The organism is Paraburkholderia phytofirmans (assembly GCF_046028095.1).
GTDB lineage: Bacteria > Pseudomonadota > Gammaproteobacteria > Burkholderiales > Burkholderiaceae > Paraburkholderia > Paraburkholderia phytofirmans_A.
Window position 1 is genome coordinate 171,014 of sequence record NZ_JAQQDJ010000007.1, and the last position, 115,343, is coordinate 286,356.

General features: G+C 62.6%; 101 protein-coding genes and 1 pseudogene (2 of these 102 running past the window's edge). 56 read left to right on the forward strand and 46 right to left on the reverse strand.

Annotated elements, in window-relative coordinates; genetic code table 11:
* Together PQR54_RS20860 and PQR54_RS20865 are read left to right on the forward strand one after the other, a co-directional pair.
* A protein-coding gene (locus PQR54_RS20860; protein WP_408248948.1) for an acetylornithine transaminase crosses the window boundary here: on the forward strand, positions 1 to 208 show its 3' end. 977 nt of this gene lie to the left of the window's left edge; 208 of the gene's 1,185 nt are visible here — the last part of the coding sequence; its start codon lies off the left edge, out of view; it ends in the stop codon at positions 206 to 208.
* An 18-nt stretch (positions 209 to 226) separates the two neighbouring features.
* Positions 227 to 697, forward strand: coding sequence for a GNAT family acetyltransferase (locus PQR54_RS20865; protein WP_408248950.1), 471 nt, complete (start codon positions 227 to 229; stop codon positions 695 to 697).
* Between the two features lie 83 nt (positions 698 to 780).
* Here the strand turns inward: PQR54_RS20865 and PQR54_RS20870 are convergent, their stop codons facing one another.
* The 7 genes from PQR54_RS20870 to PQR54_RS20900 all read right to left on the reverse strand — a co-directional run bounded on the left by PQR54_RS20870 (position 781) and on the right by PQR54_RS20900 (position 7,817).
* Entirely contained in the window at positions 781 to 1,497 is a 717-nt protein-coding gene (locus PQR54_RS20870; protein ID WP_116139411.1) for an ABC transporter ATP-binding protein, read from the reverse strand.
* Positions 1,497 to 2,270 (reverse strand): ABC transporter ATP-binding protein, encoded by a 774-nt coding sequence (locus PQR54_RS20875; protein WP_408248952.1) that lies wholly within the window; start codon positions 2,268 to 2,270, stop codon positions 1,497 to 1,499. Before PQR54_RS20875 ends, PQR54_RS20870 begins: the two co-directional genes overlap by 1 nt.
* 20 nt (positions 2,271 to 2,290) lie before the next feature.
* A complete protein-coding gene (locus tag PQR54_RS20880; protein ID WP_408248954.1) occupies positions 2,291 to 3,460 on the reverse strand; it encodes an ABC transporter permease subunit in 1,170 nt (389 codons plus the stop codon).
* 18 nt (positions 3,461 to 3,478) lie between these two features.
* The gene (locus PQR54_RS20885; protein WP_091799725.1) at positions 3,479 to 4,429 is read right to left on the reverse strand and encodes a branched-chain amino acid ABC transporter permease; all 951 of its coding nucleotides are present in this window, start codon (positions 4,427 to 4,429) and stop codon (positions 3,479 to 3,481) included.
* 230 nt (positions 4,430 to 4,659) lie between these two features.
* Positions 4,660 to 5,859 carry a branched-chain amino acid ABC transporter substrate-binding protein gene (locus PQR54_RS20890; protein WP_408248956.1) on the reverse strand — a complete coding sequence of 400 codons (1,200 nt, stop codon included), beginning with the start codon at positions 5,857 to 5,859 and terminating at the stop codon, positions 4,660 to 4,662.
* A gap of 540 nt (positions 5,860 to 6,399) precedes the next feature.
* Entirely contained in the window at positions 6,400 to 7,359 is a 960-nt protein-coding gene (gene ispH, locus PQR54_RS20895; RefSeq protein ID WP_168795008.1) for a 4-hydroxy-3-methylbut-2-enyl diphosphate reductase, read from the reverse strand.
* Positions 7,360 to 7,361: 2 nt separating this feature from the next.
* Entirely contained in the window at positions 7,362 to 7,817 is a 456-nt protein-coding gene (locus tag PQR54_RS20900; protein WP_106283410.1) for an FKBP-type peptidyl-prolyl cis-trans isomerase, read from the reverse strand.
* 166 nt (positions 7,818 to 7,983) lie between these two features.
* Between PQR54_RS20900 and radC the strand changes: the two are divergent.
* The 4 genes and pseudogenes from radC to nadB all read left to right on the forward strand — a co-directional run bounded on the left by radC (position 7,984) and on the right by nadB (position 11,261).
* Positions 7,984 to 8,763: pseudogene (radC, locus tag PQR54_RS20905) on the forward strand (RadC family protein).
* Between the two features lie 239 nt (positions 8,764 to 9,002).
* Positions 9,003 to 9,236, forward strand: coding sequence for a 50S ribosomal protein L28 (gene rpmB, locus PQR54_RS20910; protein WP_012434114.1), 234 nt, complete (start codon positions 9,003 to 9,005; stop codon positions 9,234 to 9,236).
* Between the two features lie 10 nt (positions 9,237 to 9,246).
* Positions 9,247 to 9,414, forward strand: a complete 168-nt coding sequence (rpmG, locus tag PQR54_RS20915) for a 50S ribosomal protein L33 (protein ID WP_007180630.1) — start codon at positions 9,247 to 9,249, stop codon at positions 9,412 to 9,414.
* Between the two features lie 248 nt (positions 9,415 to 9,662).
* The gene (gene nadB, locus PQR54_RS20920) at positions 9,663 to 11,261 is read left to right on the forward strand and encodes an L-aspartate oxidase (RefSeq protein ID WP_408248959.1); all 1,599 of its coding nucleotides are present in this window, start codon (positions 9,663 to 9,665) and stop codon (positions 11,259 to 11,261) included.
* A 91-nt stretch (positions 11,262 to 11,352) separates the two neighbouring features.
* Here nadB and nadC read toward each other — a convergent pair whose 3' ends face one another.
* The 6 genes from nadC to purN form a co-directional block, all read right to left on the reverse strand.
* The gene (nadC, locus tag PQR54_RS20925; protein WP_408248961.1) at positions 11,353 to 12,252 is read right to left on the reverse strand and encodes a carboxylating nicotinate-nucleotide diphosphorylase; all 900 of its coding nucleotides are present in this window, start codon (positions 12,250 to 12,252) and stop codon (positions 11,353 to 11,355) included.
* The gene (gene nadA, locus PQR54_RS20930) at positions 12,252 to 13,391 is read right to left on the reverse strand and encodes a quinolinate synthase NadA (RefSeq protein ID WP_012434117.1); all 1,140 of its coding nucleotides are present in this window, start codon (positions 13,389 to 13,391) and stop codon (positions 12,252 to 12,254) included. The genes nadC and nadA overlap by 1 nt, the downstream gene beginning before the upstream one ends.
* Positions 13,392 to 13,521: 130 nt before the next feature.
* On the reverse strand, positions 13,522 to 14,718 hold the full coding sequence (locus PQR54_RS20935) for a DesA family fatty acid desaturase (protein WP_012434118.1): 1,197 nt from the start codon (positions 14,716 to 14,718) through the stop codon (positions 13,522 to 13,524).
* 202 nt (positions 14,719 to 14,920) lie between these two features.
* Complete coding sequence (locus tag PQR54_RS20940; RefSeq protein WP_408248963.1) at positions 14,921 to 16,276, reverse strand: mechanosensitive ion channel family protein; 1,356 nt, start codon at positions 16,274 to 16,276, stop codon at positions 14,921 to 14,923.
* Positions 16,277 to 16,349: 73 nt separating this feature from the next.
* Entirely contained in the window at positions 16,350 to 17,609 is a 1,260-nt protein-coding gene (locus PQR54_RS20945) for an RsmB/NOP family class I SAM-dependent RNA methyltransferase (protein WP_408248965.1), read from the reverse strand.
* Positions 17,606 to 18,259: a phosphoribosylglycinamide formyltransferase gene (purN, locus tag PQR54_RS20950; protein ID WP_408248967.1), complete on the reverse strand. Its 654-nt coding sequence runs from the start codon at positions 18,257 to 18,259 to the stop codon at positions 17,606 to 17,608. Before purN ends, PQR54_RS20945 begins: the two co-directional genes overlap by 4 nt.
* A 117-nt stretch (positions 18,260 to 18,376) precedes the next feature.
* Between purN and PQR54_RS20955 the strand changes: the two genes are divergently transcribed.
* The 7 genes from PQR54_RS20955 (at position 18,377) to PQR54_RS20985 (ending at position 28,694) form a co-directional block, all read left to right on the forward strand.
* Positions 18,377 to 19,372: a bifunctional riboflavin kinase/FAD synthetase gene (locus PQR54_RS20955; RefSeq protein ID WP_408248969.1), complete on the forward strand. Its 996-nt coding sequence runs from the start codon at positions 18,377 to 18,379 to the stop codon at positions 19,370 to 19,372.
* Positions 19,373 to 19,544: 172 nt separating this feature from the next.
* On the forward strand, positions 19,545 to 22,382 hold the full coding sequence (gene ileS / locus PQR54_RS20960) for an isoleucine--tRNA ligase (protein ID WP_408248971.1): 2,838 nt from the start codon (positions 19,545 to 19,547) through the stop codon (positions 22,380 to 22,382).
* Positions 22,383 to 22,393: 11 nt separating this feature from the next.
* Positions 22,394 to 22,900: a signal peptidase II gene (gene lspA / locus PQR54_RS20965; RefSeq protein ID WP_106283460.1), complete on the forward strand. Its 507-nt coding sequence runs from the start codon at positions 22,394 to 22,396 to the stop codon at positions 22,898 to 22,900.
* 110 nt (positions 22,901 to 23,010) lie between these two features.
* Complete coding sequence (gene coaBC, locus PQR54_RS20970) at positions 23,011 to 24,225, forward strand: bifunctional phosphopantothenoylcysteine decarboxylase/phosphopantothenate--cysteine ligase CoaBC (protein WP_408248973.1); 1,215 nt, start codon at positions 23,011 to 23,013, stop codon at positions 24,223 to 24,225.
* A gap of 75 nt (positions 24,226 to 24,300) precedes the next feature.
* Positions 24,301 to 25,320: an LLM class flavin-dependent oxidoreductase gene (locus PQR54_RS20975; RefSeq protein WP_408248975.1), complete on the forward strand. Its 1,020-nt coding sequence runs from the start codon at positions 24,301 to 24,303 to the stop codon at positions 25,318 to 25,320.
* Positions 25,321 to 25,333: 13 nt separating this feature from the next.
* On the forward strand, positions 25,334 to 25,780 hold the full coding sequence (dut, locus tag PQR54_RS20980; protein ID WP_408248977.1) for a dUTP diphosphatase: 447 nt from the start codon (positions 25,334 to 25,336) through the stop codon (positions 25,778 to 25,780).
* A 403-nt stretch (positions 25,781 to 26,183) separates the two neighbouring features.
* Entirely contained in the window at positions 26,184 to 28,694 is a 2,511-nt protein-coding gene (locus tag PQR54_RS20985; RefSeq protein WP_408248979.1) for a hypothetical protein, read from the forward strand.
* Between the two features lie 67 nt (positions 28,695 to 28,761).
* Here the strand turns inward: PQR54_RS20985 and clpA are convergent, their stop codons facing one another.
* Together clpA and clpS are read right to left on the reverse strand one after the other, a co-directional pair.
* On the reverse strand, positions 28,762 to 31,059 hold the full coding sequence (gene clpA / locus PQR54_RS20990) for an ATP-dependent Clp protease ATP-binding subunit ClpA (RefSeq protein WP_201645819.1): 2,298 nt from the start codon (positions 31,057 to 31,059) through the stop codon (positions 28,762 to 28,764).
* Positions 31,056 to 31,370 (reverse strand): ATP-dependent Clp protease adapter ClpS, encoded by a 315-nt coding sequence (clpS, locus tag PQR54_RS20995; RefSeq protein WP_012434130.1) that lies wholly within the window; start codon positions 31,368 to 31,370, stop codon positions 31,056 to 31,058. The genes clpA and clpS overlap by 4 nt, the downstream gene beginning before the upstream one ends.
* A 552-nt stretch (positions 31,371 to 31,922) precedes the next feature.
* Here clpS and PQR54_RS21000 point away from each other — a divergent pair.
* Positions 31,923 to 32,129, forward strand: a complete 207-nt coding sequence (locus tag PQR54_RS21000) for a cold-shock protein (protein WP_007180614.1) — start codon at positions 31,923 to 31,925, stop codon at positions 32,127 to 32,129.
* A gap of 196 nt (positions 32,130 to 32,325) precedes the next feature.
* Here PQR54_RS21000 and PQR54_RS21005 read toward each other — a convergent pair whose 3' ends face one another.
* Both PQR54_RS21005 and icd read right to left on the reverse strand, forming a co-directional pair.
* Positions 32,326 to 33,141 carry a hypothetical protein gene (locus tag PQR54_RS21005; protein ID WP_408248981.1) on the reverse strand — a complete coding sequence of 272 codons (816 nt, stop codon included), beginning with the start codon at positions 33,139 to 33,141 and terminating at the stop codon, positions 32,326 to 32,328.
* A 276-nt stretch (positions 33,142 to 33,417) separates the two neighbouring features.
* Complete coding sequence (gene icd, locus PQR54_RS21010; RefSeq protein ID WP_106314184.1) at positions 33,418 to 34,674, reverse strand: NADP-dependent isocitrate dehydrogenase; 1,257 nt, start codon at positions 34,672 to 34,674, stop codon at positions 33,418 to 33,420.
* 332 nt (positions 34,675 to 35,006) lie between these two features.
* On the opposite strand from icd, the gene PQR54_RS21015 reads away from it, so the two are divergent.
* The 12 genes from PQR54_RS21015 (at position 35,007) to PQR54_RS21070 (ending at position 49,311) form a co-directional block, all read left to right on the forward strand.
* Positions 35,007 to 35,576, forward strand: coding sequence for a pseudouridine synthase (locus PQR54_RS21015; protein WP_408248983.1), 570 nt, complete (start codon positions 35,007 to 35,009; stop codon positions 35,574 to 35,576).
* A 455-nt stretch (positions 35,577 to 36,031) separates the two neighbouring features.
* Entirely contained in the window at positions 36,032 to 36,226 is a 195-nt protein-coding gene (locus tag PQR54_RS21020; RefSeq protein WP_011489640.1) for a hypothetical protein, read from the forward strand.
* 145 nt (positions 36,227 to 36,371) lie between these two features.
* Complete coding sequence (locus tag PQR54_RS21025) at positions 36,372 to 36,890, forward strand: DUF192 domain-containing protein (RefSeq protein ID WP_408248985.1); 519 nt, start codon at positions 36,372 to 36,374, stop codon at positions 36,888 to 36,890.
* Between the two features lie 326 nt (positions 36,891 to 37,216).
* Positions 37,217 to 39,322, forward strand: a complete 2,106-nt coding sequence (gene fusA, locus PQR54_RS21030) for an elongation factor G (RefSeq protein ID WP_408248987.1) — start codon at positions 37,217 to 37,219, stop codon at positions 39,320 to 39,322.
* Between the two features lie 186 nt (positions 39,323 to 39,508).
* Entirely contained in the window at positions 39,509 to 40,024 is a 516-nt protein-coding gene (locus tag PQR54_RS21035) for a cupin domain-containing protein (RefSeq protein WP_408248989.1), read from the forward strand.
* Positions 40,025 to 40,042: 18 nt separating this feature from the next.
* Positions 40,043 to 41,062: a HoxN/HupN/NixA family nickel/cobalt transporter gene (locus PQR54_RS21040; RefSeq protein ID WP_408248991.1), complete on the forward strand. Its 1,020-nt coding sequence runs from the start codon at positions 40,043 to 40,045 to the stop codon at positions 41,060 to 41,062.
* A 316-nt stretch (positions 41,063 to 41,378) separates the two neighbouring features.
* Positions 41,379 to 43,043 carry an ABC transporter substrate-binding protein gene (locus PQR54_RS21045; protein ID WP_408248993.1) on the forward strand — a complete coding sequence of 555 codons (1,665 nt, stop codon included), beginning with the start codon at positions 41,379 to 41,381 and terminating at the stop codon, positions 43,041 to 43,043.
* Between the two features lie 44 nt (positions 43,044 to 43,087).
* Positions 43,088 to 44,098, forward strand: coding sequence for an ABC transporter permease (locus PQR54_RS21050; protein ID WP_408248995.1), 1,011 nt, complete (start codon positions 43,088 to 43,090; stop codon positions 44,096 to 44,098).
* Positions 44,095 to 44,961, forward strand: coding sequence for an ABC transporter permease (locus tag PQR54_RS21055; RefSeq protein ID WP_408248997.1), 867 nt, complete (start codon positions 44,095 to 44,097; stop codon positions 44,959 to 44,961). The genes PQR54_RS21050 and PQR54_RS21055 overlap by 4 nt, the downstream gene beginning before the upstream one ends.
* Entirely contained in the window at positions 44,958 to 47,141 is a 2,184-nt protein-coding gene (locus PQR54_RS21060; protein WP_408248999.1) for an ABC transporter ATP-binding protein, read from the forward strand. Before PQR54_RS21055 ends, PQR54_RS21060 begins: the two co-directional genes overlap by 4 nt.
* Positions 47,142 to 47,581: 440 nt before the next feature.
* Positions 47,582 to 48,463, forward strand: a complete 882-nt coding sequence (locus PQR54_RS21065; protein WP_408249001.1) for a hypothetical protein — start codon at positions 47,582 to 47,584, stop codon at positions 48,461 to 48,463.
* Between the two features lie 347 nt (positions 48,464 to 48,810).
* Entirely contained in the window at positions 48,811 to 49,311 is a 501-nt protein-coding gene (locus PQR54_RS21070; RefSeq protein ID WP_408249003.1) for a hypothetical protein, read from the forward strand.
* Between the two features lie 15 nt (positions 49,312 to 49,326).
* Here PQR54_RS21070 and PQR54_RS21075 read toward each other — a convergent pair whose 3' ends face one another.
* Positions 49,327 to 50,172 carry an aldo/keto reductase gene (locus tag PQR54_RS21075; RefSeq protein ID WP_408249005.1) on the reverse strand — a complete coding sequence of 282 codons (846 nt, stop codon included), beginning with the start codon at positions 50,170 to 50,172 and terminating at the stop codon, positions 49,327 to 49,329.
* 191 nt (positions 50,173 to 50,363) lie between these two features.
* Between PQR54_RS21075 and PQR54_RS21080 the strand changes: the two genes are divergently transcribed.
* Complete coding sequence (locus PQR54_RS21080) at positions 50,364 to 51,110, forward strand: GntR family transcriptional regulator (protein WP_012434145.1); 747 nt, start codon at positions 50,364 to 50,366, stop codon at positions 51,108 to 51,110.
* 82 nt (positions 51,111 to 51,192) lie between these two features.
* Here PQR54_RS21080 and PQR54_RS21085 read toward each other — a convergent pair whose 3' ends face one another.
* Positions 51,193 to 52,584 carry a CoA transferase gene (locus tag PQR54_RS21085; protein WP_408249007.1) on the reverse strand — a complete coding sequence of 464 codons (1,392 nt, stop codon included), beginning with the start codon at positions 52,582 to 52,584 and terminating at the stop codon, positions 51,193 to 51,195.
* Positions 52,585 to 52,709: 125 nt separating this feature from the next.
* On the opposite strand from PQR54_RS21085, the gene PQR54_RS21090 reads away from it, so the two are divergent.
* Complete coding sequence (locus PQR54_RS21090; RefSeq protein WP_408249009.1) at positions 52,710 to 53,951, forward strand: citrate/2-methylcitrate synthase; 1,242 nt, start codon at positions 52,710 to 52,712, stop codon at positions 53,949 to 53,951.
* A gap of 36 nt (positions 53,952 to 53,987) precedes the next feature.
* On the opposite strand, the gene PQR54_RS21095 is transcribed toward PQR54_RS21090, so the two are convergent.
* On the reverse strand, positions 53,988 to 54,293 hold the full coding sequence (locus tag PQR54_RS21095; protein ID WP_408249011.1) for a DUF2917 domain-containing protein: 306 nt from the start codon (positions 54,291 to 54,293) through the stop codon (positions 53,988 to 53,990).
* A 189-nt stretch (positions 54,294 to 54,482) separates the two neighbouring features.
* Here PQR54_RS21095 and PQR54_RS21100 point away from each other — a divergent pair, with 189 nt between their 5' ends.
* The 3 genes from PQR54_RS21100 to PQR54_RS21110 all read left to right on the forward strand — a co-directional run bounded on the left by PQR54_RS21100 (position 54,483) and on the right by PQR54_RS21110 (position 58,962).
* Positions 54,483 to 55,901: an aminotransferase-like domain-containing protein gene (locus PQR54_RS21100; protein ID WP_408249013.1), complete on the forward strand. Its 1,419-nt coding sequence runs from the start codon at positions 54,483 to 54,485 to the stop codon at positions 55,899 to 55,901.
* A 76-nt stretch (positions 55,902 to 55,977) separates the two neighbouring features.
* Entirely contained in the window at positions 55,978 to 57,435 is a 1,458-nt protein-coding gene (gene mdtD, locus PQR54_RS21105; protein ID WP_408249014.1) for a multidrug transporter subunit MdtD, read from the forward strand.
* Positions 57,436 to 57,687: 252 nt separating this feature from the next.
* Entirely contained in the window at positions 57,688 to 58,962 is a 1,275-nt protein-coding gene (locus PQR54_RS21110; RefSeq protein WP_041759031.1) for an EAL domain-containing protein, read from the forward strand.
* Here PQR54_RS21110 and PQR54_RS21115 read toward each other — a convergent pair.
* On the reverse strand, positions 58,918 to 59,904 hold the full coding sequence (locus PQR54_RS21115; RefSeq protein ID WP_408249016.1) for a sigma-70 family RNA polymerase sigma factor: 987 nt from the start codon (positions 59,902 to 59,904) through the stop codon (positions 58,918 to 58,920). The two genes, PQR54_RS21110 and PQR54_RS21115, sit on opposite strands and share 45 nt — an antisense overlap.
* A 299-nt stretch (positions 59,905 to 60,203) precedes the next feature.
* On the opposite strand from PQR54_RS21115, the gene clpP reads away from it, so the two are divergent.
* Positions 60,204 to 60,851, forward strand: coding sequence for an ATP-dependent Clp endopeptidase proteolytic subunit ClpP (clpP, locus tag PQR54_RS21120; RefSeq protein ID WP_408249018.1), 648 nt, complete (start codon positions 60,204 to 60,206; stop codon positions 60,849 to 60,851).
* A 244-nt stretch (positions 60,852 to 61,095) separates the two neighbouring features.
* Positions 61,096 to 62,541 (forward strand): NYN domain-containing protein, encoded by a 1,446-nt coding sequence (locus PQR54_RS21125; protein ID WP_408249020.1) that lies wholly within the window; start codon positions 61,096 to 61,098, stop codon positions 62,539 to 62,541.
* A 92-nt stretch (positions 62,542 to 62,633) separates the two neighbouring features.
* Here PQR54_RS21125 and PQR54_RS21130 read toward each other — a convergent pair whose 3' ends face one another.
* From PQR54_RS21130 to xseA, 4 genes are all read right to left on the reverse strand, one after another.
* Entirely contained in the window at positions 62,634 to 64,433 is a 1,800-nt protein-coding gene (locus PQR54_RS21130) for a PQQ-binding-like beta-propeller repeat protein (RefSeq protein ID WP_408249022.1), read from the reverse strand.
* Between the two features lie 260 nt (positions 64,434 to 64,693).
* Complete coding sequence (locus PQR54_RS21135; RefSeq protein ID WP_408249024.1) at positions 64,694 to 65,269, reverse strand: glycine zipper family protein; 576 nt, start codon at positions 65,267 to 65,269, stop codon at positions 64,694 to 64,696.
* Positions 65,270 to 65,659: 390 nt separating this feature from the next.
* Positions 65,660 to 66,238: a superoxide dismutase [Fe] gene (gene sodB, locus PQR54_RS21140; protein ID WP_106314205.1), complete on the reverse strand. Its 579-nt coding sequence runs from the start codon at positions 66,236 to 66,238 to the stop codon at positions 65,660 to 65,662.
* Positions 66,239 to 66,457: 219 nt separating this feature from the next.
* The gene (xseA, locus tag PQR54_RS21145) at positions 66,458 to 67,837 is read right to left on the reverse strand and encodes an exodeoxyribonuclease VII large subunit (RefSeq protein WP_408249026.1); all 1,380 of its coding nucleotides are present in this window, start codon (positions 67,835 to 67,837) and stop codon (positions 66,458 to 66,460) included.
* 568 nt (positions 67,838 to 68,405) lie between these two features.
* On the opposite strand from xseA, the gene lpxK reads away from it, so the two are divergent.
* The 5 genes from lpxK to PQR54_RS21170 all read left to right on the forward strand — a co-directional run bounded on the left by lpxK (position 68,406) and on the right by PQR54_RS21170 (position 72,465).
* Entirely contained in the window at positions 68,406 to 69,422 is a 1,017-nt protein-coding gene (lpxK, locus tag PQR54_RS21150; RefSeq protein WP_408249027.1) for a tetraacyldisaccharide 4'-kinase, read from the forward strand.
* A complete protein-coding gene (locus tag PQR54_RS21155) occupies positions 69,403 to 69,606 on the forward strand; it encodes a Trm112 family protein (protein ID WP_007180583.1) in 204 nt (67 codons plus the stop codon). Before lpxK ends, PQR54_RS21155 begins: the two co-directional genes overlap by 20 nt.
* Positions 69,607 to 69,755: 149 nt before the next feature.
* A complete protein-coding gene (gene kdsB, locus PQR54_RS21160) occupies positions 69,756 to 70,562 on the forward strand; it encodes a 3-deoxy-manno-octulosonate cytidylyltransferase (protein ID WP_408249029.1) in 807 nt (268 codons plus the stop codon).
* Positions 70,563 to 70,765: 203 nt separating this feature from the next.
* On the forward strand, positions 70,766 to 71,431 hold the full coding sequence (gene adk, locus PQR54_RS21165; protein WP_408249031.1) for an adenylate kinase: 666 nt from the start codon (positions 70,766 to 70,768) through the stop codon (positions 71,429 to 71,431).
* Positions 71,432 to 71,706: 275 nt separating this feature from the next.
* Positions 71,707 to 72,465, forward strand: coding sequence for a 3-hydroxyacyl-CoA dehydrogenase (locus PQR54_RS21170; RefSeq protein WP_408249033.1), 759 nt, complete (start codon positions 71,707 to 71,709; stop codon positions 72,463 to 72,465).
* Between the two features lie 124 nt (positions 72,466 to 72,589).
* Here PQR54_RS21170 and PQR54_RS21175 read toward each other — a convergent pair whose 3' ends face one another.
* Complete coding sequence (locus tag PQR54_RS21175; protein WP_012434163.1) at positions 72,590 to 73,432, reverse strand: SirB1 family protein; 843 nt, start codon at positions 73,430 to 73,432, stop codon at positions 72,590 to 72,592.
* 5 nt (positions 73,433 to 73,437) lie between these two features.
* Positions 73,438 to 74,988 carry a murein biosynthesis integral membrane protein MurJ gene (murJ, locus tag PQR54_RS21180; protein WP_408249035.1) on the reverse strand — a complete coding sequence of 517 codons (1,551 nt, stop codon included), beginning with the start codon at positions 74,986 to 74,988 and terminating at the stop codon, positions 73,438 to 73,440.
* 515 nt (positions 74,989 to 75,503) lie between these two features.
* Between murJ and rpsT the strand changes: the two genes are divergently transcribed.
* Positions 75,504 to 75,782, forward strand: a complete 279-nt coding sequence (gene rpsT, locus PQR54_RS21185; RefSeq protein ID WP_012434165.1) for a 30S ribosomal protein S20 — start codon at positions 75,504 to 75,506, stop codon at positions 75,780 to 75,782.
* Positions 75,783 to 75,997: 215 nt separating this feature from the next.
* On the opposite strand, the gene PQR54_RS21190 is transcribed toward rpsT, so the two are convergent.
* Positions 75,998 to 76,342, reverse strand: coding sequence for a DUF3579 domain-containing protein (locus tag PQR54_RS21190; RefSeq protein ID WP_408249037.1), 345 nt, complete (start codon positions 76,340 to 76,342; stop codon positions 75,998 to 76,000).
* Positions 76,343 to 76,792: 450 nt separating this feature from the next.
* Between PQR54_RS21190 and argF the strand changes: the two genes are divergently transcribed.
* Together argF and PQR54_RS21200 are read left to right on the forward strand one after the other, a co-directional pair.
* On the forward strand, positions 76,793 to 77,722 hold the full coding sequence (gene argF / locus PQR54_RS21195) for an ornithine carbamoyltransferase (protein ID WP_095418379.1): 930 nt from the start codon (positions 76,793 to 76,795) through the stop codon (positions 77,720 to 77,722).
* 262 nt (positions 77,723 to 77,984) lie between these two features.
* Positions 77,985 to 79,211 carry an argininosuccinate synthase gene (locus PQR54_RS21200; protein ID WP_408249040.1) on the forward strand — a complete coding sequence of 409 codons (1,227 nt, stop codon included), beginning with the start codon at positions 77,985 to 77,987 and terminating at the stop codon, positions 79,209 to 79,211.
* A gap of 251 nt (positions 79,212 to 79,462) precedes the next feature.
* Here PQR54_RS21200 and murB read toward each other — a convergent pair whose 3' ends face one another.
* A complete protein-coding gene (gene murB, locus PQR54_RS21205; RefSeq protein ID WP_408249042.1) occupies positions 79,463 to 80,503 on the reverse strand; it encodes a UDP-N-acetylmuramate dehydrogenase in 1,041 nt (346 codons plus the stop codon).
* 209 nt (positions 80,504 to 80,712) lie between these two features.
* On the opposite strand from murB, the gene PQR54_RS21210 reads away from it, so the two are divergent.
* Positions 80,713 to 81,198 (forward strand): YajQ family cyclic di-GMP-binding protein, encoded by a 486-nt coding sequence (locus PQR54_RS21210; protein WP_007180572.1) that lies wholly within the window; start codon positions 80,713 to 80,715, stop codon positions 81,196 to 81,198.
* A 348-nt stretch (positions 81,199 to 81,546) separates the two neighbouring features.
* Here the strand turns inward: PQR54_RS21210 and plsY are convergent, their stop codons facing one another.
* Entirely contained in the window at positions 81,547 to 82,191 is a 645-nt protein-coding gene (gene plsY, locus PQR54_RS21215; protein WP_408249044.1) for a glycerol-3-phosphate 1-O-acyltransferase PlsY, read from the reverse strand.
* A gap of 125 nt (positions 82,192 to 82,316) precedes the next feature.
* A complete protein-coding gene (gene ybaK, locus PQR54_RS21220) occupies positions 82,317 to 82,808 on the reverse strand; it encodes a Cys-tRNA(Pro) deacylase (protein ID WP_408249045.1) in 492 nt (163 codons plus the stop codon).
* A gap of 241 nt (positions 82,809 to 83,049) precedes the next feature.
* On the opposite strand from ybaK, the gene PQR54_RS21225 reads away from it, so the two are divergent.
* Positions 83,050 to 84,612, forward strand: a complete 1,563-nt coding sequence (locus tag PQR54_RS21225) for a class I adenylate-forming enzyme family protein (protein WP_408249046.1) — start codon at positions 83,050 to 83,052, stop codon at positions 84,610 to 84,612.
* 30 nt (positions 84,613 to 84,642) lie between these two features.
* Here PQR54_RS21225 and xerD read toward each other — a convergent pair whose 3' ends face one another.
* The 3 genes from xerD to queG all read right to left on the reverse strand — a co-directional run bounded on the left by xerD (position 84,643) and on the right by queG (position 87,390).
* Positions 84,643 to 85,578: a site-specific tyrosine recombinase XerD gene (gene xerD / locus PQR54_RS21230; protein WP_408249047.1), complete on the reverse strand. Its 936-nt coding sequence runs from the start codon at positions 85,576 to 85,578 to the stop codon at positions 84,643 to 84,645.
* On the reverse strand, positions 85,575 to 86,045 hold the full coding sequence (locus PQR54_RS21235; protein ID WP_408249048.1) for a methylated-DNA--[protein]-cysteine S-methyltransferase: 471 nt from the start codon (positions 86,043 to 86,045) through the stop codon (positions 85,575 to 85,577). The genes xerD and PQR54_RS21235 overlap by 4 nt, the downstream gene beginning before the upstream one ends.
* 106 nt (positions 86,046 to 86,151) lie before the next feature.
* Entirely contained in the window at positions 86,152 to 87,390 is a 1,239-nt protein-coding gene (queG, locus tag PQR54_RS21240) for a tRNA epoxyqueuosine(34) reductase QueG (protein WP_408249050.1), read from the reverse strand.
* Between the two features lie 17 nt (positions 87,391 to 87,407).
* On the opposite strand from queG, the gene tsaE reads away from it, so the two are divergent.
* Entirely contained in the window at positions 87,408 to 87,992 is a 585-nt protein-coding gene (tsaE, locus tag PQR54_RS21245) for a tRNA (adenosine(37)-N6)-threonylcarbamoyltransferase complex ATPase subunit type 1 TsaE (RefSeq protein ID WP_408249052.1), read from the forward strand.
* Positions 87,974 to 89,560, forward strand: a complete 1,587-nt coding sequence (locus PQR54_RS21250; protein ID WP_408249054.1) for an N-acetylmuramoyl-L-alanine amidase — start codon at positions 87,974 to 87,976, stop codon at positions 89,558 to 89,560. The genes tsaE and PQR54_RS21250 overlap by 19 nt, the downstream gene beginning before the upstream one ends.
* Before the next feature lie 89 nt (positions 89,561 to 89,649).
* Here PQR54_RS21250 and PQR54_RS21255 read toward each other — a convergent pair whose 3' ends face one another.
* Positions 89,650 to 90,531, reverse strand: coding sequence for an EamA family transporter (locus PQR54_RS21255; RefSeq protein WP_408249056.1), 882 nt, complete (start codon positions 90,529 to 90,531; stop codon positions 89,650 to 89,652).
* A 180-nt stretch (positions 90,532 to 90,711) separates the two neighbouring features.
* On the opposite strand from PQR54_RS21255, the gene PQR54_RS21260 reads away from it, so the two are divergent.
* Together PQR54_RS21260 and trxA are read left to right on the forward strand one after the other, a co-directional pair.
* Positions 90,712 to 91,587, forward strand: a complete 876-nt coding sequence (locus PQR54_RS21260) for a pirin family protein (RefSeq protein ID WP_408249058.1) — start codon at positions 90,712 to 90,714, stop codon at positions 91,585 to 91,587.
* Between the two features lie 130 nt (positions 91,588 to 91,717).
* Positions 91,718 to 92,566: a thioredoxin gene (gene trxA, locus PQR54_RS21265; protein WP_408249060.1), complete on the forward strand. Its 849-nt coding sequence runs from the start codon at positions 91,718 to 91,720 to the stop codon at positions 92,564 to 92,566.
* A gap of 57 nt (positions 92,567 to 92,623) precedes the next feature.
* On the opposite strand, the gene tcdA is transcribed toward trxA, so the two are convergent.
* A complete protein-coding gene (gene tcdA, locus PQR54_RS21270; RefSeq protein WP_408249062.1) occupies positions 92,624 to 93,481 on the reverse strand; it encodes a tRNA cyclic N6-threonylcarbamoyladenosine(37) synthase TcdA in 858 nt (285 codons plus the stop codon).
* A gap of 227 nt (positions 93,482 to 93,708) precedes the next feature.
* On the opposite strand from tcdA, the gene pdxH reads away from it, so the two are divergent.
* The 3 genes from pdxH (at position 93,709) to PQR54_RS21285 (ending at position 97,251) form a co-directional block, all read left to right on the forward strand.
* Positions 93,709 to 94,350, forward strand: a complete 642-nt coding sequence (pdxH, locus tag PQR54_RS21275) for a pyridoxamine 5'-phosphate oxidase (RefSeq protein ID WP_408249064.1) — start codon at positions 93,709 to 93,711, stop codon at positions 94,348 to 94,350.
* Positions 94,351 to 94,491: 141 nt separating this feature from the next.
* The gene (locus PQR54_RS21280) at positions 94,492 to 95,706 is read left to right on the forward strand and encodes a class I SAM-dependent methyltransferase (RefSeq protein WP_408249066.1); all 1,215 of its coding nucleotides are present in this window, start codon (positions 94,492 to 94,494) and stop codon (positions 95,704 to 95,706) included.
* Positions 95,707 to 95,778: 72 nt separating this feature from the next.
* Entirely contained in the window at positions 95,779 to 97,251 is a 1,473-nt protein-coding gene (locus tag PQR54_RS21285) for a DUF72 domain-containing protein (protein WP_408249068.1), read from the forward strand.
* Positions 97,252 to 97,283: 32 nt separating this feature from the next.
* Here PQR54_RS21285 and msrA read toward each other — a convergent pair whose 3' ends face one another.
* Entirely contained in the window at positions 97,284 to 97,832 is a 549-nt protein-coding gene (gene msrA, locus PQR54_RS21290; protein WP_408249069.1) for a peptide-methionine (S)-S-oxide reductase MsrA, read from the reverse strand.
* A gap of 257 nt (positions 97,833 to 98,089) precedes the next feature.
* Between msrA and PQR54_RS21295 the strand changes: the two genes are divergently transcribed.
* Positions 98,090 to 98,599 carry a flavin reductase family protein gene (locus PQR54_RS21295; protein WP_408249071.1) on the forward strand — a complete coding sequence of 170 codons (510 nt, stop codon included), beginning with the start codon at positions 98,090 to 98,092 and terminating at the stop codon, positions 98,597 to 98,599.
* A gap of 18 nt (positions 98,600 to 98,617) precedes the next feature.
* Here PQR54_RS21295 and PQR54_RS21300 read toward each other — a convergent pair whose 3' ends face one another.
* Positions 98,618 to 99,133: an Lrp/AsnC family transcriptional regulator gene (locus tag PQR54_RS21300; protein WP_012434188.1), complete on the reverse strand. Its 516-nt coding sequence runs from the start codon at positions 99,131 to 99,133 to the stop codon at positions 98,618 to 98,620.
* 130 nt (positions 99,134 to 99,263) lie between these two features.
* Here PQR54_RS21300 and kynB point away from each other — a divergent pair, with 130 nt between their 5' ends.
* From kynB to kynA, 3 genes are read left to right on the forward strand one after another with little or no spacing between them, the layout of a single operon-like run.
* Positions 99,264 to 99,902 (forward strand): arylformamidase, encoded by a 639-nt coding sequence (gene kynB, locus PQR54_RS21305; protein ID WP_408249073.1) that lies wholly within the window; start codon positions 99,264 to 99,266, stop codon positions 99,900 to 99,902.
* Positions 99,903 to 99,929: 27 nt separating this feature from the next.
* On the forward strand, positions 99,930 to 101,180 hold the full coding sequence (gene kynU, locus PQR54_RS21310) for a kynureninase (RefSeq protein WP_408249075.1): 1,251 nt from the start codon (positions 99,930 to 99,932) through the stop codon (positions 101,178 to 101,180).
* A gap of 9 nt (positions 101,181 to 101,189) precedes the next feature.
* Entirely contained in the window at positions 101,190 to 102,122 is a 933-nt protein-coding gene (gene kynA, locus PQR54_RS21315; RefSeq protein ID WP_408249077.1) for a tryptophan 2,3-dioxygenase, read from the forward strand.
* A gap of 426 nt (positions 102,123 to 102,548) precedes the next feature.
* Here the strand turns inward: kynA and PQR54_RS21320 are convergent, their stop codons facing one another.
* The 8 genes from PQR54_RS21320 to PQR54_RS21355 all read right to left on the reverse strand — a co-directional run bounded on the left by PQR54_RS21320 (position 102,549) and on the right by PQR54_RS21355 (position 112,039).
* Complete coding sequence (locus PQR54_RS21320; protein ID WP_408249079.1) at positions 102,549 to 103,001, reverse strand: hypothetical protein; 453 nt, start codon at positions 102,999 to 103,001, stop codon at positions 102,549 to 102,551.
* A gap of 969 nt (positions 103,002 to 103,970) precedes the next feature.
* Positions 103,971 to 104,708 (reverse strand): SDR family oxidoreductase, encoded by a 738-nt coding sequence (locus tag PQR54_RS21325; protein WP_408249081.1) that lies wholly within the window; start codon positions 104,706 to 104,708, stop codon positions 103,971 to 103,973.
* On the reverse strand, positions 104,705 to 106,249 hold the full coding sequence (locus PQR54_RS21330; RefSeq protein WP_408249083.1) for an FGGY-family carbohydrate kinase: 1,545 nt from the start codon (positions 106,247 to 106,249) through the stop codon (positions 104,705 to 104,707). Before PQR54_RS21330 ends, PQR54_RS21325 begins: the two co-directional genes overlap by 4 nt.
* Positions 106,250 to 106,295: 46 nt before the next feature.
* Complete coding sequence (locus PQR54_RS21335; protein ID WP_408249085.1) at positions 106,296 to 107,384, reverse strand: alcohol dehydrogenase catalytic domain-containing protein; 1,089 nt, start codon at positions 107,382 to 107,384, stop codon at positions 106,296 to 106,298.
* 37 nt (positions 107,385 to 107,421) lie between these two features.
* Positions 107,422 to 108,426, reverse strand: a complete 1,005-nt coding sequence (locus PQR54_RS21340; protein WP_408249087.1) for an ABC transporter permease — start codon at positions 108,424 to 108,426, stop codon at positions 107,422 to 107,424.
* Positions 108,413 to 109,933 (reverse strand): sugar ABC transporter ATP-binding protein, encoded by a 1,521-nt coding sequence (locus tag PQR54_RS21345; protein WP_408249089.1) that lies wholly within the window; start codon positions 109,931 to 109,933, stop codon positions 108,413 to 108,415. Before PQR54_RS21345 ends, PQR54_RS21340 begins: the two co-directional genes overlap by 14 nt.
* 61 nt (positions 109,934 to 109,994) lie before the next feature.
* Positions 109,995 to 110,948 carry an ABC transporter substrate-binding protein gene (locus PQR54_RS21350; RefSeq protein ID WP_012434197.1) on the reverse strand — a complete coding sequence of 318 codons (954 nt, stop codon included), beginning with the start codon at positions 110,946 to 110,948 and terminating at the stop codon, positions 109,995 to 109,997.
* Positions 110,949 to 111,061: 113 nt separating this feature from the next.
* Positions 111,062 to 112,039, reverse strand: coding sequence for an AraC family transcriptional regulator (locus PQR54_RS21355; protein WP_408249092.1), 978 nt, complete (start codon positions 112,037 to 112,039; stop codon positions 111,062 to 111,064).
* Positions 112,040 to 112,424: 385 nt separating this feature from the next.
* Between PQR54_RS21355 and dalD the strand changes: the two genes are divergently transcribed.
* The gene (gene dalD / locus PQR54_RS21360; RefSeq protein ID WP_408249094.1) at positions 112,425 to 113,837 is read left to right on the forward strand and encodes a D-arabinitol 4-dehydrogenase; all 1,413 of its coding nucleotides are present in this window, start codon (positions 112,425 to 112,427) and stop codon (positions 113,835 to 113,837) included.
* A 163-nt stretch (positions 113,838 to 114,000) separates the two neighbouring features.
* Positions 114,001 to 115,343, forward strand: partial view of a xylulokinase gene (gene xylB / locus PQR54_RS21365; protein WP_408249096.1) — the 5' portion only. The gene runs 139 nt beyond the window's last position; only the first 1,343 of its 1,482 coding nucleotides appear in the window; it begins with the start codon at positions 114,001 to 114,003; the stop codon falls past the right edge of the window.

Here is a 115,343-nt window from a genome sequence, read left to right on the forward strand (position 1 = left end):
ACGCGGCGAAGGCCTGCTGCGCGCGCTGCTGCTCGGCAAGGACATCGGCAACCAGATCGTCGAAAAGGCGCGCGACATGCAGCCCGACGGCCTGCTGCTGAACGCGGCGCGCCCGAACCTGCTGCGCTTCATGCCGGCGCTGAACGTGACGAACGAAGAAATCGACCAGATGATGGCGATGCTGCGTTCGATTCTCGACACGCTGTAACCGAACAGGACCGCGCGTATGACGACGAGCGCAACGCTATCGATCCGCCGCTTCGAAGCGAGCGACACCGATGCGGTGGTCGCACTGTGGCAGCAAGCCTTCCCCGAGTACCGGGACGTGACGCGGCCGCAGCGCAATCCGCATCTGTCGATCGCCAACAAGCTGGCGACGCAGCCGGAACTGTTCTTTGTAGCTGTGCTCTGCGAGCGGATCGTCGGCACGGTGATGGGCGGCTACGACGGCCACCGCGGCTGGCTGTATTCGCTCGCGGTGGATGAGTCGCTGCGTCGTCACGGGATCGGCACGCGGCTCGTGGCGCATGTCGAAAACGCACTGACGGAGCGCGGCTGTCCGAAGCTGAATCTGCAGGTGTTGTCCGCGAAGGCCGACATCCGTGCGTTTTACGAAGCGCTCGGTTATCGCGCCGATGCGGTGATCAGCCTCGGCAAGCGCCTGGGTGAATTCGCGGACGCGGTGCCTGCCGCCTGATCCCGAGTCGCGCCAGATAGAAAAAGGCCGCATGCGTTTTCGCGCATGCGGCCTTTTTTATACGCAGAGCAAACTAATCAGGCTTATTCACCCAGATAAGCTGCCCGCACCTTCGGATCATCCAGCATCTGCTTCGCGTCGCCCGACATCGTGACCAGACCCGAGTCCATCACGTAGCCGCGGTTCGCTGCTTGCAGCGCCAGACGCGCGTTCTGCTCGACCAGCAGCACGGTCATCCCTTCAGCCGAAATCGCCCGCACCACTTCGAAAATCTTCTCGACCATGATCGGCGACAGACCCATCGACGGCTCGTCCAGCAGCAACAGTTTGGGGCGCGAGATGATCGCGCGCGCCATCGCCAGCATCTGCTGTTCGCCGCCCGAAAGCGTACCGGCGTATTGCGCTGCACGTTCCTTCAGACGCGGGAAGAAGCCGAACATGCGATCGACGTCCGCCTTGATGCCGTCCGTATCCGTACGCAGATAAGCGCCCATCTGCATATTCTCGACGATCGACATGCGCGCGAAGATGCCGCGCCCTTCCGGCACCATCGCGAGACCGCGCTTGAGCAGCAGATGCGGCGGCACGCCCTTGATCGACTCGCCCATGTACTCGATGTCGCCGATCGTGTAGGGCTTCAGACCCGTGATCGCCTTCATCGTCGTCGTCTTGCCCGCGCCGTTCGCGCCGATCAGCGTGACCAGTTCGCCCTGCGCGACCTCGAGATCGATCCCCTTGACTGCCTGGATGCCGCCGTAATTGACCTGCAGGCCCTTGATTTTCAACATTGCTGTAGCCATTAGTGGACCCCCGCACCCAGATAAGCTTCGATCACCTTCGGATCCTTCTGCACGTCCTGCGGCAGACCTTGCGCAATCACCTTGCCGTAGTCGAGCACCGTCATCTGGTTGCACAAACCCATCACGAGTTTCACGTCGTGCTCGATCAGCAGGATCGTCTTGCCGTCCGCGCGGATCTTGTCGAGCAGCTTGGTCAACTCGACCTTTTCCGTCGCGTTCATGCCGGCCGCCGGTTCGTCCAGCGCGAGCAGCTTCGGATCGGTTGCCAGTGCGCGGGCAATTTCCAGACGGCGCTGGTGGCCGTACGACAGGTTGCGCGACGTGTAGTCCGCGTACTGCGCAATGCCGACGTATTCCAGCAGTTCGATCGCGCGCTCCTTGATCTCGCGCTCTTCCTTGCGCTCGGCCGGCGTCTGGAACACCGCGCCGATCAGGCCGTGTTTCGTACGCACGTGGCGCCCGACCATCACGTTTTCCAGCGCGGTCATGCCGCCGAACAGACGGATGTTCTGGAACGTGCGCGCAATGCCGGCCTTCGCCACCTGATACACCGCGGTCGGCGTATAGTTCACGCCGTCGAGCTTGAAGTCGCCCGAATCGGGCGTGTACAACCCCGTGATCACGTTGAAGAACGTCGTCTTGCCGGCGCCGTTCGGGCCGATCAGACCGTAGATCGTGCCTTCCTTGATCTCCAGCCCGACGTCGGACAGCGCCTGCAAACCGCCGAAGCGTTTGTTCACGCCCTTCACGGACAGTCGAATGTTATCGCTCATAGTTATTCACCTCGTGTCCGTTAGGCCCGTACCGGCTTCTTGCCGCTACGCTTCGACAGTTTCGCGATCTTGTCTTCGTGCTTCGGCGACGGCCACAAGCCTTCCGAGCGGTACAGCATGATCAGCACCATCGCGAGTGCGTAGACCAACTGACGGATCACTTCCGTATCGACGATTTCGTGGCCGAACACCATGTTCTGCAGCGGACCCATCGTCGAGCGCAGGAATTCCGGCAGCACCGCGAGCAGCACCGCGCCGAGAATCACGCCCGGAATATGGCCCATGCCACCCAGCACCACGCACGCCAGCACCACGATCGACTCCGGCAGCGTGAACGATTCCGGCGACACGAAGCCCTGGAACGAGCCGAACATCGCGCCCGACAGGCCGCCGAACGACGCGCCCATCGCAAACGCCAGCAGCTTCACGTTACGGGTGTTGATGCCCATCGCCTTGGCGGCGATTTCGTCTTCGCGGATCGCGGCCCATGCACGGCCGATACGCGAGTGCTGCAGGCGCGTACACACCCAGATCACCAGCAGCGCGGCCAGCACGAACAGGTAGTAGTACGAGTACACCGACGGGAACTGGAAGCCGAACAGCGAGTGCGTTTGCGCGAGGCTGAAGTCGCCGACGTGCACCGGGTCGATCCCCGTGATCCCCTTCGGGCCATTGGTGATGTTCACCGGACGGTCGAGGTTGTTCAGGAAGATCCGGACGATTTCCCCGAAGCCCAACGTCACGATGGCGAGGTAGTCGCCGCGCAGACGCAGCGTCGGTGCGCCGAGAATCACGCCGAAGAACGCGGCGACGGCCATCGCGCAGGGCACGATGATCAGGAACGGCACGTGCAGGCCATTCGGCGCGAGATGCGCGATCCACTCGAACTGCGACGCCAGGTGCGGCGAGCTCAGTAACGCGGCCGTGTAGGCGCCGACCGCGTAGAACGCGATGTAGCCCAAGTCCAGCAGGCCGGCGAAGCCGACCACCACATTGAGGCCGAGCGCGAGCATCACGTACAGCATCGCGAAGTCGAGCACGCGGACCCAGTAGTTGCCGCCTGCGCTGCCGATGATCATCGGCGCGGCGATCACGAAGATCGCGGTGATGATGCCGACGGTCAGCGTCTTCGTCAGGTTTCTTTCAGGGATGAGCGTTGTGGACGGCTCGATCGGTTGAATTGAGGTCATATCTGTTTTCTCCCGGGATCAGGCGCGATCCGCAACACGTTCGCCAAGCAGGCCCGACGGACGGAACACCAGCACGATGATCAGCACGATGAAAGCGAACACGTCCTGATAGTTACTGCCGAACACACCGCCAGTGAGGTTGCCGATATAGCCGGCGCCCAACTGTTCGATCAGGCCGAGAATCACGCCGCCCACCATCGCGCCGCCGAGATTGCCGATCCCGCCCAGCACCGCCGCGGTAAAGGCCTTCAGGCCGGGGATGAAGCCCATGTAGAAGTGCGCGTTGCCGTATTCCGACGCGATCATCACGCCGGCCAGAGCGGCGAGCGCCGAGCCGATCATGAAGGTGGCCGAGATCACGAAGTTCGGGTTCACGCCCATCAGCGAGGCATTGCCCGGGTTTTCCGCGATGGCTCGCATCGCGCGGCCGAGCTTGGTCTTGTGGACCAGCAGCAGCAGGCCGCCCATCACGAGGAACGCCACCACGATGATCACGATTTCAGTCATCGAGATCACGGCGCCAGGCGTCGTGTCGGTGGCCTTGATCACGTTCAGCGGATCGGTAGGCAGCAGCTGCGGGAACGGCAGCGGGTTGCGCGACCAGATCATCATGGCCAGCGTCTGCAGCAGGATCGACACGCCGATCGCGGTGATCAGCGGGGCGAGACGCGGTGCTTTGCGCAACGGCCGGTAGGCCACGCGCTCGATCGTGTAGCCGACCGCCGCGCACACAATGGCCGCAATGATCAGCGCGATGACGAGCGTCGGCACATTGCCGAGGCCGGGGAAGTGGTTCTGAAGCACGCCTATGGCTGAGAGCGCAACCATCGCGCCCACCATCAACACATCGCCGTGAGCGAAGTTGATGATGCCCAAGATGCCGTAAACCATCGTATAGCCCAGTGCGATGATGGCGTAAACGCTGCCAAGCACCAGCCCGTTGAGGACCTGCTGGATGAAAATATCCATTTAATGCTCCTTAGCCCGTGCGACTGGATTCGCGTTCTTCATCAGCCGGTGGGCGGTGATGCGGTACGCCAATCTCAACGGCACTGCGGGTACTGATGTAAAAGACCGGTAAGGGTTATCCGCTGCCGGTTCGCCTTGGCGACTGGATAACAGTCGCGGACTCGCCTTGAGCGGATGCAAAAACGGCACCGTTGGGTGGTTTCGGTGCCGTCAGGCTGAACGTCCCGTCATCACATCTTCACGACGTCGAGAACTGCTTTTTTGCCGTCCTTGAAGTCGTAAAGCGTAATGGCGCCCTCTTTCAAATCACCCTTGTCGTCGAACGCAATGTGACCGATTACCCCGTTGTAATCAGTCGACGGCATCGCAGCCAGCACCTTGGGCGCCTCGATCGAATTAGCGCGCTTCATTGCATCGACAATCACGTACACAGCGTCATACGTGAACGGCGCGTAAATCTGCACCGGTGTGTGGAAGCGGTCCACGTACTTCTTTTCGAAGTCCGCTCCCTTGTCCATTTTCGAAAGCGCGAGTCCTGCCTCCGAACAGACCAGGTTTTGCACGGCGGTTCCCGCCAGCTCACCCACCTTGTCGGTACACACACCGTCGCCGCCAAGGATTTTTGCCCTGATACCGAGCGCCGCCGCCTGTTTGGTGAACGGCCCGCCCGTTGCGTCCATGCCGCCGAACATGATCACGTCCGGCTGAACACGCTTGATCTTCCTAAGGACGGCCTGAAACTCCGTAGCCCTGTCATTCGTGGTTTCGCGCGCAACGATCTTTGCCCCGCTCGCCTGTACCGTCTTCGCAAACTCGTCCGCCAGGCCCTTGCCGTAGACGCTCGAGTCATCGACGATCGCGATGCGTTTCGCGTTGAGCACTTTCGTTGCGTAGTTGGCAAGCGCCGGCCCCTGCTGGGCATCGGTCGCGACCACGCGATAAGTCGTCTTGAAACCTTGCTGCGTGTACCCCGGGTTCGTCGACGACGGCGAGATTTCCAGGATGCCGGCATCGCTATATATCTTGGACGCCGGAATCGAGACGCCCGAATTCAAGTGGCCGACCACGGCGACGACATGGTCGTCGACGAATTTTTCAGCGACCGCCGTGCCCGTTTTCGGGTCCGCGGCGTCGTCTTGCGCGTCGAGCTCCAACTGGATCTTGTGGCCGTCGATAGTCAAACCCTGGGTGTTGATTTCATCGACCGCTAAACGCGCGCCGTTTTCATTGTCTTTACCGAGATGCGCAATGGGCCCGGTCAATGGGGCCGCATGGCCGATTTTCACGACAGTCGCTTCGCTCGCCGGTGCCGCTGCAACCGTAGCCGCCGACGCACCCGCTCCCGCCTCGCCATCCTGTTTCTTGCCGCACGCGGTCAACATCGCAACCGCGGCCGCGATGGACACGGCGTAAGCAAATTTGACTCGCATTAAGTAGGTCTCCTGCGCCTTCCAGAAACTATTGTTCGGGGCCCTAAGGCCTTGAGAACGCGCGCATTGTAACTCCAATTTTGCGACGGGCAATATTGTTGAACCGGCAGGGTTTTCCTGCATTGCAACCTTATTTTGAGAGCGAAATCCCCCAAAAGGCGCAACCCGGTTGCGATTGTTTTCCGTGCATCAGTTGCACCAGCGTTGCACCCAATGGCATCAAGTGTTGCAGCGGATTCCCCCGACACCCGGTTACAGCGTGGTTCGCCTTAGGTATTACGTTTCCATCAATATCGAGACGCACGCACTATCTTAGTGCGTCAAAAAAACGCGCAGCCGAGTTAGGTCATATAAAACGGGGACGCATCACTTATAAATCTATAAAAAACCAGATCGCATTTCAAAGAAATTTGTGCGAGCGGACACCAAAACCGGCACTTTCTTATGATCTGGCACTTTATTATCGGCACGCCTGTTGAAGTCTGGAGATAAAAAAAGCGCGCCCTAGGGCGCGCTTTTCTTTCAGCAGTTGGCGGATTGTCAGGCCGGCAGACCCAGCCCGCGCGGCAGCGGAAACGCGATGTTTTCCTCGATGCCGTCCAGCGCGCGCACGTTGCGCACGCCGAGCTCACGCAGCCGGGCGATCACCGCCTGCGCCAGCACTTCCGGCGCCGAGGCGCCAGCCGTCACGCCGATGCGGCGTTTGCCTTCGACCCAGACCGGATCGATCTGATCGGGCGAGTCCACCATATAGGCCGGCACGCCGAGCTTTTCGGCCAGTTCGCGCAGCCGGTTGGAGTTCGAACTATTCGGGCTGCCGACTACGATCACGACATCGCACTGCGGCGCCATGAACTTCACTGCGTCCTGGCGGTTTTGCGTGGCGTAGCAGATATCCTGCTTCTTCGGCTCGCGGATGGACGGGTATTTGGCCTTCAACGCGCCGATGATCTCGGCGGCGTCGTCGACCGATAGCGTGGTTTGCGTAACGAAGGCAATCCGCTCGGGGTCGGCCAGCTGCAAGGCCTGCACGTCTTCGATGTCTTCCACCAGATGCATGCCCTCGCCCGCCTGCCCCATCGTGCCTTCGACTTCAGGATGGCCTTTGTGGCCGATCATCACGATGTCGAAGCCGTCCTGACGCATCTTCGCGACTTCGATATGCACTTTGGTCACGAGCGGACACGTTGCGTCGTACACGCGCAGCCCGCGCGACTCGGCTTCCGAACGCACAGCCTTCGACACACCGTGCGCGCTGAAAATGACCGTATTGCCGGGCGGCACTTCTTCCAGCCGCTCGATGAAGATCGCGCCTTTCTTGCGCAGATCCTCGACGACATATGCGTTATGGACAATCTCGTGACGCACGTAGATCGGCGAGCCGTGCAGCTTGATAGCCCGCTCGACGATCTCGATCGCCCGGTCGACGCCGGCGCAGAACCCGCGCGGCTGCGCCAGCAGGATCTCGGTTTCAGCAAGAGTCGTATCCGTGGTGCTCATGTTTACAGAATCCCGATGATTTTCACTTCAAATGCCAGCGCCTGGCCAGCAAGCGGGTGGTTGAAATCGAACAGAGCCGAGGTTTCGCCGACTTCTTTGAGGACGCCGGCGTAACGGCCGCCACCCGGCGCGTTGAATTCGACCAGGTCGCCCGGCGAAAAATCCTCGCCGATCATGCTGTTTTCCCGCAGCGTGGCCAGCGACACGCGCTGGATCAATTCCGGATTGCGGGGACCGAACGCCTGGCCCGGCGTTAGCTGAAAGGTCGAGTGGTGGCCCACCTTCAAACCTAGCAGAATATCTTCCAGCGGCGGCGCCAGTTGGCCGGCGCCGAGCAGCAGCGTGGCCGGCTTGTCGTTAAACGTATTGATGACTTCGGCGCCATCGGCAAGGGAAAGCCGGTAGTGAAGCGTCACATGGGAACCGGGTTTCACTTCGGAAATGTCGATGATGCTCATGCAATGCTCGCTCAGTCGAAGCGCGCTGCACGCGTGCGCCGCTGGCGCGGTCGACGCGTGTGGCAAACCGTCGGGGTGCCGTGCGCAAAGCGTCTATTGTAAGCCACATGGCGGGCAGCGGCTTGCGTCGTGGCGCCCCAAACCCGAAGCGGAGGACACTCTATATATGGCAGATGACGCCACCCTGTTCGACGAGGCAGCCCTCGAGGCGGCCACCACCGAGTCGTCGCAGCCCAATGCGACGGCTTGCGGCGCACCTGCGCCCTCGCCGCTTCTGCGCGGCAAATGGCTTAAAGACGATATGCCGCGCGAGCGGTTGCTGAGGCAAGGGCCCGGCGTGCTGTCGGACACCGAGATGATCGTGCTGATACTCGGGTCTGGCCTGCCCGGTCACGACGTCTTCAGCGTCGCGCGCGAGTTGCTGGACCGTTTCGGCTCGCTGCGCGCCATGCTCGACGCGACCTAAACGGATTTCGACGGCCTGCGCGGCATCGGCCCGGCGAAAAAAGCGCAACTGCTCGCCATCATGGAAATGGCGCGACGTTCGTTAGTCGACAAGCTGCGCTCACGCTCGCTGTTAAATTCACCCGAAGCCGTGGAAAATTACCTGCGTTTGCGGATCGGCGGGCGCCCACTGGAGGTTTTTGTATCGCTCTTCCTTGACGCGCGACATCGACTGATACACTGCGAGGAAAGCGCGCAAGGCACGCTCACGCGCATGGCCGTGTATCCGCGTGAAATCGTGCGGCGCGCACTGAGCCTGAATGCCGCCAGCCTGATCGTCGCGCATAATCACCCTTCCGGCGCGGTCCAGCCGAGCGCAAGCGACTGCCGTTTGACGCATACGTTGCGCGATGCCCTGCATCTGATCGACGTGCAACTGGTCGATCATCTGGTGGTCGGCGTCGACAGCGTTTACTCGTTTGCCCGCGCCGGCTGGCCGTGAGACGGCAGGAACCAGAGCCGCGCAGACATTGCGCCGGGTCCGGCATCGCAAATAAGGTTTGATTTTGCGGCTTTTTTTCCGCTATAATTCCGGTTTGCCTATTTCCAACCCCCTGTTCCGAAGCCACCAAGGCGTTCCGGAAAGGAAACGTGTCTAGAGTTGTCACAAGCTCAGCGCGAGTCTTTTCGGGAAACTTTCACGGCGTTCGAACTCAGAATTAGCGTATTAGGAGTGCTCTCATGGCACGCGTATGCCAAGTAACTGGGAAAGCGCCGATGAGCGGCAACAACGTTTCCCACGCGAACAACAAAACCAAGCGCCGGTTCCTGCCGAACCTGCAAAGCCGCCGTATCTGGGTGGAAAGCGAAAACCGTTTCGTGCGTCTGCGCATTTCGAACGCCGGTCTGCGCTTGATTGACAAGAACGGTATCGACTCCGTGCTCGCAGATCTGCGCGCACGCGGCGAAGCCTAAGGAGTAAATCATGGCAAAAGGCGCACGCGACAAGATCAAGTTGGAATCGACCGCAGGCACGGGTCACTTCTACACGACGACGAAGAACAAACGCAACATGCCGGAAAAGATGCTGATCAAGAAGTTTGATCCGGTCGTCCGTAAGCACGTTGAGTACAAGGAAACCAAGATTAAATAAATCTTGGCTCCAGCCTGACGAAGGCAAAAGACATGCAAAAAAGCCTCGCATTCGTGCGAGGCTTTTTTGTTTTCAGCGCGTGTTTGTTTTTGCTCCAGGGTTTCTGTTTCTACCTATTCGCCCACGCGAACAGTCTTATGTCGTTCGGCCAGCTTTCCCTCATCCGTTGCGGCGCGTATCCTTTCTCGTTTTAGCGGCGAGCGAATGGCACGCCGTCACCGCAAAACGAAAAGACGGAGATGTAGGCAATGGAATTCGATGTGGCGATTGTCGGTAGCGGCCTGGCTGGGCTAAGCGTCGCGCTCAATCTGGCGGAGACACGGCGTGTGGCGGTGGTTGCCAAGCGATCCATGACCGAAGGCGCAAGCGACTGGGCGCAAGGCGGCATCGCAGCAGTTCTGGATTCGGCAGACAGCATCGAAAATCACGTACGCGATACGCTGATCGCCGGCGGCGGTCTTTGCGACGAAGCGGCCACACGCTTCATCGTCGAACATGGGCGTGCAGCGATCGAATGGTTGATTGCGCAAGGCGTACCGTTCACCAAAGACGACGCCGCCGAGCTTGGCTTCCACCTCACACGCGAAGGCGGCCACAGTCATCGCCGGATCATTCACGCGGCAGATGCAACGGGCCATGCCGTGGTGGCCACGCTCAGCGAGCGAGTGCGCCGTCACCCGAACATCACGCTGCTCGAAGATCACTACGCCATCGACTTGATCACGTCCGACCGCCTCGGCTTGCCGGGTCGACGTTGTCACGGCCTGTACGCGCTAGATCTGCAAAGCGGGCGCACAGTCACAATCGAGGCGCCGCACACCGTGCTCGCCACCGGCGGCGCCGGCAAGGTCTATCTCTACACGACGAATCCCGACACCGCGACGGGTGACGGCATCGCGATGGCGTGGCGTGCCGGTTGCCGCGTGTCGAATATGGAGTTCATCCAGTTCCATCCGACCTGTCTGTTCCATCCGTATGCGAAGTCATTTCTGATCTCGGAAGCAGTGCGCGGCGAAGGCGGCATTCTCAAACTGCCGGACGGCACGCGCTTCATGCCGAATCACGACGAACGCGCCGAACTCGCGCCGCGCGACATCGTCGCGCGGGCGATCGACTTCGAAATCAAGAAGCGCGGCATCGACTGTGTGTATCTCGACATCAGCCATCAACCGCCTGAATTCCTGCGCGAACACTTCCCGACAATTCTGGCGCGCTGCCAGGAATTCGGCATCGACATCACCAAAGAAGGGATTCCGGTCGTGCCGGCCGCGCACTACACGTGCGGTGGCGTCGTCACCGATCTGGCAGGCCGCACGGATCTCGCAGGCCTTTATGCGGTCGGCGAGACGTCATGCACGGGCCTGCATGGCGCGAACCGGTTGGCCAGCAATTCGTTGCTCGAGTGCCTGGTGATTGGACGCTCCGCGGCCAAGGCCATCGAAGAAGAAGGGTTTAGCGCCGCCGTCCACGCCCCGCTGCCGGACTGGGACGAAAGCCGCGTGTCCGATCCCGACGAAGAAGTAGTGGTCGCGCACAACTGGGACGAACTGCGCCGCCTGATGTGGAATTACGTCGGTATCGTACGGACCGACAAGCGGCTCGCGCGAGCGAAGCACCGGCTCGCCCTGCTGCGCGACGAGATCCACGAGTACTACGCGAACTTCAAGGTGAGCCGCGACCTGCTCGAATTGCGCAATCTGGTCGACGTGGCGTCGTTGATCGTCGAAGGCGCGCGTTCGCGGCGCGAGAGCCGCGGCCTGCACTTCAGCCGCGACTGGCCGGCGACCTTGCCCAAGGCGTTGCCGACCGTGCTCTCGCCGGAGCATGTGCGCAACCGCAACGTGTGATCGAGACAAGCTGAAGCGAAAAGGCCATCGCCGAAATGATCCGGCGATGGCCTTTTGTCCGATTGGACGTGACTGAATGCGAGCTTGAGCGTTAGACGATTCGCATCGAGTAATCCGTTGCGCGCACGTCCTTCGTCAGCGCACCTATCGACACACGATCGACGCCGGTTTCCGCAATCGTACGCACCGTGTCGAAGTTCACACCGCCCGACACCTCCAGCACCGCTCGCCCCGCTGTGATGCGCACCGCATCGCGCATGGCATCGAACGAGAAATTGTCCAGCAAAATGGATTGCGCGCGATGAGCCAGCGCCGTTTCCAACTGCTCGAGCGTCTCGACTTCGATCTGGATCGACACGCCCGCATTCAGCGCCAGCGCCGCGTCCATTGCCGCGCCCACACCGCCGGCCGCGGCAATGTGGTTTTCCTTGATGAGAATGCCGTCGTACAGCGCGAGCCGTTGGTTCGCCCCGCCGCCCACGCGCACCGCGTACTTCTGCGCAAGCCGCAAGCCCGGCAAGGTCTTGCGCGTGTCGAGAATGCGCGTTCGCGTATGCGCGACCGCATCGACATAACGGCGCGTCGCGCTCGCCACGCCCGACAGCAATTGCAGAAAGTTCAGCGCGTTGCGTTCCGCGGTCAACAACGCGCGAACAGGGCCGCGCATTTCACAGACCGTTGTGTCGGCCGTCATCCGCTCGCCTTCGCGATAACGCCACTGGATTTCAATACGCGGATCGACCTGGCGCATGACCGCTTCGAACCACGGCACGCCGCACAACACCGCATCTTCGCGCACGATGATGCGTGCATCGCGCACATCGTCCGCGGGAACGAGGCGGCCTGTCTGGTCGCCTGCGCCGACGTCTTCGGCCAGTGCATCGGTTACGTTGCGCGTCAGCGCGGCGTCGAAAGCCGTGCCGTATTGGGCGTAAATCTCTGCGAACAGCGGCGACACCGCTTCGAGCTTGTTGCCTTCTACCGCGCCCATTAAGCCGCCCCCACGTTCGAATAGAGTTGCGTGTCACGCGCCAGATCGCCGCTTGCCTGCACGCGCTTCTTGTGGCGCGCCGCGAAGTCCAGCATCCGGTCGATCGGCAAACGCGCACGCTCGCCGATTGCACGATCGACGAAAATTTCGTTGTGGCCGCGCTCGAGCACATCGGCCAGATTCGCGAGGCCGTTCATCGCCATCCACGGGCAATGCGCGCAACTCTTGCAAGTCGCGCTGTTGCCGGCCGTCGGCGCGGCTATCAAGGTTTTGCCGGGCGCCGCGAGTTGCATCTTGTGCAGAATGCCGAGATCGGTCGCCACGATGAAATGCGTCGCGTCGAGTTTTTGCGCCGCGTCGATCAATTGCGTGGTCGAGCCCACCACGTCCGCTTGTGCGACCACATTAGCCGGCGACTCCGGATGCACCAACACTTTCGCGCCCGGATATTCGGCGCGCAACAGATCGAGTTCGATACCCTTGAACTCGTCGTGCACCAGACACGAACCTTGCCACAGCAGCATGTCCGCGCCGGTCTTGTTCTGGATATAGCTGCCAAGGTGCCGGTCCGGCGCCCAGATGATCTTTTCGCCACGCGCGTGCAGATCGGCAACGATCTCCAGGCCGATCGACGACGTCACCATCCAGTCCGCGCGCGCCTTCACCGCCGCACTCGTGTTTGCGTACACGACCACCGTGCGGTCCGGGTGCGCGTCGCAGAAAGCCGAGAATTCATCGACTGGGCAGCCGAGATCGAGCGAACAGGTCGCATCGAGATCCGGCATCAGAATGCGCTTGTCCGGACTGAGAATTTTCGCCGTCTCGCCCATGAAGCGCACGCCCGCGACGACTAGCGTTTGCGCCGCGTGATCGCGCCCGAAGCGTGCCATTTCCAGCGAGTCGGCCACGCAGCCGCCGGTCTCGTCGGCCAGCTCCTGCAATTCCGCATCGACATAATAGTGCGCGACAAGCACCGCTTTCTCGCGTTCGAGCAATGCGCGGATACGTGCCTTCAGCGCCACCTTCTCTTCCGCCGACGGCATGTCGGGCACCTTCGCCCACGCCTGCCCGATGCCGCAGGTCGTGCCCTGCGCCTGTGGCCGGTCGTATTCGACGGTCCTGATCGCCTGCTGATCCATGATCTCCTCTGCCTTCGCTCTGCCGCCGCGGACTGTCAATCGGATGTCGTTGCAGTTTCCGCGGCCCAAAAAGCAAAACCCCGCCAACGCGGGGTTTTGTGACGTACAGAGATTTTAATGGATTTCGCTGTCAGGCATAACGACGCAGTCGCATCGCAAACTCTTGCAGCGCTTTAATACCGCTCTGCTCAGCGCGATGACACCAATCCTGCAACTGGATCAGCAACTGGTCGCGCGATGCATTCGAGCGCTCCCACATGGCAGCGAGCTCATTGCGCATGTCGATGTAAGTCTTGAGCTTCTGGCTGTTTGCGAAGATTTGCGGCAGCTGGCGTTTCTGCGGCTCGTCGAGACCCGCTTCTTCCTTGTGGAACCAGCTACGCGCACCACGCATGACCTGATACTTCTCGCGCGCGCCGACTTCCTTCAAATGCGCCAGTTCCTGACGATAGGCGCGCTTGAGCGCTTTGCCGTAACGCGCCATCACTTCGTAGCGGTTGGCCAGCACGGCTTGCAGCGTGTCCTGATCGAGCACCAGCTTGCCGGTGGTTAGACGCGGCGTGGGCGCCACCTTCTTTACCTTGGCCAGACGGAATGCCGACATGATCCGGATGTACATCCAGCCGATATCGAACTCGTACCACTTGTTCGACAGCTTGGCCGACGTTGCATACGTGTGGTGATTGTTATGCAGCTCTTCACCGCCGATGATGATTCCCCACGGGAAGATGTTGGTGCTCGCATCCGACGAATTGAAGTTGCGATAGCCCCAGAAGTGCGCCAGGCCGTTGACCACGCCGGCGGCCCAGAAGGGGATCCACACCATTTGCACGGCCCAGATGGTCAGACCGACGACGCCGAACAACGCGACGTTCAGTACCATCATCAGGCTCACGCCGAGGATCGGATACTTGGTGTAGACGTTGCGTTCCATCCAGTCGTTCGGCGTGCCGTGACTGAACTTGCGCATGGTTTCTTCGTTTTTCGCTTCGACGCGATACAGCTCCGCGCCTTCAAGCAGCACCTTCCAGATGCCACGCGTTTGCGGGCTGTGCGGATCTTCTTCGGTCTCGCACTTGGCGTGGTGCTTACGGTGAATCGCGGCCCACTGGCCGGTCAACATGCCCGTGGTCATCCACAGCCAGAAACGGAAAAAATGACTGACGACCGGATGCAGCTCCAGCGCACGGTGCGCCTGGCAGCGATGCAGATAGACCGTCACGCCGATGATCGTGATGTGCGTCGCGATCGCCGTGTACAGCACAAGTTGCCACCACGAGAAGTGCAGCAGACCGTGGGCAAGGAAGTCGAGCAAAGAATTCAACAAGGCAATTTACCTGTGGAACGAGAGACACGAGACACACACAAAATGCGCGTGTCAAGAAAGTGAAAGCATACAGCGGGATTGGACGTCATTCTACTTGAAGCGTTCCAAGTGTTTGTAACAAATAGGGATTTTTTGTGCGGGATCAACAGTAGGAACGCGCCGAAGGTCTATTTGAGACCGGTTGGCGCGCTCAAAGTGCCCGTCAGCGGGCGCTGTCGGACGGATCGACTGCCGCAGCGGTCATTGTTACCGGTTGCGGCATTGCGTCGCCGATGTTGCCGACGATTCGCACTTCGCGTTGCGCGAACGGAATCGTGATGTCGTGTTCGGAGAAAAGGCGCCAGATATTGCGGTTGACAGCCGAGCGCACACCCGAAGTGCCGGTGGCCGCGTCCTCGATCCAGAAGCCCAGTTCGAGGTTGATGCCGTCCGCGCCGAAACCCGCCAGATAAGCCGTCGGCGCCGGCTCCTGCAGCACCCGCGGCACGCCCTGGGCGGCTTCGGCGAGCAACGTCATCGCCTGCTCGACATCGGACGTATAGGCGATCTGGACGGCCGCCTTCGCGTGGCCGCGCGTCAGATAAGACGACTGGTTCTGCACCACGTCCGTAATCAGTTTTTCGTTGGGAATCAGCGTTTCGATGCCGTCCAGCCCGCGTACCACCGTGTACCGCGTACGAATCTGCGTGACCATGCCCTGCAGGCCGCCCACGCTGATCGTGTCGCCGATACGCAGCGAGCGGTCGATCAGGATGATGAAGCCCGACACATAGTTGCTCGCGATCTTCTGCAGGCCGAAGCCGAGGCCGACGCCCAATGCGCCGCCGAAAACGCCCAGCACGGTAATGTCGATGCCGACCAGCGACAGGCTGATCAGCACCGCCGCCAGTACGAACGCCGCCCGGCCGACCCGCGCCACCACGACCTTCAGGTTGGCGTCGAGCGTCTTCGAGCGCATCAGGCGGTCTTCGAAGGTGGAGCCCAGCCACATCGCGACGATCATCGTCACGCACACCCACAGCAGACCCGAAATAAGCGAGAGCAACGTCAAATGCGCGTTGGCGACGCTGAAATGCACGCCCGCCATCCAGGTGATCACGTCGTCCTGAATGCCCATCACCGTGAGCACCATGCCGACCCAGACCACCAGCGAGACGATTTTCTCGACGAGGAAAAGCAGCGGATGGGTCTCGCCGTTGTGGCTGAAAACTCTTCGCGCGAGGAAAAACACGATGTAAATCAAGCCGATGCCGAAGAGCGGCACCAAAGCCAGGTCGAGCAGCGCCGTGTGCATGAACTGGCCGGTGATCGACCGCGCAAGCCACACAAGGACCGCGCCGATCAGCGGAAAGAACGCGCGATTCAGGCTTTCCGCGCCGAAGCGCAGCGTCTGATAACGCGTCTGGCGGCGCAGATCCAGCGCGCGGCGCAACACGCGCGCGAGCAGCCACGCGATGGCGAGCGTCGCGACCAGCACGCCGACCTGCCACAGCATCACGGGCTGGCCGAAGTCGCGCGCGAGGTCGCTGAACATATGAGGGAAGAGACGGTTTTGCATGATGTCGCCGATTGCCGGCGCACGGACAGATTCACGAATCAAACCTGCGCGCGCCGGCAAAAGCCTGTTGCGCTTAGCTCTGGCGTTCCAGAACGGCGGCAAAGAAGCCGTCGGTTGCGTGGCGGTGCGGCCACAGCGACAGGTAATCGCCCATTTCCAGATCGATGCGCTGCTCGGCCAGCACGTCGCGCGCAGGCACCAGAGCGAAATCCGGATGGTCGGCGAGGAATTGCTGCACCACCGCTTCGTTTTCCGCCTCCAGAATCGAGCAGGTGGCGTAGACGAGACGGCCGCCCTTCTTCACCAGACGCGCCGCGCTGGCCAGAATCGACGCCTGCTTCGGCGCCAGCTCGGCGACCGATTCCGGCGACTGGCGCCACTTCAGATCCGGATTACGGCGCAGCGTGCCCAAGCCGCTGCACGGCGCGTCGACCAGCACGCGGTCGATCTTGCCGGCCAGCCGCTTGATCTTGGCGTCGTGTTCACTGTCGATCAGCACCGGGTTCACGTTCGACAAACCGCTGCGTGCAAGCCGCGGCTTCAGCTTGGCGAGACGGCGCTCGGAGATGTCGAAGGCGTAGAGCCGGCCGGTGGAGCGCATTGCGGCGCCCAGCGCCAGCGTCTTGCCGCCCGCGCCCGCGCAGAAGTCGACGATCATCTCGCCGCGTTTGGGCGCGACCAGCGAGCACAGTAGCTGGCTGCCTTCGTCCTGCACTTCGACCCAGCCGTGCTGGAACGCGTCGAGCTTGGTGAGCGGCGGCTTGCCGACCACACGTACGCCGAACGGCGCGAACGGTGTCGCGCCGCCCTCGATACCGGCCTTCGACAGCGCGTTCAGCACGTCGTCGCGGCTCGCCTTGATCGGGTTCGCGCGCAGATCCAGCGGCGCCGGGTAATTCAGCGCCGCGGCCAGTTGCGCAAGTTCAGCGGGTTCGAAACGCTTGGACAGCGCCTGATAGATCCAGTCAGGCAGATTCAGGCGAATCCGCAACGGCAAGCTTTCCGGGTCGATCTTCGACACGTGTTCGAGCCAGCTCAACTCCTGTTCCGACACGAACGGCTTGAGCGCATTACGCCCCGCCGTCTGCATCAAGCCGAGCAACGCCATGCGGCGCGCCGGGCTGCCGGCGCCGCCTTCGGCCAGATGGGCGAATTCCATCCGGCGACGCAGCACCGCGAAAACGGCCTCGGCGATCACACCGCGCTCGCCGTGCCCGAGCTTCGGATGCGCGCGGAAGAAACGGCTAGTGGTGGCATCGGCCGGGCCGGTGAGTTTTAGGACTTCAGCCAGCAAAGTCTCGGTTTGTCCAATCAGAAAACCATGCAATCTCATGCGCCCTCTCCGGCGGTGTGACCGGCAAAGAGCCATTGCGGCTCCGGCGGCGTAAGCGTGACACGCAGGCCATCGAGAGCAAGGCGCCCTTCGACGAACCAGCGCACCGCGCGTGGATAAATGATGTGTTCGGTTGCCAGCACGCGTTCGGCGAGCATGGCGGGGGTGTCGCCTGTTTCGACGGGCACCGCCGCTTGCGCGACGATCGGCCCGTGATCAAGCTGCGACGTGACAAAATGCACGGACGCGCCGTGCAGCCGCACGCCCGCGTCGAGCGCCTGCTGATGGGTTTTCAGGCCCGGAAAGCTTGGCAGAAGCGACGGGTGCACGTTCAGCATGCGTCCGGCGTAATGATCGACGAAACCGGCTGTCAGCACCCGCATGAATCCAGCGAGCACCACCAGGTCGGGCGCAAAACTATCGATTTCTTTGGCGAGCGCGGCGTCGAAGCTGTCGCGGTCGGGAAACTGGCGGTGGTCGACCACCGCCGTGGCAATGCCGTGCGACGCCGCGAACGCAAGGCCCGCGGCGTCGGGACGGTTGGCAATCACGGCGGCGACTTGCGCCGGCCAGGCCTCGTTCGAGCACGCTCGAACGATGGCTTCCATGTTGCTTCCCCGTCCGGAAATCAGGATGACGAGTTTTTTCATCCGCGGATTTTATCATTCGGGGACACCGAAACCGCGACGCGCCGCCGTCCACTGCGCTGAACGTTTATAATCGTTTGTTTTGCGGCACCCCGCCCGCTCCATCTCAAACCCTCTATCGTGAGAGTCTTCCGCGGTCTTCCCAATGCTGAAAGCCGTGCGCCCTGCGCACTGACCATCGGCAACTTCGACGGTGTCCACCGCGGCCATCAGGCTTTGCTCGCCCATGTGCGCGCGGCTGCCGATGCGCGCGGCCTGCCCGTCTGCGTGATGACCTTCGAGCCGCACCCGCGCGAGTTCTTCAATCCGGCGGGCGCGCCGCCGCGCATCGCCATGCTGCGCGACAAGCTCGAGGCGCTGCGCACCAACGGCGTCGACCGGGTGGTGGTCGAGCACTTCAATCACACGTTCGCAAGCCAGTCGCCGGACACATTCGTCGAACGGATCATCGTCAACGGACTGCACGCGCGCTGGGTCATGATCGGCGACGACTTCCGCTATGGCGCGAAGCGCGCCGGCGACTTCGCGTCGCTCAAGGCGGCGGGTCAGCAGTACGGTTTCGAAGTCGAGCAGATGGCCACGGTGGCCGATCCGTCGGGCGCGCGCATTTCCAGCTCGGGCGTGCGCGCCGCGCTGGTGGCGGGCGACCTCGACTCGGCGCGCGCCGCGCTGGGCCGCGACTATCTGATCAGCGGCCATGTCGTGCACGGCATGAAGCTCGGCCGCGATCTCGGCTTCCCCACGCTCAATCTGGCGATTGCCCACAAGCGTCCGGCGCTCGCGGGCATTTTCGTGGTGCGCGTGCACGGCGTGGCGGAGGAACCGCTGCCGGGCGTCGCGAGCCTCGGCCTGCGTCCCACGGTAGACGACTCCGGCCGCGTGCTGCTCGAAGTTCACCTGCTCGACTGGCACGGCGACGCGTATGGCAAACTCGTGCGCGTCGAATTCCTGAAGAAGCTGCGCGACGAGGAAAAGTACGTCGACCTCGAAACGCTGACCGCCGCCATCGCGCGCGACGTCGCCAACGCCCGCGCGTGGTTCGCGGCAGTCGGCGCCGGCACGCCGGGCAGCCGTTCCACGGGCTTCGCCACCTCGGCCACTGATCGAATTAGATAGCCGCCGTGGTCCATGCAAGCGTGCTGAACGCCGCGTGTGTGGACCCTCGCCGCGCGCATCGAAGGGCGTCCGTGGATCACGCGACATGCCTGCCGGGCGCGCCCAACGCCCTCGCGCATCGTGCGCATTCCGCGCGCTACCGCGCATAGACAGAATTCACCGCGACCTCATCATGAGCAATAAGAAAGCCGATTCGAAACCGCAGTCACGCTACCCGGTCAACCTGCTCGACACGCCGTTCCCGATGCGCGGCGACCTGCCCAAGCGCGAGCCGCAATGGGTCAAGGAATGGCAGGAGCGCAAGGTCTACGAGACGATCCGCGCCGCCTCCAAGGGCCGCAAGAAGTTCATCCTGCACGACGGCCCGCCGTATGCGAACGGCGACATCCACCTCGGCCACGCGGTGAACAAGATTCTGAAGGACATGATCGTCAAGGCGCGCAATCTGGCGGGCTTCGACGCGGTCTACGTGCCGGGCTGGGATTGCCACGGCATGCCGATCGAGATCCAGATCGAAAAGCAGTTCGGCAAGTCGCTGCCCGCCGCTGAAGTCATGCAGAAGGCCCGCGCCTACGCGACCGAGCAGATCGAGAAGCAGAAGGTGGGTTTCCGCCGGCTGGGCGTGCTCGGCGACTGGGACAATCCGTACAAGACCATGAACTTCACGAACGAAGCCGGCGAAATCCGCGCGCTCGCGAAGATCATGGAGAAAGGCTACGTGTTCCGCGGCCTGAAGCCGGTGAACTGGTGCTTCGACTGCGGCTCGGCACTCGCCGAAGCGGAAGTCGAATACAAGGACAAGACCGATCCGACCATCGACGTGCTGTTCAGCTTCGCCGAGCCGGAAAAGACGGCGCAAGCGTTCGGCCTCGCAAAACTTCCGCGTGAAGAAGGCGGCATCGTGATCTGGACCACCACGCCGTGGACCATCCCCGCCAACCAGGCGCTGAACCTGCATCCGGAAATCGTCTACGCGCTGGTCGACACGCCGCGCGGCCTGCTGATCCTCGCTGAAGAACGTGTCGAAGCCTGCCTTAAGCTGTACGGCCTGGAAGGCACGGTCATCGCCACCACGCCGGGCGCGAAGCTCGTCAACCTGCGCTTCAACCACCCGCTCGCGTCCGCGCATCCGGGCTACAAGCGCACGGCGCCGGTCTATCTCGGCGACTACGTGACGACCGAAACGGGCACGGGCATCGTCCACTCGTCGCCGGCGTACGGCGTGGAAGACTTCGTGTCGTGCAAGGCGCACGGCATGGCGGATTCCGACATCATCAATCCGGTGATGGGCGACGGCCGCTATATCGAATCGCTCGCGCTGTTCGGCGACCTGTCGATCTGGGCGGCCAACCCGCAGATCGTCGAAGCGCTGCAAGGCGCCGGCTCGCTGATGCGCACCGAGAAGTACACGCACAGCTACATGCACTGCTGGCGCCACAAGACGCCGATCATCTACCGCGCGACGTCGCAATGGTTCGCGGGCATGGACGTGAAACCGAACGATACCGACAAGACGCTGCGCGAGACGGCGCTCGAAGGCATCGAGAACACCGCCTTCTATCCGGCGTGGGGCAAGCAGCGCCTGTTCAGCATGATCGCCAACCGCCCGGACTGGACGCTGTCGCGCCAACGCCAATGGGGCGTGCCGATGGCGTTCTTCGTGCACAAGGAAACCGGCGAACTGCATCCGCGTACGCTGGAGTTGCTCGAAGAAGTCGCGCAACGTGTTGAAAAGGCCGGTATCGAAGCATGGCAAACGCTCGACCCGCGCGAGTTGCTCGGCGACGACGCCAACATGTACGAAAAGAACCGCGACACGCTCGACGTCTGGTTCGATTCGGGCACCACGCATTGGCACGTGCTGCGCGGCTCGCACAAGGACGAACTGCAATTCCCCGCCGACCTGTATCTGGAAGGCTCGGACCAGCATCGCGGCTGGTTCCACTCGTCGCTGCTGACCGCCTCGATGCTCGACGGCCGTCCGCCGTACAACGCACTGCTCACGCACGGCTTCACCGTGGACGGCGAAGGCCGCAAGATGAGCAAGTCGCTCGGCAACGGTATCGACCCGCATGAAGTGGCGAACCGCCTCGGCGCGGAAATCATCCGCCTGTGGATCGCGTCGACGGATTACTCGGGCGAACTGGCGATCTCGGAAGAGATCCTGAAGCGTGTGACGGAAGGCTATCGCCGTATCCGCAACACGCTGCGCTTCCTGCTCGCGAATCTGTCGGACTTCGACTTCGAGAAGAACGCGCGTCCGGTCGAAGACTGGCTCGAGATCGATCGCTATGCGGTGGCGCTGTCGGCGAATCTGCAAAACGACATCCTCTCGCACTACGACAAGTACGAATTCCACCCGGTGGTCGCCAAGCTGCAGACGTTCTGCTCGGAAGACCTCGGCGGCTTCTATCTGGACGTGCTGAAGGACCGTCTGTACACGACGTCCGCGGACTCCGTCGCGCGCCGTTCGGCGCAGACCGCGCTGTATCACATCGCGCACGGTCTGCTGCGTCTGATGGCGCCGTTCCTGTCGTTCACCGCCGAAGAAGCGTGGAAGATCTTCCAGCCGAATAGCGAAACGATCTTCACCGAGACGTATCACGCGTTCCCGGCCGTGCCGGAAGCCGGTGAGCTGCTCGACAAATGGACGCTCCTGCGCGCCGCACGCAGCGACGTGACCAAGGCGCTGGAAGAAGCGCGCGTCGCGAACCTGATCGGCTCGTCGTTGCAGGCCGAAGTGGAAATCCGCGCGAGCGGCGCACGCTACGACGCGCTCACGAGCCTCGGCGACGACCTGAAGTTCGTGCTGATCACGTCGGCGGCAACGGTCGTGAAGGTCGACGGCGAAGCGGAAGAAGGCGTCGAAGTCATCGCCTCGAAGTATCTGAAGTGCGAACGCTGCTGGCACTACCGCGCGGACGTCGGCGCGAACGCCGAACACCCCACGCTGTGCGGCCGCTGCTTCAGCAATCTGTTCGGCAACGGTGAAATCAGGAGCGCGGCATAATGGCCAGAACCATGTCGAAAACCGCGTCGAAAACATCTGCTGCGAACGGTTCGCTGGCGCCCTGGCTGGGCGTCGCGCTGATCGTCATCCTGTTCGATCAGCTGACGAAAATCGCGGTGCAGAAGGTATTCGCCTACGGTGTCGCGCATGAGGTCACGTCGTTTTTCAACCTGATCCTCGTGTACAACCGCGGCGCGGCATTCAGCTTCCTCGCCATGGCGGGCGGCTGGCAACGCTGGGCGTTCACCGCGCTCGGCGTGGTGGCCGCGCTGGTGATCTGCTATCTGCTCAAGCGTCACGGCGGGCAGAAAATGTTCTGTACGGCGCTCGCGCTGATTCTCGGCGGCGCGCTCGGCAACGTGATCGACCGGCTCGCGTATGGCCACGTGATCGACTTCCTCGATTTCCACGTGCGCACGTGGCACTGGCCGGCGTTCAATCTCGCCGACAGCGCGATTACCGTCGGCGCGGTGCTGCTGGTGCTCGACGAGTTGCGGCGCGTACGCGGCTCGCGCTAACGGCACACGCTGACTGCGCGCTGACGTTTGCGCGCAAGTACGCTTTGAAAGACGCGGCGGCGGGGCGCAACGCCTCGCTGCCCGCCACCACGCTTTGTCGGAGGCTTTCGTTGGCAACCGCAGAACTCGCAGGAAAACACCTCGTCCTCGGCATGACGGGCGGCATTGCCTGCTACAAGATTGCCGAACTCACGCGCCTGTTGACCAAGGCCGGCGCCACCGTGCAGGTCGTCATGACCGAAGCGGCCACGCAGTTCATCACTCCCGTCACCATGCAGGCGCTCTCGGGCCGCCCGGTCTACACGAGCCAGTGGGACGGACGCGTGCCGAACAACATGGCGCACATCGATCTGTCGCGTGAAGCGGATGCGATCGTGATCGCGCCCGCCTCGACCGACTTCCTCGCCAAACTTGCGCACGGCATGGCCGACGATTTGCTGTCCACACTGTGTGTCGCCCGCGATTGTCCGCTGCTGGTCGTGCCGGCCATGAACCGGCAGATGTGGCAGAACCCGGCCACGCAGCGCAACGTCGCGCAAGTGCGCGCGGACGGCATCGAAGTACTCGGGCCCGATTCCGGCCCTCAGGCGTGCGGCGAAGTCGGCGATGGCCGCATGCTCGAAGCCGCGGCCACTTACGAAGCGATCGCCTCGTTCTTCGCGCCGAAAATCCTCGCCGGCAAGCGCGTGCTGCTGACCGCCGGGCCGACGTTCGAACCGCTCGACCCGGTACGCGGCATCACCAACCGCTCCAGCGGCAAGATGGGCTTCGCGCTGGCGCGCGCCGCGCAGCAGGCCGGCGCCGAGGTGCATCTGATCGCCGGCCCCGTCGCGCTAGAAACGCCGTGGGGCGTGTATCGCCAGGACGTGCAAACCGCGCAGCAGATGCATGACGCGGTAATGCGCTCGGTCGCGGACGCCGACATTTTTATCGGCGTGGCCGCGGTGGCCGACTGGCGTGTCGATCACGCCAGCGAGCACAAGATCAAGAAGACTGCGGAGCGTGCGTTGCCCACGTTTTCCTTCGTTGAAAATCCGGACATTCTGGCCTCGGTGGCGAAGCTGCCGCACCCGCCGTTCGCAGTCGGTTTCGCCGCGGAAAGCGGCGATCTGGAAGTTCACGGCGAAGAAAAGCGGGTCCGCAAAAACGTACCGCTTCTGATCGGCAATCTCGGCCCGCTGACTTTCGGCCTCGACGACAACGAGGTGATCCTGTTCGAAGCAGGCGGCGCGACGAAGCTGCCACGCGCTGACAAGCAGACGCTCGCGCGCGCGCTGATCGCGGAGATCGCGAAGCGTCTGCCCGACACAAGTCTGATTCGCTGAGCGATTCCGGCGGCCACTTGAATGCGGTCGCCGCGGGTCGCGTTGGTGAACGGAATCATCTGGAGCGGTACTGACATGACGCGACTCTCCGTACTCGATCAAACGCCGGTGATTTCCGGGCACTCGGTGGCGGATGCGATTGCCGCCACGGTCGAACTCGCGCAACTCGCCGACGACCTCGGCTACACGCGCTACTGGTGCGCCGAACACCACGGTTTGCGCGGCGTATCGAACCCTTGTCCTGAGGTGATGCTCGCGCGCCTCGGCAGCGTCACTCGACACATCCGGCTCGGCTCCGGCGGCGTGATGCTGCCGTACTACAGCCCGTTCAAGGTCGCCGAGCAATTCATGATGCTCGAAGCGCTGTTCCCCAATCGCATCGATCTGGGCGTGGGACGCGCGCCGGGCGGCGACATGCACACGGCGCAAGCGGTCGCTGCCGGAGCCTACAATCGCGGCGATATTTTTCCGCAGCAGGTGGCCGATCTGCTTGGGCTGATGCACGGCACCTTGCCCGCCGATCACATTGCGAGCGGCGTGCTGCTGCAGCCGCAAATCGATACGCGTCCGCAGGTGTGGATGCTCGGGTCGAGCGAATTCGGCGGCTTGCTGGCGGCGCAGCTCGGCATTCCCTTCGCGTTTGCGCACTTCATCAACGCGCATTTCGGGCATCAGGTCGCGCAAGCGTATCGTGAGCGCTTCAAGGCCGGCCAGGACATTCAACAAGCGTATCTGGCGGCCGCGGTGTTCGTGATTTGCGCCGACACCGAACAGGAAGCGGCCGATCTGGAAAAAGCCGTCGATCTGCGCCGCGTGCAAATGGCCTACGGCCTGAACGAACCGATCCCGACGATCGAACAGGGCGTCACGCAGGAATACGGCGAGCGCGAGCGTCTGGTGATCGATCGTGAGAAGCCGCGCAGTATCATCGGCACGCCGGAAACGGTCACTGAGCGCTTGCACTCGTTGCAGGAACAGTTCGACGCCGACGAACTGATCGTGCTCACCGTGGCGGGCAGCTACCGCGCCCGTCTGCGCTCCTATGAACTTCTCGCCGAAGCGTTCCAGCTCGAACGCCCGGCCTCCACTTCTTAACCTTCGAACCTGCATGAAACTCGACCTGAAGATCCTCGACGCGCGCATGCGCGATCAGCTCCCGGCTTACGCCACCACCGGCAGCGCGGGCCTCGACCTGCGCGCGTGCCTCGACGAACCGTTGACGCTGAAGCCCGGCGAAACCGCTTTGGTGCCGACGGGTCTGGCGATTCACGTCGGCGATTCGGGCTATGCCGCGTTGATTCTCCCGCGCTCGGGTCTGGGGCATAAGCATGGAATCGTGCTGGGCAATCTGGTCGGCCTGATCGATTCTGATTACCAGGGTCAACTGATGATTTCGACGTGGAACCGTGGCGAGACCACATTCGTGTTGAATCCGATGGAACGTCTTGCGCAGTTGGTGATCGTGCCGGTCGTGCAAGCGGAGTTCAAAATCGTCGACGATTTTGAAACCAGCGACCGCGGCGCCGGCGGCTTCGGCAGCACAGGCAAGCATTAAGTCCGGCACGTTTGCCTGAAGCCGTGCTGAATGAACTTAAACCAGCACGGCTCTCTTCTTCCCTTCTCACATCCCTCGCGCCTTTCGCGAGCGGCAGATTTCAAATTCGGACTTGTCCCATTTGGACATGACCATCCACCACCTATAAATCAATCAACAGCACTAACGATTCAATCGGCCTAATAAACCAATCGACATTCGGCCGTCTTACTACTCGCCCTTCCCACCCCTATCCACGCAAACGCAGGAGGCTAAAGACCGAAATCACATTCTTATATCAGGCTTTTTATTTAGGCATACGTATTAATTTTAACGTATTACTGATAATCAACCATCCGGACAGAACTATTTTTAGCCCATGCGGGCGCTCGGTGTTCGCCGGTCTACGCTGAATGGAGCTAGTATGAAGATCAAATATGATGCGATCGTTGGTTCAGGCGCTAATGAATGGTATGGCACGATCATCGTTTCCAACTTGCGCTATGAAGACGGTAGCGCGGTCACCGTCAACCAGTTCCTCGAGTTCAACTTTCGCTCGCCGGCCAATCTGGACGCAACGGCTATCCAGCCGTCGTATAGCACGTGGGTCATCGGCGACATCACCGCGGACACCACGCAGATTGGCGACGGCACCTTCGATGTCACGGCCACGATCCCCTACACGACCAGCTATACGATGCAACCGGCCGACCAGATTACGATCGGCGTGAACGGCGATCTCTTGACCGACTCGCAAACCTGGCTCGATTCATTCGTGTTCGCCGCCGACCAGGCGCCGGCCATCACCGGCACGGTGTCCGTAACTTGCGCGCCCGCGCCGGATCCGGCGCTCGCTGGCATTGCGCCCGTCCTCACTCTAACGCGAGGGAACGCAGGCGTTACGATGCCGCTTGGCTACGGGGCCACTAGCAGCATCACCGTCGACCAAGGAACCTACGCGGTGAAGGGCGACAGTGTCAGCACAAGCGATCAGACCGTCATAGCGCCGCTTGTGATCGACCGCAGCACGATCGACGTCGTGGCTGGCGCGACGGCCACGCTCGGGGTGACATTCGCCCCCGTTGAATACTATTGCGCGCTAGATATCTCGGTTGGACCGCTATCCGGGTTATCAACTGAAACACTCAACGTAACATTGACCGACAGCACGACAGGCGAAACGCTGATCGTGTTCACCACGACGACCAACCAGGTGACTTCTTTGCGCAAGTTGCCGCCGTCGGGCACGGCACGAGTGTCGATTCAGAACGTCGCACTCGACAACGTCGACTATTCGTTCAACGTACCGCTTGTCACGCTGACGAACGCACTGCAGACCGTAGCCATCGACAATTCCATGGTGGAGGCGAGAAACGTCGACACCACCGGGTACGCCAGGGTCGCGATCAATGTCACCGCCGATGATCCGCTCGACCGGCAGATCCCGTTGCGGCTGACCGGCGGCAGCATGAACTATCTGCAGAACGTCACGGCAACATCGCAACAGACCGCTTTCTCGGCCCTCGTTCAGCCGGGTGACTACACCGTAGTGGCCAACGATTTCCTCAACACCAGCGTCGTCTACGCGGTCGAGACGCCGTCGCTTTTGAGCGTGCCAGGCAGTGGCAGCGCCGAACTCGACGTGACGATCGAGGCATCGGCAAATCTCCGTGTGCGCGGCTTTCCCGCCTACCTGTGCTTCGGCGGCTGCGCCAACCTGACGCCGTCCAATCAGGCGGACTTCGCTGCCGCACGCGCGACTTCGGTCTTCGACTACGCCGGCACCGACGGCGCGGGCGATTCGTCCGTCTACCTGACCGACGACCCGCAAACCCGAGCGACGCTTGCGCTAGCTCGCAATGTCGAAACCCAACTGGGCAACGTTCAGCCGGTCTTGCCCGTCATGGTGTCGTACACCTGCAATCTGTCTCTCGGCGACACGCCCACCATCCTCGCCAACGCCGACGCTCACGCGCACAGTTTCTCCAACTACATTCTTGCGCTCAACATCGCGACGGAGGCCGTCGACAGCGAGCACCCGGTCCCCGCGGGCTTTATCGTGAACCCTGACTTTCTGGGCGCTTGCCAGCAAGCCAACTACGGGGCGACTTACTCGATGCCAGTGCGCGAGCCGTTACAGCGAGCGCTCGACCATTGGTCGATCACGGCCGCCATTCCTGTCGACATCAGCGAGACCATTGCGGGCTACGTGCTCGCAGTAAACTGGCTGACGCGCACGGTCGCGCCGAGCGTGACATTCGGCTGGCAGATCAATCTCTGGGGTGTCGGCTACTCGGAGTGGATCTACGACGGCAACATCGACCCAGCTGAGATGGCGCAACGGACTGCAGACTATGTGACGAGCCTCGGCGTCTACAATGCGCCCTACGCGCCCGACTTCCTGGCGATCGACCGCTACGAAGCCGACGACTTCACGCAACGCGCCTACGTGAACGGCTACTGCTACGGCCCTCGCGAATGGGATCGCTACTTCGATTTCTGCAAGGGAGTCAGCCGCGCGCTCAAATTGCCGGTGATGCCATGGCAGATGCCCGCGAGCCGCATTCCGAACACGACCGACCCGGTCGCGACAGATTTCGACTCTCAACATTGGGGCACGGGCGGGAGTTGTCTGCTGGGCGATCCTGCAATCGGCTCCAACTACCACAATGTACATCCCGTCATTCTCGCGTTGCAGTTCCCGGATGCATTCCAGCAAAGCATGGGTGCCACCGCCGAGGACATGTTCATCCGCTCCGAACCATTCGACGTTTCGAGCCCTCTGTACACCGACTTCCCGTTGCGAGGCATCTTCACCGTGCTGCTCGGCGGTGGCGCAACGACCGGCATCGTTTCCGCAATCGGTAATCCGGAGCCCTGGGCAAGACAGAGACTGAATGCCTACATGAACAAGCCGATCACGTTCGATCAATAACGTCAGCTCGAAAAAAAACGGCGTGGACCAGGTCCACGCCGTTTTTTGTCAGTACTACCGCGTACGCTTACTCGACTTCCACCGCTTCCGGATTCGGATTGCGCGGCGCCGGATGCTCGTCGAAGGTCAACTGCACCTTGTCTTCGGCATCCACGTCGACCGACACGCGGCCGCCGTTCATCAGCTTGCCGAACAGCAGCTCGTCGGCCAGTGCACGACGGATCGTGTCCTGGATCAGACGCTGCATCGGCCGCGCGCCCATCAACGGATCGAAACCGTGCTTGGCGAGATGCTTGCGCAGCGCGTCGGTAAAGAGCGCATCGACCTTCTTCTCGTGCAACTGATCTTCCAGCTGCATGAGGAACTTGTCGACCACGCGCATGATGATTTCTTCATCGAGCGAGCGGAAGCTGATCGTTGCGTCCAGACGGTTACGGAACTCAGGCGTGAACATACGCTTGATGTCGACCATTTCGTCGCCGGTTTCCCGACGATTCGTGAAGCCGATCACCGACTTGCCCATCGCCTCGGCGCCCGCATTCGTCGTCATGATGATGATGACGTTGCGGAAATCCGCCTTGCGGCCGTTGTTGTCCGTCAGCGTGCCATGGTCCATGACCTGCAGCAGCACGTTGTAGATGTCCGGATGCGCCTTCTCGATTTCGTCGAGCAGCAGCACGCAATGCGGCTTCTTCGTGACAGCTTCGGTCAGCAGACCGCCCTGGTCGAAACCGACATAGCCCGGCGGCGCGCCGATCAACCGGCTGACTGCATGACGTTCCATGTATTCCGACATATCGAAGCGGATCAGCTCGATACCCAGCGTGAACGCCAACTGCTTCGCCACTTCCGTCTTGCCGACGCCCGTGGGGCCGGAGAACAGGAACGCGCCGATCGGCTTATCCAGCTTGCCGAGGCCCGCACGCGCCATCTTGATCGCGGCCGACAGCGCATCGATGGCCGGGTCTTGCCCGAACACCACGCTCTTCAGATCGCGATCCAGCGTTTGCAGCTTGCTGCGATCGTCTTGCGACACGCTTTGCGGCGGGACGCGGGCGATCTTCGAGATGATTTCCTCGATCTCGTTCTTGCCGATGGTCTTCTTCTGCTTCGACTTCGGCAGGATGCGTTGCGCCGCGCCCGCTTCGTCGATCACGTCGATCGCCTTGTCCGGCAGATGACGATCCGTGATGAAGCGTGCCGACAACTCAGCCGCCGCCGACAGCGCGCCCGACGAATACTTCACGCCGTGGTGCTCTTCGAAACGCGACTTCAGGCCACGCAGGATCGCCACCGTCTGTTCGACGGTCGGCTCGGTCACGTCGACCTTCTGGAAACGGCGCGACAACGCCGCGTCTTTTTCGAAGATGCCGCGATATTCCGTGAACGTGGTCGCGCCAATGCACTTTAACGTGCCCGACGACAACGCCGGCTTCAGCAGGTTCGACGCGTCCAGCGTGCCGCCCGACGCAGCGCCCGCGCCGATCAGCGTATGAATTTCGTCGATGAACAGGATCGCGTGCGGACGTTCCTTCAATTCCTTGAGGACCGTCTTCAGACGCTGTTCGAAGTCGCCGCGATATTTGGTGCCGGCGAGCAGCGCGCCCATGTCGAGCGAATACACCTGGGCATCCGCGAGAATGTCCGGCACTTCGCCGCGCGTAATGCGCCACGCGAGACCTTCGGCGATCGCAGTCTTGCCGACGCCCGCCTCACCGACTAGCAGCGGATTGTTCTTGCGGCGGCGGCACAGCACCTGGACCACACGCTCGACTTCCGACTCGCGTCCGATCAGCGGATCGATGCGGCCGTCTTTCGCCATCTGGTTCAGGTTCTGGGTGAACTGCGCGAGCGGGGTTTCCTTCTGCGCGGCGGCTTCGTCGGACTCGGCATTCGCGTCGCTCGCTTTCGCGGCGTCCGTGCTGCTCGTCTTGGCGATGCCGTGCGAGATGAAATTGACCACGTCCAGACGCGTCACGCCCTGCTGTTGCAGGTAGTACACCGCATGCGAATCCTTCTCGCCGAAGATCGCGACCAGCACGTTGGCGCCGGTCACTTCCTTCTTGCCATTCGAGGTGGACTGAACATGCATGATCGCGCGCTGGATCACACGCTGGAATCCCAGCGTGGGCTGCGTGTCGACGTCGTCCGTGCCAGGCACGGTCGGCGTGTTGTCATGAATGAAGTTGCGCAGGTTCTGGCGCAGATCCTCGATATTGGCCGCGCATGCACGCAACACCTCCGCGGCCGTTGGATTGTCCAACAGTGCCAGCAAAAGATGTTCGACCGTTATGAACTCGTGCCGCGCCTGGCGTGCTTCCATGAACGCCATGTGCAGGCTGACTTCCAGTTCCTGGGCAATCATGCTTCCTCCATCACACACTGCAGCGGATGCCCGGCCTGCCGTGCGTGGGTAACGACTTGCTCGACTTTGGTCGACGCGATGTCCCGCGTATAGACCCCACAAACTCCCCTGCCCTCGCGATGCACCTTCAACATTACCTGTGTTGCGGTTTCACGATCTTTATTGAAATATTCCTGCACGACCATCACGACAAATTCCATTGGCGTGAAGTCGTCATTCAGCAGCACCACCTTGTACATGGATGGCGGCTTGAGCTTTTTCTCCTGCCGCTCCAGTACGGTGCCGTCCTGCTTGTCCGGGATAATCGCCATACACCCATTCTAAACAACTAGGACAGGCCCGCAATCCTGTCAAAACCCGGCCGATCGGCCGGTGAGCCCGTTCGCTACCGCCTGATGGGTGGATTACCCCGCCATGGGTGCGCTAAATCGACGAGCCGATTGCGGAGCCGGCCCCTATCCTGTGATGCCTTGCGGTCGTGTTGCACCGCAGTCGGATCGAGTATCGCACAACCTGCCTTAACTGGCTGACGGCTCGCCCGGCCTCAACTTGAGCGGTGCGCGCCGCAGAACAGCATGTGAGTCGATTATGCGACTTTTCAAGACGGCCCGCTTGCGCAACCGCACATAACGAAAGCGGGAAAAACCCTGGAAAGTGCCTGTTTGCAACGTCTCAACTGCGTCTCAAAATTTTCTTGACACCCGAATAAAGAGCCTCAACAATCAAGCTGGCACTTTTTTCACTGCGCCATAATTTCGAAAAAATGCCGATGGTGAGCTTGTGAGGAGGGAGCGGCTGCATCGCGCGGTCGTCGAGCTTTTCGAGGGCTCGTGGTAGTGACATGAGTTACAGGGGAAGTTGGAATGGCAACTGGTACGGTCAAATGGTTCAATGACGCAAAAGGTTTCGGATTCATCACGCCTGACGAAGGTGGTGAGGATCTGTTTGCACACTTCTCGGCCATCCAGATGAATGGGTTCAAGACCCTCAAGGAAGGCCAAAAGGTGACCTTCGAGGTCGTGCAAGGCCCGAAAGGCAAACAGGCATCGAACATCCAGGCACCTGCCTGATACTGCTCGAACCCGTCCTTTGAAACCCGGCTTCGTGCCGGGTTTCTTTTTTGGGCGCCAGTAGCTAGTCGTTCCGATTGAACGAACGTCCCATATATCGGGTAGCACTCCGGTTTAATGCCCCCTTCCGCTTTTGCGATGATGGCCGTTCGCGGCCTTTTGCACCGGGCGTCGGCAGGCAGCGCCGGCACCACGCCTATGCGGCGGTATGGCGCATCATCGCGCGCTGCAGTTCCAGACTACGGGCGACATCGTCTTCATACACCGCAATGCCTTGATGTGTCAGGTTCGAACGGGCGTCGATCGCTGGCGTGATGCCGATGCTCGCCACCAGTCGGCAAAACCAGTAGTCCTCGGAAAGGTACGCCCGCGTCTCGGGATCGATGCCGGTGTCGAAAAACGCATAGAAAAAATCCGCCACCTTGCCCGCGTCGAATTCCGGGCGGCCGACGAAGCGCGAGCGGCATTGCAATTCGGGATACTCCCGAATTAGCGTGAGAAACACTTCGCGCCGGATCAGCATGAAGCCGGTCGGCGCATCGAGCGCATCGAGAAATCCGTCCGCGTCCGGTTCGAGCGTGTCGGAGCGCGCCACGGCCGGATACGACGCGTGCATCGCCCGGAAGTCCGCGCGCGTCGAACCGGCTGGCAGCGGCTGCGCGAGACCCTCGGCCGGCCAACCATCGTTCTTCATCGGATAGACGCCGGCCGCGACCGGACGGTTCGCCCGCAGGAGGCGCACGACGTCCTCGCCCTTGAAACCGATATCGCTATCGATCCACATGAGGTGCGTAAAGCGATCGTCGGCGAGAAACTCCGCGACCATGGTGTTGCGGGCGCGCGTGATGAGACTGTCGAAACTGTTGAAGTTCACGCGCACGCCGAAGCCGTATTGCTGCGCCAGTTCGTGCAGATCCAGAAGTCCGAGCGCGTAGCCGGTGGTGACGACGGCGCCATAGCTCGGCGTGGCGACGTAGACATTCGCGACGATGGGGGTGTGGTTCGTATTCATCGTTTGTGTTTGATGCAGTGACGCGGCCGAGGCTCGGACCAGGTTGCACGAGCCTCGCGCCGGGCGAGCGGGCGCTCGCTGCGGCGTAACTTAACCGACGCCGCATCGCAGGCATCTCAATAACGGTTCGCAATGCCTATCACGCTCGTGGTGGAGCGCCGGCGAAGCCGTAGCGCGTTTTCTCGCGGCATCGCGCGAGCCAGAAACAAACAACCCCGGCCGCCTCACGGCGCCGGGGTTGCAGAGATGAACTACGTCAGTTCAGCGCGAACTGCTTCACAAATTCTCGATCAGCACCTGGCCAAAGCCCGAACACGACACCTGCGTCGCGCCTTCCATCAAGCGTGCGAAGTCGTACGTAACGCGCTTTTGCAGAATCGATTTTTCCATCGACTTGATGATCAGATCCGCGGCCTCGGTCCAGCCGAGATGGCGCAGCATCATTTCCGCCGAGAGAATTTCCGAACCCGGATTCACGTAGTCCTTGCCGGCGTACTTCGGTGCCGTGCCGTGCGTGGCCTCGAACATCGCGACCGAATCCGACATGTTCGCGCCCGGCGCGATACCGATCCCGCCGACCTGCGCGGCCAACGCATCCGACACATAGTCGCCATTCAGATTGAGCGTGGCGATCACGTCGTACTCCGCCGGACGCAGCAGGATCTGCTGCAGGAACGCGTCGGCGATCACATCCTTCAGGACGATGTCGCCACCGGTCTTCGGATTCTTGATCTTCATCCACGGGCCGCCGTCGATCAGTTCCGCGGCGAACTCTTTTTGCGCCAGCGCGTAACCGTAGTCGCGGAATGCGCCTTCGGTGAACTTCATGATGTTGCCCTTGTGCACCAGCGTGACCGAGCGGCGTTCGTTGTCGATCGCGTACTGGATCGCCTTGCGCACCAGACGCTCCGTGCCTTCACGCGACACCGGCTTGATGCCGATCCCCGACGTATCCGGGAAGCGGATCTTCTTCACGCCCATCTCTTCGCGCAGGAACTTGATGACTTTCTTCGCCTGTTCCGATTCGGCCGGCCATTCGATACCGGCGTAAATGTCTTCCGAGTTCTCGCGGAAGATCACCATATTGGTCTTCTCCGGCTCACGCACCGGCGAAGGCACGCCCTTGAAATACTGCACCGGACGCAGACACACGTACAGGTCCAGCTCCTGGCGCAGCGCGACGTTCAGCGAGCGGATGCCGCCGCCGACCGGCGTGGTGAGCGGGCCCTTGATCGACACGACGTATTCCTTGAGCACCTGCAGCGTCTCTTCCGGCAGCCACACGTCCGGGCCATACACCTTGGTCGATTTCTCGCCGGCGTAGATTTCCATCCAGTGGATTTTCTTTTTGCCCGCGTATGCTTTTTCGACCGCGGCGTCCACGACCTTGATCATGACCGGCGTGATGTCGAGGCCGGTGCCGTCGCCTTCGATATACGGAATGATCGGCTGATCGGACACGTTGAGCGAGAAATCGGCGTTGACGGTGATCTTGTCACCACCGGTCGGAACCTTGATGTGCTGATACGGCATGATCGGACTCCAGTGAAGGCTGTGCTGAAAGCTGGTGGGGAGACTGCGAAATGGGGCGCTCCTCGCTACGCGCAATGCCGGACAACTGCAAGCGGCCTGGCCGCTATTCTAGCCCACGCGGACTCTGCCCCGAGGCGGTAACGGCTCGGGGTTTTCCAACATGGACGAATGCGAAACGGCAACGCACGAGTCTTATGTCTTATATAAGACGTCGAGGATCTAGTCGCGCATTATGCTTTATTATCCCGCCATTTACGGTCGGCCCGGCGCCTCGTAGCGCTTTAGCGGCGCAGGCTGCCGCAAGCCTTGCCACGCCATTCTTATTTCTTCCTATGCACCTTCTCGCTTTGAACAAACCGTTCGGCACCATCTGTCAGTTCTCGCCGCATGAAACGCGCGCGTCGCTGGCCGACTGGGTCAAGGTGCCCAACGTGTATCCCGCGGGCCGGCTCGACTCCGACAGCGAAGGCCTGCTGCTTCTCACCGACGACGGCGCATTGCAAGCGCGCATTGCCGAGCCGCGTCACAAGCTTGTTAAACGTTACTGGGCGCAAGTGGAAGGCCCCGTCGATGCGGCCACGCTGAAACAACTCGCGCGCGGTGTCGATCTCGGCGACTACGTGACGCGGCCCTGCCGCGCGGAATACGTCGAGCCGACGGACGCGCTCTGGACACGCACGCCGCCGATCCGTTTTCGCGCCGCGATACCGACCACATGGATCGAGCTATCGATCACCGAAGGCAAGAACCGGCAGGTGCGTCGCATGACAGCCGCGGTGGGGTTCCCGACGCTGCGATTAGTACGTGTCGGCATCGGCGCGCTCGACATTTTTTCGCTGGGGCTGCAACCGGGAGAGAGCGTCGAATTGCCACCGAAGGCGCCGTGGGAAGGCATCGCGTGATCATCAGCACGCACTCATCGAGTGACGATCGAATCTACAGCAAGCCCGCACTTCACGTTGCAAAGAAATAAGCTAACTCGTTGTATCCGCAAACAAAAGACCGCGTGAAACTAGTGTGAAAACGCGTGAAACAATTGCATGCGCGCGTACGCCGCAGTCTCTCATTCGCATCAACGCAAGCGCATATAACTTTTCCACAAAATTCACGTCAACCGGTGCGCGAGCTCAGGCGTTATTCGACGCAGATGCCGCCTAAAGCTATCCGGCATTCAGCCTTAAGGGCCTTTGTGCAAGCCGCTCTTGCGGTAGGTGCGGGCAGTCTGAGCGCTAAAGCAGACGCGTCGAAAAATTTGTCGATGCGGATGTCAACCGAAAGGTGGATGGCACGTTTACCGACATGACTCCATATATAACCGGGTCATTTGGTTAATTAACTAAAGCTGAGGATTCACAAAATGAACAAACTGATCGCCGCTCTGGTCGCTGGTCTCTTCGCAACGGCAGCATTCGCACAAGCTTCGGCACCGGCAGCAGCTTCGGCAGCTCCGGCAGCAGCAGCTTCGTCGGCAAAGAAGACCACGAAGCACGCTCACAAGAAGTCGCACAAGAAGGCAGCAGCAGCAGCTGCAGCTTCGGGCGCTTCGGAGTAAGTTTGTTGTAAAAACGCAGTCAAGAACCAGCTTCACTGCCGTTCTTACGGCGTTGAAAGGCAGATCACCGCAAGGCGATCTGCCTTTTTGTTTTTGACGCGCTCGCGTAACATTCGCGGGTTAATTTCCAGCAAGGAGTCATGCCGTGCGATTTTCCATGCGCTCGTTGATTGCGCGTTTCGCTGTTGCCGTTGCACTGCCGCTCGCTGCGCTTTGCGCATCGATCACATTGGTCGCTACCACCGCCGCGCCTGCGCATGCGCAGCAGATGCCGGCCGGCGCAAAACAGCCCAGCGAATTTCCCCGCGCGAAGCTGACCGCGGGCATGTTCGTGATCGACGCCGCCGTCGCCGCGAACGATGCGGACCGCGAGCAAGGCCTCATGTATCGCACGAGCCTCGCGCCGAACGAAGGCATGTTGTTCGTCTTCGGCGAAAACGCAGTGCATTGCTTCTGGATGAAGAACACGCTGATCCCGCTGTCGATCGCGTTCATGCGCGCCGACGGCACGGTCACCGACATCGACGAGATGCAGGCCGAGACCACCAACAATCACTGCCCGAAGAACAACGGCGTGTATGCGTTGGAGATGAGCAAGGGCTGGTTCACGTCGAAAGGCATTAAACCGGGGATGAAGATTCAGGGTTTGCCGGCCGCGCAATAAGTCGCTAGCCGCGCGCGGGCGCTGCCGCATCGTCCCACCGCTTTCCAGGAGCCGGTGCCTCGTTTCGAGGCGCCGGCTTTTTTCATTTTCCGCGCCGCGGCATCTGACCGCCGGCGATACAAGCTCGCCTCATGGCGCAACGAAGCGCACGGCGCCGGCAGCCGAAGCCTTACCAGCGCGCCTTCGCGTCCGGCTGGCAAGATTCCTGCAAAAGACGGGCCGACGCGCTATCCTAGTAATCTTAGTAAAGCAGCACCCAGGCTCCCCGGGCAGCACAGACTGCGGCCCGGCAAGCGTTTCAGGCGCGCCATTCCAAGGAGGTTCACGTGCCCCGCAAGACTCCCATCGAGCGCTACCGGAATATCGGCATCAGCGCTCACATCGATGCCGGCAAAACCACCACCACTGAACGCATCCTGTTCTACACCGGCGTGACCCACAAGATCGGCGAGGTTCACGACGGTGCGGCAACGATGGACTGGATGGAACAGGAGCAGGAGCGCGGCATCACCATCACGTCGGCGGCTACCACCGCTTTCTGGAAGGGCATGGCCGGCAACTATCCGGAACACCGGATCAACATCATCGACACCCCGGGACACGTCGACTTCACGATCGAAGTGGAGCGTTCCATGCGCGTGCTCGACGGCGCGTGCATGGTGTACGACTCGGTCGGCGGCGTGCAGCCGCAGTCGGAAACCGTGTGGCGTCAGGCGAACAAGTACAAGGTGCCGCGCATTGCGTTCGTCAACAAGATGGACCGCGTTGGCGCGGATTTCTTCCGCGTGCAGCGGCAAATCGGCGATCGCCTGAAGGGCAACGCCGTGCCGATCCAGATTCCGGTCGGCGCCGAAGATCACTTTCAGGGCGTGGTCGATCTGGTCAAGATGAAGGCGATCTACTGGGACGAAGAGAACCAGGGCATCAAGTTCGAATACCGTGATATTCCGCCGGAACTCGCGGCGACCGCGAAGGAATGGCACGACAAGATGGTCGAGGCCGCAGCAGAGGCGAACGAGGAACTGCTCGACAAATACCTCGGCGGCGAAACCCTGACCGAAGAGGAAATCAAGTACGGCATTCGCACGCGCTGCATCGCCAACGAAATCGTGCCGATGCTGTGCGGCAGCGCGTTCAAGAACAAGGGCGTGCAAGCCATGCTCGACGCGGTGATCGACTATCTGCCCTCGCCGGTCGACGTGCCCGCCATTACCGGTCACGACGAATACGACAAGGAAATCGAGCGCCATCCGAGCGACACCGATCCGTTCTCGGCGCTTGCCTTCAAGATCATGACCGACCCGTTCGTCGGCCAGTTGATCTTCTTCCGCGTCTATTCCGGCGTGGTGAATTCGGGCGACACGGTCTACAACGCCGTCAAGGAAAAGAAGGAACGCCTTGGCCGGATCTTGCAGATGCACGCCAACGAGCGCAAGGAAATCAAGGAAGTCTACGCGGGCGACATCGCCGCGGCCGTCGGCCTGAAAGAAGCGACCACGGGCGACACGTTGTGCGATCCGAACAACGTGATCATTCTCGAACGCATGATCTTCCCGGAGCCGGTGATCTCGCAGGCTGTCGAGCCGAAGACCAAGGTCGACCAGGAAAAGATGGGCATCGCGCTGAATCGTCTTGCCCAGGAAGATCCGTCGTTCCGCGTGCAGACGGATGAAGAATCCGGCCAGACGATCATCTCGGGCATGGGCGAGTTGCATCTGGAAATTCTGGTCGATCGCATGAAGCGCGAGTTCGGCGTCGAGGCGACCGTCGGCAAGCCGCAGGTCGCGTATCGCGAGACGGTGCGCAACAAGGTCGAAGACGTCGAAGGCAAGTTCGTCAAGCAGTCGGGCGGCCGCGGTCAGTACGGCCACGCGGTGATCACACTGGAGCCGGCGCCGCAAGGCAAGGGTTACGAATTCGTCGACGCGATCAAGGGCGGCGTGATTCCGCGCGAATACATTCCGGCAGTCGACAAGGGCATCGTCGAAACGCTGAAGGCCGGCGTGCTGGCGGGCTACCCGGTGGTCGACGTGAAGGTGACGCTGACCTTCGGTTCGTACCACGACGTCGACTCGAACGAAAACGCGTTCCGCATGGCCGGCTCGATGGCCTTCAAGGAAGCGATGCGCAAAGCCAAGCCCGTGCTGCTCGAACCGATGATGGCCGTCGAGGTGGAAACGCCGGAAGACTTCATGGGCAACGTGATGGGCGACCTGTCCAGCCGTCGCGGCATGGTGCAAGGCATGGAAGACATCGCCGGCGGCGGCGGCAAGCTGGTGCGCGCCGAAGTGCCGCTCGCGGAAATGTTCGGCTACTCCACGTCGCTGCGTTCCGCGACGCAGGGCCGCGCGACCTACACGATGGAGTTCAAGCATTATGCGGAAACGCCGAACAACGTCGCTGAAGCCGTGATCAACGCGAAGCACAAGTAAGCGCGATCCACCATCAAGCTGAAGGCAGCACACGCCAGCGGCAAGAAGCCCGTCCCCTGTGGACGGGCTTTTTTTCGTCCGCTGCACCGCACACAGGGCTTCTTCACACGCACGTTTTTGAACGTGCAAAAATGCCAGACGGCGCCGAGCCGAACGCCGGGACTCTCGCCCTCGAGGAGACACATCATGAGCCAGGATCACGAACACCCGCATTACAAGGACGTGCCGCCGGCCGGACCGGTCGATTGGCGCGAGCACGGTGTGAAGGTCATCAAAGGCGATCAGCTCGATACCAACACCGCGCAGACGCCGGGCATGAATCGCGCGGCCGCGATCAACGCCGCGCGCGTCGGCGCGCAGAAGATCTGGGCCGGCACCGTGACGATCCATCCGAATGCGAAGACCGGCGCGCATCATCATGGCGCGCTCGAAAGCGTGATCTACGTGGTGCGCGGCCAGGCGCGCATGCGCTGGGGTGAGCATCTCGAGTTCACCGCCGAAGCCGGCCCCGGCGATTTCATCTTCGTGCCGCCGTACGTGCCGCATCAGGAAATCAACGCGAGCACCGACGACCCGCTCGAATGCGTGCTGGTGCGCAGCGACAACGAAGCGGTGGTGGTCAATCTGAACATCGACGCGGTGGAACAGCCCGAAACAGTGTTCTGGGTCGATCCGATTCACAAGCATCCGCACGATCACTAACTTTCACTCACGCGACTCATGACGCCGACCGCTTCCCTGCGCCCACGCCTCTTCACGCTGTACGCCGTGCTGATCGCCGCCAATCTCGGCGCGTGGGCGTGGGCGCTGATCGCGTTTCGCCACTACCCGCTGCTGCTCGGCACCGCGCTGCTCGCGTATGGCTTCGGCCTGCGTCATGCGGTCGACGCCGATCACATCGCGGCGATCGACGCCGTCACGCGCAAGCTCATGCAAACCGGCAAGCGTCCGCTGGGCGTCGGGCTGTCGTTTTCGCTGGGGCATTCGACGATCGTGATTCTCGCGACGATCGGCATCGCGTGGACCGCGCATTCGCTGCACGGCCGTTTCGAGACGTTCAAGGCTGTCGGCGGGACGATCGGCACGCTGGTCTCCGCGAGCTTTCTGCTGGTGCTGGCCGCCGTCAACCTCGTGATTCTTCGCGACGTGTGGCGCCGCTATCGACACGTCCAACGCGGTGGCGAACTACCCGTTCAACCGCCGGACTCGATTGCGCCGGCCGGTCTGCTTTCGCGCGCGCTGCGACCGCTCTTCAGGCTCGTGACGAAAAGCTGGCACATGTACCCCGTCGGCGTGCTGTTCGGACTCGGCTTCGACACCGCGACCGAGATCGGTCTGCTGGCGATTGCCGCGTCCGAAGCCGGCAAAGGTCTGCCGCTCTACGCGATTCTCGTGTTCCCCGCGCTCTTCACCGCCGGCATGACACTGGTGGATTCGACCGACAACGTGCTGATGGTCCACGCCTACGGCTGGGCCATGGACGACCCGAAACGCAAGCTCTACTACAACGCGAGCATCACGTTCGTGTCGGCGGTGGTGGCGATCGTAATCGGCGGCGTCGAGGCGCTCGGTCTGCTGTCGGACAAGCTCGGCTTGAACGGCGGCGTATGGAACGCGGTGGCCAGCGTGAACGAGCGCTTCGGCGCCTTGGGCTATGGCATCGTCGCGGTGTTTATGGCGTGCTGGATCGGCTCGGTGCTGTTCCACCGCTGGCGGCGCCCGGACGCGGTCGCGCGGTAAATCCAACACCCTGCCGCGCGTCGCGGTCGGTAAGGTTTCCATTCGCGGCATTGGCCGTTGCGCTGCCGCAGCGGCAGGCGTCGCGGACATGCCTCGCGCCACGATCGCGTCGAACGTTGTGGTGACGATACACAGCCGCCCTTTTATCCGCCAAACGTGAACCCGGCGGCGGCGCAAGCGCTCCGAATCCATGAGCAATCGCTTACACTGAACCCGCTTCGCCTCGACGCTTTCGTCATTGCAATACCGTCGCCTGTCGCGCGCATCCGGCGCGGCCCTTCAGAACCGGCAACAGAACGGACTGGACACTCCATCGATGAAGACTCCCGCGGACCGATTTCTCGCACTCGACGCAGCCCGCCTCACCGCCGACGCCTACGGCAACCACGCCATCGACGAATTCCTCGCCGGCCGCATCACGCGCCGCGATCTGCTGCGCTATGCGAGCGTGATCGGTTTGTCGCTGGTCGGCGGCGGCGTGCTGAATGCGCCGCAAGCCCGTGCGCAAGGCACTGCAGGCGCGTCGAATCAGACGATCCGCGTGGCTCATCTAACGCCCGCGGGCGCGGTCGATCCACTCACGGTGACTGACGCCGCCAGTCTTGCGCTGCTGAATCAGACCGGCGAATTCCTGATCGACGACGACGGCGAAAAGCTCGTGCTGAAACCGGCGCTCGCCTTGTCGTGGAAACCGAACGACAAGGGCGACGTGTGGACCTTCAAGCTACGTCCGAACGTCAAGTTCCACGACGGCCAGCCGTTCAGCGCCAAAGACGTGGTCGCCACGTTCGACCGCCTCGCCGATCCGGCAAGCGGCTCGGCCGCGCTGTCCGTGCTCAAGGGCGTGCTGTCGAAAGGCGGCGCGAAAGTGGTCGACGACCACACGGTCGCGTTTCATCTGGATGCGCCGAACGGCAACTTCCCCTATTACGTTTCCTCGGACAATTACAACGCCGTGATCCTGCCCGCGAACTATGCGGGCGGTTATGAAAAGAGCTTCATCGGCACGGGTCCGTTCAAGCTCGAAAAGTATCAGGCTAAGGTGGGCGCATCGTTCGTGCGCAATCCGGACTACTGGGGCGACAAAGCGTTACCGCGACGCGTACAGTTCTCCTTCTACACCGACGAGCAGGCGCAGTTACTCGCACTGCAAGGCCATCAGGCGGACGTGATGGGCACCTTCACCGTGCAGGGCGGCGCCGGTATTCTGAACAATGCGGATTACAAGGCCGTGGGCGTGAAGTCGAGCGCGCATCGGCAGATTCATATGCGCAACGACAATCCGTTGTTCAAGGACAAGCGCGTGCGGCAAGCGCTGGCGTTGTCGCTGGATCGCGATGTGCTGGTGCGTGGCCTTTTCAAAGGCCGTGCGCAACTCGGCAACGACAGTCCGTTCGCGCCGGTGTTTCCGTCCTCGGATGCGGGCGTCCCGCAACGCAAGCTCGACGTCGCGAAAGCGAAGCAACTGCTCGCGCAAGCGGGCGTGCCGAACGGCTTCGACGTGACGCTGACCACCGAAAAATACATGGAAATTCCCGATCTCGCGGTGGTCGTGCAAAACGCGGCGAAGGCGATCGGCGTGCGTATCAATCTGAAGGTCGAGAGCCAGTCGCTGTATTACGGCGCGGGCACGCCGGGCAAATCGGATTGGCTCGACTCGCCGCTCGGCATTACCGACTACGGTCATCGCGGCGTGCCGAACGTGTTCCTGAATGCGCCGCTCACCAGCACCGGCACGTGGAACGCCGCGCACTTCAAGAATCCGCAATACGATCAACTTGTCGCGCAGTTCGTCGCCGCCATCGATCTCGGCTCGCAAAAGAAAATCTCCGGGCAGATCCAGACGCTATTGCTCGATGAAACGCCCATCATCATTCCGTTCTTCTACGATCAACTGATCGCCATGAGGAAGGGTGTGAACGGCGTGCGCTTCACCGCACTCGCGCAACTCTATTTCGACCGCGCGGTGTTGAGCGCGTGATGTTGAATGCCTGAGCGTCGGCGCGTTTGCGACAGGAGAGCACGATGTCGGCCACGGTGACCCCTTCCGCTTCCTCTGCGCCGAGCGGCAACGCGGGCCGCGTCGTGCGTTTTCTGGCGACGCGTGTTGGGTTGTCGCTGATCACGCTGTGGCTGTTGTCGGTGATCGTGTTCGCGGGCGGGCAACTTTTGCCCGGCGACATCGGCCGCGCGGTGCTCGGCCCACTCGCCGATGCGCGCGCGGTCGCCGCGCTCAATCATCAACTCGGCGCGGACCGGCCGCTGATGACGCAATACGTCGACTGGATTTCGCATTTCGTGCGCGGCGATATGGGGCTGTCTTACGCGTATCGCGAACCGGTGCGGCCGTTTATCGCTGAGGCGCTCGCGCATTCCGCCAAGCTCGGCTTGCTGGCGTTCATTGTCGTCGTGCCGCTCGGCATTGCGGGCGGCGTGTGGTCGGCCATGCACGCGGGGCGCTGGCTCGATCGCACGATCAGCATTGCTGGATTGTCGGCGACGGTGGTGCCGGAATTCGTTTCTTCGATCGTGTTGATCCTGGTGTTCGGCGTGTGGTTGCGCTGGCTGCCGATTGAAGCGTCGTATCCGCCCGAAGCGGGCGCGCTCGAACAATTGCGTCATCTGGTGCTGCCGGTGCTGCCGCTTGTGCTTGTGTTCTTTGGCTATATCGCTCGAATGGCGCGTGCGGGGACCGTCGAGGCGCTCGATGCCGACTACACGCGCACCGCGATTCTCAAAGGCTTGCCGCGTCATATCGTGATCTGGCGGCATGTGTTGCGCAATGCGCTGCTGCCCACCATCACGGTCGCCGCCACGCAACTCGGCTATATGATCGGCGGCCTCGTGGTGGTCGAGACGCTGTTCCACTATCAAGGCATCGGCTCGCTGATCTACAACGCGGCCAAGGCCAAGGACTTTCCGATGCTCGAAGCAGGCGTGCTGACCATCGGCGTGGTCTACACCGTCGCCAATCTCGTCGCCGATGCGCTGCATGTGCTGCTCAATCCGCGGCTGCGGGTAAGGAGCGCCGAATGAGCACGATCGTTCCGCCGACACCACGTGTTGCCGCCGAGCCGCGCTTCGACCAGTTGCGCCTGCTGTTGCGCTCGCCCACCTTCGTGGTGGGCGTGGTGATCGTCATATGGTGGATCGTCTGCGCGATTGCCGGGCAATGGATCGTGCGCATCGATCCGTACGCCTCCGATCCGCTCAATTCGCTAACGCCGCCCGACAGCACGCATTGGTTCGGCACCGATCAACTCGGGCGCGACGTGTTTTCGCGCGTGATCGTCGGTGCGCGCGACATTCTCACCATCGCGCCACTTGCGACCTTGCTCGGCACGATAGCGGGTACCACGCTGGGCTTGATCGTCGGCTACTTTGAAGGCTGGGTGGACAACGTGGTCGGACGCGCGATCGACGCCGTGCTCGCGCTGCCGCTCGTGATCGTCGCGCTGCTCGCGCTCGCCGCGGTCGGTGCGTCGAACCTCACCGTCATTCTCGTGATCGGCATCACCTTCACGCCGATCACCGCGCGCACCGTGCGCGCCGCCGTCTTCGCCGAACGGCATCTCGACTACGTCGCCGCGGCGCAGCTGCGCGGCGAACGCGCACCCTACATCATGTTCGCCGAGATTCTGCCGAACGTGCTCCCGCCGATCATCGTCGAGGCGACGGTGCGGCTCGGCTACGCAATCTTCGCGGTCGCCACGCTGTCGTTTCTCGGCTTCGGCATTCAGCCGCCGTCGGCCGATTGGGGCCTCGCGCTATCCGAGTCGTACACGCTGATGGCGGGCGGCGCATGGTGGACCGTGGTGTTCGCGGCCGGCGCGATTGCCAGCCTGGTGGTCGGCGTGAATCTGATCGCCGACAGCGTGCAAGGCTTGCTCGACCGATGAACGGCCCGCCGCCCTCCTCGTTCCCCGCCTTCGACGTCTCGAAGAGCGATCGCACGGACGCGCTGACCGTCGTCGGCCTCACGGTCACGTACCGGATGCGCGGACGCGACCGCGAAGTGCTGCAAGATATTTCGTTTCGCGTACGGCGCGGCGAGGCGTACGGTCTGGTCGGCGAGTCCGGCTGCGGCAAATCGACGGTCGCGATGGCGGCGCTGCGCTATCTGCCGCGCAACGGCAAGGTGAAGGCCGGCAAGATCATCATTGCCGGCGAGGACGTGCAGAAGCTCAACGCCGACGCGTTGCGCAACATGCGCGCCAATGCGATTTCGATGGTCTATCAGGATCCGGGGCGCGCGCTGAATCCGTCGCTGACGATCGCGCGGCAAGTCTCCGAAGCATTCGAAGCCGCCGGTGTCGCGCGCGACGAAGCCTTGCGACGCACGCACGAGATGCTGCAGCGCGTACGCATCGCCGCGCCCGAGCGGGTGATGGAGAGTTATCCGCATCAACTGTCGGGCGGTATGCAACAGCGCGTGGTGATCGCCATGGCGCTCGCCTCGAACCCTGCCCTGTTGATTCTCGACGAACCGACCACCGGGCTCGATGCGACCGTCGAAGCGGAAGTGCTCGACCTCGTCGCGCAGTTGCGCAAGGAGCTCGGCACGGCGGTGCTCTTCATCAGTCACAACCTCGCGGTGATCGGGCGGATGTGCGAACGCGTCGGCGTGCTTTACGCGGGCAAACTGGTCGAAGAAGGCGCGACGCAAGATGTCTTCACGCGGCCGCGCCATCCGTATACGGTCGGGCTGTTGCGCTGTTTGCCCACGGTTGGGCGCAGCAAGGACAGCGAACGGCTCGATACGATCGCGGGCAGTCTGCCCTCGCCCGGTTCGGTCACGCAGGGCTGCATCTACGCGGACCGCTGCCGCCTCGCCGACGACCGCTGCCGCCGCGAAGCGCCGCCGCCGTATCGCGTGAGCGCTGCGCACGGCGATCAGATGTCACGCTGCCATTACCACGAACGCGCGATCGAATTGCCGCGTGCGAGCGCGGAAGGTTTGCCCGAGCGCAATGGTGCGTCGCTCGACGGCAAGCCTCCAGCGATCGTGCTGCGTGCGGAAAAACTCTCGAAGACCTTTCATGTGTCCGGCGCTCCGCTGCGTGCGGTCGACAACGTCTCGATCGATCTGGCTAGCGGCGAAACGCTCGGCCTCGTCGGCGAATCGGGCAGCGGCAAGACGACGCTCGCCAAGCTGATGCTCGGCCTGCTCACGCCGGATGCGGGCAGCGTGCTCGAACTCGACGGCGCGCCGCTTGCCGCGCGCGTCACGCGGCGCAACACCGAGCAGGTCAAGTCGCTGCAGATCGTTTTTCAGAATCCGGACTCCGCGCTCAATCGCGCGCATTCGGTGAAACGGCTGATCGGCCGCGCGTTGTCGCGACTCACCGCATTGCGCGGGCCGGCCATCGACGAACGGCTTGCCACGTTGACGGCCGCCGTGCGCTTGCCGGAGCGCTATCTCGGCTCACGCACGCGGCAATTGTCCGGCGGGCTCAAACAGCGTGTGGCGATTGCCCGCGCGTTTGCCGGCGAGCCGCGCGTGGTGGTCTGCGATGAACCGACATCCGCCCTCGACGTCTCCGTGCAAGCCGCGATCCTGAACCTGCTCGCTGATCTTCAACGCGAGCGCGGCGTGAGTTACGTTTTCATCTCGCACGATCTTCACGTTGTGCGCTATCTGTCGGATCGTATCGCGGTGCTGTATCTGGGCAGGCTGCTGGAAATCGGACCGGCAGCGGCCGTGTTCGAAGGACCGCATCATCCTTATACGGAAGCATTGCTGTCTTCGGTGCCGACACTCGACGGTCAAGGCGGCGCGACCCGCATCCGCCTGTCCGGCGATTTGCCGAGCGCGGCATCGCCGCCGTCCGGCTGCGTGTTTCACACGCGCTGCCCGCGCAAGATCGGGGCGATCTGCGAGCAGCAGGACCCGCCGTTCGTCGATGCCGGCGAAGGCAAGGCGGCGACGCCGTCCGTGCATCGAATCCGCTGCCACATCCCCGTGGACGAATTGCGCGCGCTGCAAACCGCTTCGCGCGGCGATGCGGGAAACGTCGCGGGCAAGGTGCCTGGCGACGGATCGGCGAACGCGCCCGAGAACGCCGGGCGTGACGAGTAACGCGGCATAGCGCGGCATCGAGCCCGCGCGTTTCATCGCCGAAACGTTTTCCTGTGTTTTTTCAGTGTGCGCATCGCACATCGCTACCTCGCGCCTGTTACGTCAAGGCTTCCCGGCCAGTGGCATGGATATCGCTAAGTACTGACCAGACGGTCGAAGCCAGAGAGGCTCATCGCATCAGCAAGAGCGCCTTTGTGCGCGCCACCGCGACGCAACGCGATGCATGGCGATGCACGGCAAAACGATAACCGGGCAAGCGTGCGTCAGCGCTTGTCCATGCACCGGCTAAGCAGCCGGGAAGATAACGATGCGTGATTGATCGACATCGGCAAGACAATTTCGGGGGGCGACGAGGCCCGCGTGCAGACAGGCCCACCGCTGCAGACTCAGCGTGAGAGATGGCGGCAGCGAGGTGTCGTCGTTCCCTCGGGAGAGACGTGATGAAGACCATAAGATTCAATCAGTACTACTGCGGGGTGATTCGAAGTGCCGCGATCGTAGCGGGTGTTGTTGCGCTGGCTACTCAGGTCGCGTATCCGGCCTCGCCGGATGTGATCCCCAAGTGGATCGTGCTCGCGGACGCGTCGCTGCCCGCCAGCGCAGTGCATGAAACAGCGCAGCTTGCACAGAGCGACAGCGCGGTGCCGGGCGGTTTGGCGACCGGCGCGGCAGCCGGCGAACCGACCGCCGCCGACGACGCCGCGCTGGTCTTTCAACCGCACGACTGCAACCGCGCCAACGTTAGCGGATGCGCGCCTCACGGCGGCGGTAGCGGGAGTAACGGTGCAGCGAGTTCGGGCAACAGTGGCGCCGGTTCGAATAGCGGCGCAGGTGGCGCAGGTGGCGCGGCGGGTTCGGGGAGCGGCAACTCCGGTGCAAGCGGAAGCGGCAAGGGGGGTGGTGGCGGGAGCAGTGGCAGCAGTGGTGGTGGCAGCAGCGGCGGCGGAAGCAGCGGCGGTGGCAGCAGCGGCGGTGGCAGCAGCGGCGGTGGCAGCAGCGGCGGTGGCAGCAGCGGCGGCGGAAGCAGCGGCGGTGGCAGCAGCGGCGGCGGAAGCAGCGGCGGTGGCAGCAGTGGCAGCGGAAGCAGCGGCGGCGGCGGGAGCGGCGGCTGCGGTTGCGGAGGCTCCAGCGGCGGCGCCGGCGCCGGTGGCGGTAAAGGTGGTGGCTTTGGCGGTGGTTTCGGCGGTGGTAAAGGTGGAGGTTTTGGCGGCGGCTTCGGTGGCGGTTTCGGCGGCGGCTTTGGCGGAGGCTTCGGCGGCGGTCACGGAGGCAAGGGTGGCGGCGGTAACGGTGGTGGCAATGGTGGAGGGAACGGGCACTAGCAATCGCCCGGTCTTCGGTTGGGGTGCCCCCGCGCCCTGACCGCGCCAGCCTCACATGCCGATTTACCGTTCGCTATCCGCCGGCATCGGCGGTGATGTCTCGATCCCCCGGTCGAGCGTCACCGCCCGAGGCCGGTCGGTTCGAGCGATGCATATAAGCGGGCCGATAACCCGCGGTGGCGCGAAGCTGGACCGCGCGTCAGGACCGCACACTCGAACCGCGCACGCCAACGTGCCCGTAGGCGGCAAGAACTCGAACAATCAGCCGCCCGTGCGTGCGCGCCTGGAACCAAACCGAAGCGATCGCCTCATATCAGATTCAACGTTCGATATGAGGGCACCACAACATGCAACGAAACGTCCCCCACTCCGCGGCACGTGCGGCCACCGGCCTTGCAATCGCCGCCGCGCTCAGCCTCGCATCGCTCGCTCATGCGCAAACGTCCGCGCAAACATCGGCGCAAACACTCGCGCAAACACAAACGGCACAGCCGCTCTCACCGACACTGTCGCAAGCCGCCCCGCCGGTCGATCCCACCTTCTCCGCCTATTCGCTCGCGCAAACCTGCAAGCAGAAAACCGACAATGTCGCGCAAGGTCAATGCGTCGGCGCGATTCGCGGCATCATTCATGGCTATCAGTACGGCGTGCTGTTCCTCGGTCAGCGCAGCGCGTTGCCCGCCAATGAAACGCAGCGCGTGTCGTTGTGCCTGCGTAATGTGCAGGTGTCGTCGATCGTCGACGAATTCGTTGCGGACGCCGCCCAGGTCAACGAAGATTCGCTCAAACACACTCCCGCGGAAGTCGCGGTGCTCGGCTCCGTTCACATGCACCACAGCTGCAATTGACGAGCCGCGCTGCACTTACAGCATTTCGAGCGGCCGCTTGCCGCGCGGCGGTTTGAAGTGAGCGTCGATGGCGGCCAGTTCATCGGCGCCGAGTTGCAGTTGCGACGCGCGATGGTTGTCGCGCACGTGCTCGACGCGCGCCGCCTTCGGAATCGCGAACACGTCAGGCTGGCGCAGCACCCACGCAAGCGCGACCTGAAACACCGAGACGCCGCGCGCGTCGGCGATATCGTCGAGCGGCGAGCGCTTGGGCAAGCGTGCGTGGTCGACCGGGCTGTACGCCATGGCCGGCATCTTGCGCGCGGCGAGCCACGGCAGCAGATCGAACTCCGGCCCGCGGCGCGCCACGTTGTAGAGAATCTGATTGGTCGCGCAGGCATCGCCGCCCGGTGTGGCGACGAGTTCTTCCATGTCCTCGGTGTCGAAGTTGCTGACGCCCCAATGGCGGATCTTGCCCGCCCGGCGCAACGCCTCGAAACCCTCGACCGTTTCCGCGAGCGGCACCGAGCCGCGCCAGTGCAGCAGATACAGATCGAGCTGATCGGTCTTCAGACGCTTCAGGCTCTGCTCGCAGGCCGCGATCACGCCGCGCCGACTGGCGTTGTGCGGATACACCTTGCTGACCAGAAACACCTTGTCGCGCAGTCCGGCCAGCGCTTCACCGAGCAGCGATTCGGTCGCGCCGTCGCCGTACATTTCCGCCGTATCGATCAACGTCATGCCGAGCTCGATACCGCAGCGCAGCGCGTCGATCTCAGCGGCACGCCGCGTCGGCATTTCACCCATCTCCCAGGTGCCCTGCCCCAGTTTCGGAATGCGCTCGCCGTCGGGCAGGCTCACGCTTGCGATGTCGCTCGTCATGCTGACTCCTCGAAGTGGCTCAGTGGTCGGCAATATCGCTGCGCAAGCGAATGCGCGGCGCGTGCCACGAAAAATCATAGCGACGAGTTTAGCGGTTCAACGGGAATTCGATCGGACACCAGGCAAAAGCCCGCTATAACACAGCGCGCCGATGTCATAGAATTGCCGCTTGCCCTTCTTGCGTGAGCTCCATGACCTCTGCCTCGGAAGACCGCTGGCGCGACCTGCGCCCGGACCCGGAAAACGACACGCCGCTATATCTGCAACTGGCTCGCAAGCTTGGCGCCGCCATTCACGAGAACCGCTGGAACGCGGGCGAGGCGCTGCCCTCGGAGCGTGTGCTCTCCGAGGCGCTCGGCGTATCGCGCATCACATCGCGCAAGGCGATTGCCTTGCTGGTCGAGCAGGGTTTGATTCGACGCACTCAGGGCGCGGGCAGTTTCATCACACCACGCTACGAAGATCCGCTGTCGCGTCTGTCGAGCTTTAGCGAAATGCTGCGGCGGCGCGGGTTCACGCCGAGTTCGAAGTGGCTCTCGCGCGAAATTTTGCCCGCTAATCGCGACGAGGTGATTCAGCTCGGCTTGTCGCCGGCGGCGGCAGTGACACGGTTGCGTCGCTTGCGGATGGCCGACGGCATCGTGATGGCCGTTGAAAATTCCACCTTCCCCGCCGCGGTGATTCCCGATCCTCAGGCGATTGGCGATTCGCTGTACACGTATCTGGAGAATCGTGGACTGACGATTGTCCGCGCGTTGCAGCATTTTCGTGCGGTGAACGCGAGCGAGGAAATCGCGCAGCAAATGAGCATCGCGCCGAACGAGGCGTTGCTGTTGATCACGCGTGTGGGCTACACCGCCGATCAGCGCGCGATCGAGTTGACCGATACCTACTGCCGTAACGATTACTACGACTTCGTGGCGGAGTTGAGGAAGTAGCTGGCCTTTTGCACTGTGCGCGGAGCGTGCGTTGGTTGTGTGTCGGCACACGCCGCGCCGCAGGCCAGCTGACCTGAAGTCCTCACGCCCACTGAGCCTCATGGGCGCCTATTCGGGTCGGCGGCAGCGCGAAGTACGCAGGCGTCTCGTCCAAAGCCTCAGCCGGTTGAACGCCTAGCACCCGTCCAAACTCCGACTCCACGGTCGCGAGGCAGTCGCGCACATCGTCGAGCGTGACGTCGGGCGCTTGCCAGCCATCGGCGATCTGCCCTAACGATTGCAGCCACCGGCCCGTTTGCGCGAGCGAGACGCGTACATGCCAGCTTCCACCTTCGGTAGCCCGCCGCGCCAATGCGACCATCGCGCCGAATGCCGCGAGATACCCCGTCGCGTGATCCAGCGCCTGACACGGCAAATGCTTGGGCTCGTTCCACCCTGCCGCCTGCCGCTCAGTGAAGGCAATCCCGCTCGCCGACTGCACCAGGCTATCGAACCCACGCCGTTGCGCCCACGGCCCATCATGCCCATAAGCCGACACCGAGACATAGACGATCCCTGGCCGCACACGCGCCAGCTCCTCCGGACCGAAACCGCGCGCGGCCAGCGCTCCCGGGCGATATGCCTGCAGAAATACATCGGCATCGGCGGCGAGGCCGCGCAACACCTCACGCCCGGCCGCGTCGCGCAGATCGGCGAGAGCCGAACGCTTGCCACGGCCGTTGTCGATCACCAGCGGCGCGATGTTCGGCAGATGCGGTCCGTTGATCATCAACACGTCCGCGCCGTGCTGCGCGAGCGCCCGCCCGGCCACCGGCCCGGCAATGATGCGCGACAGATCCAGCACCCGCACGCCCGCCAGCGGCCGAGCCGCGTCGGACTCACGCGGCGGCTCGGCCGACGCGTCGCCGATGCGCTCGATCTCGAAGAGCGGCAAGCCCGCGATCGCTTTCGCCTGATCGAGCGCGGCCCACTCGTCGGGCGTGCGAATCAACGCCGCGCAGAGGCCGGCGTCAGCGAGGGTCTGGTCGAGCGTCGCGCCGTCCCAGTTGCGAATCGCGGTGGCCACGGCAGCAGGATCGTTCTCGCAACCGAGCACCTGCAATACGCCCCGCAGGTGATGCGCGAAGTTCGTATGCAGTTGAATCCAGCGGCCGTCGCGCGTCTCGTAGAAACCCGTTACCGGATCGCGCAAGGCGGGCGGCGGCCCGTCGTCGACACGCAAATAGCGTTCGCTGCGAAACGACGCCAGCGCGCGCCGCATCTCCACCGTCACGTGCTGCCTGTGCCCCGTGCGCAAACGCTGATATTCGGCCGCAGCAAGACCCGTCGCGGCGATGCTCGCCGAGGCCAGGCTGCCGACCCGGTAGACCGACGGCAAGCCCGGATCGGCGCCGGTCAGCGTCACGGAATGCAGCGCGGTCGGGTCGCATCCGGCGAGCGTCCAGATATGTTTGAGAGCGAGTTCAGGTGTCATGTCGTCCATAGCGAAGCAGGAAGAAGTGAACCGAGTCTAGAATTCCGCCTCGTAGCAATCAATCTTGATTATGATAATCAATATATATTGATTTCTTCGGTTTCCGCACTTTTCCATGCCGACCCATGCCGACCTCTAACTCCCTGACCGCTGCTGAAGCCGCCGCCACGCTCGGCATCAGCTTGCCCACGCTCTATGCTTATGTAAGCCGCGGCATGCTGAGCTCGTCGCCGGATGCGCAAGGCAAGCATCGTCTCTACGACGCCGGCGAAGTGCGGCGCCTCGCGCGCCGCAAGGAAGACGGCAAGCGCGCGGGCAAGGTCGCGCAAAAGGTGCTGGACTGGGGCGTGCCGGTGCTCGAATCGTCCATCACGCTGGTGGCCGATGGGCGCCTGCTGTATCGCGGGCACGATGCGATGGAACTGGCGCAAAGCGCGTCGCTCGAGGACATCGCGGCGCTGCTGTGGGAATGCAGCACACGGCGCATCGCGGATGCACCGGCCGTGCCGTTCGCCACCGCTCAATGGGCCGCGTGGCTCAAGCTGTGGGGCGACAGCACGCCGCTCGATCGCGCGCTCGTGCTGCTGCCGGCCGCAGCGGCGCAAATGCCGCGAGTGTGGGCGCTCGGCCGCGATGCGCAACTCGATACCGCCTGTGCCGTCATGCGCCTGCTAGCCGCCGCGATGATCTCGGCGGCGCCGTCGAACGAGCCGCTGCATCGGCAACTGGCTTTAGCGTGGCATGTGCGTAACCGCCAGCAGGCTGGCTTGCTGCGCGCGGCGCTGGTGGCTTGCGCGGATCATGAGTTGAATGCGTCGACCTTCACGGTGCGCTGCATCACATCGACGGGGACGCACCTGTTCGGCGCCGTGGCGGGTGGTCTCGCCGCCTTGTCGGGCCCGCGTCATGGTGGCGAAACGGTGCGTATCGCCGCGCTGCTCGACGAAGCCTCGCGCGCGCCCGATCTCGATCGCTATCTGGCTAACCGTCTCGCCCACGCCGAACACGGCGCGCACGGGCCGGTGCTGTCGGGCTTCGGTCATCCGCTTTATCCGGACGGCGACCCGCGGGCGCGACTGTTGTTAGCCATGCTCGCTGACTGCGCGCCGGCGCGTTCGCCTTTGGCTGAGGTACTGGGATTGGCGCGCACGGTGCGCGATACGACCGGCGCGGAGCCGACTGTGGACTTCGCGCTTGCCGCCATCGAGCGTGTGCTGGCGTTGCCGGCGGGCGCCGCCTTCACGCTGTTCGCGGTCGGCCGGGTGGTCGGCTGGATTGCGCACGCCATGGAACAGACGCGCGACGGACGCTTGATCCGTCCGCGCGCGCGTTACATCGGTGAATACGAGGCTGCCGGGCCGGACTGAGACGCCGCGGACCCGGCTTGATGAACTGGCGAATCGTCAGGCTACGCTGAGCCAACGCGGCAGCCAGTTCAAGACCGGCGAGCCTCGTGTCGGCCTGGTTGCCGAGCGCTCCGAACCACTTGCCAACGCGAAGCGCGCGCCGGACTGACCCGCGCTGATCCATGCCACCGCCCGGCGCGGCAGTTCGATCGACTGGCCGGTTGCGAGCCAGTGATCCTCGCTGTCGCCCTCGATAGTCAGCCAGATCTCGCCCGAGATGACCTTGAAGATCGACGGACGCGCGACACGCCAGGCCGTCGCGGGCTCGTCATGTTCCAATTCGAAAATCCGGACTTCACGCATCGCTCTCTCCTTCAAAGAACTTTTCTGTTGTACCGATTATTGACGTGCGATGATCGGTTACCCATGCACAGTTCCGAACACTTCCATCGGAACTGTTCAGTCGAAAAACCGGACAGTTGGCGCGGGCAGCGCGTTCTTAGCGCAGAGTTCGGGCGCATCCAGCCTGCGGTTCGGTGAAGGAGGATTCTCTTGAAACTCGAAATCCAGCTCGATCGGGACAACGGCGTGCCGCTGACCGAACAGATCGTCACCGGCGTCACGGCGTGGATCCGTTCGCGCATCGCCCACCCCGGCTCGAAGCTGCCGTCGATTCGCCAGTTTTCCGCCGACTACGGCGTGAGCCGCTTTCCGGTGATCGAGGCGTATGACCGGCTGGTGTCGCTCGGCTACGTCGACTCGCGCCACGGTTCCGGTTTCTATGTCGCCGACCGACAGCCGGCGAGCACGCAGTGCCAAGGCTCCTCGGATCCGCGCCGCGCCGAGGACGAGTCGGACCATCTTTTGCAGCAGTTCAACCATCCGGGCGAAACGCTCAAGCTCGGCAGCGGCTTTATCCCCGAAGCCTGGCGCGACGCGGACAGCATCGCGCAGGCAATCCGCCACGTGTCGCGCACCGATCTCGCGAGCATGGTCGATTACGCCACCCCGCTCGGCAACCTGACGTTGCGCGAGCATCTGCAAAGCCGCATCGGCCAGTTGGGGATTCAGGCTGACACGTCGCAGATCCTCATCACCAACGGCGCAAGCCAGGCGCTCGATCTGCTGATGCGCTACATGCTCAAGGCAGGCGACACGATCTTTGTCGAAGACCCCGGTTACTACAACCTCCACGGTCTGCTGAAGCTGCACGGCGTGAAACTGGTCGGCATTCCGCGCACACGCAACGGTCCCGATCTGGACGTGATGCAGGAGCAGTTGAAGTCGCATCGGCCCAAGCTGCTGTTCATCAACACCGTGTTCCACAATCCGACGGGCACCAATGTGGCGCCGCCGGTGGCTTTCCGGCTGCTGCAACTGGCGCGCGAGCACGGTTTCTCGATCATCGAAGACGATATCTACGCCGATTTTCAGACCGACCTCACCGATCGGCTCGCCACGCTCGACCAGCTCGAACACGTGATCTATGTGGGCGGACTGTCGAAGACGCTGTCGTCCTCGCTGCGGATTGGCTGCGTAGTGGCGAGCCACGCGATCATCAAGGATCTGGTCGACATCAAGATGCTGACGAGCATCGGCGGCTCGCGTTTTGCCGAAGCGGTCGCCGTGGCGATGCTGGAGCGTGGCGCGTATCGCAAGTATCTGGAGCGCCTGCGTCGGCGTATGCGCGATGCGCTCGGCTCGACCATTCAGACGCTCGAAGACGCGGGTTGGGAAATTTTCGACAAGCCCGTGGGCGGCAAATTCGTGTGGGCTCGCGTGCCGCATGTCGGCAATGCGGAGCGGCTGGTGGAATGCGGCGTGCCGCTGGGGGTGACCGTCGTGCCGGGCAATCACTTCCGGCCGAATATGGAAGTGAGCCCGTGGACCAGGATTCACATCGCTTTCGGTAACGATCCGCGTGCGCAGGCGTTCTTTCGCGCGGCGGCGGCGTTGCCGGCGTCGGAGTGAGTTGAATGAGCGCCACCCCGCGCTTTTCCCTAGAATAGCGAGTCCCAGCCCGCCCCTGCGCGCCTAGCCGCCCTCCATGTCCACGCCGACTCCGCCCGCCGCCGCATCCAGTACGTCCAGTACACCTTCGCCCCGCTCGCTCACCGTGATGCTGTGGGTCGTCGCCACCGGCTTCTTCATGCAGACGCTCGACTCGACCATCGTCAACACCGCGCTCCCCGCGATGGCGACGAGCCTCGGCGAGTTGCCGTTGCGCATGCAATCGGTAGTGATCGCCTATTCGCTGACGATGGCGGTGATGATCCCGGTGTCCGGCTGGCTCGCCGACAAGCTCGGCACGCGCCGCGTGTTCTTCAGCGCGATCCTCGTGTTCGCGATCGCCTCGCTGCTGTGCGCGAACGCGCACACGCTGAATCAACTGGTGGCCTTCCGCATCATGCAAGGCGTGGGCGGGGCAATGCTGCTGCCGGTCGGACGGCTCGCCGTACTGCGCACCTTTCCGGCCGAACGCTATTTGCCGGCGCTCTCGTTCGTGGCGATCCCGGGTCTCATCGGACCGCTGATCGGCCCCACGCTCGGCGGCTGGCTCGTGAAGATCGCCTCGTGGCACTGGATCTTTCTGATCAACGTGCCGGTCGGGATCGTGGGCTGCATTGCCACGTTCATCTTCATGCCGGATAGCCGGAATGAACATGTCGGCAAATTCGACATGAAAGGCTACCTGCTGCTGATCGTCGGCATGGTGGCGATCTCGTTCGCGCTCGACGGCCGTACCGAATTCGGCATTCAGCACGCCACGGTGCTGGTGCTGCTGATTCTGAGCCTCGCCTGCTTTGTCGCCTATGGCTTGCACGCCGTGCGCGAGCCCTCGCCGATTTTCTCGCTCGACCTCTTCAAGATCCACACTTTCAGCGTCGGCCTGCTCGGCAATCTGTTCGCGCGGATCGGCAGCGGCGCGATGCCCTACCTGATTCCGCTGCTATTGCAGGTGAGTCTCGGCTATAGCGCCTTCGAAGCCGGCATGATGATGCTGCCGGTGGCGGCTGCGGGCATGGCGTCCAAACGCCTCGTGACGAGCTTGATCATCAAGCACAGCTATCGACGCGTACTGATCGTCAACACGGTGCTGGTCGGCCTGACCATGGCGAGCTTCGCGCTTACCACCGCGAACCAGCCGCTGTGGCTGCGCCTCGTGCAACTGGCGTTCTTCGGCGGCGTCAACTCGATCCAGTTCACCGCGATGAATACGTTGACGCTCAAGGACCTAGGCACCGGCGGCGCGAGCAGCGGCAATAGCCTGTTTTCGCTGGTCCAGATGCTGTCGATGAGTCTCGGCGTGACAGTGGCCGGGGCCCTGCTCGCGACCTTCACCGGCCTTCTGCCGCGCGTGACGGCAGCCAACTCACTGCCCGCGTTCCACGCGACGTTCCTGTGTGTCGGCATCATCACCGCAGGCTCGTCGTGGATCTTCGCGCAACTGTCGCCCGACATCCGCACGCCCGCGAAGAAGACCGATCCGTCCGAACGCACCTGATGCGCGGCCACCTGGCCGGCGGCCCCGCCGCCGACCCGCAACAGGGCGCGGGCCGCACCAGCAAAGTGCGGATCGTCGTCTTCGCGCCCTTACTGGCGCACAATCGTCTTATCTGAATGTGACAATCGGGCATGCGTGCTGTGTTTCCGCACGCGCATAGTTCTTGCTGGCCTATCCTGTAAACTCACATTTTGCGCGTGCGAACCAGTGCCGAGCATGCAGGCGCGCAGCCACCTCCACACGACTGACATGATGAGCATGATCGACCTCGATCCTCCCGGTTTCCAGCCGCCGCGCCCGATGGCCGGCGACGAAGGCTCCCGGCGCACCGTTCTGTATGGCGGCTACACCGTTTTCAGCGTGTTCCAGCCGGTTTTCTCCGTATCGCACCGGCGCGCGATCGGTTATCACGCGTCGCTGCGCGCCCACGATGAACACGCGCTGCAAGTGCCGTCCCACGAGGTTTTCACGCAGGCCGCGCGACGCGGCGACCTGCTCGAACTCGGGCGGCTTGCCGAATCGCTGCATCTGGGCAACTTCAACGCGTTCGACAGTCACGACGAATGGCTCTTCCTGAGCCTGCACCCCGCCGCGCTGATGGACACCAGTTACGGCGACGCGCTGCTCGCCGGCCTCAAGGCGCTCGGCCTGCCGCCGCAGCGCGTGGTGCTTGAAGTGTCCGAACAGGCGGGCGGCGAAACGACCCGCTTTGCTGAAATCGTCGATGCGTTGCGTAAATCCGGCTTCCTGATCGCGCTCGACGGCTTTGGCGCGAAACACTCGAACATTGACCGCGTGTGGAATCTGCGGCCGGACATCGTCACGCTCGACCGCTGCATTCTCGCGCAAGCCAGCGAACATTCGCACATTGAGCGCGTGCTGCCCGGCCTCGTCTCGCTGCTGCACGAATCCGGCCAACTGGTGCTGATGGGCGGCCTGAGCACCGAACGCGATGCCCTGATCGCGCTCGAATGCAACGTGGACTTCGTGCAAGGCGCCTTCTTCGCGGGCCCAAGCGTCGAACCGGTCAAGCCGCAAGCGGCAGCCGGTTTGATGGACTCGCTCTCCGCGGCGCTGCGGGAACGGGTTACCGCGCGTGAACACGCACAATCGGCGCGGCTCGCCCCGTATGTGACGGCGCTCGAAACGGCGGCCGCGCAACTGGTGGCCGGCGAGTCCGTTGCGCAAGCCACCGCGCCGCTCCTGATGCTCGGCGAGACGGCACGCTGCTTCGTGCTCGACGGGTCGGGCCGGCAGATCGGCGACAACGTGCTCCCGCCGGGGCGCGCCTCGCAACGCGCCAAGCGTTTCCGTCCGCTTCTGCATTCGGAAGGCGCCAGCTGGGAACGTCGGCCGTACTTTATCCAGGCAATGCGCACGCCCGGCCACGTACATCTCACCCCGCCTTATCTGTCCATCAACGAAGCGCACCTGTGCGTGACCGCCTCGATCGCCGCGCACACACCGACGGGCACGCAGGTGCTATGCGTGGACATCAACTGGGAAGTCGCAGCCCACCGCAACTGAGTTCATAGCGCGCTGCTGGATCCGCGCAAGCAGTTGCCTGACCGCCGCGCGGCCCAACATGCTGTTGGTGGCCTGCAGACGCGCCGCGCTCGTCACCACGCGCATGGAGACGATCTTTGCTGAGCCATCTCCCAGGCTGTTCGTGGACACGTCGAGCACCCCGACGACGTCGCCCTCGAAGAGCAAGGCGATACACAATGTGCCCGCCACCGACACTGTCTCCGCGTTGCTCGTGTGCTCGACGAGCGACTTTACCGTGTCCATCCACCCTGCCGCCGCCGGTTCGGACGTGCTCACCGCTGCGCACACAGGCGCGTCGCTGACTACTTGCGGCGCGTCGCTGAAGAGCTGCAATAGACCGACCCGATCTTGCGCCTCCAGCGCCGCGCGCAAGCGCTCCACGATCCGCGCATGCGCCGCGGGATCCGGTCGCTCTATCGGCGCACCCGCGCGTTGCACGCGCGCCTTGGCCCGATGGACGATCTGCCGGCAAGCGGCCGGCGTTCGCTCCAGTATGGCGGCGATTTCCGCGTAGTCGCAATCAAAGGCTTCGTGCAGCACGAAGGCGGCCCGTTCGTCTGGTTTCAGGCGCTCGAGCAGCAGCATCACGCCATAGGACATCTCCGCCGCGCGCAAAGCCAGTTCTTCCGCCGATGGCGCCACCTGGTCGAGCCACAACTCCGGCAACCAGCCGGCGGCCTGCGACGCGCGTTCGCGCTGCACACGCCGCAGCCTGTCGATCGCCACCCGCGTGGTGATCGTGGTGAGCCAGGCGGCGGGTACCTGCAGTTCCTGTGTGTCCGCGAGGTGCCATTTCAATCCGACGTCTTGCACCACGTCTTCCGCTTCGGCGCGGCTGCCGAGCATGCGGTACGCCAGCGCAAGCAGACGGGCGCGCGCCGCCTCGAAGCTGGATGCCTTGTCGATTCCTTGTTCCGTCATATGTAGACCTCCAGATCGTGCGTGGTGAAAAGCGCGCGGCGCCCTGCCTCGAAGTGAACCGGGCGCGCGCCGACATCCTGATTCTTTTTGTCTTGACGGCTGGGCATCCAACGATGTGACAGCCCCGTAAAAAAATATTTCTGTCACGTCGCGCTGCGTCGCGTCGTCATAGGGACAACAACCCACGCAAAGAATGCGCAGGTTCCGGATCGGCGAAGGCACAGCCTGGAGGCTTTGTGCCATGAAGCCACGCGCTCCGCATAACCCGCGGTCACCCAGGCCGCATACGCGAGGTCAATATGCATTCGAACTATCCAAACATCACGGGGCTCGGCCTCGTGCCCACCGTGATCGAACAGTCCGGCCGCGGCGAGCGCGCCTACGACATTTATTCGCGTTTGCTGCGCGAGCGCATCGTGTTTCTGGTCGGGCCCGTGAACGAGCAATCGGCCAGTCTGATTGTCGCGCAGTTGCTGTTTCTCGAGTCCGAGAATCCCGACAAGGATATTTCTTTTTACATCAATTCGCCGGGCGGTTCGGTGTACGACGGCCTCGCGATCTACGACACCATGCAGTTCATCAAACCGGAGGTGTCGACCTTGTGCACCGGCTTTGCCGCGAGCATGGGCACCTTTCTGCTGACCGCCGGTCAGCGCGGCAAGCGGTATGCGCTGCCCAACGCGCGCATCATGATTCACCAGCCGTCAGGCGGCAGCCAGGGCACCGCGGCGGACGTCGAGATTCAAGCGAAGGAGGTGCTCTATTTGCGAGAGCGGCTGAATGCCATAACGGCCGAGCGCACCGGGCACAGCATCGAGGAAATCGCCCGCGACACCGACCGCGACAACTTCATGTCAGCGCAGTCCGCGAAGACGTACGGTCTCGTCGACGAGGTGCTGGAAACACGCGCGGCGCTGAATGTCGCGCCGTATCACATGGACAGGTAGCGCGGTGGCCCGCGTGGTGAATTCACTGCTAACCAACGCCGTAAGGCTGCGATCCTGAAACTGCTCAGGTACAGCGTCGACTGGTCTGCAAAAACCTTGGAGAACGTCACAAGAAGCGCGCGTCGTCGCGGATTTGTTCCGGGCGCACCGGTGCGCCCGGAACACAAAAGCTGATCACCTCCGCTGGAATCGCTATCATGGTCGCGATTCGTCGAATTCGACGATCGCTTCAATGGAGAAAACCATGGCGTCATCCAACGAAACCGTCAGCATGGCGCTATTCTGCGACTTCGAAAACGTCGCACTCGGCGTGCGCGACGCGAAGTACGACAAGTTCGATATCAAGCTGGTGCTCGAACGTTTGCTGCTCAAGGGCAGCATTGTCGTGAAGAAAGCGTATTGCGACTGGGATCGCTACAAGAGTTTCAAAGGCGCGATGCACGAGGCCAATTTCGAGTTGATCGAGATTCCCCATGTGCGCCAATCGGGCAAGAATTCCGCCGACATCCGGCTCGTGGTCGACGCGCTCGACCTCTGTTATACGAAATCGCACGTCAATACGTTCGTGATCATCAGCGGCGACTCGGATTTTTCGCCGCTGGTGTCGAAGCTGCGTGAGAACGCGAAGCAGGTGATCGGCGTCGGCGTGCAGCAATCCACGTCGGATCTGCTGATCGCGAATTGCGACGAGTTCTTCTTCTACGACGACCTCGTGCGCGAGAGTCAGCGCACGGTCGCCAAGCGCGAGTCGTCGCGCCCGCAACAGTCCGCCCAGCCGGCGGCCAAGCGTGCGCCCGACGAGGAGAAGACCCGCAACAAGGACGACCTCGAAAAACGCCGCACCAAGGCGGTTGAGATCGCGGTGCAAACGTTCGATGCGCTCGCCTCCGAACGCGGCGACAGCGGCAAGATCTGGGCGTCGGTGTTGAAGAACGCCATCAAGCGCCGCAAGCCGGATTTCAACGAGACGTACTACGGCTTTCGCGCTTTCGGCAATCTGCTGGAAGAGGCGCATGCTCGCGGGCTGCTCGAGTTCGGCCGCGACGAGAAGTCGGGCGCGTATGTCTATCGGAGCACGGTGGCGAATGTGGCCGGCGACAACACGGGCGAGCCTGCTGAAATCGTCGAATCGGCGGAACAGTTGTATGAGGCGCAGGTCGCCGAAACGGTGATCGCCGAGTCCGGTGGCAAACACGAGTCGCGCCGTCGGGGGCGAGGCAATCGCAAAGCAGGACGCGGCCAACAGGAGACCGTTCACGAAGAGCGTACGGCCGTCGAACAGGGCGGCAGCGCTCAGCCTCGAACAGACGAAGTGCACGCGCAAACGCCGGAAAATGCCCAGTTCATTTTTGAACTGCCGGAAGCACCTTGGTCGGAACCGGAAACCGTGACGGCAGAAGAACCGGACGGCTCGGAGAGCCCGGCAGACGAGCGGGAAACAAGCGGCAGGCAGCCCAAGCGCCGCAATGAACGCGCGCCGCGCAAGACGGCTGCAAAGAAAGCGAAGAAGGCTGCGCCGCGAAGCATCGACGACATCCCGGAGATCGCAGCGCCTGCTGAGGCGCCGGCCGCAACTGCCGCGACTGCCGCAGCAGAAGAAGCGCCCGCGCCGGCAAAAAAAGCCGCGCGCAAAACTGCGGCGCGCAGCCGTCGTCCGCGTAAGACGGCCGCGACGAGCGACGCGGAGTGAGTGTCGTGCATTTGGCGTGACGTGTAGCGGTGCCGATGTGGGCGCCGCTACACAAGCTCAGCGGCAAACAGCAAGCCTTCGATCCCTTTCGCTCACAACAACCCGAACACCGCCACGCCATTGGTAGCGCCGACATACACCTTGCCGCGCGCGATCATCGGCGTGATGAATTTGTTGCCCGCGCCCCATTGATCGCGCGTGCCGGCCTGATTGCTGTTGTACAACTCGACCGCAAGGTTGCCGGCGTTATAGGCATGCAAAGCGCCTGTCGTGCCGTTTTCCGCCGCCCAGACAATGCCGTTGCTCGTGCCGTTCGCCGACACGGCCGGTGTCGCCCCAGGATACGGGAACGTGCTCGGGCTCCTCGATGCGGCAGTCGTCGCAAGAAACGCCCCCGAGACCGGCAACGCCTTCAGGTTGTCGTTCAGGCCGCCGTAATAGACCACACCGTTGTAGTAAGCCGGCGATCCCCAGATGCCACCCGCGAGCGTACCGATCAGCTCCTGCCAGATATTGTTCGACGTCGGATTGAATTTGCCCATCGAATCGCGATCGACGACGTAGATCTTGTTGTCCTTGCCGGCCGCCACCGCCAGATGCTTGACTACGCCACTTGCTGTGGTCTGATCCGGCAACACCATCGCGCCGCCCGAGCCGAAGTCGTTGTCGGTGGCCGCTTGCGTGACCACATCCGACATCGCGAAATAGTCGGTGACCTGCAGGTTGCCCAACGAGAGCTTCATCATCGAGTCGCCGTAGTCGCCGTCCGCGGGAAAGCCCGCGGCATTCAGCGTGGTGCCGAACGTGCCGTTGCCGTCCACGACATAGAGCGACGTGCCGTCCGACGCCATGCCTGAGCCGGCCATCCAGATCGAGCCCTGACTGCCGTTCGGTGTGATGTTGATGACGCTCGTCTGTTTGAGCGTGTCGGCGCTATAGGCCATCATCCAGCCGGTGTACGAGCCTCCCATGCAGTGCGCGGTCCAACCCATGTAGATGTTGCCGCCGACCAGCGTGAGTGCCGCGCGTTCCGTATGCAGCGATGGATTGAAGGTAATCACGCCGTTGACGCTGCCGGCGCCGTTGCCCGGATAAGTCGCCGCGATTTCCGTCGGGCCGCCGAGCACTTCGGCGCCGGTCGCCAGATCGAGCGCGTGCAGCCGGTGATGGTAGCCGCCGCTACCGTCCTTCGTCATCGCGACGGCATACAGCACGCCGTTCGTGCCGCGACTGCGGTCGATGACCGGCGTCGACGTAATGCCGATCTCGGGCGTAATGTCCTGGCATCCGTGGTCGTCGCTGGGCGCTTCGCCGCTGCCGATCAACGAGACCTTCCAGAGTTGCGCGAACGAGTTGGCGTCGTAGGCGTAGACGCTATCGTGTTCGGTGACCACGTAGACCACGTCGTGCGCCGTGCCGCCGATCGACAGGCTGGTGACGAAGAGCGGCTGTCCGTCGACTTTGCCGTCCGCGGCAAGAAACGCGACTTTGCCGAAGCTCGCCGAATTGACGTTCGCCAGCGTGAGCGTGGTCTCGGCGAGCATCTGTCCGGTGCGGCCGAGATCGTTGTGATGCATGAGGACGTCGGTGGCGTAGGCCGTCACCGCTGACGGCGTGTTGCCCGTGCCGTTCGGTCCAGTGCCTGTGCCGGTGGTCGAACCGGTGCCGGTGCCCGAACCCGCACCGCCGCTTCCCGTGCCTGAACCTGAGCCGCCCGACGTGCCACTTCCGCTCCCGCTTGCCGACCCGGAGGCCGCGCCGGACGTACCGCCCGAACCACCACCGCCACAGGACGCAAAACACGAGGCGATGGCGATCAGCGCCACTATCGTGCCCCGACGGGTCCATGCGCCTGGCCCGGAAGTCTCAACGCCAGCTTGCGAGATTCGCATGTTCGCCTCGTCTCCTGAACGACGCGACGCTCAACTCCGCACTACGAACGGTGCGCGCCGTGACTCGCGTCGCGAGCCGTAAGAGAGGAGTCCGCCACGCGCGTCTCCCGCTCGCTGAATAAATTCATCGCCCTCACGGCTGATTAACCGTACGCCCTTTGCAAAGGCGTTTATCGCCATCGTGTCGCCTCTCTCCGCCATACGAGGCAATACATGACGGCGACGCGATTCAGTGAATGCGCACGCTCGGCAGAATTCGATCAGTAGTACGGATAGGGGGCATACATTACCGGCGGCGGCCCGTAATAACGCGGCGGCGGAGCAACATATACCGGTTGCGGCGCGTACACAGGCTGCGGTGCATAGACCGGCATCTGCGGCTGCGAGATCGTATTGCCCTTCGACGTCATGCACTGCGCGTACGCCGCATCGTACTGCGCCTGAAGGCTGCCGCCGGCATACTGCGCGCCGTTAGCGCCGGCGGCGCCGCCGACAAGCAAGCCGCTGCCCGCGCCAATCGCCGCACCCGCGCCGGCATTGCCCGCCGCCGCGCCGATGAGCGCACCGACGGCGGCACCGCCTAGCGTGCCAAGAGCCGCGCTATTGACACTGTTGGTGGTCGCGGCCTGCGAGGCGCCGGTCGCGTTGGTCGAGCGATAAGCGTAGTCGCGGCAGTTGTAGTCGTCTTGCTGGAACTGATTGAGCGACTCGCCGCTGCGCGGCAGCGCGACGATGGAAGGAGCGCTCGGGGGCACCACCGCGCAACCGCCGAGGAGCGCCAGTGCGACCGCTGCCACAGGCAGTGCGACGCGTATCGATTTAGGACTTGAGATCATGGTGGCGCACGTTTCTTCATAGGGGAAACATACGTTAGGCCAATTTGCGAGCGCGTTGTTTACGAGATAGTTACCGTATTTTTTCCGCCGGCATCCAGACGCGCTGTCGGCAGGCTGAATGCCGATTGGAAGCTGCGGTGCCGTTACCAACTGTGACAAAGATTCACGCGCAGCGTCGCGTGAAAAGCAATCCTATGCATCTCCGGCACGACGCTTCGAAACCCTTCGAGACTCTTCGACGCACTTATGCACGACGGCAAGCACGCCAGAAAAAAGAAAAGCCCTCGCATTTCGAGGGCTTTTTTTCTTGCAACTGCTGCGGAGCCTGACGCTCAGCTCTGTGACCGGATCACCCAGCCTGAAGCGCCGCGTTCAAACTCACCGGCTATCTCACGCGAAGTTCTTCGACGCGAATTCCCAGTTGGCGATATTCCAGTACGCTTCGACGAACTTCGGACGCGCATTGCGGTAGTCGATGTAGTAAGCGTGTTCCCACACGTCGATCGTCAGCAGTGCTTTCGCGTCCGTGGTCAGCGGGGTAGCGGCGTTGCTCGTCGACACCAGGTCGAGCGAACCGTCGGCCTTCTTCACCAGCCATGCCCAGCCCGAGCCGAACGTGCCGACTGCGGTCTTGGCAAACTCTTCCTTGAACTTGTCGAACGAACCCCACTTGGCGTTGATCGCGTCAGCGAGCGCGCCGGTCGGTGCACCGCCACCTTGCGGCGACAGGCTGTTCCAGAAGAACGTGTGGTTCCACACTTGAGCTGCGTTGTTGAACACGCCGCCCGATGCCTTCTTGACGATTTCTTCAAGCGACAGGTTCTCGAACTCCGTGCCCTTGATCAGATTGTTCAGGTTGGTCACATAGGTCTGGTGATGCTTGCCGTAGTGATATTCGAGCGTCTCTTCCGACATGTGCGGAACGAGTGCGTTTTTCGCGAACGGCAGCGGCGGGAGCGTATGTTCCATGGTGCTTTCCTTCTGTCTGTATCTGTTGTGGGGGAGTCTGCGGATAACGCTTTTGAGCACTCGATTGTAGGCGAGTTGGAATAACCCCGCAAACCGACGGACTTTATGCCGGACATCGGCGAACGTGCCGCATTCACAGCGCAATTAGTGGTTGCGCACGCAGTGTGCCCGACTCTCGCCACAGTCAAAAGTACGGCGGCGGATGCCGTCGGCGAAGTGTCAGAAACCGTCGGTCAGACGTGGTTGCACATCGGCCAGCGCGATGTCCGCGGCGCCCTCCGCGAGATGCACCGTGAGGCGCCGCCCCGGCTTCAACGACGACGGCGCGCGCACCGCTCGCCCGCTCTGGGCATCGAGCACGGCAGCGTAACCGCGCTCCAGCGTACGCTGCGGACTCAGCACTTCGAGACGTGCGGCGAGCGTGCCGATGCGCGCGGTCTGACGTTCATGCTGACGTAATAAAGCCGCATCCAGACGTTGCGAGAGATTGCCGAGTTTCACCTGATGCCCGGCGAGATCCGGACGCCAGCGCTGCCAGCGCATCTGCAGCAGCGAAAACCGCGCTCGCGCGTCACGCACCGGACGCCCGCCCGCCGACGCGAGCCGCACGCTCAGTTGCTGCAAATGCGTGCGTTGCCGCGCCAGCCGCTCGGCCGGCGACACCAGCCGACGCGCGAGCCAGTCGAGTTGCTGGGCACGCCGCTCCATCATGCGGCCGAAACCGCGCGCGAGCGTCGCGTGACGATGGTCGAGTTCGCGCAACAGCAGCACGCGCTGCGGACTGACGAGTTCGGCGGCGCCGGTCGGTGTCGGTGCGCGCACGTCCGCGGCGAAATCGGCGATCGTGAAATCGGTTTCGTGGCCCACGCCGCTCACCACGGGAATCGCGCTTTCCGCGATCGCGCGCGCCAGCACTTCTTCGTTGAACGCCCACAGGTCTTCGATCGAGCCGCCGCCGCGGCATACGATCAGCACGTCGACCTCGCGCCGTGCATTGGCGGCGTCGACCATCGCAGCAAGCTTGCTGCTCACGCCGACGCCCTGTACCGGCGCCGGATAGACGATCACCGGAATGTGCGGGGCGCGCCGCGACAGCGTGGTCAGGACGTCGCGCAACGCCGCGGCCTGTAACGACGTAACGATGCCAATCGAACGCGGATGCGACGGCAGCGCGCGTTTGCGTTCAGCGGCAAAGAGACCCTCGGCTTCGAGTTGCGCTTTCAGCCGGAGGAACGCTTCGTAGAGACGCCCTTGTCCGGTACGCCGCACCGCTTCCACATTCAACTGCAGTTCGCCGCGCGGCTCGTACATCGTCACCAGCGCGCGCACTTCGATGCGGTCGCCCTCGCGCGGCGTGAATTCGGCGTATTGCGCGCGTCCGCGGAACATCACGCAGCGCATCTGCGCCTGCGCGTCCTTGATCGAGAAATACCAATGGCCGCTCGCGGCGCGCGTGAAGTTCGACACTTCGCCGGCAACCCAGACGAGGGGAAACGAACGTTCGAGCATCGTGCCGATTGCGCGATTGAGCGCCGAAACGGGAACGACGACTTCACCGCCGGGCGTCGCCGACGAGGAAAAAGGGCTTTCGGGATTCATGCGAGGAATAAGTGTGGCTGGCCGGACAGACGATAGACCGACCGGCCATCGCCGTCCAGCGCGATGCTTGAATTGTTAAAAGTGTCCACATGGCGGGACCCGCCAGACAGATCCTGCCAGATCGCCCTCCGGGCCGCATGAATTCTAGGCATGTCTTTGATTTATATGGTGTTTACATCTCATTAAAGAGAATGATTGCCGATACCGGGCGCGCGGAACGGCCCTCTCCGCCCATTGGACGGCAGGTTCTCCACAAAGTTATCCACAGGCTGTGAGCCACGCTGAAAGCGCGATTTGGTCACGCGGCGCAGGGTGCGCGACTTGCCGCGCGGGACGCCAGCGCGCTAGAGTGGCGGGTTCGACGGCATGCCGAACGCCCCTGCAGCGTCCAGCATGCGGCACACTGCGCTAGTGCGCGGCCATGCCGCCCAGATTTATTTTTCGCCTCACTTTCGATAGTCCGGAGAACCGCGTTGATGCTTGCCCCGCGTATTGCGCCTAGCTCCTTCACGCCGCCGTCCGGCTGCCTTTGTCCGAACGGCGCGCCGGTCGTTTGCGCGACGTGCCCATGAGCGACGTCAGCAACCGTCTCGAGGCACGCCTCGCGCGCGAATGGCAGCAGCGCGGCCCGCTCGCCTGGGCGCTGTCGCCGCTCGCCTGCGTGTTCGGCGCAGTTGCCGCCGCGCGCCGCGCCGCCTTTTCGTTCGGCTGGTTGAAATCGGTTCGCATCGAGGTGCCCGTGGTGGTGGTCGGTAATGTGACCGTCGGCGGCACCGGCAAGACGCCGACCGTGATCGCGCTGGTCGAGGCGTTACGCGCCGCGGGCTTCAAACCCGGCGTCGTATCGCGCGGCTACGGCGCGCGCGTGAAATCGCCGACGCGCGTCACGCCGACCTCGGCGGCAAGTGTCGGCGGCGACGAGCCGCTCCTGATCGCGCGCCGCACCGGCGCGCCGGTGTGGGTCTGTCCGGATCGCGTGGCGGCCGCGCAGGCGCTGTGCGCCGCGCACCGCGAAGTCGACGTGATCGTGAGCGACGACGGTTTGCAGCATTACCGGCTCAAGCGCGACGCCGAACTGGTCGTGTTCGATCACCGGCTCGGCGGCAACGGCTTCCTGCTGCCGGCCGGCCCGCTGCGCGAGCCGCTGTCGCGCCGCCGCGACGCGACGCTCATCAACGATCCGTACGCGCGCACGCTGCCGGCGTGGCCGAACACCTTCGCGCTGCAACTCGCGCCCGCCGACGCGTGGCATCTGGACAATCCCGCGTTGCGCCGTCCGCTCGCGCAATTCAGCGGCGATCGCGTGCTGGCCGCGGCCGGCATCGGCGCGCCGGAGCGTTTTTTCGCTACGCTGCGCGCCGCCGGCCTCACGCCTGCCACGCGCGCCTTGCCGGATCACTACGCGTTCGAGCGCAATCCTTTTACCGATGTGGACGCCGACGCCATCCTGATAACGGAAAAGGATGCGGTAAAATTAGGGTCCTGGCACGACGCGCGCATCTGGGTAGTCCCGGTCGAAGCCGCGCTCGATCATCGCCTCATTGCATTAGTTGTGGAGAAAGTCCGTGGACGCTCGCCTGCTTGAAATTCTCGTCTGCCCGATCTGCAAGGGCCCGCTCAGCTACGATCGCGCCGCGCAGGAGCTGATCTGCAACGCGGACAAGCTGGCCTATCCGATTCGCGACGGCATTCCCGTCATGCTGGTCGACGAAGCACGGCAGACCGTGGAAGGCACGCCGGTCGATCTGAATCCGGGCTCCGTGGCCTGAGCCAAACCGCCCTCGCGCGCGGCGGCCGTGTTTGAGGCGTGCCGCGTGGCGCTGTTCGCATTCGTCGTCTTGCCCGTCCGCAGCCGCGCCGCACGCGCGGCCGCTTTCCTCCGGCTTCATCGCCGCCCGTCTTTGTGCCTGTCCTGCCGATGACCCACGCCAACACCGCCACTCCCCCGTTCATCGCCGTCGTGCCGGCCCGGCTCGCCTCGACGCGTCTGCCCAACAAGCCGCTCGCCGACATCGGCGGCAAGCCGATGGTGGTGCGGGTCGCCGAACGCGCGCGCGAATCGGGCGCACAGCAGGTGCTGGTCGCCTCGGACGCGCAAGCCGTGCTCGACGCCGCCCGCGACCACGGCTTCGAAGCCGTGTTGACGCGCGCGGACCATCCGTCCGGCACCGACCGTCTCGCGGAAGTCGCGGCGCAGTTCGGCTGGAGCGACGACACGATTGTGGTCAACGTGCAGGGCGACGAACCGCTGATCGATCCGGCGCTCGTGTGCGGCGTTGCGTCGCACCTTGCGGCAAGCGACGGCTGCGCAATCGCCACCGCCGCGCATCCGATCACCGACCCCGCTGAAATTTTCAACCCGAACGTCGTCAAGGTCGTGCTCGACGCGCGCGGCGTCGCGCTGTACTTCTCGCGCGCGCCGATTCCCTGGGCACGCGACGCCTACCAGCCGCTCTGGCCGAATGTCGCGTCGATGCCCGCGCCGCCCGCGCTCGCGGTGGTTCATCGGCATATCGGGTTGTACGCCTATCGTGCGCAATTCCTGCGCACGTACCCCAGCCTCGCGATTTCGCCGATCGAACAGGTCGAAGCGCTCGAACAATTGCGCGCGATGTGGCACGGCGAGCGGATCGCTGTGCTCGTCACGCACGACGTGCCGCTGCCCGGTGTGGACACGCCCGCCGATCTCGCGCGCGTGCAGGCTTTATTCGGGTCTTGGGCGTAAAAACCCATGGCATAATCGGACGGTTGTGCGCGCCTCCCGCTACACGCGAGAGCCAGGGTTTGCCCGGTCGCGCCGTTATCGTTTTGCAGCGCCGTCGTCGACGTGCAGCGCGAAACCCAAACGGCAACCGATGCGGGTCCCTCGGCTTTTCGTGGGATGTCCGCAGCGCCGCCAAAGAATTCACATAGATCTGGAGATATCACATGCGTTTGATCCTTTTGGGTGCACCCGGCGCGGGTAAGGGCACTCAGGCAAACTTCATCAAGGAAAAATTCGGCATTCCGCAGATTTCCACCGGCGACATGCTGCGCGCGGCCGTCAAGGCCGGCACGCCGCTCGGCCTCGAAGCGAAGCGCTTCATGGATGCCGGCGAGCTGGTCACGGACGAGCTGATCATCAATCTGGTGAAAGAGCGTCTGCAACAGCCGGACTGCGCGAACGGCTATCTGTTCGACGGTTTTCCGCGCACCATTCCGCAAGCTGAAGCCATGAAGCAGGCCGGCGTTCCGATCGACTACGTGCTGGAGATCGACGTGCCGTTCGACGAGATCATCTTGCGCATGAGCGGCCGCCGCTCGCACGCCGCGTCGGGCCGTACGTATCATGTCAAGTTCAATCCGCCGAAGGTCGAAGGCGTGGACGACGTGACCGGCGAACCGCTGATCCAGCGCGACGACGACAAGGAAGAAACCGTCAAGAAGCGTCTGGAAGTGTACGAGGCGCAAACCAAGCCGCTGATCGAGTACTACAACACCTGGGCCAAAAACGGCGATTCGTCGACTCCGTTGACCGCGCCGCAATATCGGCGCATTTCGGGTCTCGGCAGCGTCGACGAAATTCGTGACCGCGCGTTCGAGGCGTTGAAGTAAGCTCGTTGCCGTTTGTGTTCGCTTCAGGAAAGACCCGCCCTTGCCGGCGGGTTTTTTTATGCAGCGGATGGTTCGAATGCAGTGAACGATTTCTCCGTGCCCGCGCTTGATATTAATTAGCCATCCGTAGCGATCTGCTGCGCGTGCACGCCGCCGCCAGCGCGTCAATTTGCCGCCTGCCCGCTTTGCTTTCTGCGTCGCAGCATAGCCGTTACAATCGTTCATCGAAAAGATATTCGATCCAGACATTACTGAACCGTAGCAAAGGAGAAGACATGGAGATTCGTGACAACGTTTTCCTGATCACCGGCGGTGCATCGGGACTGGGCGCAGCCACAGCACGCCTGCTCGTCGAAAACGGCGGCAAAGTGGTGCTCGCCGACCTGAATGTGGATGCCGGCGAAGCGCTCGCCAAGGAACTCGGCGGTGTGTTCGTCAAATGCGACGTGAGCCGCGAAGACGACGCCACCCAGGCCGTTGAAGCCGCCACCAAGCTCGGCACGCTGCGCGGCCTGGTCAACTGCGCGGGCGTCGCGCCGGCCGTCAAAACAGTCGGCAAAGACGGCCCCCATCCGCTCGACGCGTTCGCGCGCACCATCTCGATCAATCTGATCGGCACCTTCAACATGGTCCGGCTCGCCGCCGCGGCCATGTCGAAGAACGAGCCGAACGCGAATGGCGAGCGTGGCGTGATCATCAACACGGCGTCGGTGGCCGCGTTTGACGGTCAGATCGGCCAGGCGGCTTATGCGGCATCCAAGGCCGGCGTGGCCGGCATGACGCTGCCTATCGCACGCGACCTGTCGCGCAACGCGATCCGCGTGATGACGATCGCACCTGGCATTTTCGAAACGCCCATGCTGCTCGGCATGCCGCAGGAAGTGCAGGACGCCCTCGGCGCGATGGTGCCGTTCCCGCCCCGCCTCGGCAAACCGGCCGAGTACGCGATGCTGGCCAAGCAGATCTTCGACAATCCGATGCTCAACGGCGAAGTGATTCGTCTGGACGGCGCAATCCGGATGCAGCCGAAGTAAGCCGGCAGACAGCGGGCGGTTTCACAAAGCAGCCGCGTTAAAGAAAAACGCCAGCACATGATCATTCATGTGCTGGCGTTTTGTTTTGAGCGGAGATTGCGATGCCCGTTGCGAGGGCGTGCTTCTATTCGCGGTCGTCGTGTTGAGTACGCTGACGCAGTTCGTGTAATTGCGATTCCACCACGGTTGCGTCCTCGGCATCCGGCCGGTCGCCGAGATAACGCTCCAGGTCCTCGAGCGCGGGGCGCAGATAATCGAGCCGCGCATACGCGAAGCCGCGATCGCGCACTTCTTCGATACTTTCCGGCAGCAGGATCACAAGACGCTGCTGCACAGCCAGCAGACGCTGCCAGCGTTCCGTCTGAAGATACGTAGACTTCAGATTGCGCAGCATGCGCGCGATGATCTCGCGGCGAGTGGCCGGCTGCAGCAGCATGCGCAGCGCCCTGCTCACCGATTCGCCCGCCGACGCCACGTACGGCTCCAGCATTTCCACCATCTCCGACTCGGACAGCGAGTGGCCGCTGGTCGGATCCAGCATCACGTCGCCGTCTGGCGTCGTTACACGCAAAAGGAAGTGGCCAGGAAACGATACGCCGCGCACCGGCACACCGATCTGTTCGGCCATTTCCAGATACAACACCGCCAGCGAAATCGGAATGCCGCGGCGACGTTTGAGCACCGCGTTCAGGTGGCTGTTGTCGGGATCGTAATAGTCGTTGAGATTGCTGGCGAAACCCAGTTCGCGAAAGAAAAACCGGTTCAGAATGCCGACCTTCTGCTTGATGTCGGCGTCGTCCGGCATGCGTCGCTGCAAGCGCACCACGAGTTCGTCGATCTCGGCGAGCGTGCCTTGCAGATCGAGATCGGGATAGGCGTCCTGCGCGAGCGAGAGCGCCGCCTCGGTCAGCGGAAGACTCTCATCTTCGGCGACGAGCGTGCTGAAATAGTCGAGAACCCGCGTCATCGTGATCACTTCACTCGCCTTTTGAAATACGCGTACTTGAAGCCCATCAGCCAAAGCATACCGAAATATAGCGCGGCGAACAGCACGAGGCACGCAGCGAGCAGCACCATGCGGTCGACCGGGCGGCTGTGCATGCCGATCCAGTCGAAGCTGATGGCCAGCCAATGCATCGTGCCGGCCAGCACCAGACAGGCGCCGAACAACTGCACGAAGAATTTGAGCCAGCCGCTCGACGGCGTATAGATGCCACGCTTGCGCAGCCCGAGAAACAGCAGCAACGCATTCCCGCAAGCGCCGAGCCCGACGCTCAGCGTCAAGCCCGCATGCGCGAAGATCGGCACGAACAGATAGTTGCTCAGCTGCGTGAGAATCAGCACGCCGACCCCGATCTTCACCGGCGTCTTGATGTCCTGTTTCGCGTAGAAACCCGGCGCGAGGATCTTGATGAGAATCAGGCCGATCAGGCCGACGCCATACGCCGACAAAGCGCGGGCGACCATCACCACTGAATTGCCGTCGAACTTGCCGTAGTGGAACAGCGTGGCGGTCAGCGGCTGCGCGAAGAAAAACAGCGCGACGGCGCTCGGCGCGGCCAGCAGGAAGGTGACGCGCAAACCCCAGTCGAGCAGCGACGAATACTCGTGCGGGTCGGCGTCGACGTGCGCTTTTGAAAGACTCGGCAGCAGGATCGTGCCGAGCGCGACGCCCAGCAGCGCGGTCGGAAACTCCATCAGCCGGTCGGCGTAATTGATCCAGGACACGGCGCCCGGACCAATGCGCGATGCGATATTCGTGTTGATGATCAGGCTGATCTGCGCGACCGAGACGGCGAACATCGCGGGCACCATCTTGGACAGCACGCGCTTGACGCCGCGATGCGCGAGCGCTTTCACCGGATTCAATCCGATGCGCGGAATCATGTCGATCTTCTTCAGACCCGGCAGTTGGACGATGAATTGCAGCACGCCGCCGGCGATCACGGCCCACGCGAGCGCATAGACCGGCGTTTGCAGACGCGGCGCGACGAACACCGCGGCGACGATGAACGCGACGTTCAGCAGAACCGGCGCGAACGCGGGCAGCGAAAAGTTCTTGTACGTATTCAACACACCCGACGCCAGCGACGTCAGCGAAATGAAAATGATGTACGGGAACATGATGCGCGTCATGGTGACCGCGAGGGCGTACGCCTGACCTTCGTGCGCGAGGCCCGAGGCGACGATGAACACCACGCCCGACGCGCCTACGACGCCGATCAGCGAGAGGATCGCGAGCGCCCAGGCGAGCACCGTCGAGGTGGCGTCGACCAGCGCTTTGGTGGCGTCGTGACCTTGGCTGTTCTTGAACTCCGCGAGGATCGGCACGAAGGCCTGCGAGAACGCGCCTTCGGCGGAGATGCGGCGCAGCAGGTTTGGAATGCGGAAGGCGACGTAAAACGCGTCAGTGTATTGACTGGCACCGAACGCGCGTGCGATCAGCGTTTCGCGGGCCAGTCCGGTCACGCGCGACAGCAGCGTGAAGCCGCTGACCGTCAGCAGGGCTCGGAATAGATTCATGGGGCGCTTATTATACGGGTGCCGCGAGTGCGGACGACGAGCCGGAACGCGATTCGGACCGATTTGCCGCGCGGACGTTCGATCGGATAAGCGAATCGGCGCGTTTTTTTGTAGCGCGGCCGCGCGGTTCTGGACCCATCGGATACGCCCCGCCCCCACGTTCCGGTCGGGCTGCGCGACGCTTGTCCAATATAGCTGCCAAGTGGGCGCGTGACTTTGCGTAACAGGGCGGCAGGCCTTCCTGGCGCTTTCCCGTTGCCACGTGCCTGATTTTGTTGCTATAATCGCCGGTTTCGAAGCTCGCTCAATTTTCGGGCGGGGTTTGGAGCGGCGCCACAGCGTTTGCCAAGACCCTCGCACACCCCGAAAACACAGGCCTGCCTTCGCGTAGTCCGATCGATTTTTTTCGACACTTTTGCGCTCTTGGGCAATCGCTTCCAAGAGTTCGATCTAAAAGCAGCACCTCACCACTTGAAGGTCAGGTACTGGAAACAGGAACAGGATAAGGAACCGTCATGGCTAACTCCGCACAAGCACGCAAGCGCGCCCGCCAGGCCGCCAAGGCAAACTCGCATAACTCGGCATTGCGCTCGAAGTTCCGCACGGCTATCAAGGCTGTCCGCAAGGCGATCGACGCCGGCGACAAGGCTAAGGCCGCTGAAATCTTCCAGGCATCGTCGAAGACCATCGACATCATCGCCGACAAGAACATCGTTCACAAGAACAAGGCAGCTCGCCATAAGAGCCGCCTCGCTGCAGCCATCAAGGGTCTGCAAGCGTCCGCAGCGCAGTAATTCCGGTCAGCCCGCCTCGGTGGGCTACCTCCTGTTTCCGCTGCACAGAAAGGCCCGCCTCGGCGGGCTTTTTTGCTTCGGACCGACAGATCCGCGCTGTATCGCGTAATTCGTCGCGCTTGTAGCTGACGGACTGGGCGTAAAAAAACCCGCTAGCAGCGGGTTTTTTTGCTTTTTGCGTTTGCTTTTGCTTTTGCCAACCCGGCAGGTTCGCACTAGATCACGTGCCTTTTCTCTTGCGGCGTGGCGTGCTCGAGTTGCAGCTCGCACGCCTCCGTCACAACGAGGTCGTTGTCTTTAGCAAAGTTGAGGACGAAGTCGAAAGCCATTGGTTCGATGTCGCGCAAACGCGAATCGAGAATCACGCACTTGAGGTCGCCGATCATGGTCGGCCGGACATACAACGAGTACTGCATGTAGGCGTTCGGCCCCTTCCTTGCGCCGGGGCCGAAGCAGGCCATGACGCCTGCGAGACGCTCCGACCAGTCGCTCGGCCGAAACTTTTTTCCCGTCGACGTGATGCCCTGAATGAAATATTCGGTTGGAGCTGCTTCGGCCATGTAGGAATACCTGTGTGACTGCCCAGCGGGGTGGCGGCAAAACGGACGGCGGAACGGCTCTGAATTGCCTGGGAATTACCTGGAACTCGCCGACCATGCCGCGATGGCAAACCACACCACCAGAACCGCGAAGAGCCGGTTAAGCCGCTTTGGCGCTCGTCATGACGGCGCACCGCGAGCAGGTCGTTCCGAACCGCGCGAGCCGAGGCCGGCCAAGCGAAATACCGGCCTGCTGGGCTTTGGGATAACCCGTAGATTATAGCGCAGCGGACCCTTTTCCGCAGCGCACACAAGACATGTCTGAGGGTTCCACAAGGCTTTCAGACAGCTTGCCCAGCCTTTTGGCCGACTCGTCAAACCGGGTGAAATCCTTTATGCTGCATCGGGTTACCACAAACGACGGCGGCGCCGTCCGGCAATCCTGCCGGGTGAGACCGCCGTATTTGTTTCATGACCGCCAAGAAAATTCGCCACTACCTGCAGTTCAAGGATTTCTCGCTGGAAGACTACGAGTACGTGCTGGAACGCGCGCGCATTCTGAAACGCAAATTCAAGAACTACGAGACTTACCATCCGCTGCACGATCGCACGCTGGCGATGATCTTCGAAAAAAATTCAACACGCACGCGCCTGTCGTTCGAAGCCGGCATCTTCCAGTTGGGCGGCCACGCCGTTTTCATGAGCACGCGTGACACGCAGCTAGGCCGTGGCGAACCGATCGAAGACGCCGCGCAAGTGATTTCGCGCATGGTCGACATCATCATGATCCGCACGTTCGGCCAGGATATTCTCCAGCGCTTTTCCGAGAATTCGCGCGTGCCGGTGATCAACGGACTGACCAACGAATATCATCCGTGCCAGGTGCTGGCGGACATCTTCACGTACTTCGAGCATCGCGGCCCGATTCGCGGCAAGACGGTTGCGTGGGTCGGCGACGCCAACAACATGCTGTACACGTGGATAGAAGCCGCGCAGATTCTCGGCTTCAAGCTGCGCCTTTCCACGCCGCCGGGTTACAAGCTCGACCGCGCCATGGTCGCTGCCGAAAGCGCACCGTTCTACGAAGAATTCGACGATCCGAATGAGGCCTGCGCCGGCGCTGATCTCGTCACGACCGACGTCTGGACCAGCATGGGCTTCGAAGCCGAAAACGAAGCGCGCAAGAAAGCCTTCGCCGACTGGTGCGTCGACGCCGACATGATGGCGCGCGCCAATCCGGATGCGCTCTTCATGCACTGCCTGCCCGCCCACCGCGGCGAGGAAGTCAGCGCCGAAGTGATCGACGGCCCGCAAAGCGTCGTGTGGGACGAGGCGGAAAATCGTCTGCATGTGCAAAAGGCCTTGATGGAATACCTGCTGCTCGGCAAGCTGAATCACTGAGCGAGCCGCTCAGTCAGCAGGTTGAGCAGCATCTGCGTGTAGCGCGACGGGGCCTTGAATACGAGGCAAGGCATCCACGTTTAGCGCCACGCATCGAGCCGGCGTCCACGGCCGCAACCGGCCGTAAGCGGACCCGGCTTTAACACCGCAACGCCCCCAAAAACGCGGGCAGCCTGCGGTTTAGTGTCAAAATAGTGGTTTTCCGCGCTCCGGAACCGCCGGCGCGCCTTGTTTTCCCGCTTTCTCCAGCTACGAGTTCACCATGAGCGATATCAAGAAAGTCGTGCTCGCCTATTCGGGCGGCCTCGACACCTCCGTCATCCTGAAGTGGTTGCAGGACAATTACGACGCCGAAGTCGTCACGTTCACGGCCGACATCGGCCAGGGCGAAGAGCTGGAACCGGCGCGCAAGAAAGCCCTGCAACTCGGCATCAAGCAGGACAACATCTTTATCGAAGACCTGCGCGAAGAATTCGTGCGCGACTTCGTGTTCCCGATGTTCCGCGCCAACACGATCTATGAAGGCGAGTACCTGCTGGGCACGTCGATCGCGCGTCCGCTGATCGCCAAGCGTCAGATCGAAATCGCCCGCGCCACCGGCGCGCAAGCGGTGTCGCACGGCGCAACCGGCAAGGGCAACGACCAGGTTCGCTTCGAACTCGGTTACTACGCGCTGGAACCGGGCATCAAGGTGATCGCGCCGTGGCGTGAATGGGATCTGCTGTCGCGCGAAAAGCTGCTCGCGTACGCGGAAAAGGCCGGTATTCCGATCGAAATGAAGCACAAGCAAGGCGGCGCGCCGTATTCGATGGACGCGAACCTGCTGCACATCTCGTTCGAAGGCCGTCACCTGGAAGACCCGAAGGCGGAAGCCGAAGCCGATATGTGGCGCTGGACGGTGTCGCCGGAACAGGCGCCGGACCAGGCTGAATACATCGACATCGAATACGAGCACGGCGATCCGGTTGCGATCAACGGCAAGCGTCTGGCGGCTGCGGAAATGCTCACCGAACTGAACCGTCTGGGCGGCAAGCACGGCATCGGCCGTCTGGATCTGGTGGAAAACCGTTACGTCGGCATGAAGTCGCGCGGCTGCTATGAAACGCCGGGCGGCACGATCATGCTGAAGGCGCACCGCGGCATCGAATCGATTACGCTGGACCGTGAAGTGGCCCACCTGAAAGACGATCTGATGGCTCGTTACGCGTCGCTGATTTATAACGGCTACTGGTGGAGCCCGGAGCGTCGCGCGATTCAGGTGCTGATCGACCATACGCAAGAGAAGGTCAACGGCTGGGTACGTGTCAAGCTGTACAAGGGTAGTGTGTCGGTGGTCGCGCGCGATTCGAAGGAAACGCTGTTCGACAAGACGATTGCCACGTTCGACGACGACGGCGGCGCTTACAACCAGGCCGACGCTGGCGGCTTCATCAAGCTGAACGCGCTGCGTATGCGGATTGCGGAGAATGCGCGCCGTCAACGCGATTAAGGTAGGCAGCTTCTGTGAGGCTAACTTCGCGTAAGCGAAGTTAAGCACCGCGAGATGCAGGCTGATGCCACAACGCTAAGCCAGCTGAGCTGACGACGAGTGATTTGGCAAAGGCTAAAAGTTCATGTGATCGAACGTGAACGCCGCTAAGCGCGGACCCAAACGGAAGTGCAGATGCAGAAAAAGGCGCCGGGAGTTTCCTCCCGGCGCCTTTTTTATCGCCTGCGCGTCGGACAAGCCGATTCAAAGCATCACAAACAAACGGGCTCCGCTTCCAACTCCACCCCAAATCGCTCCAGCACATCGCGCTGAATCGCTTTCGCAAGCGCCAGCACCTCCGTACCGCTCGCGCCGCCGCGATTCACCAGCACCAGCGCCTGCCGCTCATGGACGGCCGCCGCGCCCATCGCGCGGCCTTTCCAGCCGCATCGATCGATCAGCCAGCCCGCGGCGAGCTTCACCCGACCGTCCGGCTGAAGGTACGACACGACATCCGGCTCTCTGGTCTTCAGCGCCTCGAACTGCGCCGCCTCGATCACCGGATTCTTGAAGAAGCTGCCAGCATTGCCCAGTTTCAACGGATCGGGCAACTTGGCGCGCCGCACCGCCACGACCGCGTCGAAGATCGCCTGCGCGGTCGGCGGCGTGTCGGCATGGCCGTTTGCGGCCAATTCGCGAGCGAGATCCGCGTAGCCGGCACGCGGTTGCCAGAGCTTCGGCAGACGGAACGTCACCGACGTGATCACGAACCGGTCGCGCCCTTCCCGCTTGAAAAAACTGTCGCGATAGCCGAAGCGGCACGCCCGCGCATCCATTTCGACGACTTCACCCGTAGCCAGCTCCACGGCGCGCAGTGACGCAAAGCGCTCGACCATCTCCAACCCATACGCGCCGATGTTCTGAATCGGCGCCGCGCCCACCGTCCCCGGGATCAACGCGAGGTTCTCGAGACCCGGCAAGCCTTGCGCCAAAGTCCAGCCGACGAACTCATGCCACGGCTCGCCGCCGGCCGCTTCGACGTACCATGCGTCATCGTCCTCGCGCACGACGCGGCGGCCCCGCAGCGCGATCAGCAGCATGAGTCCGCCGAAATCGCCGGTCAGCACGACATTGCTGCCGCCGCCCAGCACGAGGCGCGGCAGGCCGGCAGCACGCGGATCGCGCACCGCGGCCATCAGTTGCTCTTCACGCTCGATGCGGCACGCGAACTGCGCGCGCACATCGAAACCGAAGGTGTTGTGCGCCTTCAGCGGGAAGCCGGCGATGAACGCGGCGGAATCGGATTGGGACATCGGAATGAGAACCGTGAAACGACAAATGGAACGACGAATAAAGCAGCCGATGCAACCGGCTTCGGACCCCGGCCGGGCGACTATGCGCGCCGGCCTTGGGCAAAAGGGAGCGGCGTCGGTAAAATGACGTCCGGTCCGTGATTATAGCGAGTGCCCCGTGAGCAGCCGTCCGGTTGCGTCACGCACCGCAGCACTATTGGGAGAAAAAAATGCCATCGTTTGACGTCGTCTGCGAAGCGAACATGATCGAAGTCAAGAACGCGATCGAGCAGTCCAACAAGGAAATTTCAACGCGCTTCGACTTCAAAGGGTCGGACGCGCGCGTCGAACACAAGGAAAACGAAATCACGGCCTACGCGGACGATGATTTCAAACTCGGTCAGGTCAAAGACGTGCTGCTGTCGAAAATGGCCAAGCGCAACGTGGACGTGCGCTTTCTGGACTACGGCAAGATCGAGAAGATCGGCGGCGACAAGGTCAAGCAGGTCATCAAGATCAAGAAAGGCGTGTCAGGCGATCTATCGAAGAAAATCGTGCGCCTCGTGAAGGACAGCAAGATCAAGGTCCAGGCGAGCATTCAGGGCGACGCGGTGCGCATCACCGGCGGCAAGCGCGACGACCTGCAAAGCGTGATCGCCATGCTGCGCAAGGACGTGACCGACACGCCGCTCGACTTCAATAACTTCCGCGATTGATGTGCTGATACAGGACGCCCGAGGCGTCCCGAACAAGTAGAGCGGCGAGATAAGCGGAGCAGGTCGGGTTCATGACGAGACCCTTGAGAGAAGGACAACCGTGCGTGCGCACGCCCCGCCGCGCATGACAGGCCTGCTGGGCGCTGAGCGTCAGGCGCCGCCAGGTACTCAGCACCGCGCACCAACCTCTAAACTGCCGGCGCGCAAGCACGTGCGTCTGTCTATGCGGTTGCCGGTATGCTCCACGCGGCACCTGCGCGACGCCGCGCATACCGGTGCACCGAGCCCTCACCACCGATGCATCAAGGCACCAGGTCACTCAGGAACCAGGCACCAAAGCAACGCTGTTCAAACGTCGTTCCCCCCCGCCGCCCTCGCCGCCGCATCCGCCTTCTTCTTATCCCCGATACGGCTCTCCTGCCCGCGCATCAGCTTGGCGATATTGCCGCGATGGCGCCACACCAGCAGCGAACTCATCACGACGATCGCCAGCGCGATGACATGCGGTCCGAACAGAAAACCGTCGAAGATCGGCGCGAACACCGCCGCGGCCAATGCCGCCAGCGACGAATAGCGCGTGAAGAACGCCACGATCAGCCACGTCAGCAGGGTCGCGACGCCAAGAATCGGATTGATCGCGAGCAGCACGCCGGCCGCGGTCGCCACACCCTTGCCGCCCTTGAAGCGAAAGAAAACCGGATACAGGTGACCAAGAAACACCGCCACCGACGCAATCGCCACCGAAGTATCGTCGAGCCCGTAACGCGCGCCGTAGTGCACGACGAACCACACCGGCAGCCAGCCCTTGAATGCGTCGCCGATCAGCGTGAGAATCGCGGCCTTCTTGCTGCCGCTGCGCAGCACGTTGGTGGCGCCGGGGTTGCCCGAGCCATACGAGCGCGGGTCGTCGAGGCCCATCGCGGCACTCACGATCACGGCGAACGACACCGAACCGATCAGGTAGGCAACGACAGCAACGATCAGGTTTTGCATCTGGGACTCTTATAAGGATCGGCGGTCTGAAACTCGATGCCCCAACCGCAACAGGGCGCGCAACTCGGAACAAAGCGGCGCACATTCTACCGAACCGGCGCGCCCGCAAAACATTCAGGCAAACGTCAATCGACGCTCGCGCACTGCACCGCCTTCGCGGCCAGCAACTCCGTCAGCACCTTGGGGCCGATGCTGACCAGAAAGCCGCGCCGTCCGCCGTTCAGCCAGATCTTGTCCATTTCGAGAATGGTCGACTCGACGTACACCGGCATCTGCCTCTTCGTGCCGAACGGCGAGGTGCCGCCGATCAGGTAGCCGGAATGCCGGTTCGCCACTTCTGGCTTGCACGGCTCGACGCGCTTCGCGCCGATCTGCCGCGCGAGGTTCTTGGTGCTGACGGTGCGGTCGCCGTGCATCAGCACGATCAGCGGCTTGGCGTGCTCGTCTTCCATCACCAGCGTCTTCACGACATGATGCTCGTCCACACCGAGCTGGCGCGCCGATTCTCCGGTGCCGCCGTGCTCGACATAATCATAAGGATGTTCGCCGAAGGTCACGCCATGGCGGCGCAGAAACTGCGTGGCCGGCGTTTCGGAGACGTGTCTGGATTTGCTCATCGGCGCATTGTAATGGCGACTTTGCGCAACGGCTATTTGCCGAACGGCTAATTGTGCGGGTCCAGCGGTTGTGGCACGATCGTTCGCAAATATCCCGGCGCGACGTACGCTGGGCACCGTAATTTTTTGGAAACTTGCATGGGACCGGAGCAAGCGCTTTGCATGGGTCGGAGTAACGCGCTAAAGCGCGAACTCCGATCGACAGCTAAAGCGTCAACTCCGGTCGACAAAGGAGACAACGTTGAGCTTCGATTCGCCTACCCGTTCCACGATCGACATTCCCGCATTGCTGGCGGCCCTGCCCGCAAGGATCGCCGACATTCCGGCGCTGGCCGCCGCGCGCGATCCGCAGCACATCGCCCTGATCGAGGATGCGCGCCGCCTCACCAGCGCGCAACTGCTGGAAGTCGTCGACGCCGCCACCACGCTGCTGCGCGAATGGGGCGTACGCGGCGGCGATCGCGTGATGATCGTCGCGGAAAACAGTATCGTGCAGATCGTGCTGCTGTTCGCGACCGCCCGACTCGATGCGTGGGCGTTGGTCTCGAACGCGCGCCTGTCCGCCTCCGAGCTCGACTCGATCCGCGCGCACGCGCAGCCGCGTGTGGTCGCCTACGCCACGGAAAGCTCGGCCGACGCCAAGCTGCACGCAGAGCGTCACCACGCCGCCAAGGCGCCCGCTATCACGCCGGACATCGGCGCCTGGTCGTACACGGTGGATAGCGCGGCCGTCGCCGAGCCGGTCGAAGCCGCAAGCGAGCGCCAGTGCGCCGCGTTGATTTACACCACGGGCACCACTGGCGCGCCAAAGGGCGTGATGCTGTCGCACCGCAATCTGCTGTTCATCGCCGCGATCTCGAGCCGCTTGCGCAAAGTCGGCCCGGACGATGTCGTCTATGCCGTGCTGCCGATCTCGCATGTGTACGGTTTCGCGTCCGTCTGTCTGGGCAGCCTGCATGCGGGCGCGACCTTGCGGCTCGTGCCGCGCTTCGCGCCGGAAGCCGTGCGTCGCGCGCTCGCCGAGGAACGCGTGTCGATTTTCCAGGGCGTGCCGGCCATGCACGCCAAACTGCTCGAACATCTGCAGACACACGGTCACGCATGGTCCGCGCCGCAATTGCGTTTCGCCTATTCGGGCGGCTCGCCGCTCGACGCCGCCTTGAAAGCGCAGGTGGAAAGCGTCTACGGTCTGCCGCTGCACAACGGTTATGGCATGACCGAGAGCAGCCCGACCGTGTCGCACACCATGCTCGATGCGCCGCGCAGCGATTGCTCCGTAGGCGAGGTCATTCCGGGCGTCGAGGTGCGTTTCGTCGGACTCGACGGCATCGACGCGGCGAAGGGCGACATCGGCGAACTATGGGTGCGCGGCCCCAACGTGATGCTGGGCTACTACCGCAGCCCGGAGCAGACGCGTACGGTCGTCACCGAAGACGGCTGGCTCAAAACCGGCGATCTCGCGCGGCAAGACGTGGACGGCGCGCTGCATATCGTCGGGCGCAGCAAGGAGTTGATCATTCGCTCGGGCTTCAACGTGTATCCGGCCGAAGTCGAACATGTGCTGAATGCGCATCCGCAAGTCGTGCAATCGGCTGTGATCGGACGCGCGGTGGAAGGTAACGAGGAAGTGGTCGCGTTCGTCGAGTTGATTGCAGACGCGACGGTGACGCCAGCCGAATTGATCGACTGGTGTGGCGAACGTCTCGCGCCGTACAAGCGGCCGGCCGAAGTCAAAGTGCTCGCCGTGCTGCCGGCGGCATCGACGGGCAAGATTCTCAAGCACCGGCTGCGCGAGTTTCTCTGAACGAAAACGAAAGCGCAGCGCAAACGCGCATCAGCCTCGCGGATGATGCTGCGCATGCAGCGACTTCAACCGCTCCCGCGCCACGTGCGTGTAAATCTGCGTGGTCGAAATATCCGTGTGCCCGAGCAGCAATTGCACGACGCGCAGGTCGGCGCCGTGATTGAGCAGATGCGTGGCGAACGCATGCCGCAAGGTATGCGGCGAGAGCGGCGCATGCACACCGGCCGCTGTCGCGTGACGCTTGATGATGTTCCAGAACTGCTGGCGCGTCATGCCTTCGGCGCGGTTCGTCACGAACAGCGCGTCGGTCGCGCGCGCGCCGAGCAACGCGGGCCGCGCCTCGCGCAAATAGCGCTCGATCCAGCTATGCGCTTCCTCGCCGAACGGAATCAGGCGCTCCTTCGAGCCCTTGCCCATCACACGCACCACGCCTTCGTTCAGGCCGACTTCCACCGTCTTCAACGTGACGAGTTCAGTTACGCGCAAGCCGCTCGCGTACATCAACTCCAGCATCGTGCGATCGCGCAGGCCCAAAGGCGTATCGATATCGGGCGCGCCGAGCAGCGCTTCGACTTGCGCTTCGCTGAGCGTCGACGGAAAACGCGGCGGCTGTTTCGCCGAGCGGATGCGCACCGTCGGATCGATCTTGGTGCGATGCTCGCGAACGGCCCAACCGTAGTAGCGGCGAAATACGGAAAGCCGCCGGTTCGCCGAAGTCGATTTGTCTTTCTGCCGCGCCGCGCTATACGCGTTCAGATCGGCTTCGCTCGCGGTGTCGAGCGAGGCGTTGCGGCTCTGCGCGAGCCACTCGCAAAAGAGCCGCAGATCGCGGCGGTATGCGTCGAGCGTGTTGCGCGACAGGCCGTGTTCGAGCCACAGCGCGTCGCAGAATGCATCGATCGATGCCGAGCTGGCGACGAACAGGGGTGACGCGGCGGCCGCGTCATCGATCAACGTATCGCTCATGCGTAGGGAATGCCTTCATGCGCCAGCAGCCAGCGCTTGATGTTGCGGAAGAAACCGTCTTCGGCGTGATTCGCGAAACCGCCGATGCCGCTCGAACTCACCACCCGATGACAGGGAATCACGATCGGAAAGTAATTGGCGCCGCACGCCTGACCGACCGCGCGCGGCGCGCTGCCGAGTTGTCTTGCCAATTGACCGTAGGTCAGCACGACGCCCGGCGGAATGTCGCTGATGGCCTGCCACACGCGCTTCTGAAACGCGGTGCCGACCGAGGCCAGCGGCAACTCGAACTTCGCCGACGCGCGCTCGAAATATCGTTCGATCTGCTCGGCTGCCTGTCTCGCCAAAGGCGATTCGGGCGCGACGTTTTGCATCGAATCCGGCAGATAGACGATCTCGCGCACGGCCTCGCCTTCGAGGCGAATGCCGACCTTGCCGAACGGCGCATCGATCACTGCGTTGAACATGATTGTCTGCTCCTCACTGGCGCGGGCGTTCGGGATTGTAAGGCAGCGTACCTGCATGGGCGCAGGCACGCTAAGCACGCAACGCGCCGCCCGGTTTGCCGCTACTTTACGCCGCTTCCAAAGCCCATTCCACGTGCTCGCGCACGACGGCGGAAGCGTCGTCCGCACGCATTCTCAGCGCTTGCACGATCGCCTCGCGCGCCGGCTCGCTCAAGCTGTCCGACGACGCCCGCAGCGCGTTGCCCATGCCCACCGCGAGATTGCGCAGCCAGCTCTCATAACCGATGCGGCGAATCGCGCTGCCTTGCATGCGCGTATCGAACTCGTCCGCGCTCCACGCAAACAGTTCGACCAACGATGCGCGATCGAGTCCGTGCCGCACGTCGAAGTCCGCGACCGGCGCGGCCTGCGCGAACTTGTTCCATGGACACACGAGCTGGCAATCGTCGCAGCCATACACGCGATTGCCGATTAGCGGCCGCAATTCGAGGGGAATACTGCCCTTCAACTCGATCGTGAGGTAGGAAATGCAGAGGCGCGCATCGACCTTATACGGCGCGACGATCGCACCAGTCGGACACGCGCCGATACAGCGCGTGCAACTTCCGCAATGCGAGCCCGGCGTTTCCGGCGCGAGTTCAGGCACGGTCTCGGCGTCGGTCGGCAACGGCACGTCGACATAAATCTCGCCGAGGAAAAACAGCGAACCCGCGTCACGTTGCAGCAACAACGTATGCTTGCCGCGCCAGCCGATGCCGGCCTTCTGCGCAAGTTCTACTTCCAGCACCGGCGCCGAATCGGTAAATACGCGGTAGCCGAAGTCGCCGATCTCGGCTTCGATTTTCTCGGCCAGATGTTGCAGACGGTTACGCATCACCTTGTGATAATCGCGGCCGCGCGCATAGATCGACACGACAGCCGCCGACGGGTCCGCGAGCCGCGCATGCTCGGCTGCGCGCCAGTCCTGCGTGAGCGGGCCGTCCTGCAAAGCGCTTTCGTGCGCCTTTCCGCTCAATGTCTGCGCGGGCAAATAAGCGATGCGCGCCGTAATCACACGTCGCGTGCCGGCCACAAGCTCGGCGGGCCGCGCGCGTTTCATGCCGTGTTTCGCCATATAATCCATCTCGCCGTGGCAACCCGCTTCCAGCCAGGCTGCAAGCGGCGCTTCGGCGGCGGAGAGATCGGTGTCGCTAATGCCGACCGCTCCAAAACCCAGTTCACGGCCCCACGTTTTGATGTTCAGCGCGAGCGCCTTCAGCGCCGCTTCATCGAAATGACGCTCGGCACGCGCATCGTCGTTAGACGCAGGCGTGCAGGAAACAGGGGACTCCGGACTTCGGTTCATCACGCCATTTTACGAGAATGCCCGTCAATCCCGATCTAGCGCTCCAACCGCCCGCCAACGTCCTGCTCGAACGCACCTTCGCGCTCGCGGACGAAGCCGCCACCATGGCGTTCGGCGAGCGCTTCGCGCAGGCGATCGAAAGCGTGCGCGAAGCCGCGCAACATACGCCGGGCGCGGGCGGCGACAAGGCTTTCTACGGACTGCAAGTCCAGCTCATCGGCGACCTCGGCGCCGGCAAAACCACCCTCGTACGCGCAACCTTGCGCGGCCTCGGCCACACTGGCCGCGTGCGCAGTCCCACTTACACACTCGTCGAACCTTACGTGCTCGAGCGGCCCGCTGGGGAACTCGCGCTCTATCACTTCGATCTGTATAGATTCACCGATCCGGCCGAATGGGCCGACGCGGGCTTTCGCGAGTACTTCGACAGCGGCGCGATCTGTCTCGTCGAATGGCCGCAGCGCGCGGGGCGTCTGCTGGGCGTGCCGGATCTTGTCTTCTCGCTCGACCTCGATAACGACAACGAGAATGAAAGCGACGGCCGTGTCCTCGTCGCACGGGCATACAGCGAATCAGGAAAGGCATGTCTCGAAAGATGTTGATCAAACCGTTCCGCTCGATCGAATCGGCGGCTACCGCAACGCATAACTGGCGGCGCCGGCAGATTCTGCGCGCGAGTGCGTCCACGCTCGTGCTCGGCCTCGTCGCGCCGCGCCTCGCGTGGGCGAGTTCGGTGCTCGGCGTGCGGGTCTGGCCGGCGCGCGACTACACGCGCGTGACGATCGAATCCGATCAGCCGCTGCAGAACGCGCAGCAGTTGCTGCAGGGACCGGACCGGCTAGTGGTCGATCTGAGCGGTCTCGATCTGGACCAGGCGCTGAAAGACCTCGTGTCGAAGATCACACCGAACGATCCGCAGATTCAGTCGGTGCGCGTCGGGCAATATCAGCCGCATGTGGTGCGCATGGTGTTCGACCTGAAGGGTTCGGTGAAGCCGCAGGTGTTCACGCTGCCGCCGGTCGGCGCGTACAAGTATCGGCTGGTGTTCGACCTGTATCCCGCGGTCGCGCCCGATCCGCTGATGGACCTGCTTGCGCAGACCGAACGCAAACAGCAGACCTTCAACGAAGAGAACAGCGCAGCGCCGCCCGCCACGCTGAGCGGTCCCGGCACCACGCCGCCCACCGCCGATAACAGCGAGGCCTTCTTCGAGCGTTACGCGCAGAACGGCGGCAGCGGTAGTGGGTCCACGCCGGGCGTGCCGCGTCCGCCGGTGCGCGTCGCGCCGCCGTCCGCGCCGCCAATCCTGGCCAAGCCCGCCACGCCTGCTGCGCCGGTGGCGCCGCCCACGGCGATCGCCCGCAACAAGGGCAACAGCGCCAGCACGCTGGGCGCGGACGACGCCGGCAGCGACGATACCTACGCGTTCACCACTCCCAAGTCCGGCAAGAGCAACACGGTGCGTCTGCTGACCGTCGCGATCGATCCGGGCCACGGCGGCGAAGATCCGGGCGCGATCGGCGGCTCGGGCACGTACGAGAAGCACGTCGCGCTCGACATCGCGAAGAAGCTGCGCGCGAAGATCGACGGGCAACCGAACATGCGCGCCATGATGACGCGCGACGCGGACTTCTTCGTGCCGCTGAACGTGCGCGTGCAGAAGGCGCGGCGCGTCGGCGCGGACCTGTTCGTTTCGATCCATGCGGATGCGTTCACCACGCCCGACGCCAAGGGCTCCTCGGTGTTCGCGCTGTCGGAGCATGGCGCGACGAGCGCCGCGGCGCGCTGGATGGCGAACAAGGAGAACTCGTCGGATGAGATCGGCGGCATCAACATCAAGTCCGCCGACGCTACCGTGAACCGCGCGCTGTTCGATATGTCGACCACCGCGCAGATTCGCGACTCGATGCGTTACGGCAACTTCGTGCTGAAGGAAATCGGCGGCATCAACAAGCTGCACAAGGGCTCGGTCGAGCAGGCAGGGTTCGCGGTGCTGAAGGCGCCGGACATTCCGTCGATCCTCGTGGAAACCGCCTTCATCAGCAACCCGGACGAAGAGCGGCGCCTGAACGACGACGCGTACCGCGAGAAGATGGCCGACGCGATCATGACCGGCATCAAGCGCTATTTCGCGGCGAATCCACCGCTCGCGAAGAACCGCATGACGTGATGCTCACGCATGCAACGCAATGATGCGATGGAAAACGGCTGCTCGAAGCGGCCGTTTTTTTCGCCCTCATTCAGGCCGGCCGCTTACGCTCAGCGCGTGAGTGAAAACCGCTGCACGGCCCAGCCGCCGAACACGTTCACGGCCAACCCCGCCATCACCAGCAAAGCGCCCGCGATCTGCGCCGCGGACAGCTGCTCATCGAGAAACAGCGACGCCGACGCGAGACCGACAATCGGCACCAGCAGCGAAAACGGCGCGACCTGGCTCGCCGGATAGCGCGACAGCAGACGGCTCCACAACCCGTAGCCGATCAGCGTGGCGATAAACGCGAGATACACGATGGCGAAGATCGACGTCGCGCTGATGCCGGACAGCGCCGCGACGATCCGCTGCGGCCCCTCGAGCGCGTACGACAGCGCGAAAAACGGCAGCGGCGGAATCAGGCTGCCCCACACCACCAGCGCGACGAGATCGACCCGGCCGACCTTCTTCGTGACGATGTTGCCGAGCGCCCACGAGCACGCGGCGCACAAGGTGAGCGCGAAACCGGCCAGCGTCATGGCATGGCCGCCTTGCAGGCCGATCACGGCAAGGCCGCCCGCCGCGATCAGCAAACCCACCACATTCGGCACGCGCAACCGCTCATGCAGAAACATGGCGGCGAAAATCAGCGTGAAAAACGCCTGCGCCTGCAACACCAGCGAGGCCAGTCCGGCCGGCATGCCGACATACATGGCCGAGAACAGGAACGCGAACTGGCCGAACGAAATCGTCGCGCCATATGCAATCAGCCAGCGCCACGGCAAATTGGGCCGTTTGATGAAAAACACCGCCGGCACGGCAGCGAGCGCGAAGCGTAGCGCGCCGAGCAGCATGGGCGGCACACCATGCAGACCCACCTTGATCACGACGAAATTGACGCCCCACGCGACGACCACGATCATCGCCAGCAGCAAATCCCTCGGCGACATGCCGGACTCCAATTGATTGTTCGATCCGGCAGTTTAGCGGAGCCGGCAGCGCCCGGCGCCGCCCCGCGCTACGGATTCCCGGAGCGCCGACATGACGCCGAGCCGTCGTCGTTGCGCCCAGCGCAGTAGAATCGTCTATTAAACGAAAAACTCCCGCCCATCCTTCCAGCCGAGCCTGCCATGTCCTCCTCGATCAAAGCAGTCCTCAAACCGCATCTGCGCGACGTCGGCAGTCTGACCGTGCGGCGCGTGCTGCCGGCCATGGCGGCGCGCCTGATCGGCCCGTTCATCTTCTTCGATCACATGGGCCCGGCCACCCTGGAACCCGGCGTGGGCCTCGACGTGCGGCCGCATCCGCATATCGGTTTGGCCACGGTGACCTATCTGTTCGAAGGCGCGATCATGCACCGCGACAGCCTCGGCTCGGAGCAGAAAATCGTCCCCGGCGACGTCAACTGGATGACGGCCGGGCGCGGCATCGTCCACTCCGAGCGCACGCCGGACGAGGACCGCGCCAGCGGCCAGACCATGCACGGCATTCAGACGTGGGTCGCGCTGCCGCTCGACGACGAAGAGACCGAGCCGTCGTTCGCGCATCACGCGGCTGATACCCTGCCGGTGGTCGAGCGCAACGGAGTCACGCTGCGGGTGATCGCGGGCACGGCGTTCGGCGTAACCTCGCCGGTCGAGACGTTCTCCGGCACGCTGTATGTGGCCGGCGAATTTGCGCCGGGCGGCGCCTTTGCGCTCGAACCGGAACACGAGGAGCGCGGCGTCTATCTCGTCGACGGCGATCTGGAGATCGACGGCACATCGCTCGAAGTCGGCCAGATGGCGGTGCTCGCGCTCGACGAAACGGTGACGCTGGCGAGCACCCACGGCGCGCGCGTCATGCTGCTCGGCGGAGAAAAGCTGGATGGCGAGCGCTTCATCGAATGGAATTTCGTTGCCAGTTCGCGTGAGAAAATCGAAGCCGCGAAGCTGGCGTGGACCCATCAGGAAATGGGCAAGGTGCCGGGCGAAACCGAATGGATTCCGCTGCCCGAGCGCAAGTAAGCACGCAGGTAAGCCACGCAGGTAAGCAAGGCAAATGAGCATCGCAAATAAGCGCAAGCGGTTCGGCAGCATTGAATCCCCGGCGTTCGGCCCCAAATAGTCAACAGACCGTTTTATCGACGAGGACGCAATGGACACCACTCTGGCCACTTTCGAACAGGACGTCATCACGGCGTCGACACTGGCCCCCGTGCTGGTCGATTTCTGGGCGCCCTGGTGCGGCCCGTGCAAGACCCTCGGCCCGATGCTGGAAAAGCTCGAAGCCGAAGCCGCCGGCAAATGGAAGCTCGTGAAGGTGAACGTAGACGAGAATCAGGAACTGGCCGCGCACTTCCAGGTGCGCAGCATTCCGCACGTCATGGCTTTTGCCGACGGTCGGCCGGTCGATCAGTTCGTCGGCGTGCTGCCTGAAGGCCAGTTGCGCGAGTTTATCGAGCGGCTCGTGCCGCAAGGCGCGGACGCAGCGCGTCTCGAAGCGCAAACCGCGCTGGCCGAAGGCCGCCGCGAAGATGCGTACGACGCACTGCAAGCCGCCCTCGCCTACGACCCGGGTTTCGACGAAGCGCGCATGGACCGCATTGAAATGCTGCTCGAAGACAATCGTCTCGACGAAGCGCGCAACGAAGTCGATCTGCTGTCGCCGAAAACGACGCAAGGTATCGACGCGCGTTTCAACGCGATCAAGACGCGCCTCGACGCCGTGGACGCCGCCGCGGATCTGCCGCCCACCGATGCGCTGGAAGCGAAGGTTGCGGCCGACCCGGCCGATCTCGAAGCGCGTTTCGATCTGGCCAGCGCGTTTATTGCCCGTCGCAAATACGCGGAAGCGCTCGAACATTTGCTGGCGATCGTGCAACGCGACCGCACGTTCCGCGACGATATCGGCCGTAAGACGATGCTCTCGGTGTTCGATCTGGCCGCACATCAGCCGGAGCTGGTGTCGCAATGGCGGCGCAAGCTGAGCGCTTCGCTGTTCTGATCTGATTGGATCAACCGGCATTCAGGCGCCGCGGCACTCGTCGCGGCGTGAATCACCTCAAGCCGTAGCCTGCTTCGCCAACGCCCGCAGCACGTGCGCGGCCGCGGCAAATCCGAAGCTCGCCGTCACGCACACGCTCGAACCGAATCCCGCGCAGTTCAAACCGACCGGCCCGGTATGGCCCGGCGACGTGGTGACGTGCTCAGCCTCCTCGTCGATATCGCACACGGCGGCCTCCGGGTAGATCAACGGTTCGTCGGAATACACCGCGCTCACCTTGAACTTCGCCTTCGGGCCGCGCGGAAAGCCGTGCTGTTTGCGCAGTTGTCCGCGCACTTTCGACAGCAACGGATCCTGGATCGTCAGCGCGAGATCGTCGATGCGAATGCGCGTCGGGTCGAGCTGACCACCCGCACCGCCGACCGTGATCAACGGCTGTTTCTTCTCCACGCACCATGCGATCAACGCGGTCTTGGTGCGCACGCTGTCGATTGCATCGATCACGTAATCGAAGCCGCCGCCGAGCGTCGACTCGAAGTTATCCGGATCGACGAAGTCCTCGATCAGGCGCACGTCGCAAAACGGATTGATCGCCGCGATGCGTTCGGCCATGGCTTCGACCTTCGGTTTTCCGTAGTTGCCGTCGAGCGCGTGGATCTGCCGGTTAGTGTTGCTCTCGGCGACGTTGTCGAGGTCGATCAGCGTCAGCGTGCCGACCGCGCTGCGCGCCAGCGCCTCGGCCACCCACGACCCCACGCCGCCAATGCCGATCACCGCGACGTGCGCGCCTTCGAACGCGGCGAGCGCCGGCGCGCCGTACAAACGCGCGATGCCGCCGAAGCGCCGCTCACGGTCAGCGGTTTCTTTCCCGTCGAGGCTGGTAGTAAGATCGGTTTGCGCGGTGGTGCTGGACATGATGGCAGGGCTCGGTGGTCAGGCAAAAACACGAAGTGGCGACGCAAAGGCGTACGCAACCCCGTATTTTGCCTGAAGGCGTCGAATTGCATCGCCGCGAAAAGCGCGGCACCGAGAGCCACATACGCCGGCATGCATGAACGGACCGCGCCGGACCTTGATGCGGTTGCAGGCAAAAAATTAGCGGCTTAGCTATACTGATTGAACTGTAGCGTTCGCATAAGAACATGACCTCACTCGCCGAACTTCGAAAAAACTATTCGCTGGGTTCTTTGGACGTTGCCGATATCGACCGTAACCCGTTTCGTCAATTCGATACGTGGTTTCAACAAGCGGTCGACGCCAAACTGCCCGAACCGAATACCATGACACTGGCCACGGTCGACTCGCGTGGCCGGCCGTCGGCGCGCATCGTCCTGATCAAGGGCGTCGACGAACGGGGTTTCGTGTTCTTCACCAATTACGAAAGCCGTAAAGGCCGCGAACTGGCGGCCAATCCCTACGCCAGCCTGCTTTTCTACTGGATCGAACTCGAACGCCAGGTGCGTGTGGAAGGCCGCATCGTCAAAACCAGCGCGGAAGAAAGCGACGCGTATTTCGCGTCGCGCCCGCTTGGTTCACGCATCGGTGCGTGGGCCTCGAATCAGAGTCAGCCAATTGAAAGCCGTTCGCAGCTCGAAACACGCGAACGCGAAATCAGCTTGCAATACGGCGACCATCCACCGCGTCCACCGCACTGGGGCGGTTATCGTTTGGTGCCCGAAGCAATCGAATTCTGGCAGGGCCGGCCGTCGCGCCTTCACGACCGTTTGCTCTATACGCGCTCGGGCGAACACAGCGACTGGCAAATCTCCCGCCTATCGCCTTGAATCGGAATACAACGCCGCGAACGCGTTGCCAACGCAGCAGCGCGCGGCGGCCGGATGGCAACTCGCGGCATGGGAGTCGCGCCGCACGGAGCTGCGATCCACACAGGCTTTGCTTTAATTCAACGGACACGGAGAGATCACATGTTCTGGGAGAAGAAGCTGGCGCAGTGGGTGGAAGATGTAAAAACCAAAGCTAACGTTCCCGCGCGCCTCGTGCTGTGGGACGGTCAGCAACATGACTTCGGGCAGTTCGCGGCGCCCCAGGTCACGCTACATGTCAAAAGCGCCACGGCGCTGCCCTATCTGCTCGAACCGAGCCTCGACAATCTGGGCGAGGCGTACGTGAAGGGCAAGATCGACATTGAAGGCAAGCTGTCGGACATCATCAATATCGGCTACCAGCTGGCGCGCAATACCGTCACCAGCGCGGGCAAGCTGGCGCGCGTGCGGCGCTACTTCAATCATTCGAAAGCCTCGGACAAGAAGGCGATCCAGTATCACTACGACGTCTCGAACGAGTTCTACAAGCTGTGGCTCGACGAGAACATGGTGTACTCGTGCGCGTATTTCGAGAACGGCGACGAAGATCTTCCTACCGCGCAGATCAAGAAGATCGACCACATCCTCACCAAGATCCAGTTGCAACCGGGGCAGCGCCTGCTCGATATCGGCTGCGGCTGGGGCGCACTCGTTCTGCGCGCGGCGCAGAAGTTCGGCGCGCAGTGCGTGGGCGTGACGCTCTCGCAGAACCAGTTCGATCTCGCTACCGCGCGCGTGAAAGCGGCGGGGCTGGAAGGCCAGATCGAGATTCGTCTGCAGGATTATCGCGACGTCGAAGGGCAATTCGATCGCATCACGAGCGTCGGCATGTTCGAGCACGTGGGCCGCAAGAATCTGCCGGGCTACTTCGAGAAAATCCGCGACCTGCTGGTCGACGACGGCATCGCCATGAATCACGGCATTACGTCGAGCGATTCGGACAGCGGCGAGACCGCGCTCGGCGGCGGCGAATTCATCGACCGCTATGTGTTTCCCGACGGCGAGCTGCCGCATATCAGCCTCGCGCTCGAATCGATGCAGCGCGGCGGGCTCGAAGCGGTTGACGTCGAAAGCCTGCGCCGTCACTATGCGCACACGCTGGACATCTGGGCGGAGAATTTCGAAGCGCATGCGGAGGAAGCCCGCAAGCTCGTCGACGACGAGAAATTCCGCATCTGGCGCGTGTACCTCGCCGGTTGCGCCTACGCTTTCGAAAACGACGACGTCTCGATCTACCAGGTGGTCTGCCGCAAAGCCGGCCGCAGCGCGAAAACCTTGCCATGGTCGCGCCGCTTCATGTACGACAAACCGCTGTGATACGGTTGCGCCGCGGCGCCGTGCATGAGCGGGCGACGTGGCGCAAACCTTTGAACAGCAGGTCGAACACCGATGGACCCAAGCGGGACAAGCGAAGTTGAACAGCCGGTCGAGGCCGAAGCTGGCGCCGATGGCGAAGCCGTGCAGTTCGATCTCTTCGGGATGCCGCTGGAAGCGGCGACGGCAAAGGGCGATGGCGCGGTGAAGTTATCGCGCGGGACGAGCGGCACCACTGGCACTGCAGCGGCCGCCGTAGCCGCTGGGGCAGATGCTGACGCCGCTCAGCAGAGTCAGCAGACCGTTGAGCAGGCAAGCTCGCCAGCTAACGCATCCGCAGCACCCGTCGCAGCGACGCAGCCCGAGCGCCGGCGTCAACCGCGCGCGACGAATGCCCCGAACGCCGGCTCCTTGTGGCAGGAAGACGAAGCGGCCGCGCCAGACGCCGCCATTGCCGCGCCCGAAGCCAATACCGCCCCCGCCGACACCCCCAAAAAACGCCGCACTCGCGAAATCGTCGCTGCCCCGCCCTCGCCCGAACTCCTCGCGCTTGCGGCGCAACTACCGCCGCACATCCACCTCGGCACTTCGACATGGTCGTTTCCGGGCTGGAACGGCATCGTTTATGGCGACGAGTACAGCAACAGCAAACTATCGCGCGAGGGTCTCACGGCCTACGGCGCGCATCCGCTGCTGAAGACGGTCAGCATCGACCGCTCGTTTTATCAGGCGCTCACGGTCACCGAATATTTGCGTTACGCGCAGCAAGTGCCCGAGCATTTCCGCTTCATCGTGAAAGCCCCGATGACGATCACGGACGCCACCGTGCGTGCCGAACGCGGCGAGCCGGTCTCGATGAATCCGTGCTTTCTGAACGCGCAAATGGCAATCGACGATTTCGTCACGCCTTGTCTCGAAGGGCTCGGCGCCAAAGCCGGCGCGCTCGTGTTCCAGCTTTCGCCGCTGCCGGATCAGATGCTCGCGCAACCGGCGGTGTTCATCGAACGGCTGGCCGAATTTCTGATGGCCTTGCCGAAGCTGCCGGACAGCGCCTGCTACGCGATCGAAATCCGCGATGGGAGTCTGCTTACGCCGCGCTTCATCCGCACGCTCAAAGCGGCGGGCGTGCGCTATTGCGTCGGGATTCACGCGCGCATGCCCGATCCGCTGCGCCAGGCCGCGGCGCTTGCGTTGCTGGATGGTGAACCGGCTGGGCCGCTGATCGTGCGCTGGAGCCTGCACGGCGGCTTCAAATACGAACAGGCGAAGGCCAAGTACGAGCCCTTCAACCAGTTGGTCGATGAGGATCCGGCGACCCGCGCGTCACTCGCCGAACTGGCCGCGCGCTATGCGCTGGCCGGCCAGCCGGTGGTGATCGCGATCAACAATAAAGCGGAAGGTTCGGCGCCACTAAGTTGTGTGGAGCTGGCGCGGGCGATCATCGACGCGTATGCACGGCTCGCTCATGAGCATGAGCACGAGCACGACGATCACGAGCCACCGCCATCTGAAGAGAACGAGCAGCTGCCCGGTTCCGACGCCGAGTAACGCGCAAGCAGCCGCTCATGCCATTAGCTCGGTTAGCTCGCCCTGATCCGGTGAGCAAACTTCTGACGAAACTTCGCCACCTTCGGCGCCACCACGAACGAGCAGTAGCCCTGATTCGGGTGCTGCGCAAAATAGTTCTGGTGATAAGCCTCGGCGGGCCAGTAATTGCCGTCGAGCGGTAGCACTTGTGTGACGATCTGGCCGTCGTAAATGCGTTGCTCACCGATCTCGCGAATTGCCTGCAGCGCCGTTTCCCGCTGCGTGTCGGAATGCGTGAAGATCACCGAGCGGTATTGCGTGCCGACGTCGTTGCCCTGCCGGTTCAACTGCGTCGGATCGTGGATCGCAAAGAAGATATCGAGAATCTCGCGATAGCTGATCTCCGCCGGATCGAAGTCGACTTTGACGACCTCAGCGTGGCCGGTTTCGCCGTCGCACACCTGCTCGTAGCTCGGGCGTTGCGTCTTGCCGCCCGCGTAGCCCGACTCCACTGCGTTCACGCCGTCGACGCCCAGGTACACCGCTTCGAGGCACCAGAAACACCCGCCACCCAGGGTGGCGACTTCGCCTGTCTGACTCATGCTGCTCGCTCCTTCAAACACATAGTCGGCCGATGCCGGTCCACGGTTCGCCGCAACGCTCATGCCACCATCCGAGCCTTCCAGCTTAGCGGCTTTTTCATTCACCGGCTGGGGTCGCGGCCGATCCGCCTCGATTGCAGTTAAAATTGGGGCAAATCGACGATTTTCACTATGACTTTCGAATCATTTGTTTTCAGCGGCACGCGAGATGGGTTCGGCCCGGCGCTCCCCCGGTTTGCGCCAGGGACCGGCGCCCGATGAAGCACGCCAGCCCTCCCAACTTCGACCAGAACGCCTTCAAACAGGCGCTCAGCCAATTTGCCACCGGCGTCACCGTCATTACAACGCGCGCGGCGTCCGGCCAGTTGATCGGCATCACGGCCAGCTCATTTAATTCGGTTTCGCTCAATCCGCCGCTGGTGCTGTGGAGTCTGGCCACGCGTTCGGCGTCGATGCCGGTGTTCCGCGCCAACAGTCACTATGTGGTCAATGTGCTGGCTTCGTCGCAGCTCGATCTGTGCAAGCGCTTTGCGACCGTGAAGGGCGATCGCTTCGAAGGCGTGTCGCACGCGGAAGGCGACACCGGCATGCCGGTGCTCGACGGCGCGCTCGCCTGGTTCGAATGCCATAACCGCAGCCGTTACGAAGAAGGCGACCACGTGATTTTTGTCGGCGAAGTGGAGCGCTGCGGCGTGCACGAGAATGCCGCGGAGATTTCACCGCTGGTGTTTCAGAACGGCTTGTTTCACGGACTCGACCCGCTTTGAACACGCCGCCGCGCTCACTCAGCGATCGTTATGCGCGGCGCTATGCCCACCGGTTTTCTTCACCAGCGAAACCGGCACGCCCGAATCTTCCTTGAGCGTCTGCAGCACGATATTCGAACGAATATCCATCACGCCCGGCGCCTTGTAGAGACGCTGCAGCACGAAATCCGAATAGTGTTTGAGGTTGTGCGCGAGGACTCGCAGCAGATAGTGCGTCTCGCCGGTCACGACGAACGCGCCGACCACTTCCGGCCAGTCGCGCACCGCTTCCGCGAAGCGTTCGTGCCAGTTCTCCTGATCGTTGCGCATGGACACCTGCACGAACGCTTCCAGTTCGAAACCCAGCACTTCCCGATTCAGACACGCGCGGTAGTGTTCGATGACGCCCTGCTCTTCGAGCAGGCGCAGGCGTCGTAGACAGGCTGATGGCGAGAGCGAGATGCGCTCCGCGAGGTCGAGATTGCTGATCCGTCCTTCTTGCTGAAGCACCGTCAAGATACGGCAATCGGTGGCGTCGAGCGAGATCGCGTTCATATTCGGTCTCCCTTTCCCGTTTGAATCAAATTATGTTCCAAGACACGGCGCAGAAGGAGATTTTTTCGCAATCACATTTCGCGGCAAGCCACCTATCATTCCCGGATAGACACAAACCGCCGATGCGACTATGCCAACACTTTGGGACATCACCCCCGCCGTCGATACCGCCACGCCCGTCTGGCCGGGCGACACCCCCGTGGGTATCGAGCGCGTGTGGCGCATGGAGGCGGGCTCGCCCGTCAACGTCGCGCGGCTGACGCTGTCGCCGCACACCGGCGCGCACACCGATGCCCCGCTGCACTACGACGCCGAAGGCGCCGCCATCGGCGAAGTACCGCTCGACGCGTACCTCGGCCGATGCCGCGTGATTCATTGCATCGGCGCATCGCCTGTTGTGACGCCACAACACCTGACCGGCTCGCTCGACGACCTGCCGCCGCGAGTCTTACTGCGCACTTACAGAAACGCGCCGACCGGCGCGTGGGACAGCGCGTTCTGCGCGGTCGCGCCGGACACCATCGACCTGCTGGCGGCGCGCGGCGTGAAGCTGATCGGCATCGACACGCCATCGCTCGACCCGCAGGAATCGAAGACGATGGATGCGCACCACCGGATCCGCGTGCATCGCATGGCGATTCTCGAAGGCGTCGTGCTCGACGACGTCGCGCCCGGCGACTACGAACTGATCGCATTGCCGCTCAAACTGACCACACTCGATGCAAGCCCGGTGCGCGCGATCCTGCGCGCGCTGCCGGAATCGCAATGAACATCTCCATCTGACTGACGGAACACCATGAACCACCGTGACGAAGCACTGGCGCTCGACCGCGCCGATCCTCTCGCGACGCTGCGCGACCAGTTCGCGCTGTCGTCGACCACCATCTATCTCGACGGCAATTCGTTGGGCGTGCCGCCCGCGGCCGCAGCGCAGCGGGCACAGACCGTGATCGGCGCAGAATGGGGCGAAGGCCTGATTCGTAGCTGGAACACCGCCGGCTGGTTCGAGCTGCCGCGCCGCCTCGGCAACAAGCTCGCACCGTTGATTGGCGCGGGGGAAAACGAAGTGGTCGTCACCGATACGATTTCGATCAACTTGTTCAAGCTGCTCTCGGCGGCCGTGCGGGTCGCGAATGCGCGCGATCCGAAGCGTCGCGTGATCGTTTCCGAGCGTTCGAATTTCCCGACGGACCTGTATATCGCGCAAGGCTTGATCGAGCAGCTCGACCGCGGTTATGAGCTGCGCCTCGTCGACGATCCGTCCGAACTGCCCGCCGCGATCGGCGAAGACACCGCCATCGCGATGATCACGCACGTGAACTACCGCACCGGCTACATGCACGACATGGCTGCGCTCACCAGGCTGATTCACGACAAAGGCGCGCTCGCGCTGTGGGACCTGGCGCATTCGGCGGGCGCGGTGCCGGTCGATCTGAACGGCGTCGGCGCGGATTATGCGGTGGGCTGCACATATAAGTATCTGAATGGCGGGCCGGGTTCGCCTGCGTTCGTGTGGGTGCCCACGCGTCATCAAAACGAATTCGCGCAGCCGCTGTCGGGCTGGTGGGGACATCGCGCGCCGTTCAAGATGGATCCGGCGTATCAGCCTGACGACGGCATCGGCCGCTTTTTGTGCGGCACGCAGCCGATGGTGTCGATGTCGCTCGTCGAGTGCGGGCTCGATGTGTTTTTGCAAACCGACATGCAGGCGGTGCGCAAGAAGTCGCTGGCGTTGACCGATCTGTTCATCGAACTGGTCGAAACGCGTTGCAGTGAATTTCCGTTGACGCTCGTTACGCCGCGTGAGCATGCGCAGCGTGGGTCGCATGCGAGCTTCGAGCATCCGCATGGGTACGAGGTGATGCAGGCTTTGATTGCGCGCGGGGTGATTGGCGATTATCGCGAGCCGCATGTGTTGCGGTTTGGTTTTACGCCGCTGTATACGCGCTTTGTCGATGTATGGGATGCGGTGGAAACGTTGCGCGAGGTGCTCGTGAAAGAAACCTGGCGGGCACCTGAATTCGCCGCACGCGGCGCAGTGACCTGAGGAGCCGCGATGACCGATCACATGCAAACACCGGGGTTGCCGGAAGAGAAACCGGCGCAGGGCTGTCCGTTTGGGCATGGGGCTGCTGCTTCTAATGTGGCTACCCCGGCCGCCGATTCGGGCGATGGCTGGCATGATGCGCAGCTCGATTTTTCTGAGTCGATGAGCTACGGGGATTATCTGTCGCTCGGGACGGTGTTGGATGCGCAGCATCCTTTGTCGCCGGATCACAATGAGATGCTGTTCATCATTCAGCATCAGACGAGCGAGTTGTGGATGAAGCTCGCGTTGTATGAGTTGCGGGCGGCGCTGCAGGCCGTGCATCGGGATGAATTGCCGCCGGCGTTCAAGATGCTGGCGCGCGTGTCGCGGATTATGGAGCAACTCGTGCAGGCCTGGAGTGTTCTTGCGACTATGACGCCGTCTGAGTACACGGCTATGCGGCCTTATTTGGGAAGTTCTTCCGGGTTTCAGTCTTATCAGTATCGGCAGATTGAGTTTTTGCTTGGCAATAAAAATGAGCAGATGTTGAAGCCGCACGCGCATCGGGCTGATGTGTTGGCTGAGGTTAAGGCTTCGCTGGAAGCGCCTTCTTTTTATGATGAGGTTGTGCGGTTGCTCGCTCGGCGTGGGTTTGCGATTTCAGCCTCCCGGTTGGAGCGGGATTGGACTCAGCCTACTGTGCATGATGCTTCTGTTGAAGCGGCGTGGTTGGAGGTTTATCGGAATCCTTCCCAGCATTGGGAGTTGTATGAGATGGCTGAGGAGCTTGTTGATCTTGAGGATGCTTTTCGGCAGTGGAGGTTTAGGCATGTGACTACTGTTGAGAGGATTATCGGGTTTAAGCAAGGGACTGGGGGGACTAGTGGGGCTACTTATCTGCGGAAGATGTTGGATGTGGTTTTGTTTCCGGAGCTTTGGCATGTTAGGACTATGTTGTAGTGACTGTGGTTCGCCTGCTGGGCGCTTGGTTGGTCTGTGATCCTAAGGTGTTGGCCTTTCCATGCTTTGTTAGTGGTTTATTAGCGTTGCCCCTGTGCGGGGCGGCACCTACTTCTCTTTGCCGCCGCAAAGAGAAGTAGGCAAGAGAAAGCGGCTCACACCGCTAGCTCATAAGCGGGTCCCCCGCACAGTCGCGGTAGTGGTGCATCTGGAATCTGTGTTCTCGCACATTCCACGTGAGTGACAAAGCGCTCATTCTTCCCGCCTCGCGCTGCGCGCTCGCCGGAACGGTCGGCTCAAAACCCTTGGGCTTTTCTGTGTGCGGTGGGGGCCGTCGGCTTCGCCTCGGCGATATGCCGGCAAACCCCTTCGCATTTTTTAGCCGCCTTCGCCTTCCCCCCTGCCGTGCCGTGCCATGAGCTTATCTCAATGCGCCGTCGCCATCCGTCGGACGGTCGTGTCAAAGCGACGCTGTCGGGTCTGCATCGCCCTCGTCGCGCCAATACGTTCGCGGTTTTCTGATGCCGTGCGTGTGGCCTTCACCAACAGGTCCACTGCATGGCATGCCGTGATGCGGCTTTGAGGAATCTCCTTCGCGTCCAGCGCAATGACTTGGTACAGCTCACGGTCAATCTCGACTTCGCGCAGGTATTCCTCGCCCGTGTCGAGCAGCAGTTCCAGCAATTTTCGCTGTTGCTGTCTTTCCTCCCTCGTTACAGCCGGACTCCTAACTATCGAGTCCAAAAGCGTGACCAGCTTGTCTAGTTGGCTTAGTTGCCGTTCAATCAGTCCGAATTCGGACAGCGCGAGTTTCTCGAATCGAAGTGCGTCAACGGGTGGGCGCGACGTCGTTCGTAAATGCTTGGCGGATTTACTCATGGCGCGATCTCCCTGAAACTTACCTGGATCGCCCGACACGCGCTTGCAAGGCGGTGAGCGGGCACATTGACGGGAATAGCAGACCGGTGCATTTCACCACTAACCGGCGAGCCGCGAGGCTCCCCCGCCAAGGCCCGCCCATGGAAATCAGACGTGCTGAGGCAACCGCATACGGATGTGCGCAAGCATGCGGGGCAAAAGTGCTAACAGGCTGCTATACCCGTTTGTCGTGAAGTACACGACAGAATGAGTTTAGCCACATCGCTCCGCGATGTGATCACCCGAACAAGCTAAAACGCGCGCGATATCAATTTCTGAATTTTTTCAAACATCTGCGCGAATAAAAGACTACAACGCCAAAGAAGCTTCAACCGTGCCCGCTTACGCATCGGATTCGGAGGTGACCGATTCCGCAGACGCCTGCGTTTGCGGAACAACGTTTTCTGCGGGTGTCTCGGGGAATGTTTTCGGCCTGTGGGCCACGACAGCGTCAGCGCAGAAACGCATTGGTTATTGAATGGCGCGGTTGGACGCCCGACGCGTGTGAGGGTCACGCTTGCGCGCGAGATCAATCCAGCGCCCAGCAAAAAAACCTTCTAAACGAGGACCTTTATGCGGCATCGCCGAGGCGAAGCCGATAGCCCGCATCGCGCCCAAACGCCACCACTGGTTTAAAGCAGACCGTTCCGGCGAGCGCGCAGCGCGAGGGGGGAAGAATGAGTGCTTTGTCAAGCACGTGGAATGTGCGAGAACACAGATTCCAGATGCACCACTACCGCGACTGTGCGGGGGACCCACTTAAGAATTAGCGGTTTGAGCCGCTTTCTCTTGCCTACTTCTCTTTGCGGCCGGCAAAGAGAAGTAGGTGCCGCCCCGCACAGGGGCAACGCTAATAGACCACTAACAAACCAAGGAAAGGCCAACAACTTAGGATCACAGACAAACAAACCACCACACGATCAAAGAACCTCACCTAGCCGTATACCCCCCATCAACAGCCAAACAAACCCCACTAATCATAGAAGCCGCTTCACTCAACAAGAACAAGATAGGAGCAGCAACCTCAGCAGACTCAGCAAACCGCTGCAGCGGAATAGCCTTAAGAGCAGGATCCCGCTTAACCGGATCACTCCACGCCAACACCGCCATAGGCGTCAACGTAACCGTAGGATTAACACTATTAACCCGAATCCCGAACGGCCCCAACTCAACACAAAGAGCCCGTGTAACAGCATCAAGCGCAGCCTTGGAAGCCGAATAACTCAAATGATCATCCAGAGCCACGAGCGCAGCTTGACTAGAGACATTAACGATACTACCGGCACGCTGAGCACCAATCATCCCCCGCGCCACATGCTTGGCCACCAGCACAGCGCCTCGCGCATTCACCGCCATCACCCGATCAAAACTAGCACCAGTCGTATCCACAGCCCGCTCAAGCAACGCAATCCCCGCGCAATTCACGAGCCCATCGAACACATCGAGCGCCCCCAACGCGTCATCGATTGCCGCTTCATCGCTCACATCAAGCACTAAAGGCTCGCACCCCGTCTCCTCCGCCAGCCGCGCAAGCTCATTCACATTCCGCGCCGCGGCAACCACACTCGCACCAGACGCACACAAAGCCTCAACCGTCGCACGCCCAATCCCACTCGAAGCACCCGTGACAAGAATCGAGCGATCAGAAAAATCAAAAGTAGCATTCATGATGTCTGCAACCGATGCATGACCGGCTTTAACGCCGGATACAAATCCGTATAAACGCCGAACCGTTGCTCGTACAACGCCATCCGCACCGCGTCCGGCTGCGCGCGTTCGACCAGTGTGACCCAGCCGCGCTGCGCCTCTTCACGCGATACCAGTCCGACACCGACACCCGCCAGCAACGCGGCGCCCATCGCCGCCTCCACATCCTGCTCGATGGTATAAACCGGATACCCGGTAACGTCCGCGATAATCTGCATCCACAAATCCGAATGCGCGGCGCCGCCAACCACGATCAGTTTGTCGTCCAGCGACTGCGCGCCCTTACGTCCCGCCTCGATGTTGTGCTTTAACGCGAACGTGACGCCCTCCAGCACGGCGCGGTACAAATGCGCCCGCGTATGAAACAGGCTCAGCCCGACGAACGCCCCGCTCGCCTTGGCATCCCACACCGGACTGCGTTCGCCCATCAGATACGGCAGGAACATCACGCCATCCGAACCGGCCGGCACCTTCTCAGCCGACTCTTCCAGCAAGCGATGCGGATCGCCATGCGGCGTCGCGCGCGCGGCCTCGATCTCCGCGTGACAGAACTGCTCGCGATACCAGGTCACCGAAGCGCCCGCCGTAATCGCCCCGCCGAACACGTAAATATCGCGCTGCCCGTTGAACACATGCGGCATGCTGATCAACCCATGCCGTGCATCGACGCTCTGGTTGATATAGCCCCAGCACATGCTCGTGCCGATCATCGCGACATGTTGCCCGGCGCGCGTGACGCCGGCCGCGAACGTCGCCATCGCCGCGTCCACGCCACCCGCGACGATCGCCGTGCCCGCCTCGAGGCCAAGCTGCTCGACCCACTGTGTCAGCAAGCCGCCTACCACCTCCGAGGATTCAACCAGCCGCTCCGGCATCATCGTCGCAGGAATGCCGAGCATGTCGAGCGCTTCGTCGGACCAGTCGCGCTTGCCAATGTCGTAGATGCCGCCGATATTGCCCGCCGAACTATGATCGACCGCCACCTCGCCAGTCAGCATGTAGATCACGTACGCATTCGGCGGCAGGAAGTAACGCGTATGTGACCACACGTCCGGTTCATGATCGCGCAACCACAGCATCTTCGTGTAGCCGTAATAGCTATCCACGCCGTTGCCCGTGATCGTATAGAGCCGTTCGAGATCGACGTTGTTGCGTACCCATTCGACCTGCTCGGTGGCGCGCCGATCCATCCAGATCAAACAGGGATAGAGCGGCCGCATCTCGCTGTCCACCGGAATGCCGGAGCCGCCGTACAGGCTGCTCACGCACACGGCTTTGATCGACTTCGCCGCGACGCCCGCCTCCTTCGCTTTAGCGACGCACGCGGCGATGCACTCGACCACCGCCTTCAACCAGACCGCCGGCCATTGTTCAGCCCACAGCGGCTTGGGCGTATCCGGCTGATAGCTCGACGCATGCTGCGCGACGATCGCGCCGTGCTGATCGACCAGCAGCGCCTTGGTGCTCTGCGTGCCGATATCGACGCCGATGACGTAATCCATACTGTCTCCGTTTATATGCCGCTCGTACTCCGACCGCGGTCGACGCTCAGGCGCGCGGCTTCAGCAACACCTTGATCGAATCGAGCGAGTTGGCGATCTTGATCGCCTCGTCCCATTCTTCGAGTGAAAAGCCGTGCGTGACGATGCCTTTCGATGTAACCAGCCCGCGCGCCAGCAGATCGATCGCGATCGGATAGCAGTACGGGCCAAGATGCGCGCCGCGCACGTCGAGTTCCTTGCGATCGCCGATCACCGACCAATCCAGCGTCGTATCCGCGCCGAACACCGAAAACTCGACGAACCGCCCGAGCTTGCGAATCAGGTCCATGCCCTGATTCACGCCAATCGGCGCACCTGTGGTTTCAATATACACATCACAGCCGTAACCGTCCGTGAGCGAGTGGATGATTGCCAGCGCGTCGTCCTGTTTCGGGTTGATCGTCACGTCGGCGCCGTATTCGCGGGCGAGTGCGAGGCGCTCTTCCACCAGATCGATCACCACCAGTTTCTTCGGCGTTTTCAGATGCGCGATTTGCGTCATCATCAAACCGAGCGGACCGGCGCCGGCGATCACCACTACGTCGTCGAGTTGCACTTCACCACGATTGACCGTGTGGATCGCGCAGGCGAGCGGCTCGATGATCGCGGCGTCTTCCAGCGAGATGCCGTCAGGAATCTTGTGAACAATCGCTGTCGGCGGAATGCGCATGTATTCGGCCATGCCGCCGTCGGCGACTTCGCGCTGGAAGCCGAAGATGTTGTGCACCTCGCACATCCAGTACTGGCCGGATTTGCAATAGCGGCATTTGCCGCATGGCACGATCTGTTCGGCGATCACGCGGTCGCCGATCTTCACGCCGAAGTGATCGGCCGCGCCTTCGCCGATTTCTTCCACGAAACCGAAGAACTCGTGGCCCGGAATCACCGGCGCTTTCACCCACGGGCTCGGGCCACCCCAAAACATCTTCGCCCCCGAATGACATTTGCAGTCGCTCGCGCAAATCCCGCACGCGGCAATGCGGATCACCAGTTCGTGTGCGCCCGCGCGAGGCTTCGACACCTGTTCGACGCGATAGTCTTTGGGTGCATGACAGACGATGGCTGTCATGTTCTGCTTGTCGGATTGAGTCGTCATTGCATGGTCCTGCTAAAAAGTAGAAGTCAGTGGAGAGTTACTTTCTGCGGTCGCGGCTGATGTAAATCGCGAGCAAAATGATTCCGCCCTTGATCACGTTCTGCACATACGGATTCACGCCGACCATGTTCAGGCCGTTGTTCAGTACACCGAGCAGCAATGCGCCGATCAACGTGCCGATGATCGAGCCACGGCCGCCGGAGATCGACGTGCCGCCCATCACCACGGCGGCGATGGCGTCGAGTTCGAAGCCGACGCCGGCGTTCGGCTGGCCGCTCATCAAACGCGCGGTCAGCACGATGGCGGCGAAGGCGGACGTCAAGCCGGCGATCGTGTAGACGATCAGCTTGACGCGCGCCACCCGCACGCCGGACAAACGCGTGGCCTGTTCGTTGCCGCCGATCGCATAGACATAGCGGCCGAAAGGCATGCGCTCCAGCAGCACCCAGGCGATCACATAGATCACCACCATGATCACGACGGGCGCCTGCACGCCGAGAATCTTGCCGCTGCCAAAGAAGCTGACCCACTCCGGCAGGCCGTCGATCGGATAGCCGCCCGTGTAGATCAACGCGAGGCCGCGTGCGATGCCCATCGTCGCGAGCGTGACGATGATCGGCGGCATGCCCGCAAACGCCACGAAGAAACCGTTAGCCGCGCCGAAGCCAAGGCCGACCGCGACACCGATCGCGAGCGCAGCGACGGCATTCATGCCGGCCACCATCAAACCAGCCGCGAGCGTCCCCGCCAACGCCATAACGGAGCCCACGGAAAGATCGATACCGCCGGTCAGAATCACGCACGTCATCCCCACGGCGATGATCGCGTTGATCGACACCTGGCGCAGCACGTTCTCGATGTTCGCGCCGGAAAGAAAACTGTCGCTCGCAAACACCATGACGATGCAGACCACCAGCAAGCCGATGAACGGATAGAACAGCGTCGAGCGCTTCAATGCGGCCCACGTGAAACGCACCGGCGCTCCCGGCGTATCGCTGCTGACAGTGGAGGTCTTGGGTGAAGAAGGATTAGGCGTGTTCATGTGTTGCTCCACGAGAGCCGGCAGTTGCATAGGTCATCACGGCGTTCGAGTCGATCGCGTCGCCTTCGAGCATCGCTTCAATGCGGCCCTGCCGGAACACGGCGACGCGGTCGCACATGCCGACGATCTCCGGCAGTTCGGACGAGATCATGATGATCGAGTAGCCGCGCGCGGTGAGTTCGCGCATCAGCAGATAGATTTCGGCTTTGGCGCCGACGTCGATGCCGCGCGTCGGTTCGTCGAAGATCAGGATGTTGGTGTGGTGATTTAACCAGCGCGCGATCACGACTTTTTGCTGATTGCCGCCTGAGAGTGTCGCGACTTCCGTATGCATGGTCGGTGCTTTGACGCCCACGCGTTTCATGATGTCGGCGGTCGCGCGCGCTTCACTGCGCTGGTCGATGAAGAAACGCAACGAGCGATACTTGCCGAGGTTGTTGATCGAGATGTTCTGCTTGATCGAGAAATCGGTGATCAGGCCTTCGGTCTTGCGGCTTTCCGGCAGAATGCCGACGCCGGCGCGCAACGCATCGGCAGGATCGGACAGCTTCGCCGACGTACCGTTGATGCGAATCTCCTTCACGTAAGCGGGATCCGCGCCGATCACGGCGAGCGCGGTTTCCGTGCGCCCCGAGCCGACCAGTCCCGCGAAACCGAGAATCTCTCCTTCACGCAGCGTGAAGCTCAACAGCGGGCTGTCCTTGAGCAACTGCAGTTTCTCCACTTCGAGCACGACCTTCGCATCGGCGCGCAGCGGCGGCTTCGGCGGAAAGCTGTTTTCGATGCGGCGTCCCACCATCATCTCCACAAGATGCCCCACGTCGGATTGCGCAACCTCGGTCATGCCGACGTACTGCCCATCGCGCAGCACGGTAATGCGGTCGCACACTTCGAAAATCTCTTCGAGGTGGTGCGAGATGAAAATCATCGCGACGCCCTGCTGCTTCAGTTCGCGCATGATTGCGAACAGATGTTCGGCTTCGGCGGGCGTGAGCGTGGCGGTGGGCTCGTCCAGAATCAGAATGCGCGCCTCCAGCGAAAGCGCCTTGCCGATTTCGACGAACTGCTGCTGCGCAACCGAGAGCTCGCGAATCGGCACCGACAGATCGATCGTCACGCCGAGCCGCTGAAAAATCGCCGCCGCCGCGCGCCGCATCTTGCCGCGTTCGAGCAGGCCCAAACCGTTCTTCAGTTCGCGGCCGAGAAACATGTTCTCCACCGCGTTCAGATACGGAATCAGGCTGAATTCCTGAAACACGATGCCGACGCCGGCAGCCACCGCATCGTGATAGTTGGTGAAATGACGCGCCTCGCCTTCAATCGTGATCGTGCCTTCGTCCGGCTGATAGATGCCGCACAGGATTTTCATCAGCGTCGATTTGCCGGCGCCGTTTTCGCCGAGCAGCGCATGAATCTCGCCGCGCGCGATTTCCAGGTGAATGCCTTGCAGCGCCTTCACGCCTGGAAAACTTTTGGTGATGTTGTCGAGCTTGAGTATCGTGTCCATCGGGTCCTCCTCTGCTGTCCGTTGCCGCGCTTTCTGCTCAGCGCGGCAACGGACATTCGGCTTACCAGCTGAAACCCTTGGCATTGCTCTTGTCGATCATCTTCACGTCGACCGGAATGGTCTTCGGCACATTGGCGCCCCACTTCTTGGCGAGCGCGATGCCGAGCGCAATGCGCACCTGGTCAGCCGGGAATTGCGCGGACGTTTCGACGAACTTCGAGTTCGGCTTCTGAATCGCGGCAATCGCTTCCGGCGCACCGTCGACGCTGGTCAGCTTGATGTCCTTGCCCGACGATTCGATCGCCGAAAGCGCACCCATCGAGCCGCCGTCGTTCACGCTGAACACGCCCTTCAGATTCGGGTGGGCCTGAATCATGTTCTCGGTGACGGACAACGCGGTCGCGCGTTCCTGCTTACCGTTCTGCGTATCCACCAGCTTCACGCCAGGCGCTTTTGCGAGCGCCGCCTTGCAGCCGCGCACGCGTTCAAGAATCGGCACGACCGGAATGCCGTCGAGAATCGCAACTTCGCCGCTGCCGCCGATCGACTTCGCCAGATACTCGCAAGCCATCTCGCCCGCGTCGTAGTTCTTCGAGCCGACGAACGAATCGACCGGACCGTTGGCGTTCGCATCGACGGCGACCACCACCACGCCCGCTTTCTTCGCCGAGGTCACGGCCGACTGGATGCCGGTCGAATCGGTCGGATTCACGAGCAGGATGTCGATCTTCTTCTGCAGCATGTCTTCCACGTCGCTGACCTGCTTGCTGACATCGTGGTGTGCGTCGGTGACGACCACCGTCGCGCCGATGGAGGCGGCCGCATCGTTCAGCGCTTTTTGCATCGTCACGAAGTACGGGTTGTTCAGCTCCTGAAATGTCATGCCGATTTTCAGCGGCGCGGCTTGCGCGGCCGGCGCGGCAATGAACGACAGGCCGAAGGCGAGCGTCGCCAGTGCGGCCGTGCTGCGTGCGAAAGTCTTCAACGAGGTTGGCTTCGAAAGGGATTGCGTCATGGTTGTCTCCATTATTAAAAGTGAGCACGCCCCTCGCGCTGTGGTGGGACAGCGCGATACGTGTTGAAACGCAGGTGAAATAAAACGCTTCGGCAGGAAGCCTGGGCTTGGGACTACGTCGGTGGATAAGCGGCGGCGCTGCGCGGCAGACCCGGCGCGAGCACGATGGCGGGGGCGTCGTCGATCCCCACGCCGCGGGCGGCGGCTTCTTCGGAGGCGTCGCGACTCGCGTCGTTCAGTTGCTGATAGTGGCGGAATTTTGAAGGCGCCATGCCCTTCACCGCGAGAAACTGCCGGTTGAAATTCGACAGGTTGTTAAAGCCCGCCTTGAAACAGATATCGGTGACGCTGAGATCGTCGTCAGTGAGCAGTTGGCACGCGAGGTTGATCCGCATGCGGTTCACGTACTGCACGAACGGCAGCCCGGTATGGCGGCGGAAATAACGCGAGAATGCGCTGACGCTCTGGCCCGCAAGCTGCGCCAGGTCCGACTCGCGCAATTCGTTCGCGAGATTCTTGCCGATATACGACAGCACGTGATTGATGCGCGTCGACGCGAAACTTGTTGGATCGGCCTGATAAGCCGGACTCGCGAGCGTCTCGCGGTCCTCGGCGTTCATCAGTATTTCGAGCATCGACATGAACAGAACCAGCCGGCGCAGTCCGCGCGCCGCCAGCAATTCGAGGAACAGCGGCTGGATCGCCGCGCTTGTTTGCGCGCCGAACGAGACGCCGCGGCGGGAATCGGCAAGCAGCGCTTCGACCTGACGCCACTCCGGAAAACTGTCGAGGCAACTCGACACGAACTCCTGCCCGAACTGAACGACCAGATTGCGCTGCGCAATCGTCTCGCCCTCCGGCACATCGCTCACCCAGTTGTGCGGCAGGTTCGGCCCCATCAACACGAGGTTGCCGGGCGTATAGCTGCTGATGTGATCGCCGACGAACATCTTGCCGGTCGTCGCCACGATCAGATGAATTTCGTATTCCGGATGAAAGTGCCAGCGCACCGTACGGTACGGATAGCCGTGCGACCATACTTTGAACGATTCGTCACGACGTACGGCCACCAGTTCGAGATCGGGTTGCACTGTCTGTCTCCATGAAGCGGCCATTTGGAGCGCCGCTGGTCTTTCGTCTTGTATAGCGAAAAGTAGTCTTCTCGCGCGTGATCCACCACTAAAAATGAGACCGCGGACCAATACTTTTTTGCATTCGGGTTAATCCTGACCCGTTCGATGTCAAATTTGATGCAATGCAATACGTGCGGCAACGCGCCGCCATCACACCACGGCGCATAGCGAGTCACGCTGAAAAGCCCCGCCGCGCCGCGCTGCGCCACAAAAAACCGTACGCCGTCGCCTTGACTTTCGTTTCGCCGGGTACGATCATTCGCTCACATGCAGAGCAAATGCTCCAACCCAAAAAGAAACGCACGCGACTAGCCGTGCGAGCAAGGACATTCAGGAGACGCACATGAACAGCGGGCAAGACAGCGGCGCGGCCGCACACGTGATCCTGCACATCGGCGCGGGATCGTTTCATCGCGCGCATCAGGCGTGGTATCTCCATCGATTGAACGAGGCCAAGGTGCCGGGCGAGCCGCACTGGTCGCTCACGGTCGGCAATATCCGCAGCGATATGAACGCGGTGCTCGAAGCGCTCGCCGCGCAAAACGGCGTCTATACGCTCGAGACCGTCACGCCTCAGGGTGAGCGCGCCTACGAGACGATTCGTTCGATCGAGCGCGTCGTGCCTTGGACCGAGAGTCTCGACGCGCTGATCGAAGCGGGCGCCGATCCGGCCTGCAAGATCATCGCGTTCACCGTCACCGAAGGCGGCTATTACCTCGACGAGCAGGACGAGCTCGACACCGCCAACCCCGATCTCGCGGCCGACCTCAAAGGCGGCCACACCACCATTTATGGCGCGCTGGCCGCGATTCTCGACGCGCGCATGAAAAGCGGCGCGGGCCCGGTCACGCTGCAGACTTGCGACAACCTGCGCAGCAACGGCGAGCGATTTCACGCGGGCATGAGCGAGTTTCTCGAACGGCGCGGCGCGAGCGAACTGGCGCAATGGTTCGACGACAACACCGCCAGTCCGAGTTCGATGGTGGACCGCATTACACCGCGTCCCACGCCGGACGTGCGCGAGCGCGTCAAGGCCGCCACCGGTGTCGACGACGCCGCTCCGGTGATGGGCGAAGCGTTCATCCAGTGGGTGATCGAAGACAACTTCATCGCGGGACGCCCGGCATGGGAAAAAGTCGGCGCGGAACTGGTCGATTCGGTGATGCCGTATGAAGAAGCGAAGATCCGCATTCTCAACGCGACGCATAGCTGCATCGCATGGGCGGGCACGCTGGTCGGGCTGAACTACATTCACGAAGGCACGCTCGACGCGGACATCAACAAATTCGCCTACGAGTACGTGACCGAAGACGTGATCCCGTGCCTCACGCCGAGTCCGCTCGATCTCGAACGCTATCGCGACGTGGTGCTCGAGCGCTTCAGCAATCCTTATATCCAGGACACGAACCAGCGCGTCGCGGCGGATGGCTTTTCGAAGCTGCCCGGATTTATCGCGCCGACGTTGTCGGAATGTTTCGAGCGCGGCGTCACGCCCGCGGCGACTGCCATGCTGCCCGCGTTGTTCTTCCGCTTTCTCGATCGCTGGAACGCCGGCAAATTGCCCTATACGTATCAGGACGGCGTGATGGATGAGCGTGTCGCGCGTGCTTTCTTCGAGGCGCCCGATCCATTGAAAGCGTTCGCCGCCGACCGTCTGCTGTGGGGCAGCATGGCGCAAACGCCGGAACTGGAATCGGCGCTGGAAGGCGCGTTGGCGCGCGTCGATGTATGGCTCGCCAAACGCGGCGCGGTTTGAACGCCGCTGAATTGATGATTCATAAGGGCCGCGCGCCGCGCGGCATCGAAGCGCGCGCGTGCCACGTTATGCCAAGCCAGGTTCAGCCAGGCTTAATGCGCATGGCACCGCGCGCCATGTGCGGCTAAAGTAGCGCATCTCCAACGACGAAGGTTCCGCGCCCATGTATCTCGGCATCGACCTCGGCACGTCCGAAGTGAAAGTTCTGCTGCTCGCCTCCGACGGACGCGTGATCGGCACCGCAGGCTCACCGTTCACCGTTTCGCGCCCGCATCAGCGCTGGGCCGAGCAGAATCCCGAAGATTGGTGGGCCGGCACGCGTACCGCGCTCGCCGCGTTGCGCGCCAAACATCCCGACGAGTTCGCGCAGATTCGCGGCATCGGCCTGTCGGGTCAGATGCACGGCGCCGTGCTGCTGGATGCGCAGGACCGCGTGCTGCGTCCCGCGATCCTGTGGAACGACATGCGCAGCGACAAGGAATGCGCGGAGCTGACCGAGCGCGCGCCGGAGTTGCACAGCGTGGCCGGCAATCTCGCCATGCCCGGTTTCACCGCGCCGAAGCTGCTGTGGGTCGCGCGCCACGAACCCGAGATTTTTGCGCAGACCGCCTGCGTGTTGCTGCCGAAAGATTACTTGCGCCTGCAACTGACGGGCGGCAAGGTGTCCGATCCATCCGATGCGGCCGGCACGCTGTGGCTCGATGTCGCCAAACGCGACTGGTCGGACTCGCTGCTCGCGGCCTGCAATATGTCGCGTGCGCAGATGCCGAGCCTCGCCGAAGGCAGCGAGCCATCCGGCACGCTGCTGCCTTCCGTCGCGCGTGAATTCGGCCTGAGCGACGGCGTAATCGTCGCGGCCGGCGGCGGCGACAACGCCACCAGCGCGATCGGCATCGGCGCGACGCAACCGGGCGACGGCTTCGTCTCGCTCGGCACATCAGGCGTGCTGTGCGTGGTCGGCGACAGCTTCCGGCCGAATCCGGCTTCGGCCGTGCACGCGTTCTGTCACGCGATTCCGGATCGCTGGCATCAGATGAGCGTGGTGCTCTCCGCCGCGAGTTGTCTGCGTTGGGTCTGCAAGCTCACTTCCACCGACGAACCGACCCTGCTCGCCGAAATCGAGGCGCTCCACGCGGACGCGTTGAACACCGCGCCGCTCTTCCTGCCCTATCTGTCAGGCGAACGCACGCCGCACAACGACCCGTATGCGCAAGGCGTGTTCTTCGGCATGACGCACGCAACGGATCGCGCGCTGCTCGGCTACGCGGTGCTCGAAGGCGTGACGCTTGCGCTCACCGACGGCCTCGACGCGCTGCGCGCGGCCGGCACCGAAGCGAAGGCGCTGTCCCTGCTCGGCGGCGGCGCCCGCAGCGACTACTGGGCCCAGTTGCTCGCCGACGCACTCGACACCGCCACCCGCAAGCACGGCGGCGGCGAGACCGGCGCGGCGCTCGGCGCGGCACGCCTCGGCTGGCTGGCCGCGGGCGGCGATCCGGCCACGGTGCT

Excerpts from the sequence above, each read along its gene's own strand:
- PQR54_RS20865 (WP_408248950.1), top strand. The coding sequence starts at position 227 with ATGACGACGAGCGCAACGCTATCGATCCGCCGCTTCGAAGCGAGCGAC.
- PQR54_RS20870 (WP_116139411.1), bottom strand. The coding sequence starts at position 1,497 with ATGGCTACAGCAATGTTGAAAATCAAGGGCCTGCAGGTCAATTACGGC.
- PQR54_RS20875 (WP_408248952.1), bottom strand. The coding sequence starts at position 2,270 with ATGAGCGATAACATTCGACTGTCCGTGAAGGGCGTGAACAAACGCTTC.
- PQR54_RS20880 (WP_408248954.1), bottom strand. The coding sequence starts at position 3,460 with ATGACCTCAATTCAACCGATCGAGCCGTCCACAACGCTCATCCCTGAA.
- PQR54_RS20885 (WP_091799725.1), bottom strand. The coding sequence starts at position 4,429 with ATGGATATTTTCATCCAGCAGGTCCTCAACGGGCTGGTGCTTGGCAGC.
- PQR54_RS20890 (WP_408248956.1), bottom strand. The coding sequence starts at position 5,859 with ATGCGAGTCAAATTTGCTTACGCCGTGTCCATCGCGGCCGCGGTTGCG.
- ispH (WP_168795008.1), bottom strand. The coding sequence starts at position 7,359 with ATGAGCACCACGGATACGACTCTTGCTGAAACCGAGATCCTGCTGGCG.
- PQR54_RS20900 (WP_106283410.1), bottom strand. The coding sequence starts at position 7,817 with ATGAGCATCATCGACATTTCCGAAGTGAAACCCGGTTCCCATGTGACG.
- rpmB (WP_012434114.1), top strand. The coding sequence starts at position 9,003 with ATGGCACGCGTATGCCAAGTAACTGGGAAAGCGCCGATGAGCGGCAAC.
- rpmG (WP_007180630.1), top strand. The coding sequence starts at position 9,247 with ATGGCAAAAGGCGCACGCGACAAGATCAAGTTGGAATCGACCGCAGGC.
- nadB (WP_408248959.1), top strand. The coding sequence starts at position 9,663 with ATGGAATTCGATGTGGCGATTGTCGGTAGCGGCCTGGCTGGGCTAAGC.
- nadC (WP_408248961.1), bottom strand. The coding sequence starts at position 12,252 with ATGGGCGCGGTAGAAGGCAACAAGCTCGAAGCGGTGTCGCCGCTGTTC.
- nadA (WP_012434117.1), bottom strand. The coding sequence starts at position 13,391 with ATGGATCAGCAGGCGATCAGGACCGTCGAATACGACCGGCCACAGGCG.
- PQR54_RS20940 (WP_408248963.1), bottom strand. The coding sequence starts at position 16,276 with ATGCAAAACCGTCTCTTCCCTCATATGTTCAGCGACCTCGCGCGCGAC.
- PQR54_RS20945 (WP_408248965.1), bottom strand. The coding sequence starts at position 17,609 with ATGAGATTGCATGGTTTTCTGATTGGACAAACCGAGACTTTGCTGGCT.
- purN (WP_408248967.1), bottom strand. The coding sequence starts at position 18,259 with ATGAAAAAACTCGTCATCCTGATTTCCGGACGGGGAAGCAACATGGAA.
- ileS (WP_408248971.1), top strand. The coding sequence starts at position 19,545 with ATGAGCAATAAGAAAGCCGATTCGAAACCGCAGTCACGCTACCCGGTC.
- lspA (WP_106283460.1), top strand. The coding sequence starts at position 22,394 with ATGTCGAAAACCGCGTCGAAAACATCTGCTGCGAACGGTTCGCTGGCG.
- PQR54_RS20975 (WP_408248975.1), top strand. The coding sequence starts at position 24,301 with ATGACGCGACTCTCCGTACTCGATCAAACGCCGGTGATTTCCGGGCAC.
- dut (WP_408248977.1), top strand. The coding sequence starts at position 25,334 with ATGAAACTCGACCTGAAGATCCTCGACGCGCGCATGCGCGATCAGCTC.
- PQR54_RS20985 (WP_408248979.1), top strand. The coding sequence starts at position 26,184 with ATGAAGATCAAATATGATGCGATCGTTGGTTCAGGCGCTAATGAATGG.
- clpA (WP_201645819.1), bottom strand. The coding sequence starts at position 31,059 with ATGATTGCCCAGGAACTGGAAGTCAGCCTGCACATGGCGTTCATGGAA.
- clpS (WP_012434130.1), bottom strand. The coding sequence starts at position 31,370 with ATGGCGATTATCCCGGACAAGCAGGACGGCACCGTACTGGAGCGGCAG.
- PQR54_RS21000 (WP_007180614.1), top strand. The coding sequence starts at position 31,923 with ATGGCAACTGGTACGGTCAAATGGTTCAATGACGCAAAAGGTTTCGGA.
- PQR54_RS21005 (WP_408248981.1), bottom strand. The coding sequence starts at position 33,141 with ATGAATACGAACCACACCCCCATCGTCGCGAATGTCTACGTCGCCACG.
- icd (WP_106314184.1), bottom strand. The coding sequence starts at position 34,674 with ATGCCGTATCAGCACATCAAGGTTCCGACCGGTGGTGACAAGATCACC.
- PQR54_RS21015 (WP_408248983.1), top strand. The coding sequence starts at position 35,007 with ATGCACCTTCTCGCTTTGAACAAACCGTTCGGCACCATCTGTCAGTTC.
- PQR54_RS21020 (WP_011489640.1), top strand. The coding sequence starts at position 36,032 with ATGAACAAACTGATCGCCGCTCTGGTCGCTGGTCTCTTCGCAACGGCA.
- PQR54_RS21035 (WP_408248989.1), top strand. The coding sequence starts at position 39,509 with ATGAGCCAGGATCACGAACACCCGCATTACAAGGACGTGCCGCCGGCC.
- PQR54_RS21040 (WP_408248991.1), top strand. The coding sequence starts at position 40,043 with ATGACGCCGACCGCTTCCCTGCGCCCACGCCTCTTCACGCTGTACGCC.
- PQR54_RS21045 (WP_408248993.1), top strand. The coding sequence starts at position 41,379 with ATGAAGACTCCCGCGGACCGATTTCTCGCACTCGACGCAGCCCGCCTC.
- PQR54_RS21050 (WP_408248995.1), top strand. The coding sequence starts at position 43,088 with ATGTCGGCCACGGTGACCCCTTCCGCTTCCTCTGCGCCGAGCGGCAAC.
- PQR54_RS21055 (WP_408248997.1), top strand. The coding sequence starts at position 44,095 with ATGAGCACGATCGTTCCGCCGACACCACGTGTTGCCGCCGAGCCGCGC.
- PQR54_RS21060 (WP_408248999.1), top strand. The coding sequence starts at position 44,958 with ATGAACGGCCCGCCGCCCTCCTCGTTCCCCGCCTTCGACGTCTCGAAG.
- PQR54_RS21065 (WP_408249001.1), top strand. The coding sequence starts at position 47,582 with ATGAAGACCATAAGATTCAATCAGTACTACTGCGGGGTGATTCGAAGT.
- PQR54_RS21070 (WP_408249003.1), top strand. The coding sequence starts at position 48,811 with ATGCAACGAAACGTCCCCCACTCCGCGGCACGTGCGGCCACCGGCCTT.
- PQR54_RS21075 (WP_408249005.1), bottom strand. The coding sequence starts at position 50,172 with ATGACGAGCGACATCGCAAGCGTGAGCCTGCCCGACGGCGAGCGCATT.
- PQR54_RS21080 (WP_012434145.1), top strand. The coding sequence starts at position 50,364 with ATGACCTCTGCCTCGGAAGACCGCTGGCGCGACCTGCGCCCGGACCCG.
- PQR54_RS21085 (WP_408249007.1), bottom strand. The coding sequence starts at position 52,584 with ATGACACCTGAACTCGCTCTCAAACATATCTGGACGCTCGCCGGATGC.
- PQR54_RS21090 (WP_408249009.1), top strand. The coding sequence starts at position 52,710 with ATGCCGACCTCTAACTCCCTGACCGCTGCTGAAGCCGCCGCCACGCTC.
- PQR54_RS21095 (WP_408249011.1), bottom strand. The coding sequence starts at position 54,293 with ATGCGTGAAGTCCGGATTTTCGAATTGGAACATGACGAGCCCGCGACG.
- mdtD (WP_408249014.1), top strand. The coding sequence starts at position 55,978 with ATGTCCACGCCGACTCCGCCCGCCGCCGCATCCAGTACGTCCAGTACA.
- PQR54_RS21110 (WP_041759031.1), top strand. The coding sequence starts at position 57,688 with ATGAGCATGATCGACCTCGATCCTCCCGGTTTCCAGCCGCCGCGCCCG.
- PQR54_RS21115 (WP_408249016.1), bottom strand. The coding sequence starts at position 59,904 with ATGACGGAACAAGGAATCGACAAGGCATCCAGCTTCGAGGCGGCGCGC.
- clpP (WP_408249018.1), top strand. The coding sequence starts at position 60,204 with ATGCATTCGAACTATCCAAACATCACGGGGCTCGGCCTCGTGCCCACC.
- PQR54_RS21125 (WP_408249020.1), top strand. The coding sequence starts at position 61,096 with ATGGCGTCATCCAACGAAACCGTCAGCATGGCGCTATTCTGCGACTTC.
- PQR54_RS21130 (WP_408249022.1), bottom strand. The coding sequence starts at position 64,433 with ATGCGAATCTCGCAAGCTGGCGTTGAGACTTCCGGGCCAGGCGCATGG.
- PQR54_RS21135 (WP_408249024.1), bottom strand. The coding sequence starts at position 65,269 with ATGATCTCAAGTCCTAAATCGATACGCGTCGCACTGCCTGTGGCAGCG.
- sodB (WP_106314205.1), bottom strand. The coding sequence starts at position 66,238 with ATGGAACATACGCTCCCGCCGCTGCCGTTCGCGAAAAACGCACTCGTT.
- xseA (WP_408249026.1), bottom strand. The coding sequence starts at position 67,837 with ATGAATCCCGAAAGCCCTTTTTCCTCGTCGGCGACGCCCGGCGGTGAA.
- lpxK (WP_408249027.1), top strand. The coding sequence starts at position 68,406 with ATGAGCGACGTCAGCAACCGTCTCGAGGCACGCCTCGCGCGCGAATGG.
- kdsB (WP_408249029.1), top strand. The coding sequence starts at position 69,756 with ATGACCCACGCCAACACCGCCACTCCCCCGTTCATCGCCGTCGTGCCG.
- adk (WP_408249031.1), top strand. The coding sequence starts at position 70,766 with ATGCGTTTGATCCTTTTGGGTGCACCCGGCGCGGGTAAGGGCACTCAG.
- PQR54_RS21170 (WP_408249033.1), top strand. The coding sequence starts at position 71,707 with ATGGAGATTCGTGACAACGTTTTCCTGATCACCGGCGGTGCATCGGGA.
- PQR54_RS21175 (WP_012434163.1), bottom strand. The coding sequence starts at position 73,432 with ATGACGCGGGTTCTCGACTATTTCAGCACGCTCGTCGCCGAAGATGAG.
- murJ (WP_408249035.1), bottom strand. The coding sequence starts at position 74,988 with ATGAATCTATTCCGAGCCCTGCTGACGGTCAGCGGCTTCACGCTGCTG.
- rpsT (WP_012434165.1), top strand. The coding sequence starts at position 75,504 with ATGGCTAACTCCGCACAAGCACGCAAGCGCGCCCGCCAGGCCGCCAAG.
- PQR54_RS21190 (WP_408249037.1), bottom strand. The coding sequence starts at position 76,342 with ATGGCCGAAGCAGCTCCAACCGAATATTTCATTCAGGGCATCACGTCG.
- argF (WP_095418379.1), top strand. The coding sequence starts at position 76,793 with ATGACCGCCAAGAAAATTCGCCACTACCTGCAGTTCAAGGATTTCTCG.
- PQR54_RS21200 (WP_408249040.1), top strand. The coding sequence starts at position 77,985 with ATGAGCGATATCAAGAAAGTCGTGCTCGCCTATTCGGGCGGCCTCGAC.
- murB (WP_408249042.1), bottom strand. The coding sequence starts at position 80,503 with ATGTCCCAATCCGATTCCGCCGCGTTCATCGCCGGCTTCCCGCTGAAG.
- PQR54_RS21210 (WP_007180572.1), top strand. The coding sequence starts at position 80,713 with ATGCCATCGTTTGACGTCGTCTGCGAAGCGAACATGATCGAAGTCAAG.
- plsY (WP_408249044.1), bottom strand. The coding sequence starts at position 82,191 with ATGCAAAACCTGATCGTTGCTGTCGTTGCCTACCTGATCGGTTCGGTG.
- ybaK (WP_408249045.1), bottom strand. The coding sequence starts at position 82,808 with ATGAGCAAATCCAGACACGTCTCCGAAACGCCGGCCACGCAGTTTCTG.
- xerD (WP_408249047.1), bottom strand. The coding sequence starts at position 85,578 with ATGAGCGATACGTTGATCGATGACGCGGCCGCCGCGTCACCCCTGTTC.
- PQR54_RS21235 (WP_408249048.1), bottom strand. The coding sequence starts at position 86,045 with ATGTTCAACGCAGTGATCGATGCGCCGTTCGGCAAGGTCGGCATTCGC.
- queG (WP_408249050.1), bottom strand. The coding sequence starts at position 87,390 with ATGAACCGAAGTCCGGAGTCCCCTGTTTCCTGCACGCCTGCGTCTAAC.
- tsaE (WP_408249052.1), top strand. The coding sequence starts at position 87,408 with ATGCCCGTCAATCCCGATCTAGCGCTCCAACCGCCCGCCAACGTCCTG.
- PQR54_RS21250 (WP_408249054.1), top strand. The coding sequence starts at position 87,974 with ATGTCTCGAAAGATGTTGATCAAACCGTTCCGCTCGATCGAATCGGCG.
- PQR54_RS21255 (WP_408249056.1), bottom strand. The coding sequence starts at position 90,531 with ATGTCGCCGAGGGATTTGCTGCTGGCGATGATCGTGGTCGTCGCGTGG.
- PQR54_RS21260 (WP_408249058.1), top strand. The coding sequence starts at position 90,712 with ATGTCCTCCTCGATCAAAGCAGTCCTCAAACCGCATCTGCGCGACGTC.
- trxA (WP_408249060.1), top strand. The coding sequence starts at position 91,718 with ATGGACACCACTCTGGCCACTTTCGAACAGGACGTCATCACGGCGTCG.
- tcdA (WP_408249062.1), bottom strand. The coding sequence starts at position 93,481 with ATGTCCAGCACCACCGCGCAAACCGATCTTACTACCAGCCTCGACGGG.
- pdxH (WP_408249064.1), top strand. The coding sequence starts at position 93,709 with ATGACCTCACTCGCCGAACTTCGAAAAAACTATTCGCTGGGTTCTTTG.
- PQR54_RS21280 (WP_408249066.1), top strand. The coding sequence starts at position 94,492 with ATGTTCTGGGAGAAGAAGCTGGCGCAGTGGGTGGAAGATGTAAAAACC.
- PQR54_RS21285 (WP_408249068.1), top strand. The coding sequence starts at position 95,779 with ATGGACCCAAGCGGGACAAGCGAAGTTGAACAGCCGGTCGAGGCCGAA.
- msrA (WP_408249069.1), bottom strand. The coding sequence starts at position 97,832 with ATGAGTCAGACAGGCGAAGTCGCCACCCTGGGTGGCGGGTGTTTCTGG.
- PQR54_RS21295 (WP_408249071.1), top strand. The coding sequence starts at position 98,090 with ATGAAGCACGCCAGCCCTCCCAACTTCGACCAGAACGCCTTCAAACAG.
- PQR54_RS21300 (WP_012434188.1), bottom strand. The coding sequence starts at position 99,133 with ATGAACGCGATCTCGCTCGACGCCACCGATTGCCGTATCTTGACGGTG.
- kynB (WP_408249073.1), top strand. The coding sequence starts at position 99,264 with ATGCCAACACTTTGGGACATCACCCCCGCCGTCGATACCGCCACGCCC.
- kynU (WP_408249075.1), top strand. The coding sequence starts at position 99,930 with ATGAACCACCGTGACGAAGCACTGGCGCTCGACCGCGCCGATCCTCTC.
- kynA (WP_408249077.1), top strand. The coding sequence starts at position 101,190 with ATGACCGATCACATGCAAACACCGGGGTTGCCGGAAGAGAAACCGGCG.
- PQR54_RS21320 (WP_408249079.1), bottom strand. The coding sequence starts at position 103,001 with ATGAGTAAATCCGCCAAGCATTTACGAACGACGTCGCGCCCACCCGTT.
- PQR54_RS21325 (WP_408249081.1), bottom strand. The coding sequence starts at position 104,708 with ATGAATGCTACTTTTGATTTTTCTGATCGCTCGATTCTTGTCACGGGT.
- PQR54_RS21330 (WP_408249083.1), bottom strand. The coding sequence starts at position 106,249 with ATGGATTACGTCATCGGCGTCGATATCGGCACGCAGAGCACCAAGGCG.
- PQR54_RS21335 (WP_408249085.1), bottom strand. The coding sequence starts at position 107,384 with ATGACGACTCAATCCGACAAGCAGAACATGACAGCCATCGTCTGTCAT.
- PQR54_RS21340 (WP_408249087.1), bottom strand. The coding sequence starts at position 108,426 with ATGAACACGCCTAATCCTTCTTCACCCAAGACCTCCACTGTCAGCAGC.
- PQR54_RS21345 (WP_408249089.1), bottom strand. The coding sequence starts at position 109,933 with ATGGACACGATACTCAAGCTCGACAACATCACCAAAAGTTTTCCAGGC.
- PQR54_RS21350 (WP_012434197.1), bottom strand. The coding sequence starts at position 110,948 with ATGACGCAATCCCTTTCGAAGCCAACCTCGTTGAAGACTTTCGCACGC.
- dalD (WP_408249094.1), top strand. The coding sequence starts at position 112,425 with ATGAACAGCGGGCAAGACAGCGGCGCGGCCGCACACGTGATCCTGCAC.